Origin of the sequence: Rhodococcus sp. KBS0724, assembly GCF_005938745.2 — a bacterium.
GTDB lineage: Bacteria > Actinomycetota > Actinomycetes > Mycobacteriales > Mycobacteriaceae > Rhodococcus_F.
The window spans coordinates 577,501-691,930 of record NZ_VCBX02000001.1; the positions used below are offsets into that span (position 1 = coordinate 577,501).

At 61.5% G+C, this 114,430-nt stretch carries 107 protein-coding genes, 2 rRNA genes, 1 pseudogene and 1 riboswitch (1 of these 111 cut by a window edge); of the genes and pseudogenes, 71 read left to right on the forward strand and 39 right to left on the reverse strand.

All coding sequences use genetic code 11. The features are described 5' to 3' along the window. Positions 1 to 1,206, forward strand: a 23S ribosomal RNA gene (locus FFI94_RS02650); it begins 1,928 nt to the left of the window's first position. Positions 1,207 to 1,361: 155 nt separating this feature from the next. Then, positions 1,362 to 1,478: ribosomal RNA gene (rrf, locus tag FFI94_RS02655) — 5S ribosomal RNA — on the forward strand. A gap of 185 nt (positions 1,479 to 1,663) precedes the next feature. Here the strand turns inward: rrf and FFI94_RS02660 are convergent. Beyond that, positions 1,664 to 3,052, reverse strand: coding sequence for a PLP-dependent aminotransferase family protein (locus FFI94_RS02660; RefSeq protein WP_138871623.1), 1,389 nt, complete (start codon positions 3,050 to 3,052; stop codon positions 1,664 to 1,666). A 50-nt stretch (positions 3,053 to 3,102) separates the two neighbouring features. Here FFI94_RS02660 and FFI94_RS02665 point away from each other — a divergent pair, with 50 nt between their 5' ends. Genes FFI94_RS02665 through FFI94_RS02685 form a run of 5 tightly spaced genes read left to right on the forward strand, consistent with a single transcriptional unit; the run spans position 3,103 to position 6,773 of the window. Further along, a complete protein-coding gene (locus tag FFI94_RS02665; protein ID WP_138871624.1) occupies positions 3,103 to 3,561 on the forward strand; it encodes a carboxymuconolactone decarboxylase family protein in 459 nt (152 codons plus the stop codon). 26 nt (positions 3,562 to 3,587) lie between these two features. Then, the gene (locus tag FFI94_RS02670) at positions 3,588 to 4,385 is read left to right on the forward strand and encodes an SDR family NAD(P)-dependent oxidoreductase (protein ID WP_138871625.1); all 798 of its coding nucleotides are present in this window, start codon (positions 3,588 to 3,590) and stop codon (positions 4,383 to 4,385) included. A 34-nt stretch (positions 4,386 to 4,419) separates the two neighbouring features. Continuing rightward, positions 4,420 to 5,064: a GntR family transcriptional regulator gene (locus FFI94_RS02675; protein WP_138871626.1), complete on the forward strand. Its 645-nt coding sequence runs from the start codon at positions 4,420 to 4,422 to the stop codon at positions 5,062 to 5,064. Beyond that, positions 5,064 to 6,338, forward strand: coding sequence for an MFS transporter (locus tag FFI94_RS02680; protein ID WP_138871627.1), 1,275 nt, complete (start codon positions 5,064 to 5,066; stop codon positions 6,336 to 6,338). Before FFI94_RS02675 ends, FFI94_RS02680 begins: the two co-directional genes overlap by 1 nt. A 30-nt stretch (positions 6,339 to 6,368) precedes the next feature. Then, positions 6,369 to 6,773, forward strand: a complete 405-nt coding sequence (locus FFI94_RS02685; RefSeq protein WP_138871628.1) for a DUF4259 domain-containing protein — start codon at positions 6,369 to 6,371, stop codon at positions 6,771 to 6,773. 6 nt (positions 6,774 to 6,779) lie between these two features. On the opposite strand, the gene FFI94_RS02690 is transcribed toward FFI94_RS02685, so the two are convergent. The 3 genes from FFI94_RS02690 to FFI94_RS02700 all read right to left on the reverse strand — a co-directional run bounded on the left by FFI94_RS02690 (position 6,780) and on the right by FFI94_RS02700 (position 13,958). Next, positions 6,780 to 8,084 carry a M1 family metallopeptidase gene (locus FFI94_RS02690; protein WP_185993371.1) on the reverse strand — a complete coding sequence of 435 codons (1,305 nt, stop codon included), beginning with the start codon at positions 8,082 to 8,084 and terminating at the stop codon, positions 6,780 to 6,782. An 11-nt stretch (positions 8,085 to 8,095) separates the two neighbouring features. Beyond that, complete coding sequence (locus FFI94_RS02695) at positions 8,096 to 12,010, reverse strand: Pls/PosA family non-ribosomal peptide synthetase (protein WP_397495115.1); 3,915 nt, start codon at positions 12,008 to 12,010, stop codon at positions 8,096 to 8,098. A gap of 94 nt (positions 12,011 to 12,104) precedes the next feature. Continuing rightward, positions 12,105 to 13,958: a BCCT family transporter gene (locus tag FFI94_RS02700; protein WP_138871630.1), complete on the reverse strand. Its 1,854-nt coding sequence runs from the start codon at positions 13,956 to 13,958 to the stop codon at positions 12,105 to 12,107. 537 nt (positions 13,959 to 14,495) lie between these two features. Here FFI94_RS02700 and FFI94_RS02705 point away from each other — a divergent pair. The 3 genes from FFI94_RS02705 (at position 14,496) to FFI94_RS02715 (ending at position 17,272) form a co-directional block, all read left to right on the forward strand. Continuing rightward, complete coding sequence (locus FFI94_RS02705) at positions 14,496 to 14,813, forward strand: hypothetical protein (protein WP_397495117.1); 318 nt, start codon at positions 14,496 to 14,498, stop codon at positions 14,811 to 14,813. Positions 14,814 to 15,036: 223 nt separating this feature from the next. Then, positions 15,037 to 15,151, forward strand: a riboswitch (SAM riboswitch). A gap of 53 nt (positions 15,152 to 15,204) precedes the next feature. Continuing rightward, on the forward strand, positions 15,205 to 16,527 hold the full coding sequence (locus tag FFI94_RS02710) for an aminotransferase class V-fold PLP-dependent enzyme (protein WP_138871632.1): 1,323 nt from the start codon (positions 15,205 to 15,207) through the stop codon (positions 16,525 to 16,527). A 130-nt stretch (positions 16,528 to 16,657) separates the two neighbouring features. Continuing rightward, on the forward strand, positions 16,658 to 17,272 hold the full coding sequence (locus FFI94_RS02715; protein ID WP_138871633.1) for a hypothetical protein: 615 nt from the start codon (positions 16,658 to 16,660) through the stop codon (positions 17,270 to 17,272). Here the strand turns inward: FFI94_RS02715 and FFI94_RS02720 are convergent. Continuing rightward, on the reverse strand, positions 17,251 to 18,156 hold the full coding sequence (locus tag FFI94_RS02720) for a PaaX family transcriptional regulator C-terminal domain-containing protein (protein ID WP_138871634.1): 906 nt from the start codon (positions 18,154 to 18,156) through the stop codon (positions 17,251 to 17,253). The genes FFI94_RS02715 and FFI94_RS02720 overlap by 22 nt on opposite strands. Positions 18,157 to 18,265: 109 nt before the next feature. Here FFI94_RS02720 and FFI94_RS02725 point away from each other — a divergent pair, with 109 nt between their 5' ends. Next, entirely contained in the window at positions 18,266 to 19,264 is a 999-nt protein-coding gene (locus FFI94_RS02725) for a S9 family peptidase (RefSeq protein ID WP_185993372.1), read from the forward strand. A gap of 10 nt (positions 19,265 to 19,274) precedes the next feature. Here the strand turns inward: FFI94_RS02725 and FFI94_RS02730 are convergent, their stop codons facing one another. After that, positions 19,275 to 19,619, reverse strand: a complete 345-nt coding sequence (locus FFI94_RS02730; protein WP_138871636.1) for a hypothetical protein — start codon at positions 19,617 to 19,619, stop codon at positions 19,275 to 19,277. 94 nt (positions 19,620 to 19,713) lie between these two features. Further along, positions 19,714 to 20,091, reverse strand: a complete 378-nt coding sequence (locus FFI94_RS02735) for a hypothetical protein (RefSeq protein ID WP_138871637.1) — start codon at positions 20,089 to 20,091, stop codon at positions 19,714 to 19,716. Positions 20,092 to 20,154: 63 nt separating this feature from the next. Between FFI94_RS02735 and FFI94_RS02740 the strand changes: the two genes are divergently transcribed. Next, positions 20,155 to 20,733: a CGNR zinc finger domain-containing protein gene (locus tag FFI94_RS02740; RefSeq protein ID WP_138871638.1), complete on the forward strand. Its 579-nt coding sequence runs from the start codon at positions 20,155 to 20,157 to the stop codon at positions 20,731 to 20,733. Between the two features lie 134 nt (positions 20,734 to 20,867). Beyond that, a complete protein-coding gene (locus FFI94_RS02745; RefSeq protein ID WP_138871639.1) occupies positions 20,868 to 22,475 on the forward strand; it encodes an ABC transporter substrate-binding protein in 1,608 nt (535 codons plus the stop codon). Positions 22,476 to 22,793: 318 nt separating this feature from the next. Here FFI94_RS02745 and FFI94_RS02750 read toward each other — a convergent pair whose 3' ends face one another. Beyond that, complete coding sequence (locus tag FFI94_RS02750) at positions 22,794 to 23,249, reverse strand: hypothetical protein (RefSeq protein ID WP_260683819.1); 456 nt, start codon at positions 23,247 to 23,249, stop codon at positions 22,794 to 22,796. A 92-nt stretch (positions 23,250 to 23,341) separates the two neighbouring features. On the opposite strand from FFI94_RS02750, the gene FFI94_RS02755 reads away from it, so the two are divergent. Further along, the gene (locus FFI94_RS02755) at positions 23,342 to 24,037 is read left to right on the forward strand and encodes a bifunctional 2-polyprenyl-6-hydroxyphenol methylase/3-demethylubiquinol 3-O-methyltransferase UbiG (RefSeq protein ID WP_138871640.1); all 696 of its coding nucleotides are present in this window, start codon (positions 23,342 to 23,344) and stop codon (positions 24,035 to 24,037) included. Here FFI94_RS02755 and speB read toward each other — a convergent pair. Further along, complete coding sequence (speB, locus tag FFI94_RS02760; protein ID WP_138871641.1) at positions 24,001 to 24,972, reverse strand: agmatinase; 972 nt, start codon at positions 24,970 to 24,972, stop codon at positions 24,001 to 24,003. The two genes, FFI94_RS02755 and speB, sit on opposite strands and share 37 nt — an antisense overlap. Positions 24,973 to 25,113: 141 nt before the next feature. Here speB and FFI94_RS02765 point away from each other — a divergent pair, with 141 nt between their 5' ends. From FFI94_RS02765 to FFI94_RS02780, 4 genes are all read left to right on the forward strand, one after another. Next, positions 25,114 to 25,737, forward strand: a complete 624-nt coding sequence (locus tag FFI94_RS02765) for a helix-turn-helix domain-containing protein (RefSeq protein WP_138873565.1) — start codon at positions 25,114 to 25,116, stop codon at positions 25,735 to 25,737. A gap of 106 nt (positions 25,738 to 25,843) precedes the next feature. Beyond that, positions 25,844 to 26,680, forward strand: a complete 837-nt coding sequence (locus FFI94_RS02770) for a carbon-nitrogen hydrolase family protein (protein WP_138871642.1) — start codon at positions 25,844 to 25,846, stop codon at positions 26,678 to 26,680. Continuing rightward, positions 26,677 to 28,365 carry an NAD(P)/FAD-dependent oxidoreductase gene (locus tag FFI94_RS02775; protein ID WP_138871643.1) on the forward strand — a complete coding sequence of 563 codons (1,689 nt, stop codon included), beginning with the start codon at positions 26,677 to 26,679 and terminating at the stop codon, positions 28,363 to 28,365. Before FFI94_RS02770 ends, FFI94_RS02775 begins: the two co-directional genes overlap by 4 nt. Positions 28,366 to 28,495: 130 nt before the next feature. Further along, positions 28,496 to 31,624, forward strand: coding sequence for an NAD-glutamate dehydrogenase domain-containing protein (locus FFI94_RS02780; protein WP_138871644.1), 3,129 nt, complete (start codon positions 28,496 to 28,498; stop codon positions 31,622 to 31,624). Here the strand turns inward: FFI94_RS02780 and FFI94_RS02785 are convergent. Continuing rightward, a complete protein-coding gene (locus FFI94_RS02785) occupies positions 31,601 to 33,118 on the reverse strand; it encodes a PucR family transcriptional regulator (RefSeq protein ID WP_138871645.1) in 1,518 nt (505 codons plus the stop codon). The genes FFI94_RS02780 and FFI94_RS02785 overlap by 24 nt on opposite strands. A 128-nt stretch (positions 33,119 to 33,246) precedes the next feature. Between FFI94_RS02785 and gabT the strand changes: the two genes are divergently transcribed. Both gabT and FFI94_RS02795 read left to right on the forward strand, forming a co-directional pair. Continuing rightward, on the forward strand, positions 33,247 to 34,611 hold the full coding sequence (gabT, locus tag FFI94_RS02790) for a 4-aminobutyrate--2-oxoglutarate transaminase (protein ID WP_138871646.1): 1,365 nt from the start codon (positions 33,247 to 33,249) through the stop codon (positions 34,609 to 34,611). 1 nt (position 34,612) lies between these two features. Then, positions 34,613 to 36,058 (forward strand): NAD-dependent succinate-semialdehyde dehydrogenase, encoded by a 1,446-nt coding sequence (locus tag FFI94_RS02795; RefSeq protein WP_138871647.1) that lies wholly within the window; start codon positions 34,613 to 34,615, stop codon positions 36,056 to 36,058. Positions 36,059 to 36,118: 60 nt separating this feature from the next. Here FFI94_RS02795 and dszD read toward each other — a convergent pair whose 3' ends face one another. From dszD to FFI94_RS02810, 3 genes are all read right to left on the reverse strand, one after another. Further along, positions 36,119 to 36,688, reverse strand: coding sequence for an NADH:FMN oxidoreductase DszD (dszD, locus tag FFI94_RS02800; protein WP_138871648.1), 570 nt, complete (start codon positions 36,686 to 36,688; stop codon positions 36,119 to 36,121). Between the two features lie 72 nt (positions 36,689 to 36,760). Beyond that, positions 36,761 to 37,234 (reverse strand): YbaK/EbsC family protein, encoded by a 474-nt coding sequence (locus FFI94_RS02805; protein WP_138871649.1) that lies wholly within the window; start codon positions 37,232 to 37,234, stop codon positions 36,761 to 36,763. A gap of 16 nt (positions 37,235 to 37,250) precedes the next feature. After that, entirely contained in the window at positions 37,251 to 38,354 is a 1,104-nt protein-coding gene (locus FFI94_RS02810; protein WP_138871650.1) for a hypothetical protein, read from the reverse strand. 68 nt (positions 38,355 to 38,422) lie between these two features. Between FFI94_RS02810 and FFI94_RS02815 the strand changes: the two genes are divergently transcribed. Beyond that, complete coding sequence (locus FFI94_RS02815; RefSeq protein ID WP_138871651.1) at positions 38,423 to 39,076, forward strand: TetR/AcrR family transcriptional regulator; 654 nt, start codon at positions 38,423 to 38,425, stop codon at positions 39,074 to 39,076. Here FFI94_RS02815 and FFI94_RS02820 read toward each other — a convergent pair. The 3 genes from FFI94_RS02820 to FFI94_RS02830 form a co-directional block, all read right to left on the reverse strand. Continuing rightward, entirely contained in the window at positions 39,070 to 39,510 is a 441-nt protein-coding gene (locus tag FFI94_RS02820; protein WP_138871652.1) for a GNAT family N-acetyltransferase, read from the reverse strand. The two genes, FFI94_RS02815 and FFI94_RS02820, sit on opposite strands and share 7 nt — an antisense overlap. A 233-nt stretch (positions 39,511 to 39,743) precedes the next feature. Further along, positions 39,744 to 40,865, reverse strand: a complete 1,122-nt coding sequence (locus FFI94_RS02825; protein WP_138871653.1) for a DUF475 domain-containing protein — start codon at positions 40,863 to 40,865, stop codon at positions 39,744 to 39,746. Between the two features lie 140 nt (positions 40,866 to 41,005). Next, positions 41,006 to 41,581, reverse strand: a complete 576-nt coding sequence (locus tag FFI94_RS02830; protein ID WP_033236300.1) for a TerD family protein — start codon at positions 41,579 to 41,581, stop codon at positions 41,006 to 41,008. Positions 41,582 to 41,824: 243 nt separating this feature from the next. On the opposite strand from FFI94_RS02830, the gene FFI94_RS02835 reads away from it, so the two are divergent. The 8 genes from FFI94_RS02835 (at position 41,825) to FFI94_RS02870 (ending at position 51,383) form a co-directional block, all read left to right on the forward strand. Continuing rightward, positions 41,825 to 42,970, forward strand: a complete 1,146-nt coding sequence (locus FFI94_RS02835; protein WP_138873566.1) for a hypothetical protein — start codon at positions 41,825 to 41,827, stop codon at positions 42,968 to 42,970. A gap of 110 nt (positions 42,971 to 43,080) precedes the next feature. Next, entirely contained in the window at positions 43,081 to 44,238 is a 1,158-nt protein-coding gene (locus FFI94_RS02840; protein WP_138871654.1) for an HpcH/HpaI aldolase/citrate lyase family protein, read from the forward strand. Further along, positions 44,235 to 45,518, forward strand: coding sequence for a phosphoribosyltransferase family protein (locus tag FFI94_RS02845; protein WP_138871655.1), 1,284 nt, complete (start codon positions 44,235 to 44,237; stop codon positions 45,516 to 45,518). Before FFI94_RS02840 ends, FFI94_RS02845 begins: the two co-directional genes overlap by 4 nt. Then, positions 45,515 to 46,624 carry a cysteine protease StiP family protein gene (locus tag FFI94_RS02850; RefSeq protein WP_138871656.1) on the forward strand — a complete coding sequence of 370 codons (1,110 nt, stop codon included), beginning with the start codon at positions 45,515 to 45,517 and terminating at the stop codon, positions 46,622 to 46,624. Before FFI94_RS02845 ends, FFI94_RS02850 begins: the two co-directional genes overlap by 4 nt. Next, on the forward strand, positions 46,621 to 47,508 hold the full coding sequence (locus FFI94_RS02855) for an HAD family hydrolase (protein ID WP_138871657.1): 888 nt from the start codon (positions 46,621 to 46,623) through the stop codon (positions 47,506 to 47,508). Before FFI94_RS02850 ends, FFI94_RS02855 begins: the two co-directional genes overlap by 4 nt. Before the next feature lie 28 nt (positions 47,509 to 47,536). Next, a complete protein-coding gene (locus tag FFI94_RS02860) occupies positions 47,537 to 48,859 on the forward strand; it encodes a TerD family protein (protein WP_138871658.1) in 1,323 nt (440 codons plus the stop codon). A gap of 43 nt (positions 48,860 to 48,902) precedes the next feature. Further along, a complete protein-coding gene (locus FFI94_RS02865) occupies positions 48,903 to 49,805 on the forward strand; it encodes an SGNH/GDSL hydrolase family protein (protein ID WP_138871659.1) in 903 nt (300 codons plus the stop codon). A gap of 9 nt (positions 49,806 to 49,814) precedes the next feature. Further along, complete coding sequence (locus FFI94_RS02870; protein WP_260683820.1) at positions 49,815 to 51,383, forward strand: TerD family protein; 1,569 nt, start codon at positions 49,815 to 49,817, stop codon at positions 51,381 to 51,383. 5 nt (positions 51,384 to 51,388) lie between these two features. Here FFI94_RS02870 and FFI94_RS02875 read toward each other — a convergent pair. Beyond that, positions 51,389 to 51,610 (reverse strand): annotated as a pseudogene (locus tag FFI94_RS02875) (LuxR C-terminal-related transcriptional regulator); the annotation flags it as partial. Positions 51,611 to 51,809: 199 nt separating this feature from the next. Between FFI94_RS02875 and FFI94_RS02880 the strand changes: the two are divergent. Next, the gene (locus FFI94_RS02880; RefSeq protein WP_138871661.1) at positions 51,810 to 52,265 is read left to right on the forward strand and encodes a tellurite resistance TerB family protein; all 456 of its coding nucleotides are present in this window, start codon (positions 51,810 to 51,812) and stop codon (positions 52,263 to 52,265) included. A gap of 91 nt (positions 52,266 to 52,356) precedes the next feature. Here the strand turns inward: FFI94_RS02880 and FFI94_RS02885 are convergent, their stop codons facing one another. From FFI94_RS02885 to FFI94_RS02895, 3 genes are all read right to left on the reverse strand, one after another. Then, positions 52,357 to 52,878 carry a 2-oxo-4-hydroxy-4-carboxy-5-ureidoimidazoline decarboxylase gene (locus FFI94_RS02885; RefSeq protein WP_138871662.1) on the reverse strand — a complete coding sequence of 174 codons (522 nt, stop codon included), beginning with the start codon at positions 52,876 to 52,878 and terminating at the stop codon, positions 52,357 to 52,359. A 149-nt stretch (positions 52,879 to 53,027) separates the two neighbouring features. Then, positions 53,028 to 55,001, reverse strand: coding sequence for an amino acid permease (locus FFI94_RS02890; RefSeq protein WP_138871663.1), 1,974 nt, complete (start codon positions 54,999 to 55,001; stop codon positions 53,028 to 53,030). Positions 55,002 to 55,048: 47 nt separating this feature from the next. Then, a complete protein-coding gene (locus FFI94_RS02895; RefSeq protein WP_138871664.1) occupies positions 55,049 to 55,861 on the reverse strand; it encodes a polysaccharide deacetylase family protein in 813 nt (270 codons plus the stop codon). Between the two features lie 247 nt (positions 55,862 to 56,108). Here FFI94_RS02895 and FFI94_RS02900 point away from each other — a divergent pair, with 247 nt between their 5' ends. Continuing rightward, positions 56,109 to 56,315, forward strand: a complete 207-nt coding sequence (locus FFI94_RS02900; RefSeq protein ID WP_138871665.1) for a hypothetical protein — start codon at positions 56,109 to 56,111, stop codon at positions 56,313 to 56,315. Positions 56,316 to 56,341: 26 nt separating this feature from the next. After that, complete coding sequence (locus FFI94_RS02905) at positions 56,342 to 57,172, forward strand: crotonase/enoyl-CoA hydratase family protein (RefSeq protein WP_138871666.1); 831 nt, start codon at positions 56,342 to 56,344, stop codon at positions 57,170 to 57,172. A gap of 58 nt (positions 57,173 to 57,230) precedes the next feature. On the opposite strand, the gene FFI94_RS02910 is transcribed toward FFI94_RS02905, so the two are convergent. Further along, positions 57,231 to 57,722, reverse strand: coding sequence for an inorganic diphosphatase (locus tag FFI94_RS02910; RefSeq protein WP_138871667.1), 492 nt, complete (start codon positions 57,720 to 57,722; stop codon positions 57,231 to 57,233). 104 nt (positions 57,723 to 57,826) lie between these two features. Between FFI94_RS02910 and dacB the strand changes: the two genes are divergently transcribed. The 11 genes from dacB to FFI94_RS02965 all read left to right on the forward strand — a co-directional run bounded on the left by dacB (position 57,827) and on the right by FFI94_RS02965 (position 68,791). Further along, positions 57,827 to 59,236 (forward strand): D-alanyl-D-alanine carboxypeptidase/D-alanyl-D-alanine-endopeptidase, encoded by a 1,410-nt coding sequence (dacB, locus tag FFI94_RS02915; RefSeq protein WP_138871668.1) that lies wholly within the window; start codon positions 57,827 to 57,829, stop codon positions 59,234 to 59,236. Beyond that, the gene (locus tag FFI94_RS02920; protein WP_397495132.1) at positions 59,227 to 60,294 is read left to right on the forward strand and encodes a zinc-dependent metalloprotease; all 1,068 of its coding nucleotides are present in this window, start codon (positions 59,227 to 59,229) and stop codon (positions 60,292 to 60,294) included. The genes dacB and FFI94_RS02920 overlap by 10 nt, the downstream gene beginning before the upstream one ends. A gap of 3 nt (positions 60,295 to 60,297) precedes the next feature. Next, on the forward strand, positions 60,298 to 61,272 hold the full coding sequence (tilS, locus tag FFI94_RS02925) for a tRNA lysidine(34) synthetase TilS (RefSeq protein ID WP_260683822.1): 975 nt from the start codon (positions 60,298 to 60,300) through the stop codon (positions 61,270 to 61,272). 3 nt (positions 61,273 to 61,275) lie between these two features. Next, complete coding sequence (hpt, locus tag FFI94_RS02930) at positions 61,276 to 61,830, forward strand: hypoxanthine phosphoribosyltransferase (RefSeq protein WP_138871669.1); 555 nt, start codon at positions 61,276 to 61,278, stop codon at positions 61,828 to 61,830. A 244-nt stretch (positions 61,831 to 62,074) separates the two neighbouring features. Next, complete coding sequence (ftsH, locus tag FFI94_RS02935; protein ID WP_138871670.1) at positions 62,075 to 64,696, forward strand: ATP-dependent zinc metalloprotease FtsH; 2,622 nt, start codon at positions 62,075 to 62,077, stop codon at positions 64,694 to 64,696. A 58-nt stretch (positions 64,697 to 64,754) separates the two neighbouring features. Then, entirely contained in the window at positions 64,755 to 65,372 is a 618-nt protein-coding gene (gene folE, locus FFI94_RS02940; RefSeq protein WP_033236318.1) for a GTP cyclohydrolase I FolE, read from the forward strand. Positions 65,373 to 65,425: 53 nt separating this feature from the next. Beyond that, on the forward strand, positions 65,426 to 66,238 hold the full coding sequence (gene folP / locus FFI94_RS02945) for a dihydropteroate synthase (protein ID WP_138873570.1): 813 nt from the start codon (positions 65,426 to 65,428) through the stop codon (positions 66,236 to 66,238). Position 66,239: 1 nt separating this feature from the next. Beyond that, positions 66,240 to 66,605, forward strand: a complete 366-nt coding sequence (gene folB, locus FFI94_RS02950) for a dihydroneopterin aldolase (protein WP_138871671.1) — start codon at positions 66,240 to 66,242, stop codon at positions 66,603 to 66,605. Continuing rightward, a complete protein-coding gene (gene folK, locus FFI94_RS02955) occupies positions 66,602 to 67,105 on the forward strand; it encodes a 2-amino-4-hydroxy-6-hydroxymethyldihydropteridine diphosphokinase (protein WP_138871672.1) in 504 nt (167 codons plus the stop codon). Before folB ends, folK begins: the two co-directional genes overlap by 4 nt. Positions 67,106 to 67,122: 17 nt before the next feature. Next, positions 67,123 to 67,590: a DUF3180 domain-containing protein gene (locus tag FFI94_RS02960; protein WP_138871673.1), complete on the forward strand. Its 468-nt coding sequence runs from the start codon at positions 67,123 to 67,125 to the stop codon at positions 67,588 to 67,590. Between the two features lie 70 nt (positions 67,591 to 67,660). After that, positions 67,661 to 68,791 carry a DUF6779 domain-containing protein gene (locus FFI94_RS02965; protein WP_185993111.1) on the forward strand — a complete coding sequence of 377 codons (1,131 nt, stop codon included), beginning with the start codon at positions 67,661 to 67,663 and terminating at the stop codon, positions 68,789 to 68,791. Positions 68,792 to 68,804: 13 nt separating this feature from the next. Here FFI94_RS02965 and FFI94_RS34105 read toward each other — a convergent pair whose 3' ends face one another. Then, positions 68,805 to 68,930 carry a hypothetical protein gene (locus FFI94_RS34105; protein WP_260684529.1) on the reverse strand — a complete coding sequence of 42 codons (126 nt, stop codon included), beginning with the start codon at positions 68,928 to 68,930 and terminating at the stop codon, positions 68,805 to 68,807. Here FFI94_RS34105 and FFI94_RS02970 point away from each other — a divergent pair. From FFI94_RS02970 to FFI94_RS02995, 6 genes are all read left to right on the forward strand, one after another. Next, positions 68,911 to 69,852: a Rossmann-like and DUF2520 domain-containing protein gene (locus tag FFI94_RS02970; protein WP_138871674.1), complete on the forward strand. Its 942-nt coding sequence runs from the start codon at positions 68,911 to 68,913 to the stop codon at positions 69,850 to 69,852. The two genes, FFI94_RS34105 and FFI94_RS02970, sit on opposite strands and share 20 nt — an antisense overlap. After that, entirely contained in the window at positions 69,845 to 70,777 is a 933-nt protein-coding gene (gene panC / locus FFI94_RS02975; protein ID WP_185993112.1) for a pantoate--beta-alanine ligase, read from the forward strand. Before FFI94_RS02970 ends, panC begins: the two co-directional genes overlap by 8 nt. Positions 70,778 to 70,804: 27 nt before the next feature. Continuing rightward, positions 70,805 to 71,251: an aspartate 1-decarboxylase gene (gene panD / locus FFI94_RS02980; protein ID WP_138871676.1), complete on the forward strand. Its 447-nt coding sequence runs from the start codon at positions 70,805 to 70,807 to the stop codon at positions 71,249 to 71,251. Between the two features lie 2 nt (positions 71,252 to 71,253). After that, positions 71,254 to 72,069, forward strand: coding sequence for a type III pantothenate kinase (locus FFI94_RS02985; RefSeq protein WP_138871677.1), 816 nt, complete (start codon positions 71,254 to 71,256; stop codon positions 72,067 to 72,069). 290 nt (positions 72,070 to 72,359) lie between these two features. Next, positions 72,360 to 72,872 (forward strand): cysteine dioxygenase family protein, encoded by a 513-nt coding sequence (locus tag FFI94_RS02990; protein ID WP_138873572.1) that lies wholly within the window; start codon positions 72,360 to 72,362, stop codon positions 72,870 to 72,872. Positions 72,873 to 72,875: 3 nt separating this feature from the next. Further along, on the forward strand, positions 72,876 to 73,298 hold the full coding sequence (locus FFI94_RS02995; RefSeq protein WP_138871678.1) for a rhodanese-like domain-containing protein: 423 nt from the start codon (positions 72,876 to 72,878) through the stop codon (positions 73,296 to 73,298). A 58-nt stretch (positions 73,299 to 73,356) separates the two neighbouring features. On the opposite strand, the gene FFI94_RS03000 is transcribed toward FFI94_RS02995, so the two are convergent. Continuing rightward, complete coding sequence (locus FFI94_RS03000) at positions 73,357 to 74,490, reverse strand: nitrate ABC transporter substrate-binding protein (RefSeq protein WP_138873573.1); 1,134 nt, start codon at positions 74,488 to 74,490, stop codon at positions 73,357 to 73,359. 417 nt (positions 74,491 to 74,907) lie between these two features. Here FFI94_RS03000 and FFI94_RS03005 point away from each other — a divergent pair, with 417 nt between their 5' ends. Further along, on the forward strand, positions 74,908 to 75,867 hold the full coding sequence (locus FFI94_RS03005; RefSeq protein ID WP_138871679.1) for an isopenicillin N synthase family oxygenase: 960 nt from the start codon (positions 74,908 to 74,910) through the stop codon (positions 75,865 to 75,867). A 28-nt stretch (positions 75,868 to 75,895) separates the two neighbouring features. On the opposite strand, the gene FFI94_RS03010 is transcribed toward FFI94_RS03005, so the two are convergent. Next, a complete protein-coding gene (locus FFI94_RS03010; RefSeq protein WP_138871680.1) occupies positions 75,896 to 76,843 on the reverse strand; it encodes an AraC family transcriptional regulator in 948 nt (315 codons plus the stop codon). 80 nt (positions 76,844 to 76,923) lie between these two features. Here FFI94_RS03010 and FFI94_RS03015 point away from each other — a divergent pair, with 80 nt between their 5' ends. From FFI94_RS03015 to FFI94_RS03030, 4 genes are all read left to right on the forward strand, one after another. Continuing rightward, on the forward strand, positions 76,924 to 77,757 hold the full coding sequence (locus tag FFI94_RS03015; RefSeq protein WP_138871681.1) for an NAD(P)H-binding protein: 834 nt from the start codon (positions 76,924 to 76,926) through the stop codon (positions 77,755 to 77,757). After that, positions 77,754 to 78,257 (forward strand): DUF1772 domain-containing protein, encoded by a 504-nt coding sequence (locus FFI94_RS03020; RefSeq protein WP_138871682.1) that lies wholly within the window; start codon positions 77,754 to 77,756, stop codon positions 78,255 to 78,257. The genes FFI94_RS03015 and FFI94_RS03020 overlap by 4 nt, the downstream gene beginning before the upstream one ends. An 11-nt stretch (positions 78,258 to 78,268) precedes the next feature. Further along, the gene (gene lysS, locus FFI94_RS03025) at positions 78,269 to 79,780 is read left to right on the forward strand and encodes a lysine--tRNA ligase (protein ID WP_033236329.1); all 1,512 of its coding nucleotides are present in this window, start codon (positions 78,269 to 78,271) and stop codon (positions 79,778 to 79,780) included. Positions 79,781 to 80,023: 243 nt separating this feature from the next. Then, a complete protein-coding gene (locus tag FFI94_RS03030) occupies positions 80,024 to 80,623 on the forward strand; it encodes a hypothetical protein (RefSeq protein WP_138873574.1) in 600 nt (199 codons plus the stop codon). Between the two features lie 409 nt (positions 80,624 to 81,032). Here FFI94_RS03030 and FFI94_RS34110 read toward each other — a convergent pair whose 3' ends face one another. Further along, positions 81,033 to 81,161 (reverse strand): hypothetical protein, encoded by a 129-nt coding sequence (locus tag FFI94_RS34110; protein ID WP_260683825.1) that lies wholly within the window; start codon positions 81,159 to 81,161, stop codon positions 81,033 to 81,035. A gap of 297 nt (positions 81,162 to 81,458) precedes the next feature. On the opposite strand from FFI94_RS34110, the gene FFI94_RS03035 reads away from it, so the two are divergent. The 4 genes from FFI94_RS03035 (at position 81,459) to FFI94_RS03050 (ending at position 86,741) form a co-directional block, all read left to right on the forward strand. Next, positions 81,459 to 82,400 (forward strand): triacylglycerol lipase, encoded by a 942-nt coding sequence (locus FFI94_RS03035; RefSeq protein ID WP_138871684.1) that lies wholly within the window; start codon positions 81,459 to 81,461, stop codon positions 82,398 to 82,400. A 20-nt stretch (positions 82,401 to 82,420) separates the two neighbouring features. Continuing rightward, on the forward strand, positions 82,421 to 83,329 hold the full coding sequence (locus FFI94_RS03040) for a triacylglycerol lipase (RefSeq protein WP_138871685.1): 909 nt from the start codon (positions 82,421 to 82,423) through the stop codon (positions 83,327 to 83,329). A 308-nt stretch (positions 83,330 to 83,637) separates the two neighbouring features. Then, entirely contained in the window at positions 83,638 to 86,181 is a 2,544-nt protein-coding gene (locus FFI94_RS03045) for an ATP-dependent Clp protease ATP-binding subunit (RefSeq protein ID WP_138871686.1), read from the forward strand. Between the two features lie 80 nt (positions 86,182 to 86,261). Further along, complete coding sequence (locus tag FFI94_RS03050) at positions 86,262 to 86,741, forward strand: nucleoside deaminase (RefSeq protein ID WP_138871687.1); 480 nt, start codon at positions 86,262 to 86,264, stop codon at positions 86,739 to 86,741. A gap of 58 nt (positions 86,742 to 86,799) precedes the next feature. Here FFI94_RS03050 and fadD5 read toward each other — a convergent pair whose 3' ends face one another. Together fadD5 and FFI94_RS03060 are read right to left on the reverse strand one after the other, a co-directional pair. Next, positions 86,800 to 88,389, reverse strand: a complete 1,590-nt coding sequence (fadD5, locus tag FFI94_RS03055) for a fatty-acid--CoA ligase FadD5 (RefSeq protein ID WP_138871688.1) — start codon at positions 88,387 to 88,389, stop codon at positions 86,800 to 86,802. Between the two features lie 20 nt (positions 88,390 to 88,409). Further along, a complete protein-coding gene (locus tag FFI94_RS03060; protein WP_138871689.1) occupies positions 88,410 to 89,186 on the reverse strand; it encodes an enoyl-CoA hydratase in 777 nt (258 codons plus the stop codon). Between the two features lie 241 nt (positions 89,187 to 89,427). Here FFI94_RS03060 and FFI94_RS03065 point away from each other — a divergent pair, with 241 nt between their 5' ends. Together FFI94_RS03065 and FFI94_RS03070 are read left to right on the forward strand one after the other, a co-directional pair. Next, a complete protein-coding gene (locus tag FFI94_RS03065) occupies positions 89,428 to 90,639 on the forward strand; it encodes a TetR/AcrR family transcriptional regulator (protein WP_138871690.1) in 1,212 nt (403 codons plus the stop codon). Positions 90,640 to 90,703: 64 nt separating this feature from the next. Continuing rightward, positions 90,704 to 91,138 carry an OsmC family protein gene (locus FFI94_RS03070; RefSeq protein ID WP_138871691.1) on the forward strand — a complete coding sequence of 145 codons (435 nt, stop codon included), beginning with the start codon at positions 90,704 to 90,706 and terminating at the stop codon, positions 91,136 to 91,138. Here FFI94_RS03070 and FFI94_RS03075 read toward each other — a convergent pair. Continuing rightward, positions 91,113 to 91,595, reverse strand: a complete 483-nt coding sequence (locus FFI94_RS03075) for a hypothetical protein (RefSeq protein WP_138871692.1) — start codon at positions 91,593 to 91,595, stop codon at positions 91,113 to 91,115. The genes FFI94_RS03070 and FFI94_RS03075 overlap by 26 nt on opposite strands. Then, complete coding sequence (locus tag FFI94_RS03080) at positions 91,592 to 92,107, reverse strand: DUF4352 domain-containing protein (protein WP_138871693.1); 516 nt, start codon at positions 92,105 to 92,107, stop codon at positions 91,592 to 91,594. Before FFI94_RS03080 ends, FFI94_RS03075 begins: the two co-directional genes overlap by 4 nt. 24 nt (positions 92,108 to 92,131) lie before the next feature. Between FFI94_RS03080 and FFI94_RS03085 the strand changes: the two genes are divergently transcribed. The 3 genes from FFI94_RS03085 (at position 92,132) to FFI94_RS03095 (ending at position 94,902) form a co-directional block, all read left to right on the forward strand. Further along, the gene (locus FFI94_RS03085) at positions 92,132 to 93,487 is read left to right on the forward strand and encodes a sensor histidine kinase (protein WP_138871694.1); all 1,356 of its coding nucleotides are present in this window, start codon (positions 92,132 to 92,134) and stop codon (positions 93,485 to 93,487) included. A gap of 36 nt (positions 93,488 to 93,523) precedes the next feature. Then, positions 93,524 to 94,177, forward strand: coding sequence for a response regulator transcription factor (locus FFI94_RS03090; RefSeq protein ID WP_138871695.1), 654 nt, complete (start codon positions 93,524 to 93,526; stop codon positions 94,175 to 94,177). A 95-nt stretch (positions 94,178 to 94,272) separates the two neighbouring features. Next, positions 94,273 to 94,902: a DsbA family protein gene (locus FFI94_RS03095; RefSeq protein WP_260683826.1), complete on the forward strand. Its 630-nt coding sequence runs from the start codon at positions 94,273 to 94,275 to the stop codon at positions 94,900 to 94,902. Between the two features lie 47 nt (positions 94,903 to 94,949). Here FFI94_RS03095 and FFI94_RS03100 read toward each other — a convergent pair whose 3' ends face one another. The 5 genes from FFI94_RS03100 to FFI94_RS03120 form a co-directional block, all read right to left on the reverse strand. Beyond that, positions 94,950 to 96,500: an ABC transporter substrate-binding protein gene (locus tag FFI94_RS03100; RefSeq protein WP_138873575.1), complete on the reverse strand. Its 1,551-nt coding sequence runs from the start codon at positions 96,498 to 96,500 to the stop codon at positions 94,950 to 94,952. A gap of 173 nt (positions 96,501 to 96,673) precedes the next feature. Further along, a complete protein-coding gene (locus FFI94_RS03105) occupies positions 96,674 to 97,840 on the reverse strand; it encodes an NADH:flavin oxidoreductase (protein WP_138871697.1) in 1,167 nt (388 codons plus the stop codon). After that, a complete protein-coding gene (locus FFI94_RS03110) occupies positions 97,837 to 99,135 on the reverse strand; it encodes an alkyl sulfatase dimerization domain-containing protein (protein ID WP_138871698.1) in 1,299 nt (432 codons plus the stop codon). Before FFI94_RS03110 ends, FFI94_RS03105 begins: the two co-directional genes overlap by 4 nt. Beyond that, complete coding sequence (locus tag FFI94_RS03115; RefSeq protein ID WP_221937738.1) at positions 99,132 to 100,421, reverse strand: sulfotransferase; 1,290 nt, start codon at positions 100,419 to 100,421, stop codon at positions 99,132 to 99,134. Before FFI94_RS03115 ends, FFI94_RS03110 begins: the two co-directional genes overlap by 4 nt. A gap of 5 nt (positions 100,422 to 100,426) precedes the next feature. Further along, positions 100,427 to 101,218, reverse strand: a complete 792-nt coding sequence (locus FFI94_RS03120) for an SDR family NAD(P)-dependent oxidoreductase (RefSeq protein WP_221937739.1) — start codon at positions 101,216 to 101,218, stop codon at positions 100,427 to 100,429. Between the two features lie 78 nt (positions 101,219 to 101,296). On the opposite strand from FFI94_RS03120, the gene FFI94_RS03125 reads away from it, so the two are divergent. The 5 genes from FFI94_RS03125 to FFI94_RS03145 are packed head-to-tail and all read left to right on the forward strand — an operon-like array spanning position 101,297 to position 105,913. Next, on the forward strand, positions 101,297 to 101,908 hold the full coding sequence (locus FFI94_RS03125) for a TetR/AcrR family transcriptional regulator (RefSeq protein ID WP_138871700.1): 612 nt from the start codon (positions 101,297 to 101,299) through the stop codon (positions 101,906 to 101,908). An 11-nt stretch (positions 101,909 to 101,919) separates the two neighbouring features. Next, entirely contained in the window at positions 101,920 to 102,702 is a 783-nt protein-coding gene (locus FFI94_RS03130) for a 3'(2'),5'-bisphosphate nucleotidase CysQ (RefSeq protein WP_138871701.1), read from the forward strand. Beyond that, positions 102,699 to 103,604, forward strand: coding sequence for a sulfate adenylyltransferase subunit CysD (gene cysD / locus FFI94_RS03135; protein ID WP_138871702.1), 906 nt, complete (start codon positions 102,699 to 102,701; stop codon positions 103,602 to 103,604). Before FFI94_RS03130 ends, cysD begins: the two co-directional genes overlap by 4 nt. Beyond that, complete coding sequence (gene cysN, locus FFI94_RS03140) at positions 103,604 to 105,505, forward strand: sulfate adenylyltransferase subunit CysN (protein WP_138871703.1); 1,902 nt, start codon at positions 103,604 to 103,606, stop codon at positions 105,503 to 105,505. Before cysD ends, cysN begins: the two co-directional genes overlap by 1 nt. A 45-nt stretch (positions 105,506 to 105,550) precedes the next feature. After that, positions 105,551 to 105,913 (forward strand): nuclear transport factor 2 family protein, encoded by a 363-nt coding sequence (locus FFI94_RS03145; RefSeq protein ID WP_138871704.1) that lies wholly within the window; start codon positions 105,551 to 105,553, stop codon positions 105,911 to 105,913. On the opposite strand, the gene FFI94_RS03150 is transcribed toward FFI94_RS03145, so the two are convergent. Both FFI94_RS03150 and FFI94_RS03155 read right to left on the reverse strand, forming a co-directional pair. Further along, entirely contained in the window at positions 105,903 to 107,156 is a 1,254-nt protein-coding gene (locus FFI94_RS03150) for a GAF domain-containing protein (protein WP_138873577.1), read from the reverse strand. The genes FFI94_RS03145 and FFI94_RS03150 overlap by 11 nt on opposite strands. A 37-nt stretch (positions 107,157 to 107,193) precedes the next feature. Continuing rightward, the gene (locus FFI94_RS03155; RefSeq protein ID WP_138871705.1) at positions 107,194 to 107,973 is read right to left on the reverse strand and encodes an acetoin reductase; all 780 of its coding nucleotides are present in this window, start codon (positions 107,971 to 107,973) and stop codon (positions 107,194 to 107,196) included. 209 nt (positions 107,974 to 108,182) lie between these two features. Between FFI94_RS03155 and FFI94_RS03160 the strand changes: the two genes are divergently transcribed. Continuing rightward, positions 108,183 to 109,328, forward strand: a complete 1,146-nt coding sequence (locus FFI94_RS03160) for a hypothetical protein (RefSeq protein WP_138871706.1) — start codon at positions 108,183 to 108,185, stop codon at positions 109,326 to 109,328. A 43-nt stretch (positions 109,329 to 109,371) separates the two neighbouring features. On the opposite strand, the gene FFI94_RS03165 is transcribed toward FFI94_RS03160, so the two are convergent. After that, entirely contained in the window at positions 109,372 to 110,817 is a 1,446-nt protein-coding gene (locus FFI94_RS03165; RefSeq protein ID WP_138871707.1) for an MFS transporter, read from the reverse strand. A gap of 164 nt (positions 110,818 to 110,981) precedes the next feature. Between FFI94_RS03165 and FFI94_RS03170 the strand changes: the two genes are divergently transcribed. Next, a complete protein-coding gene (locus FFI94_RS03170; protein WP_138871708.1) occupies positions 110,982 to 111,437 on the forward strand; it encodes a MarR family winged helix-turn-helix transcriptional regulator in 456 nt (151 codons plus the stop codon). 103 nt (positions 111,438 to 111,540) lie between these two features. After that, on the forward strand, positions 111,541 to 113,388 hold the full coding sequence (locus FFI94_RS03175) for an NAD(P)/FAD-dependent oxidoreductase (protein ID WP_138871709.1): 1,848 nt from the start codon (positions 111,541 to 111,543) through the stop codon (positions 113,386 to 113,388). Between the two features lie 58 nt (positions 113,389 to 113,446). Here the strand turns inward: FFI94_RS03175 and FFI94_RS03180 are convergent, their stop codons facing one another. Both FFI94_RS03180 and FFI94_RS03185 read right to left on the reverse strand, forming a co-directional pair. Then, positions 113,447 to 114,229 (reverse strand): CbtA family protein, encoded by a 783-nt coding sequence (locus tag FFI94_RS03180; protein WP_138871710.1) that lies wholly within the window; start codon positions 114,227 to 114,229, stop codon positions 113,447 to 113,449. After that, positions 114,220 to 114,414: a CbtB domain-containing protein gene (locus FFI94_RS03185; protein ID WP_138871711.1), complete on the reverse strand. Its 195-nt coding sequence runs from the start codon at positions 114,412 to 114,414 to the stop codon at positions 114,220 to 114,222. Before FFI94_RS03185 ends, FFI94_RS03180 begins: the two co-directional genes overlap by 10 nt. Positions 114,415 to 114,430 lie beyond the last annotated feature (16 nt).

Below are 114,430 nucleotides of genomic sequence, written 5' to 3' on the forward strand. Positions count from 1 at the left end.
GGAGAAGGGGGGCCCTGTCTGGTGACGACATTTACTGTCTGAGCTGGGTGGGGCCGCAGAGACCAGTGAGAAGCGACTGTTTACTAAAAACACAGGTCCGTGCGAAGTCGTAAGACGATGTATACGGACTGACGCCTGCCCGGTGCTGGAAGGTTAAGAGGACCGGTTAGTTCTTCGGAGCGAAGCTGAGAATTTAAGCCCCAGTAAACGGCGGTGGTAACTATAACCATCCTAAGGTAGCGAAATTCCTTGTCGGGTAAGTTCCGACCTGCACGAATGGCGTAACGACTTCTCAGCTGTCTCAACCGTAGACTCGGCGAAATTGCATTACGAGTAAAGATGCTCGTTACGCGCGGCAGGACGAAAAGACCCCGGGACCTTCACTACAGCTTGGTATTGGTGTTCGGTTCGGTTTGTGTAGGATAGGTGGGAGACTGTGAAACGGTGACGCCAGTTATCGTGGAGTCGTTGTTGAAATACCACTCTGATCGAATTGGACCTCTAACCTCGGACCATGATCTGGTTCAGGGACAGTGCCTGGTGGGTAGTTTAACTGGGGCGGTTGCCTCCCAAAATGTAACGGAGGCGCCCAAAGGTTCCCTCAGCCTGGTTGGCAATCAGGTGTCGAGTGCAAGTGCACAAGGGAGCTTGACTGTGAGACTGACAGGTCGAGCAGGGACGAAAGTCGGGACTAGTGATCCGGCACCGGCAAGTGGAAGCGGTGTCGCTCAACGGATAAAAGGTACCCCGGGGATAACAGGCTGATCTTCCCCAAGAGTCCATATCGACGGGATGGTTTGGCACCTCGATGTCGGCTCGTCGCATCCTGGGGCTGGAGTAGGTCCCAAGGGTTGGGCTGTTCGCCCATTAAAGCGGCACGCGAGCTGGGTTTAGAACGTCGTGAGACAGTTCGGTCTCTATCCGCCGCGCGCGTAAGAAACTTGAGGAAGGCTGTCCCTAGTACGAGAGGACCGGGACGGACGAACCTCTGGTGTGCCAGTTGTTCCGCCAGGAGCACCGCTGGTTAGCTACGTTCGGAAGGGATAACCGCTGAAAGCATCTAAGCGGGAAGCCTGTTCCAAGATGAGGTTTCTCACCCCCTCGAGGGGGTAAGGCCCCCGGCAGACCACCGGGTTGATAGGCCAGAACTGGAAGTACAGTAATGTATGCAGGTGACTGGTACTAATAGGCCGAGGACTTACCACAAAGAAGCTACGCGTCCACTGTGCGGTATCTGAAACAACACACAGATACCTTGAGAAAACCTTGTTTTCTCCATCCCCCAACACCATTGATTGGTGTTGACGGGTGGTGAAACCACGGTGATCGACAGGAAAGTTACTGTGACAGTTTCATAGAGTTACGGCGGTCATAGCGAAGGGGAAACGCCCGGTCCCATTCCGAACCCGGAAGCTAAGCCCTTCAGCGCCGATGGTACTGCACTCGACAGGGTGTGGGAGAGTAGGACACCGCCGAACACAATTTACGAGAGAGCCCCCCAACATTGTTGGGGGGCTTTTTCGTCGTTCCCGGACCCGTTTATCCCCGGGATCGGTTGCCGCCGGCACAAGTGGTCGGGGTGAACGTATCGCTCACCCCGTTGGACAGGGGCGGCGGTACGTTCACGCGATGCCGGGGCGAGGCATACTCGGCGAACCGGACACTACTTCAGCGCTGATTCCAATGTATCGCAGAGTATTTCCAGCGCCCGGGGGTACTGAGACGGCGAGGGTTTGCTGTACCCGACAACAATGCCGTCAGAGTCGGGGCAAGGCGAGTCTGGGTGCCGGAACGTGGACAGCCCTTCAAGGCCGAGGCCGCGTGCGTTTGCGGCAGCCATCACGGCTTTTTCGCTGCCAGGAGGCAATCGAATTACGGCATGAAGTCCCGCGGAGATCCCCTCGACCCGGACTTCGGGTACTCGCTGCGTCAAGATGGCAACCAGTTGATCGCGGCGTCGTCGGTAGGAAACCCGCATCTTCCGAATGTGACTGTCGAACCGCCCGGACTCGATGAAGTCTGCCAGAGCCAGCTGATCGGTTGAGCTGACCCAACGCTCGTACGGCCCCTTGACTGCGAGCACCGGTTCGATCAATCTGTCCGGCAACACCATCCATCCGATACGAATAGCCGGCGAGAGTGTTTTGCTCACCGTTCCGAGGTACGCGACGTGTTGTGGGGCTATCCCCTGTAGTGCGCCGACGGGCTTTCTGTCGTAACGGAATTCGCCGTCGTAGTCGTCTTCCAGTATGACTCCGCCAGTGGTCGACGCCCATTCGATGGCAGTTGCCCGCCGTGCGGGACTGAGGGGTCCGCCGAGTGGAAACTGGTGCGCCGACGTCAGCAGAGTAGCTCCGGCGGCTGTGGATGCGAGTTCGTCTGTGCACGTTCCTGATTCGTCAACAGAGACAGGGACGGTTCGGATTCCTTCGTCACTGAGCAACTGCCGGTGTAGATGAAGGCAGTAAGCGTCGACTGCAAACGTTCCTCCTAGTGTGCGAGCCAGGAGCGCGATTCCGTGACCTGAACTGGCGCTGATCACTATTCGGTTCGGGTCTACTCGAACTCCTCTGGTTCGGCCCAGATATCCGGAAAGGGCATCGCGAAGTTCGACGCGACCGCGCGGGTCGGCGGCGGCAAACGCGTCGTTGGGAGCTGTGGTCAGGGCTCGTCGAGCAGATGAAATCCAGGCTGAACGCGGGAAGGCTGATACGTCAGGCGATCCGGGCATCAAGCTGTGTGTGAAGCGCATCGCGGACGGTGCGGGCGCCGCGTCGTTGCGAGAGTTCGCGAGCGAAGCGACCACAGTTCCGGATCCCTGGCGAGTGACGAGCCATCCGGCCGCAGCGAGTTCGGTGTAGCAGTCGGCCACGGTGTTTCGCGCCAGGCCGAGGTCATGTGCAAGGGTGCGCGACGGTGGGAGTCTGGTGCCGGGCTTCAAGACACCGCCGTCGATCGCGTCGCGAAGTGCCTGCAGAAGTGCTGCTTTGACGCCGATGCCCTGCGGTAGTTCTATGTGCAGATCGAAACCGAGATTGGCCCACGAATTCACACACAAATTGAACCATGTTTGAGGGTCATTGCGAGATTATCGTTCTAGGTATGACAACAACATCAGGACAACGACTCAACATTGCGCAGCTGGCACCCGAGGTTTACAAAGCGATGATCGCACTGGACAGTGCTGCACGTAAGGGGTTGGATCCCACGCTGGTCGAGTTGGTGCTGACACGTGCGTCGCAGTTGAATCACTGTGCGTGGTGCTTGGACATGCACACACGTGATGCGCGCGAAGCCGGCGTGACGGAGCAGAAGCTGTACTTGCTGAACGCGTGGGAGGAAGCCCGAGGTCTGTACTCCGACAAGGAGCGCGCAGCTCTCGCGTTGACGGAGGCCGTCACAGTTCTCACCGACGGGTTTGTCCCCGATGCCGTCTACAACGAAGCGTCCGAGCACTTTGCCGACGCCGAGCTGGCTCAGCTCATCAGCGTCATCTTGACCATCAATGCATGGAATCGCATTGCCGTCACCTCGCGGATGGCGCCGCCTGTCCGGGACTGACTCCGTCGTTTGGATAGTGTCGCGGCATGGATCTTCGACTTTCGGGAAAACGTGCAATTGTTGCGGGCGGTAGCAAGGGGATCGGGCTCGCGATCGCCAGAGGTTTGGCGGCGGAAGGAGTCGATCTCGCGATACTCGCCCGCACCGAACAGACTGTGACCGGCACTGCCCGAGATCTGGCGTCGGAGTTCGGGATTCGAGCAATCGGTGTGGCCGCCGACACGCGCGACGACGACGCAGTTCAGGCCGCCGTGCTCGAGGTGGTCGAGAGGATTGGCGGCGTCGACATTCTGGTCAACTCAGCGGCGACGCCATGGAGTGCCGGCAGGCCAACGGATTTCTGGTCGACAACCGATGATGTCGTGCGGGACGAAGTCGAGGTCAAGGTTCTCGGCTATCTCCGTACAGCCCGGGCAGTTGCGCCGCACATGGTGGCGCAGGGGTGGGGCCGGATCATCAACATCAGCGGATTGGGCGCGCGTACGGCCACCTCGATTGCACATACGGTACGCAACGTCAGCGTCTCCGCGTTGACGAAGAACCTGGCCGACGAGTTGGGGCCGAGCGGAATCAACGTGACGGTGGTTCATCCTGGCGTGACTCGGACCGAGCGACTCGATGCGCGGATTGAAGGCGAGATGAATCTGACGGGTCGTTCGCTCGCCGAGGTGGAAGCGGGAATTGCCACCAATTCGATTCGCAAGATCATCGACGCGGCCGAGGTGGCTGACGTCGTCACGTTCCTGGCGTCGCCGCGCAGTGTCGCGATCACGGGTGATGCGGTGGCCGTCGGCGGCGGTATTCCGGGGCCGGTGTACTACTGACCTGCGCGGAGGAGTATAAATACATCTTGTGTCTATGTTGCATTCCACGGCGGAGTCGGTATTCCGCGAGGTGAAGGAACTCATCCTGTCCGGCGAGTTGCCCGGTGGTGAGCTCATCAGTGAGGGCGAGATCGCCAGTCGGATGGAGTGCAGTCGCACTCCCGTGCGAGAAGCGTTTCTTCGTCTCGAAGCCGAAGGCTGGATGCGCCTGTACCCGAAGAAGGGCGCGTTGATCGTCCCCGTGGCTGACGGCGAGGCAGAGCATGTGGTCGCGGCGCGGCAACTGGTGGAGACGCAGAGTGTGCGCGTTGTGGCTGACCGGCCTCAGTCCCGTAGCGGTTTGGTCGCAGCGTTGACCGCGAGTGTGGCTGAGCAGCGTGACATTGCAGATCGTGGTGACGTCGCGGCCTTCAGCGCCGCCGACGCAGATTTCCACAAGACGATCGTTGCTGCCGGCGGTAATCCTCTGCTCGACACCTTCTACGCGGGTCTGCGTGATCGGCAGCGCCGGATGACGGCACGGTCCATCGCGCTCGACCCGGGGAAACTGTCGAGGATTCTCGAAGACCACACCGAACTGATCAGCCTGGTCGAGGCCGGCGACGCCGATGCGTACAACGACGCGGTGCTCGCGCATATGCGTCGGGTTCACGGACTCGGACTGCGGGGAGATCTGTGATGAGCGTCGAAACCTTGTTGTCGAACAAGTCCACGGACAACCGTTCTGCCCGAGTGTGGCTCATGGTTGCGGCCAGTATGTTCGCAGTTGCCTGGGGCGGAAACGAATTCACGCCGCTGTTGGTGATGTACCGGGTCGATCACGGCTATTCGCCCGTGATGGTCGACTTCTTCCTCTTTGCCTACGTGGTGGGTATCGTTCCTGCGCTCTTGCTCGGTGGCCCGATGTCCGATCGGCTGGGTCGGCGCCCGATCATGCTCCCGGCTCCGTTCATCGCGATCGCCGGCTCGACGCTGTTGGCTTTCGGAGCGGATTCGGCGGCTGTTCTGATTGTCGGTCGTATCCTCTGCGGCATCGCACTGGGTATCGGCATGGCCGTCGGCGGTTCCTGGGTGAAGGAACTATCCTCGGCTCCTTGGGATCCGGACGCTAACGAAGGCGCGGGCGCCAGACGCGCCGCCATGAGTTTGACCGCTGGTTTTGCGTTGGGCGCGGGCTTCGCCGGTGTGTTGGCGCAATGGGCACCGCTGCCGAGTGCGCTGGCTTACGTGCTGCATATCGTGATCACTGTGCTTGCAGGCGTTGCCCTGTGGCGGGCACCCGAGACTCGCGCCGCTCAGCCGAAGAACGAGCGTCGCCGGTTGAGTGACGATTTGAAGATTCCGTCGGCCGGTCATCGCCGATTCCTGTACGTAGTTGTTCCGTTGGCGCCGTGGGTGTTCGGAGCAGCAAGCGTCGGGTACGCCGTCATCCCCGCGCTGATGACCGGCCATAGCGGCAACGCCCCGGTGGCCTTCTCGGCGTTCCTCTGTGTTGTTGCCCTGGCCTGTGGATTTGCGATCCAGTCTCTCGGACGCAAGATCGACACGAACAGCAGTGCACGAGGTGCCGTCGTAGCGCTTGTGTTCCTGGTAATCGGAATGGCTGCAGCAGCTTTAGTGGCGTCGACGCTGACGGTTGCCGTCGCGATTGTTGCCGCTGCGATCCTCGGCTGTGGATACGGAATGGCCTTGGTGTCCGGCCTGCTCGAGATCCAGCGCATCGCCGGGCCGGACGACCTGGCCGGGCTGACCGCGGTGTTCTACTCGATTACCTACATCGGGTTCGCGGTTCCCGCGGTCTTGGCGATGCTGTCGGAAAGCATTCCGGCGCTGAGCTATACGGTGACTTTGTTGTTTGGCGCTGTGGCAGCCGCAGCCTGCCTCGTACTTGTACTGTTCAAATCCCGGTCACACCTCCCGGCGCATGAATCGGATATCGTCAAGGCGGGCTGAACCTGGCCCACGAATCAGGAGGAATGCTCAATGGGGACTTGGGGTTCGGGACCGTTCGAGAACGACGCAGCCGGCGACTTACTCTCGGCGATTCGGGCCGGTGAATTCGACATCACCGATTTCACCGGGCACGTCGACGAAGAGTACGTCGAGGTGGAAGATTCGCAGGCGGCAATCGCAGTGGCGGAAATTCTTGCAGTGGCGCACGGACTCCTACCGGCCCCACCGCAACTCGAGGGTATCGATGCCGTCGCCTATACCGAGTCCTTGACGCCAGAGCAGCGGGAGTGGATTCTCGCGACACTCGAACGCACAATTGGCGACCCCGAAACGTCCGAACTCTACGAGCTGTGGGCCGAGAACGGTCCGGAGGATGTCGAGGAATGGCGGGCTCCGATCCTGACAAGGCTGGAGAGCCTCAAAACCCTGAGTTGACGCGGCTCACGTCCGGCGCGGCAGGGGTTTCTGATTGAGCCACGCATCCCACAGCGGACGCAGCGGGATGTCGGTGAACCGTGACGCCAGATCGGTGAACTGTTCGGTGCTGACAGTGCTGTGGCGATGTTTGGTGGTCCACTGCCGGAGAAGTTCGAAGAACTTGTCGTCTCCGAGAACCCCACGCAGAGTGTGCAGGGTGAGGGCGCCGCGTTTGTAGATTCGATCGTCGAACATCAGGGCCGGCCCGGGATTGCAGAGGACGAGATCCTGAGGTTTGCGCATCAGCCCTTGATAGGCGTTAGCAGCAAGGGTTTTGGACGAGGGCCCTCCCGAGTTTTCGGACCAGATCCATTCCGCGTAACAGGCAAACCCTTCGTGCAGCCAGATGTCGCACCACGCCTCGATAGTGAGGCTGTTGCCGAACCATTGGTGCGCCAATTCGTGTGCGACAAGGCGTTCGGATCCGCGTCGGCCGGTGCAGTGATTGGCGCCGAAAATCGAGAGCCCCTGGGCTTCGATGGGAATCTCGAGTTCGTCGTCGGTGACCACGGCGGTGTAGTCGGCAAAGGGGTATGGGCCGAACAGTTTTCCGAAGACGTCGAGCATCTGCGGCTGCCGTGAGAAGTCGACGTCGAACTCGTTGTGCAGTCGAGGCGGGTGAACCGCGAAGATCGGGACCTGGCCAGAGCTGACCTGCCGATGCTCGTACTGCCCGATCTGAATTGTCGCGAGGTAGGTGGCCATGGGCTCGGTCTGCTCGTACACCCACGTGGTTGCACTGGCGCGGGTTTGCTTACGCACCAATGCGCCGTTGGCGAGTGCGTAGAACGGAGAATCGGTGGTGATCGAAATGCGGTACGACGCTTTGGAACTGGGATGGTCGTCGCACGGGAACCACGACGCGGCCCCGTTGGGTTGGCTCGCGACGAGGATTCCTTCGGTGAGTTCTTCCCAGCCGACTTCACCCCAGAGACCTTTGATGGGTTCGGGGTTTCCGGTGTATTGAACGGTGACCGAGAGTGCTCCGCCGGCGGGGATCTTGGTGCCGGGCGTGATGATCAGCTTGTTGTTCTGACGCGAGTACTTGGCGCCGCGGGCGCCGTTGACCGACACCTTGGACACCTGCAGGTTCTGGGCAAGGTCGAAGCTGAATTTGGACCGGTTCTCAGTGGTGACAGCGGTGATGACGGCCTTGCCGGCCAGACGGTTGCTGAAAACCTTGTAGGTCAGTTCCAATTCGTATCGCGATACGCGATATCCGTGGTTGCCGTTCTGCGGCAGGTACGGGTCGATCGGCTCGTCGAGCATCTTGTTCGGCTTCACGAAGCCGCCCACGGGGCAATAGGGTTGCCCTGCCACCGGGTCGACGGCGGAACGGTGTCACCTCGCATGACCAATGATGCGGGCCCGACGGTTGCGCCTGCGCCGATTCCGGCTGCGGGTAGCGCGACGCAGTGTGGTCCGAGCGTTGCTCCTGCTCCCAAGGTGACGGTGTCCATGGCCATAATCCGATCATGGAAGAGGTGAGTTTGCACGACGCACCCCCGTTCGACGGTTGCCCCGTCACCCAAAGTTACGAGATCTGCTTCGGGTAGCCAGTACGACTCGCACCAAACCCCCTTGCCGATTTTGGCGCCGAGTCCGCGCAAGAAGATGTTCAGTACGGCAGTACCAGTTGCTGCTCGAGCGAACCAGGGCGCCGCGACTGTCTCGACAAAGGCGTCGGCAACTTCGTTGCGCCAGACGAAGGAACTCCAGAGTGGATGCTCCACCTTCTTGATCTTGCCGACGACAATCCACTTGGCTGCGATGGTGATGGCTCCGGCAACTGCGCCTGCGATCAGCAGGACAATGCCGCTGAGCAGTGCGGCGAACCAGAACCCGACGGTGCCTGCGAGGGTTTCGAGTGCAAACAGCACACCGAGACCGATGCCGAAGGTGACCATGACGGGGATCAAGCGGCAGGTCTCCACGATGCCGCGGGCGATCTTGAGGCGCATCGGTGGGTTGAAGGTGCGGGCCGCGTCGGTGTCGCCGACTGCGCGGCGCAGACGCACGGGCGGGCTGCCGAGCCACGAGGATCCGGACTTCGCCTTTGACGGTGTCGCGGACAACACGGCAACGAGACCGTTCTTGGGGACGCGTCGACCGGGTGCGGTCATGCCGGAGTTACCGAGGAACGCGCGTTTACCGATCTTTGCCGGTTCGATGTGCATCCAGCCGCCGCCGAGGCCGTAGCTCGCGACCATGGTGTCGTCGGCGAGGAACGCGCCGTCGGCGACTGTCGTGAACTTGGGAAGCAGGAGCACGGTGGATGCTTCGACGTTCTTACCGATCTTGGCACCCAGGAGACGGAGCCACCCCGGCGTCAGCAGGCTGGCGTAGAGGGGGAAGAGGAAGGTTCTGGCGGAGTCGAGTAGTCGCTCGGTCGCCCACACCTGCCATCCGATGCGGCTGCGGACGGGGTGATAACCGGGGGTCAGACCGATCGCGAGAAGACGTACGGCAACGAGCGTGATGACTGCGAAGACGAGCAGGCTCAGGATGGTCGCCACCGGAAGCACGATCAGCGATTGGAGGATTGCATCCGTGATGGTCTCGGTGTCGCGAACCCACCAGCCGATCAAGGCGATTCCGGCCATCAGCGCAAAGATCGGCATACCGGCCAGGAAGATCGAGGTGACGCCGTACACCGGAACCCAGCCAGGCGCGCGCTTGGGATGTTCGGATGGCCACGGGTGATTTGCTTTGCCGACCTTGACCGCCGGGGATCCGGCCCACTGCTGGTTCGCTTTCACCCGGCCGAACACCGCAGATCCGGGTTCGACGACGGCGTCGCGCCCGATACGTGCGCCCGGCAGAAGCGTCGAGCGTGAACCGACGGAAGCGCCGTCACCGATCTTGATCTCGCCGATGTGAATGACGTCGCCGTCGATCCAGTGACCGGAGAGGTCGACTTCGGGTTCGACGGAGCAGCCGTCGCCGAGTTCGAGCATGCCGGTGACCGGGGGAAGCGTGTGGAGGTCGACCCCGTGGCCGATGTCGGCGCCGAGGGCACGTGCGTAGTACAGCATCCACGGTGCACCCGAAAGACTGGCTGCGCCACTGGCTTCGGTGAGTCGCTGGGCGATCCACAGCCGCATGTGTTCGCTGCCACCGCGCGGGTAGGTGCCAGGCTGCAGGTTTCGTAGCAGCGCTCGGGTGCCGATCACGGCGATCGTCATCCGGCCGATCGGCGTGATGAAGACGAGGAAGGCCAACAAAATCCACCACCACGAGACGCTCGGAGCCCAGCGCACATCGGCGAACCAACCGAGGACGTTGTTCGCGATCGCCAGCCACGTCACCAACTGCAGTCCGGTGAGCGTCGTGAGCGGAACGGTAGCGGCAATCTGCGCCAGTTGGGATTTCAGCGGTGTGGGCTTGACTATGCGCGGTTCGACGGTTTCAGTGGGCGCTAATTCGTCGAGGTATTCGGCGAGCGATCCCAACCGCGGATGATCGTAGAGTTGCGCGACGGTGACCTCGGGAAAGCGTTCGCGTAGTGCCGTCACCAGCTGTGCCGCGGAGAGGGATCCGCCGCCCACTTCGAAGAAATCGTCGTCGAGGCCGGTAATCTGTGCGCCGAGAATCGAACCCCACAGTCCGGCTACCCAGGCTGCTGTTCCGTCCAGTCCGAGTGCGGCTCCGGCGTCTTCGCCGGCTCCGGGCAGAGGCCAGGGGAGAGCGTTGCGGTCGACCTTGCCGGAGGTGCGCGTCGGGAGTTCGTCCATCAATGCCAGACGCGGAACGAGCGCGGCCGGCAATTGTTCGCTGAGCGTGGCGTGTGCGGCCTTGAGGTCGAAATTGGGGTCGGTACTCGCGATGTATCCCACGAGGAGCTGGTTTCCGGCTGCGGTTTTCTTGACCGCGGCCGCAGCGCCACTGACACCGGGAAGGTTCTGCAGCGCGTTGTCGACCTCACCGAGTTCGATGCGTCGGCCACCGAGCTTGACCTGATCGTCGGCTCGGCCCTGGAACATGAGTCCCTCGAGCTCTAGTCGGACGAGGTCGCCGCTGCGGTACGCACGCTCCCAGCCGAGCGACGGCATCGATGCGTACTTCTCGGCGTCTTTTGCCGGGTCGAGATAGCGGGCGAGGCCGACGCCACCGATTACCAGTTCGCCCACCTCCCCGACTGCGACGGGGTTGTTCTGGGCGTCGACGACGGCAAGGTCCCAGCCGTCCAGGGGGAGTCCGATGCTGACGGGGCTCTTGCCGTCCATCAGCGCGCCGCAGGCAACCACTGTCGCTTCGGTGGGTCCGTATGTGTTCCACACTTCACGGCCTTCGACGGCCAAGCGCTCGGCCAATTCGGGCGGGCAGGCTTCGCCGCCGAAAATCAGCAGACGGACGGCTTCGAGTGCCTCGGCCGGCCACAGCGACGCCAACGTGGGAACGGTGGAGACGATGCTGACGTCGCGAGAGACCAGCCACGGGCCGAGGTCCATGCCACTGCGGACGAGTGATCGAGGTGCGGGGACCAGGCACGCGCCATGACGCCACGCGAGCCACATTTCCTCACACGACGCGTCGAAGGCGACGGACAGTCCCGCGAGAACACGGTCGCCAGGACCGATCGGCTCGTCTTGAAGGAACATGCGGGCCTCGGAGTCGACAAACGCCGCGGCATTGAGGTGGGTGACGGCGACGCCCTTGGGCGTGCCGGTGGATCCGGACGTGAAGATGATCCAGGCGTCGTCTCCGGGCAGTGGATCGCGTACGGGTGGGTGCTCGAGCCGTTTCGGCGCGGTGCCAGGCCCGACGCCGTCGCCAGTGATGATCGCGGTGACCTGGGCTTCACCGAAAACGAGTTCGGCGCGCTCCTCCGGATCATCGGCGTCGACGGGCACATAAGCGGCGCCGGCCGCGAGGATCGACAGGATCGCCACGTACAGCGACCGCGAACCGGACGGCATCCGGATGCCGACGCGATCACCCGCGCCGACTCCGGCGTCGGCGAGCCAGCGCGCACCCTGTTCGATTTCGCTCAGCAGTTCGGCGTACGACAGCGTCGTCTCACCGTCGTCGATGGCGGGTGCTTCGGGGTTGGCCTGCGCGGATGCCCGCACGATGTCGATGAGAGTGCGAGGCGCAGGTGCCTGCCCCGAACGTAGGAATACTGGCGGAATCCCGATAGACGATTCCGTCGACTGCGGCTGGAGTGGCAAACCCGTTGATCCTGTTCTGCTCATGATCTTTAGTCGTGCGACTTGTCGAGTTGTTATCTCATGACAAGTTTGCGAGTTGGTGAACAGTTCTGCCTAATGCAACATGCCGAGCTTGCGCTTATTCCGAGTTCGTGGCGTTCTGCAGGTGTCCTTCGGCTGAATCGGCGAACTCAGGCGTGTCGAAGACCTCTCCGCCCAGCGGGTCGACGGCGCGAGAATCTGCGGAGATGTCGACGACGCCGGTATCAGGATCGATGTTGACCGCGTGCTGCGGGACCTCGTGGACCGCGACGAACATGTGGCTGTCACTCGGATCGGTGGTGATACCCGACTGTGACGGTGTCAGCCCCGCGAAACTGGACGAGATGTTCAGGTCGCGCAATCGTTTACTCGACGGTTGTGGCACGTCGACCGAACTGTTCGTGGTCGAGATCCGCAAGTACCGAGGAGCTGCGGCGACCTCGTATCGGAATGCCTTGAGCATGGACAGGCAGGCCAGCACCATGATGATCGAGAACGGCACAGCCGTCGCGATAGCCACGGTTTGCAGGGCCGTCAGAGATCCGCTGCCGCCGACGAGGAGCAGAACAGCTGCGGCAGCGCCGGACAGGAACGTCCAGTAGACCCGGGTGATCTTGGATGTCTCCAGGTTGCCGCCCGTCGCGAGGATGTCGATGACGATCGAACCCGAGTCGGCGGACGTCACGAAGAAGAACACGATGACAACGATGGCGAGAACACTCGAGATCGTTCCGAGCGGAAGCCCGTCGAGCAGTGTGAACAACGACGTGTTGGTGTCGACGGCGCCCGACGCGTCGAGCATGGTGCCCTCGTTGCGCTGACGCAGGATCCCGGAGTTACCGAAGATCGTGAACCACAGCGAACCGACGAGAGTGGGCGCGAGCAGTACACCGAACACAAATTCACGGATGGTGCGTCCACGAGAAATGCGGGCGATGAACATTCCGACAAACGGCGCCCAGCTCATCCACCATCCCCAGTAGAAGATCGTCCACGCGCCTGCCCAGCCGTCGTCGGCAAACGGAGAGGTGCGCAGCATCAGTTCCGGAAGGGCCTGAACGTAGCCGCCGAGGTTCTGCACCCAGGACTGGAGAAGGAACAGTGTGGGGCCGAGGACCAGTACGAACAGAGCAAGGGCCGCGGCCAGGATCATGTTGATGTTGGAAAGCCACTTCAGTCCCTTGGTGACACCGGAGACCACCGAGAAGGTGGCCATACCCGTCACGATGACGATGATGGCGATGACCAACCAATTGTCGGTCTCCACCCAGCCGAGGTAGTCGAGGCCGGCGGTGATCTGCTGAACACCGAATCCGAGCGATGTTGCGACGCCGAACAAGGTGCCGACGATCGCAACGACGTCGATGGCATGCCCGATCTTGCCCTCGATGCGAGCGCGTCCGAGCAGGGGTTCGAGGAGCCAACGGATCGACAGGGGGCGACCCTTGCGGTACGTCATGTACGCCAGTCCGAGACCGACAACAACGTAGATCGCCCACGCGTGCAGACCCCAGTGGAACATTGTCAGTTCCATGGCCTGATTTGCGGCCGCGTCGGTGGATCCTGCTACCCGACCCGCGACCGGCGGGTCTACATAGTGCGAAAGTGGTTCTGCCACTCCGTAAAACACCAAACCGATGCCCATGCCGGCACTGAAAAGCATCGCAAACCACGACATCATGCCGAACTCGGGTTGCTCGTCGTCACGGCCGAGCCTGATGTTGCCGATCCGGCTGATCGCGCAGTAGAGAGCAAAGACCACAAATCCGGTGGCGGACAGGATGTACCACCAGCCGACACCGTCGGTGATGGCGTTGTTCAGGCTCTGGAAGGCGTCGGCCGCAGTTCCGGAATAGATCACGGCAAAGGCGATCAGCCCGAAGATCACTATCGATGCCGGGACGAATACGGGTTTCCGTAGTCCCCTCCACGCGTTTTTGACCGCAGTCATCTCGCTCCTTCACACAGTTCAGCGTGCTTGTCGCACTCCGGCGACATCGTCGACGCGCTCAGCCCTCGTACGGCGGCCACAGGTCGCGTAGGCGGGCATGCGCTCGCACCATCGCAGTAAAGACCGGGCTATTGCTTTGCATCCCAAACTAACGGCAGGCTTCCGGCAACTCAACTGAACGAAAGATGCTGCACTGTCGTGATATTGCTTCTGCTTCTTTGAATTTCCGTCGTAAAATGTTGCACGGTAGCAATATTGGCGTTCGTGACGTAGGTTCGATGACGAATTCTCTTGGGGCTGAGAGGGGGTGTCAATCTGTTGCGCTTCAGGGCTATTGCGCAATTGTCAAATTCTGCGAAACTCTTTGTCGGTCAGATCCTTAACTCGCGATCTTTCGCCATATCAATGATGAACGGGGTCGATACCGAAACGTGACTGTGACGGTCGCAACTATGTGCGCTGCCGCCCCTTTTTGCCTGCTCGGCCAATGGGTCGATATTCGCGCAGTTGCGCTGTATCGGTGCGACCATGGTGGCTATGGAGATTCGGAATGCGGTGGAGCAACTTCGCGCAGGGTCCGGTGCTGCGAAGATCTTCGACGAACCGTACGAGACCAGTGATGGAACCACGATCATCACGGTTTCGCGCCTGCACTGGCGATTGCGCGGCAATCCCATTCCGGTGCCCGTTGGAGTGTTCTCCATTCGGGACGGCAAGGCGCTATGGGTGCCGGCAACGGATCACTCGAGAATTGCGTTGTTGGGGGAGGTCATCGGATTGGCGGCCGCCGTGATCGCAACAGCGGCAGTTCTTCGTCGACCGCCTTGGCCGGACTTGTCGATTCCGACTTGTTGATTCAGGGGGGTGACGCGGCGGCGCGCAGGTCGACAGTCAGGTCATGTTGCAAGAGAGGGACATTCGACGTGAAATCCACTCGGTTCATTGTCGAGGAACTGTCGGCGTAGCTCGACTAGGAGGCGGACCCTTTGCCTCGCGTGCCGAGCGGTCAGTCGGCAACGGAAAATTCTTCATCCCTTCGAGTTGACAAGCCGCCGGAGTCCTGCCATTCTCGTTTGCAGGTCACGAGTACCAGTGTTCAGCCCCGGCTTGCTGGTCGGCAACCCTCCTCCGCGGTGGGGTGCTCCGGGTGACGACCCGGCTGTATCCGAAAACGGATGCGGCAAGCGCGGGCTCTTCCGGGAACATCACCCGAAAAATGAGTCCTTGAACGTGAGGATTGTCTTCGATGACTGCTGTTCTGAGTGCCGATACCTGCACCGCTCCCATTGCCAAGGTTTCCGGCGCCGACCTGCAGGTTCCCCTCGTCCAGGGCGGCGAGTGTTCATACGCGAACTTCGACTACGCAGCGAGCGCGCCGGCATTGGCCCAGGTCACCGACCGTATTGCGGAACTTCTTCCCACGTACGCCAGCGTCCACCGTGGTGCCGGATACGCCTCCCGGATCTCCACACTGACCTACGAGAACGCTCGCGAATCGGTTGCACGCTTCGTGAACTGCGCCGACGATCAGGTTGTCGTCTTCACCCGCAACACCACGGACTCGCTCAACCTCCTCGCCCAGTCCGTGCCCGGTAGCACCGTCGTCCTCGACGTCGAGCACCACGCAAACCTGTTGCCCTGGAACGACGCTCGTATCGTCACGGCCGCCGATACCGTCGAGGAAACCATTGAACGACTGATCGCGGAGCTGTGCACCAAGCCCGCCGCTCTCCTCGCTATTACGGGAGCGTCCAACGTGACCGGCGAGATCCTGCCGATCGCACGCCTTGCGGACATTGCGCACCGTTGTGGTGCACGCATCCTCGTCGACGCTGCTCAGTTGGCTCCCCACCGTCGTATCGACCTGCAGGAAAGCGGAGTCGACTACCTCGCGTTCTCCGGTCACAAGTTGTACGCGCCGTTCGGTGCCGGCGTCCTCGTCGGCCGCCGCGACTGGCTCGACGAGGCCAAGCCGTACCTCGCCGGTGGCGGTGCTGTCCGTGAGGTGACCATCGAGTCCACCGAGTGGGCCTGCGCTCCCGCCCGTCACGAGGCCGGTTCGCCCAACGTTCTCGGTGCTGCTGCAATCGCCGCCGCCTGCGACGCACTGACCGCGCTCGACTTCGATGTGATCGCGGAGCACGAGAAGGCGCTCACCGCTCAGCTGACCGACGGACTGGACGCCATCGCGGGCGTCAACCTGCTCCGCTTGTGGGCCGATGCTCCCGACGCCGTAGGAATTGTCACCTTCACCGTCGACGGATACGAAGCCGGCGAGGTTGCCGCATTCCTCTCGGCAGAACACGGCATCGGCGTCCGCGACGGACGCTTCTGCGCGCACCCGCTGCTTTCTCGTCTCGGCCTGTCCGGCGGTGCCGTCCGCGCCAGCCTCGGATTGGGCAGCAGCTCCGACGACGTGGATCGCCTGATCAACGCCGTGAGCATCCTCGTTTCCAATCAGCGTGATTGGAACTACGAGAAGACCGCCGGTGCATGGAATCCCGTGCCCGAGACCCGCACTTTCCTTGGTGGCACCGCCGGCGACGCCGGCGCAGCCGAATGCGTCTGAGCTCACATCCGGATGCACTGACTGAAATAGGCAACTAACATGGCAGGCATGACAACTGCGACGTTTGGAATGTGTACGAGCTGACGATCGTCTCGCGCTCACCCCTCCCTCCATACTTTCGGAGATACACATGTCTTCTATCGCATCACACTCGCTGCACGTAGCTGTTGAGCTGACCGGATTCGGCCACCATCCCTCCGCCGAAGGAGCTCCCGGAAACCTGCCACTCATCGGCGCAGACTACTGGGTGGATCTCACCGAAGGTGACACCCTTCTCGATCTGACGGCCTTCCCTGTCAATGTCATTCGAATCCGTGCCGCCGACCTGCGTGACGCGCAGGCTCAGCGAGCCCAGATCCGCGCAGCGATTGCCGAGGACGGCCGCGATCCCGATTCTGTTGCAGTATTGGTCGATCTCGAAATCCTGATCGCTCCGGAAGCGCGCGCTGCGCGTAAAGAGTTGGCGCAGTTGGATAGTGCGCTGAACGTTCCGCGAGTCCCGGCTTCGCTGCACTACGTCGGTACGCCGTCCGGGCTCGGCAGTTTGATCGCCGATATTCGGGCCGCCGACGTCGCAGACGGTGTGACCTTGCTCCCGTTGTCGCTGCCTCGCACTCTCGAACATCTTGTCGGCGAAACCATTCCGTGGCTTCAGTCGCGGGGGCTGGTGACTCCGGCGACAGCTGTCGACGAGGTTCTCGGTCGCTTCGGGTTGCCGCAGCGTCAGCGCACTCTCGCGTCCTGATCGTCAATTGCGCCTGCGTACAGGTGGAACAGCGACGGTAGTTTGTCGGCGCCATCCACCTGTGCCAGGAGCGTCCAGCACTGTGCCGTGACGGATCGCGCCCGCTTGCCGATCCAGTTGGTAGGCAGTAATTCTGGCGGCAGCAGCGGATCCGGTTCCATGGCTCGCGTGAATTCCGCCGCGAGTTCGATGGTCATCGTGACAGCATCGATGGCTGGGGTGTTCTGCAGTGAGTGCAGGCGCGCGGTCGCTACGTCGAGTAGTCGTTCGTATCCGGCCGCGATCTCGTCCAGTGGCCACAACTGCGCGGCAATCTTCACGGGGTCTTCGAGGGTGCCCACCGTCAGATCGCGAGTGGTCAGTGACGACAGGTGCTGTTCGACGTCGAGGTTGGCGGCCACATCGAGAACATACGGTTCCCAGGCGTGCGGCGAGACGTACAAGCCGCCCTGTAGGAGTGCGCCGCCGAGGTAGATCACCCTGGTGCGCAGCGTATCTCGCGCTTTCCGTGACGACTCCGGAATTGCGAATCCAACCAGATGCCAGTACCCGTCCCATGGCGTCGTGGTGCCGCGATCTTGTTGATAGGCCAGCCGAACGAATTCGACGTCGGGTTCCATCTCCCGCACGGCTTTCGGCGTGGCTCGTAACGTGGCCTGCCGCCCGCGCCCTTCCTGTGTGAACTTTCCTTCGGCGACCAAACGCTTGATGCACAGCCGAACCTGTTGATCGGTTTTGTCGAGGGCGCCGGCGGTGGCGTAGAGAGTGTGGCCGTCGACAGTTCCGTCCGCGCGCAGTAGTCCCTCGATCAGAATCCTCGTGGGTACATCGACGTCCCTGTCCATTCGTCGGCCCTTTCCTCGCGTCTCGACATTTTCTCCCATCACTGTACTATCGAATGCAAAACGATCGTTTCAAATTCATACGTTAGGTCGAGAAATGGCAGTGCGATCGGTGAGTGAGCGGAAGGGCAACACTCGTTTGCGCAGGTGGATGGTTACTTCCCTGGGGGTGGTCGGCGTTCTGATCGTTGGACTGGTGGGCTGGACTCTGTACCAGAACAGCTACGACCTCCGTGAGGAAAAGGTGACGATCACCGGGGGTTCGGTGCCGCTACAGGGAATCCTGGCCCTTCCTGAACAAGATGAAGGTCCCTTCGGGCTCGTGGTTTTTGTCCATGGCGACGGGCCGATCGATGCAACACACGAGACCTTCTACCGGCCACTCTGGGAGGCATTCGCAAAAGCGGGGTACGCGTCACTCTCCTGGGACAAGCCGGGAATCAACGGGGCGCCGGGAAATTGGCTCGATCAGAGCATGGAGGACCGGGCCACGGAGACGGAAGCGGCAATCGAGTGGGTGCGGGGACGCCCGGACATCGATTCCTCTCGGATTGGCCTGTGGGGTGCAAGCCAGGCCGGGTGGGTGATGCCCAAGGTGGTGAACCTCGATCCTGACATCGCGTTCGTCATTGCAGTGAGCACCGCGATCAACTGGCTCCAGCAAGGTGAATTCAACACCCTTGCAGAACTTTCCGAAAAGAATGCGTCGGCCGACGAGTTCGAGAAGGCTCGGGTGAACCGAGTGAAGAACTTGGACCAGTTGGCCCGTGACGCGTCGTTCGGCGATCTCGTGGCGTCCGGCGAGGCTGAGGGTCTCACTGAAGACCGGTGGAATTTCATTCGGAAGAACTATCGATCGGATGCACGAGCCGATCTCGAAACCGTGGATGTACCGGTGCTTTTGATACTCGGCGGCCACGACGTGAACGTCGACGTCGCAGACACGGAAAGGGTGTACCGCGAATTGCTCGACCCACCAGGTCAATTGGTGGTCAAGAATTATCCCGACGGGACTCATTCGCTGGTGAAGAAGAATCTCGAAGACTCGGAACTGATGTCGACGCTGGTGGCTGTTCTCGCTCCTCGTTCGCTCTTCGTGCCTGGGTATCTGGCAGATCAAACTGCGTTCTTGGAGGGAATCGGTCGCTGACGAATCACAGTCAGTTCTGGGTGTGCGATCCAATGCGACTTCGGATTTCGGCGTCGACGCGATTGGGGTCTTTGGGACTGAATGAGGGCGTCCCGCGGCCGGTGAGGGTGAGTACCACAGCGGTCTCCTTCCATGGGCGTGACAGATCCAGGCTGTACCACGAACTGAAATCTGTTGTTCCCCAAATTCGTAGGCGTCCGCTCAGCCATGACATGACTCCGAGGTCGACGGATTCGATCTGCGAGTACGGAACGAACTTGCTGACAAAGGGAAAGTAGTAGTGGCGGATCGTGACGCCCTGATCGTCGAGCCGGACCGTTCGGTCCTCGTAGATTGTCGATGTTCCTGCACTCACAGTGATAACCCGGTTCCTGCTGTTCGATGCTCTCGGCGCTTGCCTGAAAACCAACCATACAGTCTCTAGTGGAACGGGCCGCCTTTGCCGGGAGTCAGACGCTGGCGGGCCTTGCGACGACGAGATCGCATACCGCGATCTGGGCATTGCCGATTGCTGTCTGGACCGGTTCGCAACTGCTCGATGCTCTGGCTAGTGCAAGAATCGCGGTGAGTAGGGCGGTGTCGGGTTCTCCTTCGAACGGACCATGCTCGACGTCGAGCTTTCCGGCTCGCAACTGCTTTCGGGCGTTGATTCCAAGTTGTGAAATGACTTCGTCCATCGCGGTCAGGCACTGGGCGAGCGCTCCGATCGACCAGTAGAGATCAGCGGCAACGATGGGTGTCTCGGACGCCACGGCGCCCGCGCGGCGTAATCGATGATGGGTGTCGAGGAGCATCTCGGGCAGCCCGTGTTCTCTGGATTGTTCCATCCCGCCGCCTTCGTAAGGTGTAAAGTCAGGTTATTCAATTACGGTAAAGCAGGGCGGTAAGGGATGCAAGTGGTTTTAGACGATTACGTCGCCGGTGCGTCGTTTGCGACCGACCTCGTCAACACCTCACCTCGGGTGTGGGTAGAAGTCGGTGATGTGTTGCCTGACCCCCAGGCGCTTCACGATCTGCTGGGTGAACACGGACTCTCGCCGGATGCGCTCCGCAACGGGCGTCGGCCGACCAGCGGTGAACTTGCAGACGTTCAGGGGCTGAGAGAGGAGATTCGTTCGGTTCTCGATGCTCCCACCGCTGACGAACTCGTTGATCGCACTCATCGACTCCTGCAGACCGTCCCGCATCACGTTCGACTCGAGCTGGATTCCCAGCACGGCTATCGGTGGAATGCAGTACCGGACAGCATAATCGATCTCGCGGGTGAACTCACGTTGTTGATCGGCTACTCGTTGCTGGGGACTCTGCGCACATTGGGGTACGAACGGTTCCGCTCATGCGCATCGCCGACGTGCAACGGGGTGTTTGTCGATACGAGCAGGGGAGGACGACGCCGATACTGCATGCCGGGGTTGTGCGGCAACCGAATCAACGTCGCGAATCACCGTCAACGGCAGCGTCGCACCTAGCCTCTGCGCTCGCCCGGTCGATAGTGACAATCGAACAGAGTACGACCGACTGTATGGGTCACTTCAACGAGATCCAGACCACGTCAGTCCCGCACCATTGTCGCCATGGCAACTTCTAGTAGATGGCGGCTCGTATGAAAGCTCGTTCTGTCTCCGCGACAGCAGTTATCGGCGTTGGCGTGTTCGCCTTGGTTGGGTGTGGCGATACGACCAGTCCCGAAGGTTCGGTCGGCGAGTATGCGAAGGACGGCAGTTTCACGACTGTCATCAACGCCGATCCGGGAAATCTGCATCCCCTGATCACCAATCTCACGTCGACTCAGATCGTGAACGCGTACTCGTACGATTCGTTGATCGACATCGATGCGCAAACACGCACTGTGCGTCCGTATCTCGCGGAAAGCTGGAGCGAGGAAGGCAACACGCTGAAGTTCGTGCTCAAGAAGGGCATCACCTGTGCCGACGGCACTTCCTTCACAGCACAGACCGCGGCCGACGACATCAACTGGGTCATGGATCCTGAAAACGCTTCACCGCTGCGCGGATCCACTGTGCCGATGTCGACGGTCGCCTCGGCGGATGGTGACGAACTGACGGTAAGCACGGCGGAACCAGCTCCCTTCCTGCTCTCCCGAATAGGCTCGATGCGGCTTCCGTGTGCTGCGACGCTCGAAGACCCGGCCGGCATCCGTTCGAGTAGTAACGGAACGGGTCTGTTCAAGGTCGTCGAAGTTGTTCCCAATGATCACATCACGATGGAACGCCGCGACGGTTACACCTGGAGCCCGAACGGAGAGACCACTTCCGATACTCTCGGGGTGCCGAAGACCGTGACTATCAAGATAGTCACCGATCCGAGTACGACGGCGAATCTTGTTCTCACCGGTGGGGTCAATGCCGCAGCGGTGACCGGTTCGGACGAGGAACGAGTCTTGGCAGCGGGTCTGGATTCGAAGACATACACCACGTTGTCCGGGGAGTTCATCTTCAATCATTTCGCGGCCCTACCCACGGCAGACCGCGCTGTACGACAAGCTCTCGTGCAAGCAGTCGATCTGGACGACTACACCGAGATCACCACCGGAGGTAAGGGAACCCGCGCACGCGCACTCGCGGTTTCGGAACCCCTTGCCTGCGATTACAACAGTGTGGAAGGAACGATCCCCGAATTCGACGTCGACGCAGCAAAGAAGACTCTGTCCGATGCCGGCTGGAAGGCGGGGACCGACGGCGTCCTGGCAAAGGACGGGCGAACGCTTGCCCTCAACGTGATTTTCAACAATGCGCGCGACACGCACTCTGCTGCTGCGGAATACGTAGCGACACAATGGGAAGGGCTTGGCGCGAAGGTGAAACTGACCGGCGGCGATTACAGCTTTGTCATCGCCAACACGTTCAGCACCACCGACCTGTCCTCGTGGGACGTCTCCATCGGTTTGACGCTGGGCAGTGATACGCCGAGTATCTTTGCGAAGTACTTCACCGGTCCGCCGAAACCGGAAGGGGTCAACTTCGCTTCCCTCGACAACAAGAAGTACATCGAATTATCCACTCAGGCTTCGCTTCTTCCCGGCGACGAGTCGTGCAAGATCTGGGAGGAAAGTGAGCGTGCATTATTCAACGACGTCGACCTTCTTCCGGTGTCGACGGCTCCCGCCCATATGTTCTTCAACGGAGCAACTTCGATTTACCCGCCTTCGAGCGGAATCCTCCCGGGCTCGGCGATCCGGGTCCTGAAGTAGGCCGCAATCGGCGCACGGGCACCGACTGATTTTGTCAGTCGGTGCCCGTATTGCCTGCTTATCTGCGGGTATTGATCATTCGAAGGGCAAACCGGAAGACCACCGCGGCGCCAACGCCGACAGCAAAGCCGGCAAGAATATCGCTGAGTAGGACTCCGATACCAACGCCGAGGACCGTCGCGGCGGCGACGGCTAGGGCAACATCAGCGCGTGGAGCGGCTATCGCGAGGTCCTTTCCCGAGAATCGAACGAGTGCCGGTCAAGCGGAGCATGCCATAAAACCGTGGTCTGTGGTGTGACGTTGCGGGCGAGCCCGGCTCACAGCGATCGGACATCGTCGTGGTGAGTCCATCCGGGCGCGGTGAGGATGACGGCCGTGACCGTAGTCAACGGCGAGAGAGGGCCGAGAGCCTCGAGGTCGTCGTCGTCCTCGACCTCAGCCCAGAACTCTTCGGTCGAAACATCAAGGCCGAGAACGATCCATGGCGCCCCAGCTTGTTGGAATGCGTAGGAGACGGACCCGCTGCGCGGAACTGTGGAATCGAACAGGCGATCGCCGACCGGATAGCCTTGCTGTTCTCCGACCAACGTGAACGCCTCCGGAATGAGGGAAGCCTCGCGCAGGATGCTATCGACGGTGTTGTCGAGTTCACGCTGTGCGCTGATTTCTTCGTCCGCGACCCAGCCTGAGAACTCCGAAAAGCGCGCGCAACACAAAACGTGTGAGCCGCTGGAGTCGCGGTAGAGGCGAAACACGGGAAATCCACCAGGCACGTTGGGCGACGGTACCAGAGCCCCGAGTAGGTGAACTTGCTGTTTCGGCAATCAACGTTGCGCCAGTTTTGAAGTGTAGTCATCCTGGAAACATGAGCCACGAACACCATGACCATGCAGATCACAACCATGCAGATCGCAACCACGCTGACACGACTGAAAACCCGTATGCCAAGGCCGATGCACAATTCTGGAACTCGCTGTACGAGGAACGCCCAGCCCGCTGGAGTGGAAACCCCAACCCGCAGTTGATCGCCGAGGCTTCAGACCTCGAGCCCGGCACAGCGCTCGACGTGGGCTGCGGCGAGGGCGCCGACGCTCTGTGGTTGGCACGCCGTGGGTGGAAAGTCACCGGCACCGATATTTCGTCTGTAGCGCTCAGTCGCGCAAAGGCCCATGTCGAGGGCTCGGACGTCGATATCGAGTGGCTGGAAGCAGACCTGACCAAGTGGGATCCGCAAGGCCGCTCGTTCGATCTGGTGTCTGCGCAGTTCTTCCACATGCTTGAACCAGCACGCGGGGAACTGTTCCGAGCACTCGGGGAACTGGTCGCGCCGGGTGGCCATTTGCTGATCGTCGGCCACTCGCCCCACGAGTCGCCCACGGAGCATCATCGGGCAATGCTGCATACCCCGGACTACGTGGAATCGCTGTTCACGGATGGGTGGAAGGTGTTGGTCTCGGAGTCGCGGGAGCGCGATCTTCCCGCGAACCCCGAGATGCATCACACCACGGATACCGTTGTGCTGCTTCAGCGATTGAGCGCGAGCACCGACAACAACTCGTAAGCGACGTGAGCTGCTGCGATACCGGTGATCTCGGCGTGGTCGTACGCCGGCGCGACCTCGACGATGTCGGCGCCGACCACGTTGAGACCCACCAATCCGCGCAGCGTGTTCAATAATTCACGAGAAGTCATGCCGCCCGCTTCGGGCGTTCCCGTGCCCGGAGCGTGGGCGGGATCGAGTACGTCGATGTCGACGGAGACGTACACCGGGCCACCGTCGAGGCGCTTACGCATGCGCTCGACGATGCTGGCGACGCCGTCGACCTCGTAGTCGTCGCTGCGGATCACCTGGAAGCCGAGCACGCGGTCGTCTTCGAGGTCCTTCTCACTGTAGAGCGGTCCGCGGATTCCGATGTGCTGCGAGCGCTCCATGTCGATGAGGCCCTCTTCGCTGGCGCGGCGGAAAGGTGTTCCGTGTGTGAAGGGTTGGCCGAAGTAAGTGTCCCAGGTGTCGAGGTGAGCGTCGAAGTGCAGGACGGCTATGGGCCCGTGATCGCGGGCCAGTGAGCGCAGGATCGGCAGTGCGATGGTGTGGTCGCCGCCGAGCGTGAGCACCGAGGAACCGTCGGCGCGCAGGTCGGTGACCGCGGATTGAACCGTCGTCAGTGCTTCCTGCATGTCGAAGGGGTTGACGCCGATATCGCCGAAGTCGGCAACCTGCTGGTTGGCGAAGGGGGATACCTTCAGCGCGGGGTTGTACGGACGCAGCAGTTTCGACGCAGCGCGAATGTGGCCAGGTCCGAAGCGTGCGCCGGGCCGGTAGCTGACCCCTGAATCGAAGGGGACTCCCAGGATGGTCACGTCGGCGCGCGATACCTCGTCCAGTCGCGGCAAGCGCGCGAAGGTGGTCGGTTCGGCATATCGGGGGACGCGTGTTGCGTCGACTGGTCCGATCGGTGCCCCGGAGTTGTCGGCTTCGGAATTGTTGGTGGCCATGTTCGGGGTCCCCTGCTCGTGAATGGGCACATCGATGATGTAGCTCTCTAGGCAAGTATGGTTTCTTCAAGAGGCTCAATTGTCAACCCTTGTTTCCTATAGGGGACAGAGCTGTGCTGAAGGAGTTGCTGCGTGGTCAAGATGAAGGACAGTTCGGAGCCAGGTGGACCGCAGATCGGGTCCAGGCTCAAGGCTGCCCGCCAGTCGAAGCGATTGACGCTCGAATATCTGGCCGAATCGTGTGGCGTGACCAAGGGATACCTGTCGAAACTCGAACGCGACCATGTCAACGCGTCGGTGGCGACCTTGATCAAGGTGTGCGCGGTGCTCGAGATCCCGGTCGGCTCGCTGTTCGAGAACGCGTCTGCAGGTGAGGTGGTGCGCGCCGACGCCAGGCCGCAGATCAGTTTTGGCGGCGAGAGGATGTCGGAGTTCCTACTCACGCCATCGAACGAGCGTCGCATCCAGGTGTTGATGAGCGAGATCGAACCAGGTGGTGGAAGCGGGCGGGAGTACTACAGCCTGCCGGTCGATGTGAACTTCGTTCACGTCCTCGAGGGCGGTTTGCGGGTGTCGTTCGAGGGCGGAAGAACTGATCAGGGAAGTGAGTCCGTCGACGCGGAGGACGTGGTCCTGCAGGTGGGGGACTCGTTCACCTTTGCTCCGCGTCACAACCACAGTTTCTCGGCTGAGGGTGCAGTGCGGGCAAAGGTTCTGTGGGTGTTGAATCCGGCGTTGCCGGAGGGTCCACGCATACCCGCTTGATGTTGAGTTTTGAGAAACTCTAGTTGACAGATGTGAGGTCGCAGATCACCCTTTGTAGTCGTCCCCGTCGCATACTGACGTCACGGAACTTCTCGAGGAGTGCACGATGAATGTCGATTCCCTCCGTGTCGGACTGTTTCAGGGCCCGCTCACATCGAAAGACGTCATTGCTTCGGTGCAGTTCAATCTGGAGGCGATCGGGGCGGCAGCACACACAGCGGCAGCGGCCGGTGCATCGATCCTGGTGACGCCGGAGATGTCCACAACGGGGTACAACATCGGCGGATTGCTCCGAGCGCGCGCGGAAGCGGCGGACGGACCGATTTTCGACGCCATCGCGGCGGTGGCAGTGAGCGCGGGCATCGCCATCGTCTACGGCTATCCCGAACTCTCCGACGGCGATGTCTACAACAGCGTGCAGGTAGTAGGGCGCGATGGCCTATCACTTGCCAACTACCGCAAGACGCATCTCTTCGGGGCTCTTGATCGTGAGAATTTCACGCCGGGAGACACTTTGGTAGCCGGATTCGATCTTGGTGAAATCCGGTGCGGCCTGTTGACCTGCTACGACGTCGAGTTTCCCGAAGCTGTTCGTGCACATGCCGATGCCGGTACGCAATGGTTGATCGTGCCCACCGGGTTGATGGCGCCGTTCGAACACATTGCACAGCAAGTTGTTCCGGCCCGCGCCTACGAGAGCCAGATGTTTGTCACCTACGTCAATCGCTGTGGTTCGGAGTCCGCGCTCATCTACTGTGGATTGTCGTGCGCGATCGATCCGACCGGCAGGGAACTGGCCCGAGCGGGTGCGGAGCAGGAACTGATCTTTGCCGATGTCTCCGCCGCCGAGGTGGCTCGATCACGTTCCGTCAATACACATCTCGACGATCGTCGACTCGATCTGTACCCCGCTTATCGTTCCCGCCGAGAGGGCCGTCGATGACCATTCCCGTAGCTCCGGACAGTTCCTCCGAACCTGGGCCGCTGCCTCCGCTGACGATGTTCGGCCCCGACTTTCCCTTTGCATACGACGATTACGTGTCAGACCCGGCTGGGTTGGGTTCGGTGCCCGATGTCGCATTCGGTACCGAAATCGCGGTGATCGGCGGCGGGCTGGCCGGTATGATTGCCGCCTACGAGCTGCTCAGGATCGGACTCAAACCGGTTGTCTACGAGGCAGATCAGATTGGCGGCCGAATGCGGTCGGTCGAATTCGACGGGTATCCAGGCGTGGTCGCGGAGATGGGTGCGATGCGCTTCCCGCCGTCGTCGACAACGTTGTTCCACTACCTCGGCGAGATGGGACTGGGGACCGAGGAGTTCCCCAATCCGCTGGCGGAAGTCACGCCGAGCACCGTCATAGATCTCAAGGGCGAGAGCCACTATGCACACACACTCGAGGACTTGCCGCCGATCTTCACGGAGGTCGCACAGGCGTGGGCGCGCACTCTTGAAGAGAGTGCCGACTTGATTCCGATGCAGCAGGCAATTCGGGACCGCGATACCGCCGAGATCAAGCGGATCTGGAACGACCTGGTGGTGCGTTACGACGACCAGACGTTCTACGGATTCCTTGCCGCGTCGAAGCACTTCAAATCTTTTCACATGCGGGAAGTGTTCGGCCAGGTCGGTTTTGGTACCGGCGGCTGGGACACCGACTATCCCAATTCGATCCTCGAGATCCTCCGCGTAGTCGTCACAGCAGCCGATGACGATCACCGAGGTATCGTCGGTGGGTCGCAGCAGTTGCCGTTGCGACTGTGGAACCGTTCCCCGGCGCACATGAAGCACTGGCCGGCCGGTACGACGGTGTCTTCGCTGAACGGCGGAAAAACCCGGCCGCGTGTCACTGAACTGCGACGCACCGAACCTTGCCGTTTCACGGTGGTCGATGCCGAAGGTTTCATCCGAACATATGCAAGCGCCGTTGTCACCGTGCAGAGTTGGATGCTTCTCAACAACATTCGCTGCGCCGACGACCTGTTCCCGATTGATCACTGGACTGCAATCGAACGAACGCACTACATGGGCTCGACCAAGGTGTTCGTTCTCGTCGATCGTCCGTTCTGGAAGGACAAGGATCCCGAGACCGGTCGCGATTCGGTGTCGATGACACTGACCGACCGCATGAGTCGCGGCACATACCTCCTTGATCAGGGGGAAGGGAAACCAGGCGTGATCTGTCTGTCGTACACGTGGTCGGACGATTCGTTGAAGTTGTTGGCGCTGAACGCTACCGAGCGCATGGAGATCATGTTGCGCTCATTGGAAGAGATCTATCCCGGTGTCGATTTCCGTAGCCACATCATCTCCAGTCCGGTTACGCTGTCCTGGGAAACCGAACGTGACTTCATGGGTGCTTTCAAGGCGAATCTGCCCGGGCATTACCGGTACCAGGAACGGCTGTTTTCGCACTTCGTGCAAAGTGACCTCGAACCGCGTCATCGCGGAATCTTCCTCGCGGGCGACGACATCTCCTGGACGGCGGGTTGGGCGGAAGGTGCGATCCAGACAGCGATCAACGCCGTCTGGGGCGTCGTCCACCATCTCGGCGGTTCTACACCGTCCGAGAATCCAGGCCCGGGGGACGTCTTTGCGGATCTGGCGCCGATCCGGCTGGGGGACTGACCCGAGATGTGCAACTGCCGGATTGTCGTGCCGGGGGTGGGTTGATACTCCGATCGGGCACGAACTTTTCCCGGTGATGCACGTAACACTGGAAAGTGTTCGGATCCAATACTTTCCAGGAGGGTGTTCAATGGCGAGCACATCAACGGCAACCAAGTCAGAATTCGCAGACACAGCGGATCCAGCGTTGGGGCTGGTTGCCGAGTTGGCAGCAGCGGGGCAACGACTGGTTTTCCGTCAGGGCGACGAACTGACCGGCGTGGTGCTGTGGCCGTCCGGAGAGCCCTCCCTCTCCGATCTGTGCGAGAACTTCGAATCCCTCGGGCTTCGAGTGTCCACGCACCGCCCTCTTCCGACAGTTCTCGGATCGGCGCATCATTTCACCTTCGAACCGTGTGCCTTCGACGGCGGTGCCCTCGAGAAGATGGCCGCGGCTTTCGAAGCTGTTGTTGCCGGTAGGACCCGGATGGACAACTTTTCCAGCCTGATCGGCCGAGCCGACATCACGTGGCGCGACGCAGAGCTGCTGCGTGCGGCGTGCCGGTTCCTGGCTCAGGCACGGATCGGGCTTTCCGAAGGCTACGTAGTGGGTGTGCTCGGTGCGAAGCCCGTTTTCGTTCGCGCGGCGCTCGGACTGTTCAGTGCGCGATTCGACCCCGCCGTGCCCGAACGCGCTGCGGCCGTTGCCGCCGCGGTTGCCGAGATCGACGAGTCGGTCGAACGCGCAGACACTCTCGACGAAGATCGAGTTCTTCGCGGAGTTCGCTCGTTCCTTCAAGCAACGTTGCGCACCAACTGGTACCTGCGTGACGACGCAGGCAACCCGCTGCCGCACGCGTCGTTCAAGATCGATTCGAAGCTTCTGTCGACGCCGCAGAAAACCGTTCCGTTCCGCGAGATCTACGTCAGCGCACCCAACGTCGAGGGCGTTCACCTGCGTAGCTCTTCGGTGGCACGTGGCGGCCTGCGATGGTCCGATCGCTTCGAGGACTTTCGCACCGAGGCCTTGAGCCTGATGAAAACCCAGAGCGTGAAGAATTCGCCCATCGTTCCGACCGGAGCCAAGGGCGCTTTTGTCGTGCGCGGAACATCCACGCCCACACCGGCCCAGGTGCAGGAGTCGTACAGCACGTTCATTCGCGGACTGCTCGACGTGGTGGACAACATCGTCGACGGCTCGGCAGTACACCCGGCGGAAGTGATCGCATACGACGGTGAAGACTCGTATCTTGTTGTGGCAGCGGACAAGGGAACCGCCCGGTTCTCCGACGTCGCGAACGGTATAGCGATCGAGCGCGGTTTCTGGCTCGGCGACGCTTTTGCGTCGGGTGGCAGCGCCGGCTACGACCACAAGGCCATGGGTATCACCGCCCGCGGCGCGTGGGTGGCTGTGCGACGCCATTTTGCCGAACGCGGCGTGGACGTCGACACCGATCCCTTCACCGTCGCGGGGATCGGCGACATGTCCGGCGACGTGTTCGGCAACGGAATGTTGCTCTCGCACAAGATTCGTCTGGTTGCCGCGTTCGACCACCGCCACATCTTCATCGACCCGAACCCCGACATGGAAGCGACGCTGCGCGAACGCGCCCGCCTCTTCACCGTGCCGCGCTCGTCCTGGGACGACTTCGATCGCACCGTGATGTCACCGGGCGGCGGCGTCTGGCCGCGCAGCGCAAAGTCCATCAGCCTTCCTCGAGAGGCGCGTGACGTACTCGGAATCACCGAGGAGAAGCTCACCCCGCAGGAATTGATCCGGGCGATCCTGTGCGCCCCGGTAGAGCTGTTGTGGAACGGGGGCGTCGGAACCTACGTGAAGGCGTCGGCCGAGAGCAACGTCGACGCGGCCGATCCGTCCAACGACGGTGTCCGTGTCAGTGCGGACGAGTTGCGTGCCGCCGTGGTGGGGGAGGGCGGTAACCTCGGTTTCACGCAGCGTGCGCGGATCGAATACGCCGCAGGCGGTGGACGAATCAACGCGGACTTCATCGACAACGCGGCAGGTGTTGCCACGTCGGACCGTGAGGTCAACATCAAGATCGCTCTGGCGGAGTTGGATTCCGGCTCACGAAATGCGCTTCTGGCGTCGGCGCAGGACGAGGTCGCCGTGTCGGTACTGAAAGCCAGTGAAGATCAAACCTTGGCCATCAGTCTGGCGGAGCATCGAGCTCCGGCACTTCTCGATCAGCACGAGCGACTGATCGAGAATCTGATTGCCGCCGGTGCGATGAAACGCCTCGAGGAATCGCTGCCGGACGCCAAGGCACTTGCCGCGAGGGCCCGGGCAGGTCAGGGGCTGCTTCGCCCCGAACTTGCTGTGCTGGTTGCTCAGTCGAAGAATGTGCTGACCGCTGAACTGGGCGCTTCGGATGCTCCCGACAACAAGATCTTTGCCGACCGGTTGACGCAGTACTTCCCGCCGTCGGTAGTTCAGGCTGCGCCCGAAGCTGTGAAGGCGCACCGACTCGGACGCGACATCATCATCACCTCGGTGGTCGACGAATTGGTCAACCGCGTTGGGCCGGGGGTGCTGTTCAGGTTGGAAGAGCACCTGGGTGTGCGTAGTCCGGAAGCGTCGTTGGCCTATGCGGTGGTCAGTGAAGTGCTCGGCACCGAGGATCTTCGCCGCGACATCCTGAACTCCGATCTTGATGCTGCCGAACAACTTCAGGCTCTCGATCGGCTGCAACAGTTGCTCGAGTCGGAAATGAGCTGGGTGCTGCGACGGCCAGGGGCTGCCGGACGGTTTGCAGTGAACCCGCGGGCAGACATCGATCGATGGGCGGGGCCGGTGCGTGAACTCATCGCCGGGCTGACCTCGAGTGAACGCATCGAGGTGTCGTTCGGAGCGCTGGCATTGGCCGACCTTGCACTGCAGGAGAATACGTCGGTCCTGGCGGCCGCTACCGTCTACCGCGAGCTCGCCGCAGAGCTTGATCTGGGTGATGTGCTCGGCGGCGTCGACCTTGCCGTCGGTGCTTCGCACTGGGAGGTCATGGGCGGCGCTGCCGTTCACGCCCGACTGACGACGCGATTTGCGGATCTTGTGTCAGGTGCTCTCGACGACGATCGTGACGGCGTGGTGCAGCGGTGGTCGAACGCTAATCCAGATGCCGTGCACCGATTTACGACGCTGATGTCCAGCGTTCGCCGCAGTGGTCCGCTCGATACGGCGAGACTGTGCACCGTCGACGCGGAACTTGAACTGCTGATCCGCGGTGCATCGTCTTTTTCGTCAGCGGCTCTCCCAAGCGAGTAACGACAGCAATAGTTCGGCTCTGACCCTGGCCTCACCGAGGTCGCATCGCAAGAGTTCTTCGACGCGGGTGATGCGACCTCGGAGGGTGTGCCGGTGGATGCCGAGTTCGGATGCGGCAGATTCCCATTGGCCGTTGGCCTCGAGGTAAGCGCGAAGCGAGATCGCGAGTGCCGTTCCGTGTTTGTCGTCGTGTTCGGTCAGTACGGGAATCGTGGTGGCGGCCATGGCAACGAGCGCTTCCCGTGCGGGTTCGGACGCAAGAATCGTCGAACCGGTCAGTGCGTCGAATTCGAGAATGCGCGCTGTTGCTGTTGTGAGGTTGGCTGCGGCGCGTGCTTGCACGAGGGCGCGCGAAGCGTCGAGGATCGGGTGCGGCGGGCTGATTCCGGCACGAACGGCTTTGGATTCGCTCGGAGTCAGCTGCGCCAGAAGTGCCTGTGCGGTGTCGACGGTATCGCTGCCGCGAAGCAGCACGGTGAGCGCGCCGTTTTCTGCCTGGGCAAAAAGAGGTCTTCCCGCGCGTGCCAGTGCGCCGTCCAGCTCACGTAGAACTGGTCCCAGCGCTGATCCGCGAATGTGGACGACGCGTACCAATCCGTTGGTGTCGCTGGCTTCGTCGAGATACGACGGCACAGCATCTTCGGTGATTCGTCCGTCGAGTAGCAGTCCGAATGCCGTGGAGTTCAGTTTGGACCGCTCCGCCCGCAGGCGCACTGGTTTCTCGAGTTCCAGAGTCAACAGTGAAACGGCATGTCCGAGAAGCACTCTGTCGATGTTGCTCAGCGGCTTCGAACCGGCCAGTGCAAGGTAGCCGTGCCAACTGTCGGTCACTCCGACCGGGGAGAGCGTGAGCGTCCGCTCGGGGGTGCTCTGCGAAATCGATGCCGGAGCATTGGGGTCACGAGTGGTCGCGGCCACGGCACGCACCTCCGCGATCAGCGATTTCTGATTCGCCGGATGTACGGCAGTGATGCGGTCGCCGACAAACGCAACCGAATTCTTTGTTGCCGTGGCCAGTTCGCGCACGATCGCGGAAACGCCGCCGCGCAGCGCGACCCGGGTGATGCGCGTCTGCACTTCTGCGGCGCGCAGGACGGACTCGTACTCCTGCTGGCTCAGCCGGGTCATGACCGCGCGGGTGACTGCTGCGAACGGTGTGGTGAACGGAACCTCGAGCAGGGGGAGTTCGCGACTACGGGCAGCTGCGAGAAGCTCCGCCGGGACCTCCTTGTGAGAAAGTCCCGTTCCGAACCCCAATGCCGATACTTCCGCCTCGGCCAAACGATCGACGTAATCTGCGAAATCAGTGGCGGTAGCCCCCACGAAGGCAAGCCCGGTGGTGAGGACCAGTTCACCGCCCGAGATCCACGGAGTGGGATCCGTCAGTTCTGTGGCCTGCGCAAACGTGACCGGCTGGGCGGATGAGGACGAGTCGGTCAGCAGCGTCAGTGACAGGTGTTTCTGTCGCAGAAGCCAGGAAATCGGAACGGTCACGAGTTCAAGGCTAGCGGGACGTGCCGATGTGGAGTAGGCCTGAGTAGGTAGATATCCATTTCGGCACTGCTCGACGGTGCTCGCGCGTCGCATACTCGAATGCAATACACAACCGAGAGGGTGGTCACATGAGTGCAATCGAATACCGGCTTCCGCAGGAACGTCGCATCGTCACGGAGTTCCCGGGCCCGCGCTCGGCTGCGCTCGCAGAGCGTCGTAAGAAGGTTGTCGGCGCCGGCGTTGCGTCCACCCTTCCGGTGTACGTTGCCGACGCAGACGGCGGAGTCATCGTCGACGTCGACGGCAACTCACTCGTCGATCTCGGTGCCGGTATCGCCGTGACCAGTGTCGGTGCGTCCAACCCCGCCGTTGTCGCCGCAGTTCAGGATCAGGTTGCGCACTTCACTCACACCTGTTTCATGGTCGCTCCGTACGAGGGCTACATCGCGGTCGCCGAGCGCCTCGCCGAACTCACCCCCGGTGACCACGAGAAGCGTTCCGTGCTGTTCAACTCCGGCGCCGAAGCCGTCGAGAACGCCGTCAAGATCGCTCGTCACGCAACGGGTCGCGACGCCGTTGTGGTGTTCGATCACGCATACCACGGCCGCACCAACCTCACGATGGCACTGACGGCGAAGTCCATGCCGTACAAGAGCGGCTTCGGTCCCTTTGCTCCCGAGGTATACCGGGTTCCGATGTCCTACCCGTACCGCGAGGGACTGAACGTCGACGGTTCGAAGATTACCGGTGAGCAGGCAGCGCAGCGCGCCATCACGATGATCGAGAAGCAGATCGGCGCGTCCAACACGGCGGCCATCCTCATCGAACCCATCCAGGGTGAGGGCGGATTCATCGTTCCCGCAGAAGGATTCCTGCCGACGCTCGTGGCCTGGGCCAAGGACAACGGCGTCGTCTTCATCGCCGACGAGGTCCAGGCAGGCTTTGCTCGTACCGGCGCCTGGTTCGCCAGCGACCACGAGGGAATCGTCCCGGACCTGGTCACGCTTGCCAAGGGCATTGCCGGCGGTATGCCGCTCGCAGCTGTCACCGGCCGGGCCGACCTGATCGACGCAGTCCACCCGGGCGGCCTCGGCGGCACCTATGGCGGTAACCCCGTCGCCTGCGCTGCGGCGCTGGCATCCATCGACCAGATGCATGAGCTGGACCTCTGTGGTCGAGCCCGCACCATCGAGACCACCGTCGTCGGCCGAATGAACGCGCTGGCAAAGGAACTCGACGTCATCGGAGATGTTCGCGGACGCGGCGCCATGCTCGCCATCGAGTTGGTCAAGCCCGGCGGACAGGAGCCGGACGCCGACATCACGAAGGCAATCGCAGCTGCGTGCCTTGCGGCGGGCGTTGTGATCCTCACGTGCGGCACCTACGGTAACGTCATTCGTCTACTCCCTCCGTTGGTCATTTCCGAAGAGCTGCTCGACGACGCCCTTACCGTCCTCGAGTCTGCTATTCGCACTGCAGCACAGGAGAACTGACATGTCGAACGTCTCGGAACTTCTCGATTCGCTACCCCAAGGCCTCTGGCTGGGCGGAAAGCTCACCCCGGCCGAAAAGACCTTCGCGGTCTACAACCCGGCAACCGGCGAAGAGTTGGCGCAGGTAGCCGACGCCACTGCAGCCGACGGTATCCGTGCCCTCGATCTCGCTGCTGCAGCACAAAATGATTGGGCCGCAACGCCCGCTCGTACTCGTGGCGAGATCTTGCGCCGCGCATTCGAGCTGTTGCACGCCCGCGCCGAGGACTTCGCGCTGATGATGACCCTGGAAATGGGTAAGTCGTTGGCCGAGAGCCGCGGTGAGGTCAACTACGGCGGCGAATTCCTGCGTTGGTTCAGTGAGGAAGCCGTCCGCATCGGTGGACGCTTCACGCAGGCTCCGGCCGGCAACGGTCGCATCCTCGTTACCAAGGAAGCCGTCGGACCGGTTCTGGCGATCACGCCGTGGAACTTTCCGTTGGCCATGGGCACCCGCAAGATCGGACCGGCGCTCGCTGCCGGCTGCACCATCATCGTCAAGCCGGCCGAGGACACTCCGCTCACCATGCAGCTTCTCGGCCAGGTATTTGCCGACGCCGGCTTGCCGGACGGTGTGCTTTCGATCCTCCCGACCTCCGATGCCGCAGCCATCAGTGGACCGTTGATGGAAGACGCGCGACTGCGCAAGGTCACCTTCACCGGCTCCACTGGCGTCGGAAAGCTCTTGGTGCGCAATGCCGCTGACAAGCTGCTTCGCACGTCGATGGAACTCGGTGGCAATGCGCCGTTCATCGTCTTCGACGACGCCGACATCGATGCAGCTGTCGACGGCGCAATGCTCGCGAAGATGCGCAACGGCGGCGAGGCCTGCACCGCGGCCAACCGTATTTACGTTGCCAACTCGGTCCGCGAAGAGTTCACCGACAAGTTCACCGCCAAGGTTGCGGCCTTGAAGGTGGGCGCCGGTGACGCCGAGGGCACCAACATCGGACCGCTGATCAACACCAAGCAGCTCGCCACCGTCACCGGGCTCGTCGACGACGCCGTGTCCAAGGGCGCTCGCGTGCGCACCGGTGGATCGGCACCCGAAGGCCCCGGTTTCTTCTTCACCCCGACGGTCCTCGATCAGGTTCCCGCTGACGCGCGCCTGCTGAAAGAAGAAATCTTCGGACCTGTTGCAGCCGTAGTCGGTTTCGACACCGAAGAAGAAGCAGTCGCCGCAGCCAACAACACCGAGTTCGGCCTTGTCGCGTACTTCTACACCCGCGACATCGATCGCGCGATGCGCGTCTCGGCGAAGCTGGCTACCGGCATGGTCGGCGTCAACCGCGGCGCCATCTCCGACGCCGCAGCACCGTTCGGTGGTGTCAAGGAATCGGGCTTCGGCCGCGAGGGCGGAACCGAAGGTATCGACGAGTACCTCGATACCAAGTACGTAGCGCTGTAATCTTTTTCACGAACAAAGAAGGCCTCGCCGGATTCCCGGCGAGGCCTTCTTTGCGTGAGGTTACTGTCCCAGTGGAGTGGGGCGGTAGTACTTACCCTCGTGATACAGCAGCGGTGCCGCAGCGGAATCGTCGTCCTCGTCGGCGTGGACTCGGGTGACAAGCCCGACAACAAGGGTGTGGTCACCCACCGGAATCAACTGATCGACGGTGACCCGCATCCAACTGGGCGTGCCGTGCAGAACCGGCTCGCCGGTATCGAGGACGGCCCAGAGTGATTGATCGGCAAAACGCTGATCGGCGCTGCGTGCAAAGCGCTGCGCCAGATGCTGCTGGTGCTCACCGAGAAGATGAATGACCAAGGACTTTGCGGCCTTCAGCGCGGTGATGCTCGACGACGTCTCCGCGATGTTGAACGACACGAGCGGCGGTTCGAGTGAGAGCGAGGAGAACGAGGTGGCCGTGAAACCTACCGGTCCGGTGCCGGAGTCGAGGGTGACAACGGTGACTCCCGCAGGGTGACGGCCGAGTGCTGCCCGATAGTCGGCGGCACAGATGCCGGTGGACAACTCGGGCGTGGCGGTCGCGTCGGATGTGGTTGAGTTGGAAATATCGTTCGGCGTGTCAGACAACGGGGACTCTCCGGTGGGAAATATGGTCTTTCGCCCACTATAAGCGCGAGCCCGCCCTTACCTGGTCCGTATCTAGTCCATCTCTACGGCAAGGCCCGCCGTTATCCGCAGCAGTTCCGGATACGTCGTGCGGAAGACCGTGTTCGGATGGCCCGCCGCGGCCCACAGGATCGGGTACTGCTCGAGCGCGGTATCGACATAGGTCGGCAGATTCGTGGGATGCCCGAGCGGCGCAATTCCGCCGATCGGTTGGCCGGTTGCAGCTTTGACCATCTCCAGCGGAGCCCGCGTCAGTTTGCCCTCGAGGCGCTCACCCGTCGCCTGCAGGTTGACCTGATGTGCGCCTGATACCAGCAACAACACCGGATCGTCGTCGAGTAGGAAGACGAGTGACTTGGTGATTGCGCCCACCTCCACCCCGACAGCTGCCGCTGCTTCCTCGGCAGTGTGCGTCGCGTCGGCTTGCGTGACGATGACGCCGTGATGGCCGCGAGCGATCAGGGTTTCGGCGACGTGCGAGGCGTTGGGGTGGAGGAGGCTCGTCATGAATTCAAGAGTAGGACTAGTCGGCGATTGTCACAGCCGGAGTGGGCACTGTGTCGGCGGACTTTCGGTTCTTCCTGATTGTAAATCCGAACAACATGGCGGCACCGACCACGGCGTACAGGAAAAGCGTCAGTACGGGCTGGCCGACTCCGACGTTGCCGAAGTACACGATGCTTCGAACACCCTCGGTGCCCGCGCCCGGAGTGATCCACCGACCGATCGCGGCATAGAACGACGGGAGCACATTCGAGCCGAAAGCGCCTCCGGCACTGGGATTGCCGAGGATGACAAACACTGCGATCGCCAGCGGAACGGCGAGGACGCCGATTGCCGCACGGAGTCCGACCGTGAACATCGCGGTACCGAACACGACAGCACTGCCCAACAGGGAGAGCGGGAGCCAGTGTCCGGCAAAGGTTCCGAGAACGTGTGACGTGATGAGTGCGCCCAGCGCTCCGGATATAACCGAGTACACCGCGATCACACCGGTGTGCGCCGCTGCCTGACGAAGTGTCTTCGGTGCCCCGATGAACAGGCCGATTGCGGCGGCAAAGAGGTAGCCGCCGACAACCCAGCCGATCGAGAGGTAGAAGCCGGACAGGCCGCGGTTGTCGTGAGCGCCCACCGGAATCTCGTCACGCACCACGAACTCGCGGTTCTGGCTGCCCTCGACCTGGGCAAAGATCGATTCGAGTGACGTCGCAATGGAACTGCCGCCCGCGCTGGCGGTGATCAGGGTGTCGGCGCCGGCCGGATTGATGACAAACGCTCCCTGGATCTCGCGATCGTGGAGCATCCGACGCGCTACGGCGGTGTTGTCGACAACACGCGCGTCGAGGGGACTGCCGTCGATGGCGTTGAGCTTGTCGGCGATCTGCTGATCCATGCCGGCTGGAGTGCCCTGATCTGCGATGACCGCAATCTCGATGTCACGCGGCGTCGGCTGATGGAACGCGGCGACGTAGCTGAGGATGAAGCCCATCTGCAGCAGGATCATGCCGACGAACAGCGCCACCATGACTTTCGGGGCGCCGTATTTGGCCAGCAGGTTGTCGCTGGGGTGTTCGTGCTGAGGTGTGGGTGTTTCCGGTGCGGCGTGTGCCGGATGCGTAGTGGTCACGATGAGTCCTGATCTTGTCGAAAGTAAAGAGCTTGTCAATACCCGAGGTATTGAATACTCTAGGTATCGTGACTGAATCCCGTCAACCGGACTTCGTGCCGGCAACCCGCCCCGGACGCGACGTTGTGCGGCAAAGACTGCTCGACGCTGCAGCGGAAGAATTTGCGGAGCAAGGATTCAGTGCTGCACGTCTCACCGAAGTGGCCCGCCGAGCGGGCTTCACGAAGGGGGCCGTCTACTCCAACTTCGAATCCAAACAAGATCTGTTTGCCGAACTTTTTGCGCAACGATCACTCGAACTTGCCGGGCGGGTGCTTGCCGAGATCGCGGGCATGAGCCCCACCGACGCCGCCGGCAAAAGTGGTGAAGCGATCGCGTCGTGGATGGCGGGCAACCCCGGATGGTTACTGCTCGTCCTCGAATTCGGAGTCCTCGCCGGGCGTGATCCGCAGATTGCCCAGGCGTACCTCCGAGAGCGTCGGCACCTGCGAAGTCAACTGGTGGAATTGATCGGTGCACGGGCCAGTGAATGGGGCGTCGAGGATGCCTTCGACGTGCGGACTACGGCAATCTCGTTGATGGCCTTGATCTCCGGATTGGTGCTCGAACACTCCGTTGACCCGGAAGAAGTCGATCAGCAGGCAATGGGCGCCGCAGTGACCGCTCTCTTCGCCGGTGCGGTCGCGCGGGCGGGACTGCCCACGGCCACCGGATATTACTGACGAGCAAGGTGGGGATCGGGCGTCGTCTCGAGTTCTCGACGCAGGAAGATTTCGGAGGATTCGCCCGGGAGTAACAGGACACCGGCGTCGGCGTACCCCATTGCGCGATAGAAGTTCTGGGCTGATTCGTCCGCGAGTGTGGAGGTGAGAACGCTCGAATATCCCGCACGGTGCATATCGGTTTCCCAATATTCGACCAAGGATCGCCCGGTGCCCTGGCCGCGGTCCGAAGGCAGAACGGTGAGCATGTTCATGAACGGAATCTCGTCCCAGAACAAGCCCCAGCGGAGCCACCCGATTGGAGCGTCGTTGTGCTCAGCGATCAGAATCCGGCCGCGTTCGACCACGGACGCGAGTTCCTCGGCTGCGATGTGTGAGTCGTTCTCGTGTAGGAACGGCAAGTCTGTCTGTGCTGCAACGCGAATGTTCACCACGCAAACCAGTATCGCCGTTCAGTCACAGACGGTGATGTTCAGCTTGGTCCGGCGGTATCTGCACGTAACCCGCCGGGTCTTCGTTCCCGCGCGCTGATTGTTCATCCGCAGGCGAAATTTGGCGCGCGGTTGAACAATTGCCCTGCGGCTGTAACTGCAGAAAGTTTCAATTCGGGCATAACGAATAAAACGCCCGCGACCGGAATCGGCCGCGGGCGTTTCTACGAACAAACTCAGACTGTGGCTGGAGTGTTCTCGTCGAGTTTCGGATCTTCATTCGCGATCCGCTTGTTTCGGATGACGCTGCTGATAAACGCGGCGCCGATCAAGAAGACACCAACAAGGCCGGTGATGATCTCGTTGATGTGAACACCGATGGACACCATCAGGATGATCGCCAAAGCGCCGATGGCCCAGTGAGCGCCGTGCTCGAGGTAGACGTAGTCGGACAGCGTGCCCTTGCGGACGAGGAAGACGGTGATGGAGCGGACGAACATCGCGCCGACAAAGCCGAGGCCGAGAGCGATGATGATCGGGTCCGAGGTGATGGCAAATGCGCCGATTACGCCGTCGAAGGAGAAGGACGCGTCGAGAACCTCGAGGTACAGGAACAGGAAGAACCCGGCCTTACCAGTCGCTTTGGCCAGTTCGGAGGGGCCGCCGGACTTGGCGCTCTCCTCGTCTTCGTCCTCTTCGGGCAGGTTGAAGAGTTCACCCAATCCGTTGACGGCAATGTACGTGATCATGCCGAGCACGCCGGAGATCATGACCGTCGTGACTTTGTCGTCTGCAGCGAGGAACGAACCTGCCAGAACCAGGATGAGGCCGGCAACAACAACGGAGAGCTGATCCAGCTTGCCGATACGCGCAAGGGGCCTCTCGAGCCAGGACAGCCAGGTGATCTCACGCTCTTCGAAGATGAAGCCGAGGAACAGCATCAGTAGGAACATGCCACCGAATGCCGCGATGGTCGGGTGAGCGTCGGTGATCAGTGTTTCGTAGCTCGGATCGCCGTTGGGGAAGTACGCGGCGTCGTCGGCCGGCGGGTTCAGCGCGAGGTCGAGTGCCGCGATCGGACCGAGGCCCGATGCCGCCCACACGATGACAAGCGGGAACACCAGACGCATACCGAACACCGCGATGACGATGCCGACGGTGAGGAAGATCTTCTGCCAGAAATCGCTCATTCTTCGCAGAACGGTGGCATTGATGACGGCGTTGTCGAAGGAAAGTGAAATTTCCAGAATTGACAGGATGACAACGAGGAAGAGAGCCTCGGGGCCGCCGTAGATGAACGCGACGATCATCGCGATGATCGAAATGCCGATGGACAAACCGAATATTCGCAGTACCACGGAGCGTGGCCCTTTCTAGTTGGTCAGTGCGCAGTGGTTACTGCAGCGGTTATCTCACCGCAATCGAAACGAAGCCGGGGAGAGTTCCACAGCGTACTGCGGAACTCTCCCTTTGGTCAGCTCGACGGAGGGTCGACTATTTAGACGTTGACGCCGTAGTCGCGTGCGATGCCCGCGAGGCCCGAGGCGTAGCCCTGGCCGATAGCGCGGAACTTCCACTCGGCGCCGTTGCGGTACAGCTCGCCGAAGACCATTGCGGTCTCGGTGGAAGCGTCCTCGGACAGGTCGTAGCGGGCAAGCTCGTTGCCGTTGGACTTGTCGACGACGCGGATGTACGCGTTGCGGACCTGGCCGAAGGACTGCGAGCGTGCTTCTGCGTCGTAGATCGAGACGGGGAAGACGACGCTCTCGATGTTGGCCGGGACAGCAGCGAGGTTCACGTCGATCTGCTCGTCGTCGCCTTCGCCTTCACCGTCGGTGTTGTCACCCTTGTGCTCGATCGAGCCGTCGGGCGAACGCAGGTTGTTGAAGAAGATGAAGTGCTGGTCGGAGACGACCTTCTTGTCTGCACCTGCGCCGATTGCGCTGGCGTCGAGGTCGAAGGCTGCGCCGGTGGTGGAACGTGCGTCCCAGCCCAGGCCGACGACCACTGCGGTCAGGTTCGGGGCCTCCTTCGTGAGAGAGACATTGCCGCCTTTGGTCAAGCTGACGCCCATTCAGGGGTCCTTTCAAGAGAAGAGACATGACCCGCGACGACGATTGGCCGTCTTGGGAATGTGTTTACCTCCTCCACCCTAACGGCACTTCGGGTGTGGCTGCGGTAACAGTGGAAATCGAAACGGAAGCGCAAGCAGTCGGCCCCGTAGGATTCAATCGTGGTAGGCAGATGGTCGGAGCGCTTCAATCGGGGGGTGAGCGTGGAGGAGTCGATCAGTCGTGCGCGGGAGGCGCAGACTGCGATGGTCTCGGCGTTTCTCGATATGGACAAGCGTCAGACGATTGCTTCCGCTGCTGTCAAAGCGTCGACAGAACTGTTTCCCGAGCGTGGCCTGGGCGAGGCCTGGAAACCGGTTCGGGACAAGTGCTACGTGGCGGTGTCGAACTACCTGTCCACGAGCGAGCAGTACGGGAACGACCAGGCTCTCCATCGTGACGCGCGCACTGCCACTGCGGCCTTCGAGAAGTCGGTGGCCGAGCTGGTAGCCGCAGCTCAAAGTATTGATGCGTTCTACAACGGGAATCGCGCGCACCTCGAGCAAGCCACCGCGACGATGTCCACGATTCCGGTTCTCGGCCACCAGGCGCGCTCGGCGGCCGAGGCTGCTCGCCGCGCATTGAGCGATACCGATCGGCGCTATTGCGAGTATCCGTCGGTTGTTGCGTCGTCGGAGCATCTGGACGCGGCTGTGGCCGCACTCGCACGGGCGGAACGCGGCGAACGGGCAGACGAAATCCGGGTCGAAGCCGAACGGGTTACCGCCGCGGCAGCAGCACTCACGGAAGCATTGGCACAGGCACCGTCCACGCAGCGACATGCGCAGACGACGGTCTCGGCCGTGTCGACAAGGCTGGCGGCGGTGCGAACGCGGGTGGACCGCCTCGACCCTGCGTATTCGGCTTTGCTTCGGGAGTTCAATGCCGCGAGTTCAGCTGATCTGGTCAACAACAGCAGTCGGAGTCGTGAACATATCGATAACGCCGCTGCCGATTTGAACGAGGCAATGCAGGCTTTGGATGTGGGTAATCCGGAGCATGCCTTGGCGTTGATGGCAGACGCGCGCGTTCATCTTGCTGAGGCGGAAGCCTGCGTCGATGCTGTGACGGATCGGTTGACAACACTTCGGGCAGTTCGGGCGGATCCGACAGAAAAAGAGCGTCAGGTCCGCTTTCGGTTGAAAGACGCGCAAATGTTTGCCGTCAATCACGGTTTGGTGGCGGAATGGGGGTCTGTTCTCGATGCGCAATTGGCGCGGATCGAACGGGCGGCTGCGTCACTGACGGGAACTCATCCGGACTACTGGTCGTATGTCATGCAGTTGGATTCGGTTTCGGCGTTCATCGCCGAAGTCGTCGAAAAGATGCGGACGCAAGCAGGAAGACGCTGACCAGGAACTGAAAAAGCAGGCCGGGGCCGATCGGGGGATCGGGATCTACACCCGAAATCAAGTGGGGGGAATGAAACGTGGAATTGCCATCGGTCATAGAGAGAAGAGACATGCAGCACTTTCAACACCTCGAGGATGACGTGCGGGAACAACTGTTCCTGCACGTTCCCCGGACCTTCAGCGATTCCGACGAGCGAGATCTGCTGGCGATCGCATTGGGTGCGACTCTGTACGTTCCCGCCACGCGGGCAAGTTTGGCCGAACTCGTGGAAAAGCGTGCTGCCGAGGGTGTCAGTTCGATGGTTCTCGATCTCGAGGACGCAGTCGCAGACGACGAGGTGGAAGCAGCGCGGGCCAACGCAGTGTCCGCGCTCGACAAGATCGCGGCGACGGATGCGGTCGGCATGTTGCTCTTCGTCCGGGTCCGTGAAGTCTCCGACATCGCGGACATTGCCCGATCGCTGACGATTGGGCGGGATGCGCTGACGGGGTTTGTGATCCCCAAGTTCGGGAGCGAATCCGGTGAGTCGTTCCTCGACGCGGTAGCCGACGCATCCGCAGCGCTCGGAAAGCACCTGTACGCCATGCCGGTGCTCGAGTCGCCGGAATTGGTGCACCGTGATACCCGCGATCATGAATTGCGCAGTGTCCAGGAGATTCTGACTCGCCATCGGGATCGCATTCTTGCGGTTCGTATCGGTGCCACTGACATGTGCAGCACGTTCGGCATCCGCCGCGACCGCGACTTGACGATCTACGACGTGCGCGTGGTTGTCGATGTCATCGCCGACATCGTCAATTACCTTGGCCGAGCCGATGGTTCGGGCTTTGTCATCACCGGACCGGTGTGGGAGTACTTCGCGGATCACGAGCGTATGTTCCGCCCGATGCTGCGTGCGACGCCGTTCGAGGAGCATGACGCGGTGAGATTCCGCCAGCACCTGGTGAGCCGTGACCTGGACGGTCTGTTGCGGGAAATCGCGTTGGACCGGGCCAATGGCATTCAAGGTAAGACGGTTATTCACCCGTCGCACGTTGCCGCGGTCAACGCATTGTCCGCAGTCACGCATGAGGAGTACCACGACGCTCTCGACATCCTGGGTGTCGAGGTAGGCGGAGTACAGGCGTCCGGCTACCGGAACAAGATGAACGAGATGAAGCCGCACCGTAACTGGGCTCGGCAGACTGCGCTGCGCGCACACGTCTTCGGGGTGACCAACAAAGGGATCACGTTTGTCGAACTGCTGACGGCGTTGGTCGATCGATGACCAGCAGTGTGGGGTCGATTCCCTGGGCCACAGAAGAATTCGGATTGGATCTTGTTCACGGCGACTCTGCCGTCGGACGGACGGTGCCGGAGTTGGTGATTCCCGGACTGCGCCGCAACCCGCGCCGGGCGCACCTGTTGGTGTCGACGGTACTCGGTAAACACATTCCGACGCAGCCGTCGGTCGTCATCGGGGCCGCCGAGGATCTGGGTGACCTGGTGCGCGAGCGACTGGGCGTTGGCGTCGATGTCGTGGTACTCGGATTTGCCGAAACTGCAACAGGTTTGGGTCATTGTGTTGCTGCCCGCCTGCATGCCCACTGCTACCTGCATTCGACGCGCCGCGACGTACCAGGGGCTACCACCCTGGCCGGGTTCGAGGAGGGGCACTCGCATGCGACGAGCCACCTGATGCAACCGACGTCGGCGGAACTGTTCGAGAACAATTTGCCTTTGGTATTGGTGGACGACGAAATATCGACCGGTGCAACAGCTATCGATGCGATCCGCGCACTACACAGCCAGTGTCCGCGCGAGCGGTACGTCGTGGCCTCGTTGGTGGACATGAGGACCGATGAACATCGCGCAGCCAGTGCGGATGCCGCAGCGGAACTGGGTGTGGCTATCGACTACGTCAGTCTCGCGTCCGGTTCCACGGTCCTACCGTTCGGGCTGACGGAACGAGTGACGGCACTGGATGCTCCCACTCTCAATATTGTCGGTACCGATCGAGGTTCGGTTACCGCTGTGGACCTGCCGTGGCCGCCGGCAGTGCCGGACGGCGGCCGGCACGGATTCCTCGACGTGGATTCGGCAGATTTCGACAACGCCGTCGAAACCGCTGTCACGGTTCTTGATTCGACGGTGGCGCCAGACCGTGCACTGATCGTGGTCGGTCACGAAGAGTTGATGTATCTCCCTCTCCGCATTGCGAGCGGTCTCGAACGTGGCGGCCGCCAGGTGCGGTACCAGACGACAACGCGATCTCCCGCGTACGTCATGGATCACGCGGGCTACCCACTGCGTCGTGGATTCACCTTTGTCGCACCGGAATCGGGCGAGAACGAGCCGCGCTTCCTCTACAACGCCCAGTGGCCGGACGCAGCCGTCGACGCACTTGTCGTCCTGATCGTGGATGAACCTGCCGACACCGATCGTCTGACGGCGCCCGACGGTGTTGTCGAGGCCTTGAGAAATGCCGGGACCGATGTTGTCGTGGCAACGGTGCGCGGCGCAAACCCGTCGACGTTGCGGGATTCGAGAGAAGGTGAAGGCAAATGACGACGCCTCTAGTCGGACCCGAGTTCGGTTCGTATGCACCCGACGAAGTGACGTGGTTGCTCAAGGATCTGTCGCATGCAGACCTCGAAGCAGATGTTGCGCTGCGGGAGAAGCGTATTCAGTCGGGTGAAGCGCATTATGCCGAATCCCTTCCGATCGAGTACCAACCCGATGCGGCGTATCGCGAACTGTTCGAAAACGTGTTGTCGGAGAGTGCGCCCCGACTGGCGCGTGCTGTCGGAACAGTGACAGACCTGGTGCTGGCCGAGCGCGGATCCGACGTCGTCCTGGTGTCGCTGGCCCGCGCGGGCACTCCGGTCGGAATCTTGATGCGACGGTGGGCGCAGCACGTCCACGGATTGACCTTGCCGCACTACGCCGTGTCAATCGTGCGGGGTAAAGGCATCGATTCCGTCGCGCTCGATTATCTTGCGCGCCATCATGATGCGTCGAACATCGTCTTTGTCGACGGCTGGACGGGCAAGGGTGCCATCGCCCGGGAACTCGAGGCCGCGCTCGCTGAATACCACGCCGGCGGCGGCGCCGAATTCAATCCGGACCTGGCTGTTCTTGCCGATCCCGGATATTGCGTTCGGACCTACGGCACCCGAGACGACTTCCTGATCGCGTCGGCCTGCCTCAATTCGACGGTGTCCGGTCTGGTCTCACGGACGGTTCTCAACGACACTCTCATCGGTCCCGGAGACTTTCACGGTGCGAAGTTCTACGCGGACCTGGCCGATGTCGATGTGTCCAACCGTCTACTCGACGTTGTCTCGGCCGAGTTCGACGGCGTGCGGAGCGACGTCGCGGATTCGCTTGCCGCTGTGCGGGCTTCGGATCGAACACCGACGTGGGCCGGATGGGAATCCGTGGAGAAGGTGCAGGCGGAATACGGGATTTCGACCGTGAACTTCGTGAAACCGGGCGTAGGCGAGACCACCCGCGTGCTGCTGCGTCGACTGCCGTGGAAGGTGCTCGTTCGCGAGAGTGGAGCGCCGGAACACGCGCACATCCGTCTGCTGGCCGAAGCTCGCGGTGTTCCGGTCGAGGAAGTGCCCGATCTTGCGTACTCCTGCGTCGGATTGATCAAGGACATCACATGAGTGCGTCACCGGTTCTGGTCGCGACCGATCTGGATCGCACGATGATCTATTCGAAAAACGCGATCGGTGGGGACCCAAGCGGCACCGACCTGACCTCGCCGCAGCAACACGTGTGCGTCGAGTATTACAACGGTGGCCCGCTGTCCCACATGAGCACCGAAACCATCGATCAACTCGTAGCACTCAGTCGAACCACGCCGGTGATTCCCACGACCACCCGAACCATCGCGCAGTTTCAGCGCATCGACCTACCCGGCGCTCCGTGGAAATACGCGATCACGAGCAACGGCGGCAACATTCTGGTGGACGGAAAGCCCGATCTCCTGTGGCGCAGCGAGATCGACCGATCGACCCACAGTGGCGGAGTGGAGCTGGCGCATGTTCACAGTGAACTCGAAACCCGCATCGACGTCAGCTGGGTCAGTTCCATGCGGGTGGCCGACGAGTTGTTTCCGTACTTGGTAGTGGACTTGTCGACCATCCCGGCCGATTTCGAAGCGGGCTGGAGCGACTGGTGCACCGCACGCGGGTGGAACGTCTCGCGCCAGGGCCGGAAGATCTACACGATGCCGAACGCGGTCTCGAAATCCCGCGCCCTCGCGGAAGTGCGTCGACGCCTCGTCGACGCGGGCGAACTCACGCCGGACGCCACGGTCCTGTCGGCCGGAGACGGCGCGCTCGACGCGGACATGCTCGAATATGCGGACTTCGCGATCCGGCCCAGGCACGGTGAGCTGGAAGAACTCAACTGGCAACGGCCGACCGTTACTGTGACAGAAGGATCCGGTATCGCGGCGAGTGCGGAGATTGTGCGTTGGTTCTCCGCCCACGTTGCTGCGATGACGGTCGGAACACCGCACAGTCCGAGCAGCTCTCTTAAGTAATGCACGCTCTGAAATGAAGGAGATGTAGTTGTCTGTATCGCTTGCCAAAGGTCAGAACGGTCCGTTGGATGTGCCGGAGGTGATTGTGTCGGTGCAGTTGGCCGCCGCCGCTGACCTCTCCGCCCTGCTCGTGGCCGGCAACGGCAAAGTGCGCTCCGACGCGGACTTCGTCTTCTTCAACCAGCCCACCGGGCCAGGCGTGCAGTTGGTTCCCAACCCGGGTGGCATCGCATCCCTGAAGGTCTCGTTGGCCGGTGTGCCTGCGGACATCGAGCAGGTTCGTGCCGTGATCACTCTCGACGACACCTCCTCGAATTTCGGGCGTACTGCGGCGCCCACGGCTCGGGTATCGGATTCCGCCGGAAACGTGCTGTACGAGTACGTGATCGACGGGCTGTCCAGCGAGTCCATCGTCATCGCGCTCGAGGTGTACCGCCGCCAGGGTGCGTGGAAGATCCGCGCCGTCGGGCAGGGCTACGCCGGCGGATTTGCAGCATTGGTGACGGATCACGGTGTTTCCGTCGACGACGCACCAGCCCCCGCGGCCCAGGCTGCACCCCCGCAGCCGGCCTACAGCCCGCCGCCGCAGCAGCAGCCGGTGTACAGCCCGCCGCCGCAGCAGCAGCCGGTCTACAATCAGCCCCCTCAGCAGCCTGTGTACAACCAGCCGCCGCAGCAGCAGCCGTCGTACAACGCACCGCCGGCCCCGCCCGCCCCGCCGGTCTACAACCAGCCTCCCGCAGCGCCGGCCGAGGTGAGCCTGGTGAAGGGTCGCCCCGTCAGCCTGACCAAGGGACAAAAGGTCACGCTCCGCAAGGAGGGCGGCGTTGCGCTCACTCTGATCCAGATGGGGCTCGGTTGGGACCCGATCAAGAAGAGCGGCATGTTCGGTAGTCGCACGGCCAATGTCGACCTCGACGCGTCGGCGCTCCTGTACGCCGACGGCAATCTGGTCGACGTCTGCTACTACGGGCAGCTCACGTCGAAGGACGGGTCGGTGCGTCACATGGGTGACAACCTGACCGGCGACGGTGATGGTGACGACGAAGTGATGACGGTGGATCTTCAGCGCGTTCCGGCGCACGTCAATGCGGTGATCTTCACGGTCACGTCCTACCGTGGGCACACGTTCGAGCAGGTGCAGAATGCGTTCTGCCGTTTGGTCGACAGCACCACCAACTCCGAACTGGCTCGGTACACGATGCAGGGCGGAATGCCCTTCACCGGAATGGTGATGGCAAAGGTGTACCGCCAGAACGGTGAATGGAAGCTGCAGGCGATCGGTGAGGGCATCCAGGCAAAGCACGCCGGTGAAGCCGCACCACAGCTGGGCCGTTTCCTGATGGCGTAGTTAGCGAAATTCGGTTGGGGTGTGAAAGGGCTTGGCTCGGTAGATGATTAATCGTGGGATGCGGTTCGGCTCCATTGCGGCCACTGTGGTGGGACTGGTTTTGACGCTGGCGGGTGCCGGTGCCGCGCACGCGTCGGTCCCGGTGGACGCGGGGGAGAACGAGGGCATCAAGTACACCGCGCTCGGAGACTCCCGGGCGTCGGGGCCACGCTTGGAACCGATGTACCCGGACGGGTGCTCACGGTCGTACGAGAACTTCGCGGGCAAGATATCGCGCGAACTCGCAGTCGAGGAGTTCGCGGACGTGTCCTGCAGTGCTGCTCGTAGCGAGAACATCATCTCCACACCCCAACTGATTCCGACGCAGTGGCCGGTGCAATTGGACGCGGTACACCCGGACACGAATTTGATCACGCTCTCGGTCGGTGGAAACGACTCGAACACACTGATCGTGGGGGCGCTGTGCGCTTCGCCGGCCCCTGGTGTCGATCGCGGATGCCGCAACGATCCGCTCACCGAATCCTTGGCGCAGTCCGGGATCGATCAGGCTGCCGATTCGCTCGACAAGACCCTGGCTGCGCTGACGGCGCGGGCTCCGCAGGCGCGGATCTACATGGTCGGTGCAGGCGGAATGATCGGTGCCCGCGCGTGCTGGCCCAACGTTCCGTTCTCGGACGGTGACGCAGCGTGGTTCATGAACTACTACGCCCGTTTCAACACACAATTCGCCGCGATCGCCGGCCGGTACGGGGTTCACGTCATCGACATCGCCACGGACGCCGTAGCGGGTGGGCACGACGCCTGCGCTGCGCCCGAGCAGCGGTGGTTCGAGGGCATGTTCTCCGAGTCGACGGCGCAGCGACTGCATTTCACCGCCAGCGGAATGACCGAAGTTGCAGACCGGATAGTGGCAGATCTGCGAGCGAACCCCATCGGCGTGGCATAGTTCTCGGCTGTGACTGTGGAGTTCGTTCCTGGGCAGAATGCACCGCTGCATACATCCGTCGTGACGTTCCGTGCGTCGAGCCAGACACCGTTCGACGTGTCTGCGATGGTGACGGATACGCAGCTGCACGCCCTCTCGTCCGATGCGTTTGTCTTCTACAACCAGCCGTCGACGGCAGGCGTGCAACTGACGGGCGACATCGTCCGGGTCGATCTCGATCGTCTGCACCCCGATGCCGAGGCGGTGCTGTGCATCGTGAGCGTCGATCCGAATGCCGCGGCCGCCGGGGCCTTTCGGGTCGCCGGGTTGTCGGCGCAGCTGAGCGATGAATCCGGTTCGGTACTCGCCGAATTCGACATCCCCACCGCAGGTTCGGAAACGGCAGTCATCTGTTGGGAGCTGTACCGGCGAAACGGCGCGTGGAAGGTTCGAGCAGTCGGACAGGGTTATGCGGGTGGTCTGGCCGAACTCATCGGCGTTCACGGAGTCGAAGTCGACGACGCACCGGCAAACCCGTCTCCCGTGCCTGAAGATCACGTCGTGGAACCCGTCGAGGAGGGCCGCGCACTCGAACGTATGTGGATGATCTTCGAAGACGCATCGAGGTCTGCGGCGTCGTTGATTTCGAGTAGCGAATACGCGATGACGAGGCTGGACGAAGAACTGTCGGTAGCCGTCGCTGACGCGAGCACCCGCAATTCACCTGCCGGTACTGCAGCCCGCGACGCGGCGCAGAAGCGTCACGACGAACTGGTGGCGACGGCCCGCGAGAGCCACACGCGAGATTCCGCGCAATTGGCCCACGAGCTGACCGTCGTGGATTCGGTGATGCCGCGGGCGATGGCGTCCTGGGAATCACCGGTATGGGCCCCGGGTTCGGTGAGCGAATCTTTGACGTCGAGTGACGGTGTGCGACTTGGCATGTTGTCCGCGCCTGACCGAAGTTCGCTGAGCGTGCCCTATTGCATGCCGCTCCCGCTGCCACGTCCGATCTGGGTGGACAGCACGTCCGGGGCGGCTGCGGTTGCTGTGGTCAGTGCGTTGACGCTACGAATCATGGCTGCGGGGCCGATGCCATTGCTTGACGTCGTCGATCTGACCGGGTCGTACACATTGCTGACGGATCGTTTGTCCGCGCAGTTGGCCGGGCCGGTGATTCGCACACATCAGGAGATTTCGGCGCGGTTGACGGAGTTGGCCCAAGCTGTGGATCTGGCGGGGCTGGCAAGAAACAGCGGCCAGGAATTCGCGATGTCACTCGACGCCGGCCCGAGTACTCCACGACTACTGATACTCGGCGACTTTCCGCACGGGTATTCGGCGCAGGACGCCGACGCGATCATGTTTCTCGCCGAGCACGGATCGATGATCGGATTGTCGATACTGCTTGTCGGAGATGACGAGTCGAGTTCGGCCGAGGAGAGCATCGTGGCCTTGGCACACGGATGCCGTCACGTCCCGGCGGCCGGTGAGATCGACGTGCACGATCCGTGGACGGGCTCGCACTGGGTCTTGATTCCGGACACACTGAACCCGGCCACACAACCGCAACTCTTTGCCGCATTCGACAAACTCTGACCAGATCAGAGTTCGTCGAGCGAAATAATTCCGTCCTGCAACGCGCGAGCAAGCAGGCTCATCTTGGTGGGGGCTCGCCGACCGACGGCCGTGTATTTCCCTCGAATCCGTGTCAGATGCGTGTTGATCGTTCCGATGGAGATGAGCAGCTCGGCGGACACGACGGGTTTACTGTCGGATTTGAGCCAGTGCCGGAGCACTTCGATCTCGCGGTTGGAGAGACCAGGATCGCGTGGTGGCGCAACAGGTTGTTCGGGTGGGCCAGTCACGGAAGTGCTCCTCGATCTTGATCTTGCGCAGTTCCGTAAGCATAGAAGAACCTACCGGATGGTTTTAATTGAGGGTAGATGGCAAAATCCGAGGCTCCCAGGCAAAGTGGTTGGTACGACTACGCGCGGTGCGTGGCGGCAATACCCGAGGAGACTCATGGCATTCTGGGATCAGCTGAAGGCTAAGGCTCAGGAAATGAACGGCCAGCTCAAGACCAAGACGAGCCAGTTCCAGAACAAGGAGTTCAAGAACGCAAGTATGGCGATGTGCGCGTTGATCGCGGCCGCAGACGGCTCGATCGACCCGTCGGAGCGTCAGAAGACGTCGGCGTTGATCATGAGCAACGAGTCGCTGGCGGTCTTCCCTCCGGCCGAGTTGAGCCAGCAGTTCGATTGGTACTGCAGCAAGCTCACGTCGGACTTCGAGTTCGGAAAGCTCGAGGCCACCGCGGCAATTTCCAAGCTCAAGTCCAAGCAGGATCAGGCTCGCGCGGTAATTCAGATCGGCATCATCATCGGCGGCGCCGACGGCAACTTCGATCAGCATGAGCGCGGCGTAGTGCGGGACATGTGTTTTGCGGTGGGAATCGCTCCCTCTGAGTTCGATCTCTGAGTGTTCGATCTCTGAGTGTTCGATCTCTGAGTTCCGAGTAGAACAGCAAAAAGCGGGTGTGGTGCCAGTGGCGCCACACCCGCTTTTCCTGTCAGTACTCCGGGTAGCCGTCCTCGGGGCCGAGCATGCGCTCGATCCGGGTGCATGTGATCTTTGCCAACTCGTCGACGCAGATCTTGCGTTCCACGGATACCGGATTGGTCAGACGGACGCGGATATTCTCGAGTAGATCCTCGGCATCGTGTCCGTGCGAGCACCAGATGTACCGGAACCCGAAGATAAGCTCGTATTCCTCACCGGCTCGGCGAATGGTTGCCATCAACGACTCGTCCGAATCCCAGATCGCGCATTGTTCGAGGTGGGACGGCACACTTTGAGCGCGAACGCCGACGGGTGGATGGCAATGCAGGGAATTCTCGACATCGGCTTCGGACAAGTTCAGCAGTGCGTCCTCGGCTCGCGCCAGGATCTCCGCGTAACTGGCAAACGGGCGACCGTCGCTGACCCATCCCGCCCACGTCATCGAGCAGCAGCATTCGTACAGCGCATGGATTGCCTTCGGGCGGGGCAGTTCGTTGAAGCGTTCCAACCCGATCGACTGATGTAGCAGCATGTGCCCTCCCGGTCGGTTCCTGAGGCAGTGCGGGGCGTTCTGCCACGGGTTAACTAGATGTGCGATCACCATCGATGATCCGGCGTTCACCTGCGAATGGGAAGGTTTGCCAGCCGAATTTTCAGGTTCTTAACACGTGGGAAATCCGTTCAACCGACGTGAACATGGGGCCGGCGAGAGCGTCGAGGTTCGGCCCGTCGCAGCACCTCACGGGTCACCGGAGCGGTCTCGCCTTCGCCGATGAACAGGAACCGAAGAAGGTTGGTCAACGGATTTCCCTCGGACCATTCGAAGTAGACATCAGGAATCACGCCCGTGAGATCGCGAGCCTTCAGGAGTACGGCTGCAATGGTGTTGGGAACTGCCGGACTGTCCACCCGCAGGACGCGATGTCTGCCGCGACGTCGGCCGTGGACAACAAGATCAGTGCTGAAATCGGAGGAATCGGTGACGTTGACTTCCATGAAGATGATCGATTCACCGCGGGGGATGTTGCTCTGCACCCGTTGCTGGAGTTCCTTGACCCGGTACTCCTTCTCACTGAGGTGGGCGGCGTCGTGCGCGACCACTGCGAGATACCCCCGGTGCGTGGCTTCGGTGATGAATTGCACAGCGGTGTCGTCGAATTCGACGGATGTGGCGCGCAGTTCGAACGCACGTGACACTCTCGACAGGAGGGATACGACCATGATGGCGGCGATGAAGAACGACGCAACTTTCACCCCGTCCGGTCGTTCGATGATGTTTGCGATGGTCGTGTAGACAAAGAGCACGGCAACAAAACTGAAGCTTACGAACAGCTTTCGGATTCCGCGTTTGCGAGCGGACAGCGCGACGGCCACTGTCGCGGAGGAGATGAGAACCAGGACGCCGGTTGCGTACGCGGAACTTTGTGCGTCGACACTGGCATCGAAATAAAACGTCACGGTGATCGCGATGACGCTGAACACGAGAACGAGTGGGCGCACGGCGCGAGCCCACGACGGGGCCATTCCGTACCGGGGGAGGTATCGGGGAACAAGATTGAGGAGACCGGCCATCGCGGAAGCGCCGGCAAACCACAGGATGAGGATCGTGCTCAGGTCGTAGACGGTGCCGAATATCTGCCCGAGATAGTCGTGGGCAAGAAACGCCAAGGCGCGCCCGTTTGCAGCTCCACCGGGCTGAAACTCGTTCTCCGGGATGAGAATTGTCGTGACCAGGCTCGATGTCAGCAGGAATCCGCTCATGATCAACGCAGCCGTGGTCAGTAGCCGTTTGGTGCCACGGATGCGGCCTTCCGGCTCGGCTTCGGTGTCGTGAGAATCGCCTTGGATCTGCGGCATCACCGCAACACCGGTCTCGAAACCGGAAAGGCCGAGAGCAAGTTTCGGGAACACGATCAGAGCGATCAGGATCATCATCGCGGGGTTGCCGTGTTCTGTCGACATGGCTCGGGTCCAGTCGGTGACCAATGCGGGTGCGGTCACGATGTGCCACAGGCCCACGCCGATCACCACGAGATTGAGCGTCAGGTACACCGCGACGAGCCCTACCGCGATGCCGATGGCCTCGGTGAAACCGCGCAGGAATACCGCCGACAACAGTGCCAGGAGAACCAGTGTGACGACAACGGTCTGTCCCGAGAGAAATGTTGGTGCAAAAGGGTTTTCGACGAGGTGAGCGGTTGCGTCCGCTGCCGAGAGCGTCATCGTGATCAGGAAGTCCGTTGCGGCAAATCCCAGTAACACCAAGACGAATATCTTTCCGCGCCACTTCGGGAGCAGTCGCTCGAGCATGGCAATCGAACCTTCACCGTGCGGACTCTCCCGCGCCACACGTCGGTACACGGGCAATGCGCCGAACAGGGTGAGAAGGATGAGCACAACCGTTGCCAACGGGGCCAAAGTGCCCGCTGCGAGGGCGGCGATCCCAGGTTGGTACCCGAGCGTCGAGAAGTAATCGACCCCGGTCAGACACATGACTTTCCACCAGGAATGGCGGTGTTCCTTCTTCCGGGCGATGCGGTGTGGACCAAGGTGTCCGGCCGGTTCCTCGGTGATGTCCGCGAGCAGCCACGACCTCAGTCGATGTTGTGCGGACCCGCCATCGCCAGGAGCGTCGGGTTCGGCCGCTGTCACCATGGCAATCGCGTCTCCTCACCCGAATGGATCAGCTTTGTGTACCCCCTTCAGGGCCTGATGAATACATCGTCGAGCGTGACGGTCCGCAATTTTCGGTCGAGAATGACGTCCACCAACTGTGGATACACATGGGTGACGGGCAAGTAGTTGAGGTGTCCGATCACTATCGCGTTCGGTGTGAAGTACTGGCGCGCCATCGAGACGATGTAGTCCTCCGTGACGAGAGACGAGTCCGACAGCGATCCGTACCACAACGTGGGAACGGTGTATCCGGCATCTGCAGCTGCGGAATCTGTTGTTGCGTTGTGTTTTCCGTATGGCGGGCGAAAATAGGGAGCAGCGTCGACGCCGTAGGTGTTGCGCAGGAATTTCCCGTTCTTCGTCAATTCGTCCACGACTTGCGACTTGGAGAGCGTGGTGAGGTCCGAGTGCGACCACGTGTGGTTTCCGAGCTGAATCTGTCCACTCTCCACCAATGGGCGCAACAGTGCGGCGTTGTCGGTCCACGAGGCGTATTGACCGTTCGCGAAGTACGTCAGTCGCACTCCGGTGTCCTTGGCGAACTGCGTGTACAGGCGGACTACTTCCGAATTCACGCCGTCGTCCACGGTGATGGCAAGAAGATCGCCGCTGCCGGGCAGTGCTGTCAGCGCGCCGCCGCCGGGGAGTGGTACTCGGGCCGAGGTCGGCGGCGGAGGTAGCAGCGATCGTGCGGGCGCCTGCGCAGCAGTGGTCGTCTCGTCTGCGGCCGCGGTGGCGATTCCGACAGAGGTGGAGGAACAGGCGGTTGCCCCGGCCGCGGTGGCGGCCCCGGACAGGGTTGCGGCGGCGAGGGTGCAGAGAAACTGGCGACGGTCCACGGACCGGAGTGTATGGGCAGGCCAGGATCTGCGTGCATCGTTCTCAGCCGTTCTTCAGCGCAGGCAGGTTCCCGGCACGAATGGATGTCAGAGCGTGCGCCTCGGGGGCCGGCTGCTTCTCAGCGGATTCGCAGGAATCTCGAGCTGAATTCTTCGGGAAGCGGGTCTACATTGAAATTGTCGAACTTCGCCGCAGGCTTGACTTTTGGAACCTGCGACGAGAATGCGGAGTCGAGAGGATCGTGTAATGGCTACCACTGTGGCAACGAGGAATCCGAGCAGTTCGCGCACGCGAGTCGTGCCGCTGGAGCAGTACATCGCCGAGCATCCGACGGTGCGGGTTTTTCCACCGACCAGTGAGCGCGCCACGAGGATCGCGATGCAGACGATGTGGGCGCTGATTGTGGTGTCGCTGGTGATCTTGGTACTGGATGAGGCCGGACTCTTCGGCTGATCGCGACTCGAGGTTACTCTTGAGTAATGAGCGAACAGAAGAGCTGGAATGCGTTCACCGTCGAGCGCGAAGATCACATTGCCCAGGTCACGTTGACCGGACCGGGCAAGGGCAACGCGATGGGGCCGGATTTCTGGAGTGAACTCCCCGAGATCTTCGCGGACCTCGACGCAGATCCCGATGTGCGAGCCGTCGTCATCGCGGGATCGGGCAATCACTTCTCGTTCGGACTTGATCTGCCGGCAATGAGCGGCGAATTCGGCGCCGTCCTCGCGGACAAGGCTCAGGCCGGTCCGCGAACCAAGTTTCACGACATGATCAAGCGCATGCAGTCCGGCATCAATGCCGTCGCGGATTGCCGCAAGCCGGTGATTGCCGCGGTTCAGGGTTGGTGCATCGGCGGCGGCGTCGACCTCATCACGGCGGCAGACATTCGCTACGCAAGCGCCGACGCGAAATTCAGCATCCGTGAGGTCAAGGTCGCGATCGTTGCGGACATGGGCAGCCTCGCCCGCCTGCCTGCGATCATCGGCGACGGGCACCTGCGCGAACTCGCGTTGACCGGCAAGGACATCGACGCTGTGCGCGCCGAGAAGATCGGCCTGGTCAACGACGTGTTCGACGACGCAGACGCCGTGCTCGCCGCAGCTCGCGCAACTGCCCGGGAAATTGCGCTCAACCCGCCGCTCGTCGTTCACGGCATCAAGGACGTGCTCGACCACTCACGCAGCGCGAGCGTCGACGACAGCCTGCGCTACGTCGCTGCCTGGAACGCGGCGTTCCTACCGTCGCAAGATCTGACGGAAGCCATCACGTCGGTGTTCCAGAAGCGTCCGCCGGTCTTCACCGGGGAGTAGACAAACAAAAATCCCCGCGCGCCGGAAGGCGAGCGGGGATTTTTTGTGCGCAGATCGTTTAGTGACCGCCGTTGGCAGCGAGACGCTTGATCGAAGCTTCGATCTCGGCCTCTGCCTCGGCGCGACCGACCCAGTCGGCACCGGTGACGTGCTTGTTCGGCTCCAAGTCCTTGTAGTGGACGAAGAAGTGCTTGATCGCGTCCAGTTCGAACTGCGAAATGTCGCTGAGGTCCTGGATGTGATCCCAACGAGGATCACCTGCAGGAACGCACAGGACCTTGTCGTCTCCGCCGGCCTCGTCGACCATTTTGAACATGGCAACGGGGCGGGCTTCGACGATGACGCCGGGGTACACCGACTCGGGCAGCAGAACCATGGCGTCCAGGGGATCGCCGTCCTCGCCGAGGGTGTTCTCGATGTATCCGTAGTCAGCCGGGTAGCCGAAGGCGGTGTAGAGGTAACGGTCCAGCTTGACGCGGCCGGTCACGTGGTCGACCTCGTACTTGTTGCGTTGACCCTTGGGGATCTCGATGGTGACGTCGAACTCCACGCCGATTCCTCGCTGTCGTGTCGGTAATGATTCGTCCGGAAGGATATCGGGTCAAGGATAAGGTTGGCTGACCACCCAGCAGGGCGAGCACAGACGGAGGGGCGTTGGCGGGCCAGGGAAAGAAAAAGATCGGCTCGTTGGAAGAGCGCAAACGACGCACAGTGCGCATCCTCCTTGCGGTGTGCGTGGTCGCGGTAGTCGCGATTGCGGCAGTGCTGGTCGTCGCACTGGGAACTTCCGAGGAACCCACACAGAACGCGATTGTCACGACATCGCCGCAACCGAGCCCGGTGACGCCGTCGCCGCAGGTAGTTCCCGTTCCGGCGGACGCACCGATGCCGTCGGAGGCTGGTATTGCCGCGGCTATCGGACCAGCGGTCGCGAACCCCGATCTGGGTAAGTTCACCGGCGTTGTCGCTGATGCGCTGACCGGAAAGGTTCTGTGGAGCGCCGACCCGTCGACGCCCATGACACCGGCATCCACCACGAAAGTTCTCACCGCGGCTGCCGCGCTGCTCGCGTTGCCACTCGATCATCGACTGACGACGGCGGTGGTTCAAGGTTCAGTTCCGGGGCAGTTGGTGCTGGTCGGTGGCGGTGACCCGACACTGACCGCAACGCCGAAGGGCGAAAGCGGGTACTACGCAAACGCTGCGCATATCGCCGATCTTGTCGATCAGATCAAGGCGTCGGGAACGCAGGTGGACAGCATTGTCGTCGACAGCGGTCTGTTCAAGGGCGACACCATGGCACAGGGATGGTTCCCGGCCGATATCGCTGCGGGATACATCACACCTATCGAATCGGTGATGATCGAGGGCGGTCGCTTCGACGGCTCCATGGACGAGTCACCGCGTTCGGAAACTCCCGCATTGGATGCGGGCAAGGCTCTGGCACAGACATTAGGTGTCGACGTGGCCAAAGTCTCGGCAGGAACGGCGCCGGCCGGTGCAAAGTCGATCGCGAGCGTGCAGTCTGCACCGCTCAGCGATCGTCTGATCCAGATGATGGAGCATTCCGACAACGTGCTCGCCGAGACCATCGGTCGTGAGGTGGCGATTGCCTCAGGCAGTGAAGCGTCGTTCGCAGGAGCCGTGGAGGGAACCGCCAAGACCTTGCGCACCGCCGGCTTCGACTACACCGGTGTGACGCTCTTCGACTCCAGCGGACTGTCCGTCGACGACCTCATCCCCGCGGAGGTTCTCGATCGAGTGATGACTGCCGCAGCGGGAGACGGCGACCCGAAACTGCGGCCGCTGCTCGACTATCTGCCCGTTGCCGGTGGAACCGGCAGCTTGTCCGACCGATATGCGTCGGGCAACCGAACCGGCGCTGGATGGGTGCGCGCCAAGACGGGAACTCTGTCGACGGCTAGTGCGTTGTCAGGTTTTGTAGTGGATCAAAACGGAAGAGTGCTCACTTTTGCGCTCATGTCCAACGATCGACCACCGGAAGTCAGCCGTCCGGCTTTGGACGCCATCGCCGGAGCATTGAGGAATTGCGGGTGCCAATAGTGGCAGCAGAGAACGACTCGACAACTCTAGGTGGAGCGGTCGACTGGAGTCTCGCGACCAAAGCCGGCATCAAATTCGCTCGCGGCGGTCCGGCCATGTCGCGCTACACCGCCGAAACTGCCACCGCAGAGCTGGCTGACGCGTCGAAACGCGCCGAACTGCCGGTGCGCGATGTGACCGGTCTGGCCGACGGTCTGCCCGTCCCGGCAGCTGAAGTTCTCGACCGCGCCGGCTGGATCACCGCGGCGTCGCGGTCGATGGCCCATCTCACCGGTGCCGATCCGGACGGCAACGGCAATCTTCTGGTCGGCAAACCCGCGGGTTTGCAGGCCGGCGCGATGCTCGCGTATCTGTCGTCGGCGATTCTCGGGCAGTACGACCCCTTCACCGGCGAAAACGGCACACTGCTTCTGGTCACTCCCAACATCGTGTCCGTCGAGCGTTCGCTTCGGCTCAACCCGAGTGATTTCCGGCTGTGGGTCTGCTTGCACGAGGTGACGCACCGCGTGCAGTTCTCGTCGTCGCCGTGGTTGGCGGATTACATGAAGGAATCCGTCGAAACGTTGAGCGCGAGCGTCGACGAGTCGATGACCGACGTCGTGGGGCGTCTCACTGCCGAACTGCGGTCCCGGAAAGGCCCTGCCGCAGACGGTGACGCCACCCCCGGCGGAATTATCGGACTGCTGCGTGCGTCGCAGGCGGAACCGCAACGCGACGCACTCGATCGCATGTTGGTTCTCGGCACTCTGCTCGAAGGTCACGCCGATCATGTGATGGACGCAGTCGGGCCGGCTGTGGTGCCGTCCGTCGCCACGATTCGTGCCGCCTTCGACAAGCGTCGGCAACGCAAGTCCAATCCGGTGCAGCGCATCATCAAGATGCTGCTCGGCATGGACGCCAAGATGGCGCAGTACGTCCGAGGCAAAGCGTTTGTCGACGCTGTGGTTCTCAAGGTCGGGATGGAGCAGTTCAACACCATCTGGACCGGCCCGGAAACGTTGCCGTTGCTCGACGAGATCGACAATCCCGACGCGTGGGTGACACGCGTGCTCGGCTAGCCGGTGCTGCCTGAAACTGCGTCACTGCTGGAATTGCGGTTGGCTCTGCGGGGATGGCTGCGTCTGTACCGCTCACACGGTCCGGTGTGTGTGGCGTTGTCCGGTGGTGCCGATTCCCTGGCGCTGACTGCCGCTGCGGTGGCGGAAGCGGAGTCGGTGGACGCACTGATCGTCGACCATCGCCTGCAGGAGGGCTCGGACGTCATCGCGCGTGCCGCCGCTGACCAGGCACTGGCGCTGGGAGTTCGATCCGCACGGGTGCTCACCGTCGACGTCGACAGCAACGGCAGCCTCGAGGCCGCCGCCCGCGATGCGCGTTACGAGGCACTCGGCAGCAGCAGGGGAGAAGCGCCGGTTCTGCTCGGCCACACCCTCGACGACCAGGCCGAAACGGTTCTCCTCGGTCTCGCCCGCGGGTCCGGCGGTCGATCCATTCAGGGAATGCAGGCCTTCGACGATCCGTGGGGTCGGCCACTTCTGGGTGTGCGACGCGGCGTGACCCGAGCCGCGTGCACAGACCTGTCGATCATGCCGTGGGAGGACCCGCACAACACCAACAACGAGTTCACGAGGGTTCGTCTGCGGCACGAGGCCTTGCCGTTGCTCGAACAGATTCTTGGTGGCGGAGTTGCCGAAGCACTGGCCCGCACGGCCACACAATTGCGTGAGGACGGGCAGGTTCTCGACGCGCTTGCCGACGCCGTACTCCTTCGCGCTGTCGTCGACGGGGAAGTGGAAGTGGACACACTTGCCGAATCGGCCGGCGCGGTCCGACGACGCGTTCTCCGAAGCTGGCTTTTCGAGGGCGGCGCAAAAGCGTTGACGGACAAGCAGTTACGCGCCGTCGACGCACTGATCACCGATTGGCGGGGGCAAGGTGGCGTCGCAATCGGTGGCGGAACCCCGGAGTCGAGGTTGGTGGTGGTTCGTCGACGTGGCAGGCTGACCGTCGGATTCGAAGACCGACGAAGGGTTTGACGCGTGTACGAGGGTGACATCGCATCGGTACTGATTACCGAGGAACAGATTCGTCAGCGAACGTCGGAACTGGCCGAGGAAATCGCCAAGCGTTACCCGGTGGGGGCTCCTGAGGGGGATCTGCTGCTGATCGGTGTACTCAAAGGCGCAGTCTTCTTCATGACGGACTTTGCCCGCGCTCTCCCGATTCCCTCGCAGATGGAGTTCATGGCCGTCAGCTCCTACGGATCCTCGACCTCGTCTTCGGGCGTCGTGCGCATCCTCAAGGACCTCGACAAGGACATTGCCGGCCGCCACGTGCTGATCGTCGAGGACATCATCGACTCCGGTCTCACACTGTCCTGGTTGATGCGCAACTTGAAAACGCGTAACCCCGCGTCCCTCGAAGTGGTCACGCTGCTCCGCAAGCCCGATGCTGTGAAGATCGACGTCGACGTTCGTGACGTCGGCTTCGACATTCCCAACGAGTTCGTCGTCGGCTACGGACTCGACTACGCCGAGCGTTACCGCGATCTGCCGTACATCGGATTGTTGGATCCCGAGGTTTACGGGGGCTGAACTCGCTGCGTCGCCTGACGTGGGAGTGGGTGTTCGCTCACAGGGAACTATGCACTGTGGTTGCTCGGGAACCTCGTGGTCCTGGTCGTCGTTGAAGTTGCAGACGATCATTTCGATCAACCTCGACGGCTGCTGACGGGCACAGACGGGACCGACCACGGTAACCTGCAGGTGTCCGGTTGACAGCCGGCGGCGACCGGCAGACCCGCACTCCCGAAAGGACCGGCCACTTCGGCCGACCTGTATGAACCGTAAGACTGTGTTCCGTAACGTGCTACTCGTAGCCGTCGTGCTGATGGTGATCTACGCCTTCAGTTACTTCGGTAACGACACCCGTGGCTTCAAGACCGTCGATACGTCGGTCGCGATCTCCCAGATAGACGCCAAAAACGTCACGTCTGCGCAGATCGACGACCGTGAGCAGCAGGTTCGCCTGTGGCTCAAGGAAGGTAACGACGCGACTGGTGGCCAGACGCAGATCTTGGCGAAGTACCCCGAGAGTGCGTCCCAGCAGATCTTCCAGGACATCGAGGGTGCCGGGCTCGAGAAGTTCAACACCACCGTCACCACTCAGAGTTGGCTGACGTCGATTCTGCTGTTCGTCCTGCCGATGATCATTCTGTTCGGCATCTTCTTCTTCGTCATGAACCGCATGCAGGGCGGCGGGGGTCGTGGCGGCGTGATGGGCTTCGGTAAGTCGAAGGCCAAGCAGCTGTCCAAGGACATGCCCAAGACCACGTTCGCCGATGTCGCCGGTGCGGACGAAGCTGTCGAAGAGCTGTACGAAATCAAGGACTTCCTGCAGAATCCGACGCGCTACCAGGCCCTCGGTGCCAAGATTCCGCGCGGTGTTCTGCTGTACGGGCCTCCCGGTACCGGTAAGACGCTGCTCGCTCGCGCTGTTGCAGGCGAAGCCGGCGTCCCGTTCTTCACGATCTCCGGTTCGGACTTCGTCGAGATGTTTGTCGGTGTCGGCGCGTCGCGTGTTCGTGACATGTTCGAGCAGGCCAAGCAGAACAGCCCCTGCATCATCTTCGTCGACGAGATCGACGCCGTCGGTCGTCAGCGCGGCGCAGGTCTCGGCGGCGGACACGACGAGCGCGAGCAGACGCTCAACCAGTTGCTCGTCGAGATGGACGGCTTCGGTGATCGCACCGGCATCATCTTGATCGCCGCAACCAACCGCCCCGACATTCTCGACCCGGCTCTGCTGCGTCCGGGCCGCTTCGACCGTCAGATTCCGGTCGGCGCCCCCGACCTTGCCGGCCGCCGCGCAATCCTGCGTGTTCATTCGCAGGGCAAGCCGATCGATCCCAACGCAGACCTCGAGGGGCTCGCCAAGCGAACCGTCGGTATGTCGGGCGCCGATCTGGCCAACGTCATCAACGAAGCTGCACTGCTCACAGCGCGCGAGAACGGCACCGTCATCACGGAAGCCGCTCTCGAAGAATCCGTCGACCGCGTTGTCGGTGGACCGCGTCGCAAGAGCCGCATCATCAGCGAGCACGAGAAGAAGATCACCGCGTACCACGAGGGTGGACACACTCTTGCCGCGTGGGCGATGCCCGACATCGAGCCCGTCTACAAGGTCACCATCCTCGCTCGCGGTCGCACCGGCGGCCACGCGATGACGGTGCCCGAGGACGACAAGGGTTTGATGACGCGCTCCGAGATGATCGCTCGTCTCGTGATGGCGATGGGTGGACGCGCCGCGGAGGAATTGGTCTTCCACGAGCCCACCACCGGAGCGTCGTCGGATATCGACATGGCCACCAAGATCGCTCGCGCGATGGTCACCGAATACGGCATGAGCGCCAAGCTCGGTGCAGTCCGCTACGGGCAGGAGGGCGGCGATCCGTTCCTCGGCCGCTCGATGGGCGTGCAGTCCGACTACTCGCACGAGATCGCCCGCGAGATCGACGAGGAGGTGCGCAACCTCATCGAGGCCGCGCACACCGAAGCGTGGGCAATTCTCAGCGAGTACCGTGACGCCCTCGACCTCATTGCCAGCGAACTGCTCGAGCGTGAGACGCTGACCCGCAAGGATCTGGAAAAGATTCTGGCCGGCGTCGAAAAGCGTCCGCGCATCACGGCTTTCAATGATTTCGGTGGCCGCACGCCGTCGGATCGTCCGCCGGTCAAGACGCCGCGCGAATTGGCGATCGAGCGTGGCGAGACGTGGCCGGAGCCGGCTCCGGCACCAGTACTCGTGAAGTCCGCTGCGGCAACCAACGGTGCCTCCAACGGCTACGCGCAGCCCAATGCTCCGCAGCAGCAGCCTGCTGCGCCCCAGCAGCCCGCACCCGCGCCGGGTACTCCCGACTACGGTGCACCGGCCGGTTGGTCGGCTCCAGGTTGGCCGCCGCGCGAGAACCAGACGCAGGCCTACCCCGGCCAGCAGTCCGGCGGATACCAGGGCACTCCCAACCAGGGCACTCCCAACCAGGCACAGCCTGCGCCGGGCCAGTACGGTCAGCCGGCACCGGGTCAGTACAGCCAGCCCGCGCCCGGTCAGTACGGTCAGCCGCAAAGCCATCCGGGTGAGCAGGCCTACGGTCAGCAGAACCCGGGCCAGCAGAACCCGGGTCAACAGAACACCGGCCAGCAGCAGAATCCCGACCAGCAGTACCAGGGCCAGCCTCAGTACCCGACCCAGCACTACACGGGTCAACAGGGTCAACCGAGCTACCCGGTGCAGTACCCGGACGGTGGGCCGTTTGCCGATCCGAACCGCGGAAATGCCGGTGGAAACACGGGCGTCGAGGGCCAGGATCGGTGGCTGGCGCCGGAGTCTGATCCCAACGCCACGTCGAGTGACGACGGACCGAGCACCATGCGCTGGGACGGACCGGACGGATCTCGCTGACCAACCGCCGATAGGCTCATGCGGCGGGGTATGAAACAAACTCTCGAGGAGCGTTCGGTTGTCGGTGAATGAAGTGGTCAGTGAACTGGTATCGGTTGAAACAGGACGGCCGTTCGATCAGGCACGTGCAGAGGCAGCAGTTCGTGAACTGTTGATCGCGGTGGGCGAGGATCCGGATCGTCCCGGTTTGCTCGACACACCGGCACGGGTGGCTCGGTCGTACAAGGAGATCTTTGCCGGGCTGTACTCCGAACCGGATCAGGCACTCAACACCACGTTCGACGAAGGACACCAGGAACTGGTGCTCGTGCGAGACATTCCGATGTACTCGACCTGTGAGCACCACTTGGTGTCGTTCCACGGAGTGGCACATGTCGGCTATATCCCGGGTAAATCCGGCAAGGTCACCGGCCTGTCCAAGTTGGCTCGCGTTGTCGATCTGTACGCAAAGCGGCCGCAGGTCCAAGAACGGCTGACCAGCCAGATCGCCGATGCGTTGATGCGCAAGCTCGATCCGCGCGGCGCCATCGTGGTCATCGAGGCAGAGCATCTGTGCATGGCGATGCGTGGTATCCGTAAGCCCGGCGCGAACACGACGACATCGGCTGTTCGTGGGCTCCTGCAGTCCAGCGCGGCCTCGCGTTCCGAGGCTCTGGACCTCATACTCCGTAAGTGAGCGTCGTGAACTCCGCGGGCAGCGTGTCGACGGATCCGGGTCGGACGCTGGTGATGGGGGTCCTCAACGTCACCGCTGATTCATTCTCGGACGGTGGCCAGTTCCTCGATCGGGATGCGGCGCTTGCGCGCGGACTGGAACTGAAGGCTCTTGGCGTCGATATCGTCGATGTCGGTGGCGAATCGACCCGGCCGGGAGCCTCGAGGGTTGATCCGAAAGTGGAAGCGGGACGGGTAGCGCCGGTCATCGAAGAGTTGGTGGCTGCGGGTATTCGCGTCAGCGTCGACACCATGCGGGCATCGGTTGCCGCTGCCGCGATCGAAGCCGGCGTCGACATCGTCAACGACGTATCCGGCGGACGTGCAGATGCAGACATGGCGTCGGTCGTTGCCGATGCCGGGGTTCCGTGGGTTCTGATGCACTGGCGTTCTGCGAGTGACTACGTGCACCGCGGCAGCGCCGATCACTACGACGACGTTGTCGCCGATGTACGTGACGAACTCCTGACTCAGGTCGACCTCGCGTTGAAAGCGGGCGTCGATTCCACTGCCATCATCCTCGATCCAGGACTCGGGTTCGCGAAGAACGCCGACCACAACTGGGCACTGCTGCGCGCGCTGCCCGAGTTCACGGCGTTGGGTTTCCCCGTTTTGGTCGGGGCGTCGCGTAAACGTTTCCTCGGCTCGCTGCTCAGCGGCCCGGACGGAACACCGAGGCCACCCGCCGGTCGGGAAACAGCGACGGCGGTAGTCTCCGCGCTTGCCGCCCGTGAGGGCGCGTGGGGTGTTCGTGTTCACGACGCCCAAGCGTCACTCGACGCTATCGCTGTTGTGGACGCGTGGTCTCGTGGACGGGAAAGGGACTGACATGGGCGATCGGATCGAGTTGCGAGGACTGAAAGTCCGTGGCAATCATGGTGTTTTCGACCATGAGAAGCGTGACGGTCAGGACTTCTTCATCGACATCACGGTCTGGATGGACTTGGCTCCCGCGGCCGCATCGGACAATCTCGAACACACGCTGCACTATGGCGAGTTGGCCGAGGCCGCCGCAGCGATTGTCGGTGGACCGTCACGCGATCTCATCGAAACCGTTGCCGCCGAGATCGCCGACAACGTCATGACGGATTCGCGGGTGCAGAGCGTCGAAGTTGTGGTCCACAAACCGTCGGCACCGATCCCACTCGTGTTCGCGGACGTTGCCGTCGTCGCTCATCGGACGAGGCAGAAATGACTCGGGCCGTTCTGTCGATCGGTTCCAACATCGGCGATAGCCTGGCCCATTTGCAATCTGCGGTAGACGGTCTCGGAGACGCAGTAGTGGCTGTGTCACCGGTGTACTCGACCGCGCCGTGGGGTGGCGTCGAGCAGCAGGATTTTCTCAATGCAGTCCTACTCGTGGACGATTCGACGGCCGGAAGCTACGACTGGCTTCTGCGGTCGCGCAAACTCGAGGAAGACGCCGATCGGGTGCGTGATCAGCGATGGGGTCCGCGGAGCTTGGACGTCGACGTGGTGGACTGCGAAGGAATTATCAGTGCTGATCCGGAGCTGACTCTGCCGCACCCGCGGGCGCATCTGCGAGCTTTTGTACTCATTCCCTGGCTCGATGTCGAACCAGGTGCAACTTTGATGGTCGATCAGGAGGTGCGTGCTGTTGCAGAAGTGCTCGCGAACCTCGATCGCTCGGAGCGCGACGGAGTGCGCGTCACGGATTCGGTTCTGATTCGGTGACCGAACAGGATCGGGGCATGAAACCGACAAAAATCAGCGAACTACTGGTTTTGACCGGGGTGGCCGCGGTTGCCACCTGGATTTTGATCCGTGTGTTCTACGGTTCGATGCCGCCGATCCCGGTGTACGCCGGCGCGTCGTTGTATCTGGCCGCCATTGCCGAGGTGATCCTCGCGTTTGTCATTCGGTCCCGGATCAAGGGAAGTCAGATCGGGGACGGTTACCGGCAACTGCACCCGATTACCGCCGCCCGGGCGCTCGCACTCGCCAAAGCATCAGTACTGGTCGGTTCAGCTACCACCGGTGTCTGGATCGGGGCGCTGGTGTATCTGATCCCACAACGATCCATTTTGAAAGCTGCCGCGGAGGACGCGCCTGGTGCGTGGGTCGGGCTGGGGGCAGCAATTGCGCTGGTAGCGGCCGCGCTGTGGCTCGAACACTGCTGTAAGACGCCAGAAGATACACCTGACGAGCCGGCGCACTGAGCGCTGCGATAGGCGAATCGCATGGGTAAGGTCCATGGCACCTGCGCTCTCGACAAGTACCCTGGCAACCATGACGAATTCTGGTCGATCGAAGTCTGCGCGCCGTAGCAAGCGCAGCGCGAGCCAGATGATCGTTGCCGGTCTTCTTGCTCTCGCCGTCATCGCGTCACTGTTCCTGATTTTCAGCAACAGTGTTCAACTTCTTCGCGTCGGGCTGGTGGTGGCGCTCTGGGCAGCCACGCTGGGTGCGATCGCGATGACGAAGTACCGCCGCGAATCAGCGCTCGACAAAGCCAAGGTCGCGGATTTGCAGACCGTGTACGAACTGCAACTAGAGCGTGAGATTTCCGCCCGCCGCGAATACGAGTTGAGCGTCGAAGGTCGCATCCGCCGCGAAGTCAGCGCCGACTCGGCTGAGCTGTCCGCGCTCCGCGAAGAGCTGGTGGCGCTGCGACGCAATCTCGAAGCGCTCTTCGACGGTGGACTGCTCCCCGAACGCCCGGCATTGAAGGCGGACTCGACGCGCGTCGGAGAACTCGGTGGCGGTTCGTACAGTGCATATCAACCGGCAGCATCGGGCCTGTACGTACCCGGTGCCGGTCAGAATGCCACCAATTCCCCAAGTCCTCAGGTAGGTGGCTTGGCGTCGCCGAACGACGATCCGGTCACCGCTGAAACCACCGTCGTGTTCGAGGAAGTCGCTTGGCGCGAGGCAGCCGCGAAGAATGCGTCCGCCAAAGTTGCTCCGGTGAAACGCAATTCGCAGCAAGCGCAAGGCGCTGCGCGCGGCGATAACCGTGAGCCGGCTGTTGCCCCGGCGAAGCCTGTGGTTGTCACGCCTCCGGTCGCGAAGCCTGCGGTTGTGAAGCCTGCGGTTGTGAAGCCTGCGGTTGTGAAGCCCGGAGTTGTGAAGCCTGCAGTTGTGAAGCCTGCGGTTGAAGAGTCGGTCGTCGAAGAAATCGCTGAAGTGGTCGAAGAGCCTGTGGTGAGTGCTCCTGAACCGACGGTCACACCTGCAAGCAGTGCTCCGGAACCGGCATCCGAACCCACGGAGGAACCACGGCGTCGGCGCCGCGCTGTTCCGGACAGTACTGACAGCGGTGCGCACTCCAACGGTTTGACGGTGGCCGAGATCATGGCAAACCTCAGTTCCGCGAATCCGGCGGAAGGCTCGGGGCGCCGTCGGCGCCGTGAGGATTGAGAGAGTTTGAGTCCTAGATCACTCGCTCGTCCATAGCGTCGCGTCTTGCGTGGGGGATATCCTCGTCGAAGAACGTCTGGTACCCGCCGAGCGGGACTGGAACGAACGAGAGGAATCCGGTGACTTCCTTCGGGATCACTAACGGACCTGTGCCTGCGCGATTGACAGTCGGAATTGTCTCGGCAGGGCGGGTCGGAACTGCGGTAGGTGCCGCACTCGAGCGCGCTGGACACATCGTCGGGGCATGCTCTGCTGTCTCTGCGGCATCCGTTGCGCGGGCAGCCAAGCGACTGCCCGATTCCGAAATCCTGCCTGCCACTGATGTTGCAGCTCGCTCGGAACTGTTGATCCTGGCTGTTCCAGACGATCAACTGGCGGATCTGGTCAAGGGCCTGGCGGCTACACAGGCAGTCAAGCCCGGGACGCTCGTCGCCCACACGTCCGGTGCCAACGGGATTTCCATCCTTGCTCCGTTGACGGAACTGGGCGCGCTGCCTTTGGCTATCCATCCGGCGATGACGTTCACCGGGCATGACGAGGACACCGCACGGTTGTCGTCGGCGTGCTTCGGGATCACCGCGGCAGATGACATCGGGTACGCGATCGCTCAATCCCTGGTCCTCGAGATCGGCGGCGAACCGGTTCGCGTCCGCGAGGAGAACCGAGCGCTCTACCACGCTGCATTGGCGCACGGCAGTAATCACCTCGTCACGCTGGTCGTGGATGCCGTCGAGGCGCTGCGCGCGTCGTTGCAGGGAGATGAGCTGCTCGGTCAGCAGTTGATCGACGGCGATCCCGGGGGAGTTGCCGAGCGGGTTTTGCAGCCACTTCTCTCCGCAGCCCTGGACAACGCACTGCGACGCGGCCCGTCGGCATTGACGGGTCCGGTGGCTCGCGGTGATGCCGCGGCTGTCGAGACACATTTACGAGTACTGACGGATCTCGACCCGGAGCTTGCAGCCGGATATCGAGCGATGTCCTTGCGATCGGCCCAGCGGGTGGGCGCCCCCACCGAATTGTTCGACATCTTGACTGAAACGGGAGGTGACCGTCGTGAGTGATTTGCAGGGCGGATACAAGCGCGGCGAACTGACAGTGCACCACGAGCCGGACATGATTCGGCGTGTGTCGAAGGCACTGCGCGGAGTGGGTCGCCAGGTGGCGTTGGTTCCGACGATGGGTGCTCTGCACGCCGGGCACATCGAGTTGGTCCGTCAGGCCAAGATCACCGGCGCGGTTGTCGTCGTGTCCATCTTCGTGAATCCGCTGCAGTTCAGCGCTGACGAAGACCTGGACGCATACCCGCGCACTCTCGACGCAGACCTCGATCTGCTTCGGGCCGAGGGCGTCGAATTGGTGTTCGCGCCGAGCGCGAAGACGATGTACCCGCGTGGTCAGCGCACGACCGTCATGCCGGGTCCGTTGGGCAGCGAGCTCGAAGGCGGCGCTCGCCCGACGCACTTCGCGGGCATGCTCACGGTGGTGGCGAAGCTGCTGCAGATCGTGGCTCCCAACCACGCGTATTTCGGGGAGAAGGACTACCAGCAGCTGACGCTGATCCGTCAGATGGTGTGGGATCTCAACTTCGACGTGCAGATCATCGGTGTTCCGACGGTCCGTGAGTTCGACGGACTCGCTTTGTCCTCGCGCAACCGTTACCTCGACGAGAGCCAGCGGACCGCGGCTGTGGCATTGTCTGCGGCATTGATCGCGGGCGCTCATGCTGCCGCCGGTGGTGCCGAAGCGATTCTCGACACGGCGCGCGCTGTTCTGGCCGCTGTTCCCGAGATCGAGGTCGACTACCTCGAAGTTCGTGGTGTTGATCTCGGACCGGCCCCGGAGCGGGGCGACGGCCGGCTGTTGGTGGCCGCCAAGCTCGGTACCACCCGGTTGATCGACAACGTGGGAGTCGCGGTGGGAACCGGATTCCTCGAACGTGACACCGACCCTTCCGCCGACGCCGTTGACGACCTGCTGTCTCACTGAGACCCTCTCGAGTAAAGGACCTTGGATATGTTTCGCACAATGATGAAGTCGAAGATCCACCGCGCGACGGTGACTCACGCCGATCTGCATTACGTCGGTTCGGTCACGGTCGACGAGGATCTGATGGATGCCGCCGATCTGCTCGAAGGTGAGCAGGTGTGCATCGTGGACATCGACAACGGTGCCCGTCTCGAGACTTACGTCATTGCGGGTGAGCGCGGCAGCGGAGTCATCGGAATCAACGGTGCGGCAGCGCATCTGGTCAAGCCTGGTGATCTCGTGATCCTCATCGCGTACGGCGTGATGAACGAGCAGGAAATCAAGGAGTACGCCCCGCGTGTCGTGTTCGTCGACGCCGACAACAATCAGGTAGAACTTGGTTCCGATCCGGCGCACGCACCCGAAGGCTCCGGTCTGATCACTCCTCGCATGCTGTCGACCTTGGACGCCGAGCGCGAATCCAGTCTGGTCTAACCGTGCTGCTCACGGTCGACGTGCGGAACACCAACATCGTTCTGGGATTGTTCTCCGGGGTCGGTGAGTATTCGAAGTTGTTGCAGGACTGGCGGATGCGCACCGACTCGAGGATGACGGCTGACGAGTTGGCGTTGACGTTCCGCGGGCTGCTGGGGCAGCACGTCGACCAGATCACCGGCGTTGCGGCGTTGTCGACCGTACCGTCTGTGCTGCGTGAGATCCGCGTGATGCTCGAGCGGTACTGGGGACATGTCCCGCACGTTGTCGTCGAACCAGGCGTGCGAACCGGGGTGCCGCTCCTGGTCGACAATCCCAAAGAGGTGGGCGCCGACAGGATAGTGAACAGCCTTGCTGCGCACTATCTTTACGAGGGTCCGTGCATCGTCGTCGATTTCGGAACGTCGACGTGTATCGACGTCGTATCCGCTAAGGGCGAGTTCCTCGGCGGCTGTATCGCACCGGGGCTCGAGATCTCGACCGACGCGTTGGCGTCGCAGTCTGCCGCATTGCGGAAAGTGGAGTTGGTGCGCCCACGTTCGGTGGTCGGAAAGAACACCGTGGAGTGCATGCAGTCCGGAGCGGTGTTCGGCTTCGCCGGCCTTGTCGACGGATTGGTACGACGCGTTCGTGAAGAGTTGCCGGAGTTCGGCGGCTCGGACGTCGCGGTTATCGCCACGGGAGACAGTGCGCCGCTGATCATTCCGGAATCTGCCACTATCGAGCACCTCGAGCGGGATCTGACACTCGAGGGTTTGCGGTTGGTGTTCGAGCGCAATCAGGCGCGTCGGGGATCGGGCCGTCGGCCGATAGCGTGACGTTGCATGTGTGACGCGCATGTGTGACCAAGGAAATTCACTCCACAGGTTTCGCGATCGCAGAAGTTGTGCCACAATGGTCAACGTGAATCGCTGCATGAGTGCTCAGGAGTGTTGTCGAGGCTGACCGCTGCCTTGACCAATTCACATCTCCTTGGAGCTAGCTCGTGCTACCCACATATTCTGCAGATCTCTCTGTTTTGACCCCTACGCTTGCATCTGGTCGCGGTGTTTCCGCAGGTAATGGTGCTAATCGCGGTTCGTCGGGACGGCGCCAGAACCGGGCTTCACTGCCCACTCGCTTGCGTCCGGCCGACCTCCTGCGCCTCACTGACGAGGGTGCAAACGGTGTTCTCGACGGGCGTTTCGATCACCTCATTCCCGAGGCGTTCCCAACGCTCGAGCGGTGGTCAACCCGCCTGTATGCCGACGACGACGTCGACGTCTGGCTCATTAGTTGGGTTCCGGAACGCAACACCGAATTGCATGACCACGCAGGTTCGTTCGGTGCACTGACCGTTCTCAGTGGTTCGCTCACCGAATATCGTTGGGCCGGCGAAGAATTGGTGGAGCGCCAGCTCGACGCCGGCGATCAGGCGGCATTCCAGCTCGGGTGGGTTCACGACGTTGTCTGGACGCAGCCGCAGCCCCATTCTCCGATCGAAATCAGCTCTGATTCACCAACTTTGAGCATCCATGCCTACTCGCCGCCCTTGACGGCAATGTCCTACTACGAAGTGACGGACAACAACACACTTCGACGCACACGTACCGAGCTGACCGACCAGCCCGAGGGAGCCTGAAAAATGACTATCGACCAGATGCTTGACGACGCCCGTTCGCAGATCGATCGTATGTACGTCTTTTCACTCACCGAGGCTTTCCATCGCGGAGCTATTTTTGTCGATATCCGCCCGCAGGCCCAGCGCGCGATCGAGGGAACCCTTCCCGGCGCCCTCGCGATCGAGCGGAACGTGCTCGAGTGGCGTCTCGATCCCACCAGCAGCGCGCACCTCGCGCTCGCGACAGACCACGACGTCGAGTGGGTCATCATTTGCTCCGAGGGCTACACCTCCAGCCTGGCCGCTGCGTCGTTGCAGCAGCTCGGCCTGCGCAACGCCACCGACCTGGTTGGCGGTTACAAGGCGATCAAGGCTGCAGGCTTGCTCGGTGCTCTCAGTGGAGTGCGTCATTGCACCCGTGAGTTGGCGGCGGTTTCCGCTCACTGACGTGCTCTGCTGTGCGCCTTTGTTAACCGCGGGCGGTTAACAAAGGCGCACAGCAGAATCAGGGAATCGAGATCGACGGGTCGGTGAACTCGTTGGTGAACAGTTGTTGCGGGGTCATCGTCGAGGGGACGGTGTTACCCGTGTCCGCGAGGATTGTCGTCAACTCTGCGACGTTGCTGCTCGTTCGCGCTTCGTCGTAGACACCGAATGATCCGTTGTCCTCGTTGGCGAGTAGTCCCTTCTCGCGGAGGAGGTCAGCGCTGAATGTTGCTTCACCGATGGTGTAGGGCGAATAGGTCTGATCCTGAGAGACGACGTCCACAATGACTTTGTTGGTGGCGTCAGGCGACGTGATGTAGTCGACGCCGGCCTGCTGGATGATCGGGACGAGCTTGTCGAGGCACGGTGAGTATTCGGTGAGTTTGTCCGCGCGGACCGACATGTTGGAGGCGTAGATGTCGTAACCGGCATCTTTGATAAGTCCGAACGACACGGGCTTGCCCCAGGCTGGTATCTCGTTTTCGTAGAGATAAGGGTCCGAGTTGGCGAAACCCTGTTGAACTATTGTCGGGTCAGCGACGAATCGGGAGGGTCCGCCGTCGAAACTGGTGTCGATCTGCGACCGATCGAGTAGTCCCTGTGCCACCATCCACTGCGGAAATATCTGATCCTTGGACACCACTACGGTGGCGTCGGACTTACCGATGTCTTCGAGAGATTTCCAGTCCGAGTGTGTTGCTGGATCCCACATCAGAATGGCGGGGCTGTACTTCAAGGTCGGGGTGACACCAACCACTGGTTGGCTGGAGGCTGCCACGATCAACTGGTCGCCGTGCACTACGCCGAGCATCACGGTGTCGTCCACGTAGAGCTGTGAGGTCACCGACTGGAATCCGATAGCGGGGCCTCCTGATTTGAGTGTGATGTCCACTCCGGTGTCCTTGCCGCCCGCGACGAGCGGTCCTGTGACGGACTTGTCCATCTCGTCGACCCGGTAGCCAGGGCCGAGCATCGTGAACAAGGCGCCCATATCCGCCTGTGGTTGCCATTGCAGTTGAATGCCGATGTTGTCCGGACACACGTCGGAGAGATTTTGGGCTTGCGCGGCAAGTTCGATCGATTCCGATTCGGCGGGCTCTTCCGATCCGTAGGCGCACGAGGTCAGGCCTAGCGACGTAAAAGCGACGAGCATGATTCCGACATGGCGTAGTGATTTCACTTGTCTGTTCTCCTGGTGATGAGTCGTGAAGCGCGCCCGCGACTGTTTCGAATCCGAGACGGTTGCATGTGATCGAGTTCGACGGTTGATCTGCCTTGTAGATATGCATGTAATCAGTCATCTGTTGCCGTGGCGTTAACGTCGTATCTACGTTGTTTCAAAAGTTGAAATGTCGTTATTTATCTGGACTGTTGATCAAAGTATCCAGATGTATTCACCTAGTTGTAACGATAGGTAATAGGAATGAGATGCATGTAAAGGCACACTGAAAGTCGAAATCTGACGTCTATGTTGCATGCATTGCGATGTGCAAGTTTCGGCCGGCTGTGGTCGTACGCACTCGCGTTACCTGCATGGGAAACTTGAAAGGCAAGTGGCGTGATGCATGGAATGCCCATCCCGGTAATAGATCTCGAAGAGTGGCGTCACGGTTCCCTCGACGACCGGGCCTCTGTCGCGGCGGAAGTCGATCGCGCGCTGCAAGAGAGCGGATTTCTGCTGGTCAAGGGACACGGCATCGACCGGAGTTTCCGTGAGCGGATTCGTGAGAGTGCTCGCTCGTTCTTTGCTTTGGACGGCGGACTCAAGGAACGCTATGCCACTGCCGTTGGCGGCCGGGGTTGGATACCTCCGGGCAAAGAGGCCAACACATACGTTGACGGAGAACAACTTCCGCCCGATCTCAAAGAGACCTACACGTCCGGTTGGGATCAGGCGACGGGTGCCCCCGCCGACGATGCCGAGTGGTTTTCCCCGAATGTGTGGCCCACCGAGGTCCCCGACCTCGAACGGTTGTGTAACGAGTATTCCCAGGTGATGCGCGAGTTTGCGACTGAACTGCTCGGTCTGCTTGCTGTGGCATTCGGTCTTGAAGAGTCCTGGTTCTCCGATCGGTGCAACCAATCGACTCACGCCTTCAATATCAACCGTTACCCGGCTCTTCACTTGACCGGGCCGGTCGACGAAGGTCAGTACCGCATTGCCCCGCATACAGATTTCGGAACGATTACCATCCTCGATCGGCAGGCGGGATATGGTGGCTTGCAGGTGTATTCACGATCTGATGGGTGGATCGACGCACCTGTTGTCGAGGACACGTACACGATAAATATCGGTGACTTGATGGCTCGCTGGACAGGTGATCGGTGGGCTTCGACTCAGCATCGCGTACTACCTCCTTCGCCGGAAGCTCCTGACGAGGAGTTGATTTCACTGATCTTCTTCTGCGAGGCCAACCTTGATCATGTGGTCGAGTCGTTTCCGCCGCCATTAGGGCTGCCGAACAGTTACTTGCCGGTCACCACGGCCGACTACCTGCGTGGGCGAATCAATGCGATCACGGTGCCCTGACCGGTCGTGGTTGCCGATCGCCCGTCGTTCAGCTCACCAGACCGGCACGAGATTGCCGGAACGCTCGTGGGCTCACTCCGTGATGGCGGGTGAACGCGGTCGTGAGGGCAAATGGGCTCGAGTAGCCCACTTCTCGCGCGATCGACGACACCGTTCGTGCCGGGTCCGCGAGTAGATCCGCGGCCACGGACAGTCGCCACTCGGTCAGGTACCCAACCGGTCCGATTCCCATGAGGTTGGTGAACCGGCGAGCAAAAGCTGCTCGCGAACTGCCGGCTTCCTGGGCCAAGCTCGCGACTGTCCACGAGTGTCCCGGCCGATTGTGCATGAGCCGCAAGGCATGTCCGACGACGGGATCTTCGTAGGCCTTGATCCACCGCGGTGATCGATCCGGGTTTTCCGCAAACCACGTACGGACCGCCGAGATCAGGACCAGATCGAGGAGCCGGTCCAACAACACTTCCTGCCCAGGCCCGTCCGCGGCGATCTGTTGCTCCAGAAGCGTTGTCATCGGCGCTGTTTCGATGCTGTGCCGCACTACCGCGACGGGTGTCAGGCTGTCGAGGATCTGGCGGCTGACGTAGGAGTCCAAACGATAGGTGCCCGTGAGCATGACGGTCTTGCCGTTCGTAGAGTTGCCCCACGTGCGAACTCCGAGCACTGACATGTCCTCGAGTGGTGAGCCGTCGACCGCGGCGCAGTTCTGCGCCTCGTCGATGAGTACGTGGACCGGGGTGCCGGGTTGATCGGCGACTGTATAGGGATCCGGCCCCCGCAAAAGTGCCACGTCGCCGGCCCCGAGATTCTCGGTCTGTCCGGTGTCGGAGACGACGACTGCGGTGCCGCGAACCAGAATCAGCACGGTGACGGGTGCGTGGTCCTCGATACGTAACGACCACGGCGGATCGAGCAACGAGCGCAACAGAAATGCACCTTCCGCTCGGGATCCTGCCAGCATCATCGACAATGCATCCATGATTCGACGGTAGACGCTGGCGTATGTTTTTGCGACCTTCGGCTATGGATCGTATTGCCGTCGCACGGTCGAATGAAGACATGACTACAACAGGTGAAATTCAGTCGGCGGTAGTGATCGGTGGTACCGGCAAGACCGGTGCGCGCGTTGCACAGAGGCTGACGACAGCGGGAATACCCAACCGAATCGCGTCGAGAACATCCGGGACACTTTTCGACTGGAACGATCAGACGACATGGCGGTCCGCGGTGTCCGGTGTCGAAGCGGCATACGTGACCTATGCGCCGGACCTCGCAGTGCCGGAATCGAGCACCCACATCGAGGAACTCGCGGATCTCGCGTACCGCGAAGGGGTTCGTCGCATGGTGCTCCTGTCCGGGCGCGGTGAACCGGCGGCACAGAAAGCCGAACAGGTTCTGGCCGACAGTGACCTGGAATGGGCTGTGGTGCGGGCCAGTTGGTTTGCCCAGAACTTCAGTGAGGGGTATCTGCTCGATCCGATTCGGGCCGGCCACCTGGCACTTCCGGTAGGTGAGGTGGGGGAGCCGTTCATCGACGTCGACGATCTCGCTGACGTGGCGGTGGCCGCATTGACTCGAGCCGACCTCCTCGGCCGAGTTCTCGAGGTGACGGGTCCGCGGTTGCTCACTTTTGCGGAGGCAGTGAGTGCGATTTCGAGGGCGTCGGGCCGGCCAGTGATATTCGAAAAGATTGGACTGCAACAGTTTTCCGATGGTATGGCCGAAGTCGGCGTCCCGAGTGATGTAGTCGAGTTGCTCACGTACCTGTTCGCCGAGGTTCTCGACGGACGAAATCAAAGCGTGACCGGCGTCGTCGAAGAGGTCCTGGAACGGCCCGCCCGAGATTTCTCCACTTTTGCCACTGAGACGGCTCGAACGGGGGTTTGGTCGTGAAGAAGTCCGAAATCATTCTGGAGCTGCTGGTCGGCGTGACTGCACTCGGCGCGCTTGTCGCCGGGGGTGCGTTGTTCGCGTTCTCTTCCTTTGTGATGCCCGCCCTGCGATCGGTGGATGCGCAGACCGCGATCGCGTCGATGCAGGCGATCAACCTCGAAGCGCCACGGAGCGCCTTGATGCTGCCGCTCATCGGATCAGCGCTCACTGCACTCCTCGCCGGAATCTGGGCATCGATTTCCAGACCGAACGGCTGGGTGCTCGCTGTTGTCGGCTGCATCGGGGTACTCGCGGCGTTCGCGGTGACCGCGATCTACCACGTCCCCCGCAACGACGCGTTTGCCTCGGTCAGCACTACCGACGCAGGCGCATGGGCGTCGTACGAGGCGGGTTGGACTCTGTGGAATCACGTCAGGGTGGGGCTGTACCTGCTGTCGGGAATCGTGCTCGCGGTGGCTGCGGTACTACCAGCAACAAACGTGGTGGACACGGCCCAGTAGTCTTGTACCCCGTGAGTGATGTAGAAGCCCAGCCAGTCGACGACACCCCCGAGCAGCTCCGTATCCGGCGCGAGAAGCGTGAACGGATCCTCGCGCAGGGGCAGGAGGCGTACCCGGTCTCGGTCGATCGCACCCACACGCTCGCGCAGATCCGCGCAGAGTTCCCGGAACTCGAAGCTGACACCGCTACCGGCGTGATTGTCGGCGTCGTCGGTCGCGTCATCTTCATGCGCAATACCGGCAAGCTGTGCTTCGCGACTCTGCAGGAAGGCGACGGCACCCAGCTGCAGGCCATGATCAGCCTCGCCGGCGTCGGCGAAGAGGCATTGGCCGCCTGGAAGTCCGACGTCGACCTCGGCGACTTCGTCTTCATCCACGGTGAGGTCATCAGCTCCCGTCGCGGCGAGCTCAGCGTGATGGCCGACGCGTGGCAGATCGCATCCAAGGCGTTGCGCCCCCTGCCGGTCGCACACAAGGAGATGAGCGAAGAGTCCCGGGTGCGTCAGCGCTACGCGGATCTGATCGTTCGGCCTGAGGCTCGGGACAATGCCCGTAAGCGTGTTGCTGTCGTCCGCGCACTGCGTAATGCTCTCGAGAGCCGCGGCTTCCTCGAGGTCGAGACGCCGATGCTGCAGACGCTGCACGGCGGCGCGGCGGCCCGCCCGTTCGTCACGCACTCGAACGCTCTCGACATCGACCTGTACCTGCGTATCGCGCCGGAACTGTTCCTCAAGCGTTGCGTCGTCGGCGGTATCGAGAAGGTCTTCGAGATCAACCGCAACTTCCGCAACGAGGGCGTCGACTCCACCCACTCGCCCGAGTTCGCAATGCTCGAGACATACGAGGCCTACGGCACGTACGACGATTCCGCGAAGATGATTCGTGAGCTCGTCCAGGAAGTTGCGCAGGAAGCATTCGGCACGCAGGTCCTCACCCTCGCCGACGGTTCCGAGTACGACGTCAGTGGCGAGTGGCAGGTCCTCGAGATGTACCCGTCGTTGTCGGCGGCCATCGGCACCGAGGTCACCCCCGATACGACGGTCGACGAGCTTCTCGCTTTGGCGGAGAAGGTCGGCCTCGAGGTTCCCAAGGATAAGGGTTACGGCCACGGCAAGCTTGTCGAGGAGCTGTGGGAGCACCAGTGCGGCGATCAGCTGTACGTCCCGACGTTTGTCCGTGACTTCCCGGTCGAGACGTCGCCCCTGACCCGTGATCACCGCAGTAAGAAGGGTGTCACCGAGAAGTGGGACCTCTACATCCGCGGGTTCGAATTGGCGACCGGCTACTCCGAACTGGTCGACCCGGTCATCCAGCGTGAGCGTTTTGTCGACCAGGCGCGCTTGGCTTCGGCCGGCGACGACGAAGCGATGGTGCTGGACGAGGAGTTCCTCGCGGCAATGGAGCAGGGCATGCCGCCGACAACGGGAACCGGCATGGGAATCGACCGCCTGCTGATGGCGCTCACCGGCCTCGGTATTCGCGAGACGATCCTCTTCCCGATCGTTCGGCCGTCCGCTCGCTAAATTTACTGAAAAGGGTTCGGCTGCACAGTGTTGCGGCCGAACCCTTTTCTGTCCCCGGAGGAATTGTTCGGCGGCTCAGCCAAGCCAGCCCACCGCGCTGTCCGCGGTCCCCTCCGTCGAGGCCGTAGCCACGCGAAAAAAGTGCTCGCGACGATCGATCCGCGTTCCATGACCGGCCGCCACGCACTGTTCGCGGACACGGCGCTGCCATCTGCGGGTGTTGTACAGGTGCATACTCCAGCCATGGATGTTGATTTCGACTTTTCCTGGTCACAGTTCCTCTGGAGCGTATTCATCTTCGTGGGTGTGCCCACCATGATCGGCGCCGGCATCATCCGGTCTGCCTTGCGATCAGAGCAGGCCGGGCTGCACCACACCCCGGGCCGTGATAGTTCGGCCGAGACATATACGGGCAGTGGCAGGTTGGGGCTGTGGGCAACCAGTCTGATCGCGTTTCCCCTGGGATTCCTGTCCTGTATGGGTTGGCTGAGTTGGTCCGCCGACTACAACGGAGAGTTCCGCGGCCCCGGCCTACCGGCACCGAACCAGTTCCCCACCTGGCAAGTGATCGCCTGTGGAATAACGACGGTGCTGGTGTGTCTCGCCGCGGCTCACCTCTCTCGCTGGGCGACGGCCGGCGGACTCGCAGCCGCCGCGGGCACGGCGGCAGGGTTCACGACTGCATTCAGCGTGAACGCCAGCGCCGATGTCACCGGCCAGGCAGGAGTGGGCGTGGTGCTCTCGGAGATCGGGTGGGGGCTCGCTCTGGGCGTGCTGATGCTCGCTCGGGGTGCTTGGCTGGCCAATAGACGCAGCCGGCTGGCTGCACGTTCCCAGCAGTAGCGGTTGTCCCAAGGCCAGGACGGTATTCGGGTCTGCGAACCAGACACAAGAAGCCTCGTCGGAGCACAGGCCTCGGCTAACATGCCATTTTCAACTACCAGGACTGTGCCATTTACCGCTGAAATTCACAGCCTCCACCCATATGGGGCGGAGGCAACTTTATTCGGGGACTGTCTCACCGATCAATGCCTCGGAAACGGACGGGAGTGAGACGCAGAAACGTGCGCATAAATATGCGCTCCAAATCAGGCCATCGAGAAATTCGGGCACGAGATCGCGGCACATCTTCGAGGGTAGTGTTCGGCAGCATGAACGCTCGCACTCCATTGGGACTGTCGCAGATCCACAGTGCGGAGTCCCTTCTTCCAATGGCCCGGACTCTCCCACGGAGCCAACGCCGATTCGCTGTTCAACGGGCACTCTTCGAGCAGAATTCGTCGAAGGTCGACTGATTCGCCCGAACCCGCTTGGCGAGGTCGGTAGCATCCCAGACCGACGGCAGGCGCACGTTCATCGGCTTGGCATTGCGGAACATCATCAGCGCTTGATCTTCGGGGCATCTCGCGAATCTCGTTGAGCGCCATCACCCGAACCGATCTCGGTGCCGAGCACGGGTCGCGGCTGGTGTACTCGTCCCGGGTGCCCATCAACAGCGCGGCCAACTCACTTTCGTCACTGAGACTGGACCGTACCTGCCCGAAACGTCGACGGGTGATCTCGATCAGGGGTGGGTGGAATCAACACATTGTGGGCACGTTTTCCGGAAACTGATTGATAACGCGTTCTAGTTTGTTAGCGTCTGCACGGTTCGTATCTGCCGTCAGAGGAGTCGATCGTGCGCAGAATCAGGGTGTTCGGGGGAGCGGTTCTTGCCGCGATGATGCTCATCGGAATCGGGTCCACTGCGTCGGCGCAGGTGCCGTTGCCCGTGCCCACTGCGTTTCTGGCCGGCGTTCCTCAGGAGTTGGGCAATCCTGGCGGTTCAGCTCCCGGATCCAACGACTTCTCTTGCAAGCCAACGGAACAGCATCCCAATCCCGTTGTGCTCGTGCACGGTACGGGTGGAAACAGGCAGACCAACTGGGCCACTTATTCGCCGCTTCTCGCCAACGAGGGCTATTGCGTTTTCGCGCTGACCTACGGCAACTTTCCGGATCAGCCGTGGCCGCTGTCGGCGATCGGTGGGATGCAGGAAATTCCCTCCAGTGCAGCGCAATTGGCTAGCTTCGTCGATCAGGTTCTGGGTGCTACGGGCGCATCGTCGGTGGATCTGATCGGACATTCGCAGGGCACGATCATCAACGGGTACTACGCGAAGTTCCTCGGTGGGGCCGACAAGGTGGACAACATCGTGTCTGTGGCGCCGCTGTGGAAGGGAACACTCGGAAATGAGCAGGTCAGTATCGGCCGCGCCATGCGTGATCTCGGGGTGTCCGAGGCGGCGCAGGCCGGATTCCCGATCTGTAAGGCCTGCTTGAACATGGGCGCGGGATCGGAGTTCATCGAGAATCTTCGTGCCGGTGGCGTTTACGCGCCGGGTGTTCGGTACACGAATATCACGACGCGATACGACGAGCTGGTTCTTCCGTACACAAATGGTCTCGAGGCTGGGCCGAACGCCACCAATATCGTCGTCCAGGACGGTTGTGAGCAAGACATCTCCGATCACCTCGCCATTGCGGCATCGCTGCGCGCTGCGACATTTGCTCTCAATGCGCTCGATCCGCTGCACCCGCGACCGGTACCGTGTAATCCGGTGTGGCCCATCGTGGGTTGAGCAGAGCATGGAGGCGTGCGATGGGCATACGGGCGGTAGCCTGCGCGGCGGTTGCGGCAGCAGTACTGGGGGCTGCTGCGGCGCCGGAAACAGCGTCGGCGACTACACCGTCGGCGACTACACCACCGCCGAGCGCAGCGCTGCCCGTCCCGTTCGGCTTCGCCAGCGGTATTGCGCTGGAAGCGCTCAACCCCGGTGGCTCGGCGCCGGGAACCAACAACTTCTCGTGCGTACCTTCGGCGGCTCATCCCGATCCGGTGGTCCTCGTTCACGGAACAGCGGCAAACCGTCAGACCAACTGGGCGGTACTTGCACCGGTTCTCGCGAACGAGGGCTATTGCGTTTTTGCACTCACGTTCGGGAATCGGGCCGACCTGCCCTGGCCGTTGTCGGCGGCAGGTGGCCTCGCGCCGCTTCCGGAGAGTGCACAGCAGTTGTCGGACTTCGTCGACGACGTATTGGAGGCAACGGGTGCCTCGACAGTCGATCTCGTCGGGCATTCGCAGGGGACGACGGTCAGTGGCTACTACGCCAGGTTCCTCGGCGGTGATGACAAGGTCTCGAAGATCGTGTCGATCGCCCCGCTGTGGAACGGCTCCGAAGTCGGTCCACCGAAAGGCGTCGGCGGTCCGGATTTCGACAATGCGAGCTTTGTGTCCGAGCTGCGTGATGCCGGCGTTTATGCGGACAGTGTCGAGTACGCCAACATCGTGACGCGCTACGACCAAGTTGTGGTTCCGTACACCAGCGGAATACTCGCGGCGTCGAATGCGTCCAACATCGTGGTGCAGGACGGTTGCGAGCAAGACCGGTCGGACCACATTGCCGTGGTGGCGTCGCAGAGAACGGCGGCGTTGACGCTCGAGGCTCTCGATCCGTCGACGACCCGGGAAATCCCGTGTGATCGAGTGCTCCCGATAATCGGCTGATTTCGGCGCTGAACTCGATCTACGTACCTGTTCGCTTCAGGCGTACAGGAACCGGGAAACGATTGCCGGAGCTGCGACGTTGTGAGATGTAGGTAAGCCGGTATCCCCTGCCAATCGGGTGGAGGAGCAGCAGGTGGACTTCGAGCCCTCTAGAGTAATAAGTGGGGTCGTGCAACCTCAGTCGATTCGTAGGCGTGATGTCTGCTGACCGGCGAGGCGATCAGTCTGTAGTGCCGGAGCGAAACGCGGCGACCAGGGACGAGACATCCGGTCTCGAACCTGCCCGCCGGAGAGTGTGAGGGAGAGCGATGTTCGAGAGGTTCACCGATCGCGCGCGGCGCGTTGTTGTCCTGGCTCAAGAAGAAGCCAGGATGCTCAACCACAACTACATCGGTACGGAGCACATCCTCCTCGGCCTCATTCACGAGGGCGAAGGTGTTGCCGCCAAGTCGTTGGAGTCGTTGGGTATCTCCCTCGAGGGAGTCCGCAGCCAGGTCGAGGAGATCATCGGCCAGGGCCAGCAGGCTCCGTCCGGTCACATCCCCTTCACGCCGCGTGCCAAGAAGGTCCTGGAGCTGAGTCTGCGCGAGGCGCTGCAGCTCGGACACAACTACATCGGCACAGAGCACATCCTGCTCGGCCTCATCCGCGAGGGTGAGGGCGTTGCAGCCCAGGTTCTGGTCAAGCTCGGTGCCGATCTCAACCGCGTCCGCCAGCAGGTTATCCAGCTGCTGTCGGGCTACCAAGGCAAAGAGCCCACCGAAACCGGTGGCACCCGCGGAGAGGCCGGCACGCCGTCCACCTCGCTCGTGCTCGACCAGTTCGGTCGCAACCTGACGCAAGCTGCCCTCGAAGGCAAGCTGGACCCGGTCATCGGCCGCTCGAAGGAAATCGAGCGTGTCATGCAGGTTCTCTCGCGTCGTACCAAGAACAACCCGGTCCTCATCGGTGAACCCGGTGTCGGTAAGACCGCTGTGGTCGAGGGCCTGGCTCAGGCAATCGTCAACGGCGAGGTCCCCGAGACCCTCAAGGACAAGCAGCTGTACACGCTCGACCTCGGGTCGCTCGTGGCCGGTAGCCGCTACCGCGGTGACTTCGAAGAGCGCCTGAAGAAGGTTCTCAAGGAGATCAACACTCGCGGCGACATCATCCTGTTCATCGACGAGCTGCACACTCTCGTGGGTGCGGGCGCGGCCGAGGGCGCTATCGACGCGGCCTCCATCCTCAAGCCCAAGCTTGCCCGCGGTGAGCTGCAGACCATCGGTGCCACCACTCTCGACGAGTACCGCAAGTACATCGAGAAGGATGCCGCTCTCGAGCGTCGTTTCCAGCCCGTTCAGGTGGGCGAGCCCACCGTCGAGCACACCATCGAGATCCTCAAGGGTCTTCGTGATCGCTACGAAGCTCACCACCGTGTATCCATCACGGACGGCGCTCTCGTGGCAGCTGCGACGCTGGCCGACCGGTACATCAACGACCGCTTCTTGCCGGACAAGGCGATCGACCTCATCGACGAGGCGGGCGCGCGAATGCGCATCCGTCGGATGACTGCACCGCCGGACCTGCGCGAATTCGACGATCGCATCGCCGACGCGCGTCGCGAGAAGGAGTCCGCGATCGACGCGCAGGACTTCGAGAAGGCCGCGAACCTGCGTGACAAGGAGAAGACCCTCGTCGCTCAGCGCGCTGAGCGTGAGAAGCAGTGGCGTGCGGGCGACCTCGATGTCATCGCCGAGGTCGACGACGAGCAGATCGCCGAGGTTCTGGGCAACTGGACCGGCATCCCCGTCTTCAAGCTCACCGAGGAGGAGACCACTCGTCTGCTCCGCATGGAAGAGGAACTGCACAAGCGGATCATCGGCCAGGAAGAGGCAGTCAAGTCCGTCTCCAAGGCGATCCGTCGTACGCGTGCAGGTCTGAAGGATCCCAAGCGTCCCTCGGGCTCGTTCATCTTCGCCGGTCCGTCCGGTGTCGGTAAGACGGAGCTCGCGAAGTCGCTCGCCAACTTCCTGTTCGGTGACGACGACGCTCTGATCCAGATCGACATGGGCGAGTTCCACGACCGCTTCACCGCTTCGCGTCTGTTCGGTGCCCCTCCCGGGTACGTCGGATACGAAGAGGGCGGCCAGCTCACCGAGAAGGTGCGCCGCAAGCCGTTCAGCGTGGTGCTGTTCGACGAGATCGAGAAGGCACACCAGGAGATCTACAACACCCTCCTGCAGGTGCTCGAGGACGGCCGTCTCACCGACGGTCAGGGCCGTACCGTCGACTTCAAGAACACGGTGCTGATCTTCACGTCCAACCTCGGTACGTCGGATATCTCCAAGGCTGTCGGCCTGGGCTTCAGCTCGGGAACGGGCACCGGCTCGAACTACGAGCGGATGAAGCTCAAGGTGCACGACGAGCTGAAGAAGCATTTCCGCCCCGAGTTCTTGAACCGTATCGACGACATCGTCGTGTTCCATCAGCTCACGAACGAGCAGATCGTTCAGATGGTGGACCTGATGCTTGCTCGCGTCGAGAAGGCACTCAAGAACAAGGACATGGCCATGGAGGTCACCGACAAGGCCAAGTCGCTTCTGGCCAAGCGCGGATTCGATCCGGTACTGGGTGCACGACCGCTGCGTCGCACCATCCAGCGCGAGATCGAGGACCAGATGTCCGAGAAGATCCTCTTCGGAGAGATCGGACCCGGCCACATCGTGCTCGTCGACGTCGAGAACTGGGACGGCGAAGGCTCGGGTGAGGACGCGAAGTTCACGTTCACGCCCACCAAGAAGCCGATCGACGTGCCGGACGCACCGCCGATCGAGCTGACCAAGGCAGGCGAAAGCGAAAGCGCCGCAGAGTAAGTAGTACAGAGCAGTAAACGAGAACGGGCGGCACCATTACCGGTGCCGCCCGTTTTGTGTATCACGGGGAAGGCATACACATGAACGAAATCGAGATGGGCCACCTGCGTCGCTGCGTCGAATTGGCCACGGAGGCATTGGCTGAGGGTGACGAACCGTTCGGATCGGTACTCGCTGCCGCTGACGGGACTTTTCTCGCGGAGGACCGAAATCGAATTGCGGGAGGCGACAGCACCCGGCACCCGGAATTCGAGTTGGCGCGGTGGGCCGCGCAGTATCTGACTCCGGAAGAGCGCTCGACGGCAACGGTATTCACCTCCGGTGAGCATTGCCCGATGTGTTCCGCCGCGCACGCGTGGGTGGGACTGGGCCGGATCGTGTACATCTGCTCCTCAGCCCAGTTGGGCGAATGGCTCACCGAGTGGGGAGTGCCTCCGGCGCCGGTGAAGTCGCTGTCGATCAACGAGGTAGCGCCGAACATTCCTGTCGAAGGTCCGGTTTCGGAGTTGGTCCCGCAGGTGCAAGAGCTACATCGGAAGTTGCATTTGCGGAGCGTGTGAACGCGGACAGGAGAAACGGGCGGCACCTCGCTGGAGGTGCCGCCCTATTCATGTCAAGTCAGGAAACTGTGTCGACTGCTCGAACCTTCTCTCGTAGTTCGCCCTTGACGACCTTGCCGCTGGCATTGCGCGGCAGTGCTTCCACGACGACGATGTCCTTGGGGTGCTTGTACCTGGCGAGTCGATCACTGAGGAAGGTGCTCAGTTCCTCGATGGTCAGGTCAACAGCTGAACCTGGCGCCATCGCGATGATCGCGACCGGCACCTCGCCCCACTTGGCGTCGGGGCGTCCGACGACTGCGGCTTCGACGATCAATTCGTGCTCGTACAAAACGTTTTCGACCTCGGCGCAGTAAATGTTCTCGCCGCCGGAGATGATCATGTCCTTCTTACGGTCGACGACGTACACAAATCCTTCGTCGTCTACACGAACGAGATCGCCGGAGTGAAACCATCCACCGTGGAAGGCATCTGCGGTGGCCTGGGGGTTGTTCCAGTACTCGCTCATCATCGTTGGCCCGCGGTAGACAATTTCCCCGATGTCTCCTGCTGCGACGTCGTCCATGTTCTCGTCGACGACCCTGGCCGAGATGGTCGGGATGACCCGGCCGACTGATCCGAGCTTACGGATGGCGTCCTCACCGTCGAGTACGCAAGTGATGGGGGACATTTCGGTTTGCCCGAAGACCGCGACGTTGAACGCGTCGGGGAAGGTCTCGGCCATTGCCCGCAAGATCGTGTCCGACGACGGTGCGGCACCCCACGAGATGTTCTTGAGCGAGAGGGTGCGAGGTTGCGCCTTCTGCGCAGCGCACACTGCCTGCCACTGGACCGGGACGAGGAAGAGGCTCGTGACTTTCTCGGCTTCGAGGATGTCGAGAAGCTGACCGGGGTCGAATGCGCCCACCGGGTGGATCACCGTCGTAGTGCCGAGTTGCAGGCTGGGTGCGATGGAACCGAGAGCGGCGATGTGGAACATCGGCGAGGCACAGAAGCCGATGGAATCCGCGTTGAACAGGTGGAAGGCACGAATGCAGGTCAATGCTTGCGACGCGAGGTTGGAATGGGAGAGCACGGAACCTTTGGGGCGTCCGGTCGTTCCAGAGGTGTACATGATGAGCGCCGGCGTGTCGTCCGGGATGTCGACAAACGCGTGCTGCTCGCCCGCTTCGGTGATCAAGTCCTCGTAGTTCAGGCTGTCACCCTCGGCGGATGCGCCCACGGTGATGGAGATGTCGATGCCCTCGGACGCAGCGCGGGCCGCGCCGGCCAACGGAGCCAACGGGCCTTCCGCAACAATGACTTTGGAGCCCGAGTCGTTGACAAGGTAGGCGACCTCGGGCGGGGTCAGGCGGAAGTTCACCGGAACAGCGATCGCACCCAATGCGTTGGTGGCAAGAACGACTTCGAGGTATTCGGGGCGGTTGAGCATCAGGATCAGAACGCGGTCGCCGAAACTGACGCCGCGCCGGGAGAGCGCGTCTGCGAGTTTCTCGACGCGTGTGTCGAGGGTGCTCCAGGAGATGGAATTGCCCAGGAATCGCAGTGCGGTGCGATCGGGAATCATCTGCGCGTGCCTGGCGACCTGATTGTTCCAGTTGGTGCGGCGTGAACGCTGCGCCTCGGAGACTGCATCGGTGGAGGGCATCTACTGTTTCCTCTCGTGAATCACTTGAAGTGGGGTGCGCGTTTCTGAAGCATTGCTGTTGCGCCTTCGGCGAAGTCGGCTCCGACAAGAAGCTCTGCTTGACCAGCCTTTTCGAGTTCCAGGGCTGAGTCGATGCGATCGAGTGTTGCGGCGTTGAGCGCGGCCTTGGTGAGTTGAAGAGCGCGGCGGGGCGCTGCGCTGGTGCGCTTCGCGACGGACTCGATGTGTGCCGCGAACTGATCGTCGGGAAGGGTTTTGGCGACGAGTCCGAAGTGCGCTGCATCCGTTGCGGACAGGCGCTCACCCAGCAGGAGCATCTCGGCGGCTCGCGCTCGGCCGATCGCTGCCGGAATCAATGCACTGGCGCCGCCGTCGGACATCAGCCCGATGTTGACGAAAGACATGAGGAAATAGGCACTTTCGGCAGCGTAGGTCAGGTCTGCGGCGAGGGCGATGGAGACGCCGACACCCGCGGCAGGTCCGTTGACTGCGGCTATCACTGGTACGGAGGTGCTGGTGATCGCGCGGATCACGGTATTTGCTGTGTCCATGACGATCTGGGGATCTGTCGGCGTGGTGGTGACAGCGGCGAGGTCGGCTCCCGTGCAGAAGGCGCGGCCCGCACCGGTGATGACGATGGTGCGTACATCCGGGTTGTCGTCGGCGTCGGTGACCGCGGTGATGAGACTCTTCATGGTCTCGAAGTCGGCTGCGTTCATGCGTTCGGGACGGTTGAAGGTCAAACGCAGGATGCCGTTGTCGAGTTCTGTCCGGAGACCGGCTGTGGACGACGTCATGACGAGCTCGGGAAAGCGGTACAACACATGCGAATCATCAGCACACAACTTCCTTCTCGCGGTCGATCGGGTGAAATGTGTTCCTTTGTTGTAGAACGTAACTCGTGTTGCAGGAGGGTTCATTCCGTGATGAACTTTTCTCCAAGATTGTGCGAATATCGGTTAACATAACACCTCGAGTGGCCGTGTCAAGGGTGTTCGAAGAATCCGATACGGTATCTGTGAAACGAATGGAGGGTTCATGCCGGGACGCACACGCGTCGTCGCACGCGGCGATGAATCCACTTCGCGTACGCGGCCGAAGAATCGCAAGGCGCAGATCGCTGCGGTTGCGGCCGAAGCGTTCAGTGAGCGCGGTTACCACGCGGTGGGTATCGACGACATAGCGTCCGCGGTCGGGGTGTCGGGGCCGGCGCTGTACCGTCATTTCCCGACCAAGTACGCCTTGTTCGTTCACGCGGTCGAAAACCTGTCGCGGGCACTGCTCGATGCGGCTGATTCGGCGCACTGCAAGAGTGACGATCCACGACAACAGTTGCAATCCGTCATGGTTGCAGTCATCGGTGTCACCCTCGAGAATCGGCGTAGAGGTGCCCTCTATCGTTGGGAAGGCCGCTACCTCGAGAAGGAGGATCGCGAGAACCTGCGCCGCGAGGTGCATGCGTTGCGCCGACGGGTATCCGAGCCGTTGTCCGCGGTCCGTCCGGAGTTCGATCGCGCCGATCTCGACCTCGTCACGTCGGCGATCCTGAGTGCGATCGGTAGTATCACGGCGCATCGATCGGCATTGCCGCCCAAGCAGATCGAGTCGTTGATGCTATCCATCTGCTGGTCGGTGATCGATATGGAACTCCCACCGAGAGTTCCGTCGGTAGTGCCGTCGTCGGGTGGCAGGTCAATTTCGGGACTCGTTCGTACATCGAAACATGAAGTGCTGCTTCACGAAGCGGTTCTGCTTTTCTACCAACGGGGGTATCACGAGGTCAGTATCGAGGAAATCGGAGCCGCCGCCGGAATCACCGCGTCGAGTGTGTACCGGTATTTTCCGAGCAAGGCGGACCTACTCGCCGCAGCCTTTCACCGGGCCTCCGAACGATTGTCCGAGACGTTGGGCTCGGCCCTGGCGGAATCCGAGACTCCGTTGCAGGCGGTGCACACACTCGCGGAGCTGTACGTTGCCGTCTTCTTCGCTCAGAGTGAACTGCTTGTCGTCTATTTCGCGGAAGTCGGAAATCTTCCCGCTGACGCCGGCAAGGAGCTCCGGAAGATCCAGCGCCGCAATGTCGAGGAGTGGGCGCACCTGTGTGCCGACGCCCGGCCCGAACTTACTGTCGCGGCGGCTCGATTTCGTGTTCACGCGGCACTGGGATTGGTTCTCGATGTCGGCCGCGTCGTCCGATTCTCGGAAGCCGAACGCGTCGCGGCACTTCTGTCGGTGACACTTCTCGGATAGTCGCGGGTAGATTTCGAGTGGCAAGGCGTTTCAAAAAATCCGTACACGGAAGTAGGGACACCCAATGCCAACTCGTACCGCACGCACCGCCTGGAACGGCACCCTGGAAGCCGGATCGGGGCAGGTGGAACTCACCAGTTCCGGTGTCGCGACGTTCGACGTGTCGTTCCCCAAACGAGCAGCTGACGACGCCGGCGGGACCACCAGCCCGGAGGAACTGATCGCGGCAGCACATTCTTCGTGCTACGCGATGCAGTTGTCAGCGCTCATCGCCGAGGCCGGCGGAACTCCGCAGAGCCTCGATATCACCGCTGACGTGTCGTTGGGCCCCGACACCGTCGGTTTCAAGCTCACCGGAATCAAGCTCACCGTTCGCGCCGAGGTCGACGGCCTCGACGCAGACGGCTTTGCCAAGGTCGCGCAGGCAGCCAAGGAAACCTGCCCGGTCAGTAAGGCTTTGACAGGCGTCGACATCACCTTGGATGCAGCGCTGGACTGATTTTCTCGTGCTCGGGCGCCCCCTCCGGCGCCCGAGTGCGGTTGTGTGTGATGACCAGGTAGCTCGCGAACAGTATCGGGAGCACCCACAGATCCGAGGGATCGCGAAAGACCAGAATCGGCAGGATGTCTCCGCGAAATCCTCCCGCAGCCCACCGGAGAAACCCGATCACCCACTCGTACGCGTCGCCGACCGGCGCAACCATCTTCACTGCGGCAAAGCCGATTCCCGTGACTGCGATGGACCAGGCGATCGCTGCTCGACCCACCAGGCTGCGTCTGAGCACCTCGAGAACCGAGAGAAGAAGCAGTGGAAACAGAAACACTCCGGCGATGTCGGACAGCTTGCCGGTCAACGTGTTCCCGAAGGCGTCCTTGAGCACGTGGTCGTTGATCAGAATGATCGCCACCGAAACCAGCGCCCACGGACTCAGCAGCAGATCGCCCGGACGGTTCACGACAGGTTGATGGTTGCCGAGCCGGACGAGAACAGATCGCACTTGAACTGAAGACGCAGACCGGTGGCGGCTTCGGGGACCTCGTACGCCAGCTCGCCCCGCTTGGCTGCGCCCGGCGCGAGTTCTCCGTCGACACTCGACGTGCTGCTGTCGGTGAACGTGATGTTGTACGACTTGTTGGTCGAGTCCTGCAGTTCGAAGCACATCACCGATGACACAGTCGACGGCTTGTCGCTGTTGTTGGTGACTTCGGTGTCGACCACGACGTAGCGGTTTCCGGGATCAGCGGTGATGAACTGATTGGTCGAGACGTACGGATCGACGACGCCGTGTACCTGGACGCGCCAGTCACCGAGTTCGACGACGTCCCCGATACCGAAAGCGGCAGCAGGTGCGGCGGCCGAACCGCTGTCGTCGACCTTCTTCGCTTCGTCGGTCTCGCCTGAGGCGATGGTTGCGAACAGGGCTGCGCCGACGGCGAGGACGGCGAGGGGAGTGCGGAGTGATCGCATGATGTGTGCCTTTCGAGAGCGGGTATGGCACTAGTCAACGATGTCGGGGATGTCCTTCGCGTCAGCCGAAAGATCGGGTTGTCTCCTCCTTTCGGTCGGTGTTCGTGCGCGTGGTGGATCTATCGGCTGATTCGAGTAGTCGGTGGTGGTCGATACGCTTGCTCGGTGATCACTACCCGAGGAACTGCTGTGCGGCGACGCGTATGGACAACCGCCGCTGTCGCGTTCAGCATTTTCTGTTCGATCATGACGGCGAGCATCGCCGGCTCGTCGGGCAATGTGCCACCGGTGCTGGTCGGCATCGGGTTTGTTCTGGGCGCGGCCGGTGGGATATCGCTGGTGTGGCGCCATCAACGTCCCTGGGCGGTTCTGGCGATCACGCTGGTCGGTCCTCTGCTCTTTCCGACAGACGCGACGGCGGCGCTCATCGCGTTGTTTGCCGTTGCTCGAATCGCTCGCGGAAGTCGATTGGCGGCCGCGTCCGCCGCCGTGTACGTGGCATGCGGAATCTCCTTGACCTACGACGCTTTCCGGGATCGCGAGTTTTCGGTGCTCACAATCGGAACCGCTGTGCCGAAGGACGGCACCGAACTCGAGCAGTATGACCTGGCACTGTGGATTCCATGGCTGATCGCAGCCGTCATGGTCGCCGTCGTGCTGGCACTCTCGCTGCTTGTTCGTACCAGAACCGAACTCGTCGAGGCCGTGCACGTGCGGGATCTGGCGACGGAGCAGACCGATGCGATGCGCGACGAGATGATTCGCACCGAGGAACGCACTCGGATCGCCCGCGACATGCACGACACGATCGCGGCCAGTTTGAGTCGAATCTCGTTGTTTGCGGGCGGGTTACAGGTCAGCGCGTCCGATAATCCGGAGAAGGTCGTCAACACCGCGGCCATGATCCGAACCACGGCACACGAGGCTTTGGACGAATTGAAGGGCATCGTCGGAGTGCTCCGGGGAAGTGGTGATCGTCGTGAGCACGGTGGGCACCAGGGGATCGATGCGATCGGTGATCTGGTCAACGGTGCTCGCGCGGCCGGCATTCACTGCCGTCTGGAATCCGAACTGCTTCCGGGCGACGTGGGAATGTTGGCCGGTCACGTGTGTTATCGCGTCGTGCAGGAAGCACTCACCAATGTTCAGAAGTACGCGAGCGATCAAATGCTCGTCATCACCGTGAACGGCTCACCGCACGACGGAATTCGGATACTGGCACGCAACAAGCTCAGCGACCTGCCTCCGATGACGTCGATCGGTTCGCGTTCGGGTCTGCGCGGATTGGCCGAGCAGGCCCGCGAAATCGGCGGCAAGGTCGAGGCCGGCGCATTGGGGGAGGACTTTCTCGTCAGTTGCTGGGTGCCCTGGTTCGCTTAAATTCTGTCGGTGGCGCTCGGTAGCCTCTAACTCACCATGAACACAGACTCTCGGGTTACGACGCTGATCGTCGACAACGACGCCTGGGTGAGGCGCGGGATGAAAGACATCCTCGAAGCCACACCCGACATCGTGGTGGTTGCGGAGGCCGAGGACGGCGATCAAGTGCTCGCCAAGGTCACTCGATTTCGCCCGCACGTGGTCCTGATGGATCTCAAAATGGTCCGTGTTGGGGGCTTGGAAGCAACTCGCCAGTTGATGTTGATGCCCAATCCGCCCAAGGTCATCGCGATGACGGCATTCGACGTCGATGGCCTGGTCATCGCTGCAGTCGAGGCCGGCGCACACAGCTTCATGCGGAAAGACGCTGCACCCGAAGACTTTCAGCAGGCTGTGCGCGTCGTTGCAACCGACCATGCATTGTTCAGCCGGGATTCCCTACGGGCTATCGCCGAGTCCACTCCCCGTGAACCTGTTCGGGATCAGAGTGCGTTGGCGGTGCTCACCGACCGTGAACGCGAAGTTCTGGCGCAGTTGGCCACAGGTCTGGGAAACGGCGAAATCGCGGAGCGTATGTATCTCGGTGAAACAACGATCAAATCGCACGTCTCCTCGTTGTTCTCGAAACTCGGAGTCAACAATCGGGTGCGTGCGTCGCTGGTCGCGTACCGGTGTGGTCTTGTCTCGTAGCGTGATCTTTGTTGCAGTCGTGTGATGTGAGGACTAATCCCGCACGTGGTGTTGTTGCATCTTCGGTGACTGATCAAATTGTGATTGACCAAGACGTGACCATCGAAGTGTGGTCGGACATCGCTTGTCCGTGGTGCTACATCGGAAAGACCAGGTTCCTTTCGGCTCTGGATCGTTTCGAGAACAAGGACCGCGTCAACGTCATCTGGCGCTCGTACCAGCTGGCTCCGGAGACTCCGGTGGGCGAGGGACGCACCGAACTCGACGCTTTGGTCGAGATGAAGGGAATGGCGCCTGATCAGGTACGCCAGATGTTCGCCCACGTGAGTGCGACGGCCGCAGAGGTCGGATTGACTTTGGACTTCGAGACCGTGATCGCCGCCAACACTTTTGATGCGCACCGGCTGCTGCATCTTGCCGGTGAGCGACAGAACGAACTCCTCGAAGCGCTGTTCAAGGCTCATTTCAGTGACGGAAAGGTGATCGACGATCGCGAGGTGCTGGTAGATCTGGCTGTCAGCGTCGGTCTCGACGCCGATACTGTTCGTGAACAACTCGACTCCGATGCGGCCGCCGAGGCTGTGCGCGAGGATCTGTCCATGGCCCGCCAGCTCCAGGTCAGCGGCGTTCCGTTTTTCGTCGCCAATCGTGCGGTCGCAGTGTCCGGCGCCCAGCCGGAAGAGGTGTTCCTGCAGTTGCTCACGCAGGCTTCCGAGCCGGCCTGACGGTCACCGAGATCGTGTGCGATCTCGGCGACCGGAGTTCCGAGGCTCTAGTTCTTCCAGGCTTCGTCGAAGAGCATGATGCCGTCCATGCTCTGCTGCACTCCGTGCACGTTCTTGTTCCACACATCGAGCATCGGGGCATTACCCCAGACCTGCCACGGCACGGTTTCGTTAGCGCGTTCCTGGATTTTGGCGAGGACGGCTTTCTTGCCCTCATCTGTCGTAGCGACGCCTAACTCGTCCAGCAGGCTATCCATTTCCGCGTCGGAGTAGCCCGTAATGTTGTTCTTGGCACCAGTTTTGTTGTTGGTGTACAGACGCTCGAACGGATCTGCTTCCGTGAGGCTCAGTGCGCCGGTACTCATGTCGAAATCGCGGTCTGCGTAGAGACGCTTGACCAGATCGCCTGAACTCGTGACGTATTCGATCTGCGCGTCGAAGCCGACTGCATTGAGCATTGCCTGAACCCCGAGAGCTGTTGCCTGCGCGGACGGCTCCTGGATCGAGAGGAACGTAATCTTGCCGTCGTAACCGTCAGCCATGGCTTGGCCGAGCAGTTCTTTCGCCTTGGCCGGGTCGACACCGATGGGTGCGACATCGTTGTGCCAGCGCGAGGTGTCCTGGAAGATCACCTGGCCGGGCAGACCCTTGCCGTTGTTGACACGGGTGTTCAGCGTTTCCGGGTCGATGGCAAAAGCTATCGCCTGACGGACGCGCACGTCCGATCCGGGGCGACCCGGAGCCATGTTCACGTTCGAGATGTAGCCGAGCGAAGGAATGTCGATGAAGCCCGGGTTACCGTTCTCGATCAGGTCCAGGATCGGGGCGAGCGTACGCATGTATGCCACGTCGATGCCGCCGGTCTCGAGCGCCTCGGCCGTGGGCTGAGCGCCGACGATACTGATCAGCTTGAGCTTGTCGATCCTGGGTGCGCCGCCGTAGTAGTCGGAACGAGCCGCCAGGACAAGTTCCTCATTGGGAGCGAATTTTTCGAGCGTGAACGCACCGGCACCGATCGGGGTGAACTGATCACCCTGCTGCGCGCTCGGGGCAACGATCAGACCTGGTCCGGTAGCGAGCATCGACTGAATGCCTGTCCATGGATCGACGAGGTTGAAGACAACCGTCGACGCGTCCGGGGTGTCCATCGAGGCGACCTTGGCGGCCCAGAGATTTGACTGCGCCCCCTTGTTGGTGACGTAGCGGGTGATGCTGTCGGTTACGGCTTTGGAGTCGAAAGGTGTTCCGTCGCTGAATGTCACGCCGTCACGCAGTTTCAACGTCCAGGTCTTGCTGTCGACGCTCGGCTCGAGCGACTGTGCCAACTGCGGCACGAACTTCTGCTCGATGGGGTCATAGCGAACCAGCACGTCGTAGATCGCACTGAGCTCAGTGCCGCCCGTGGCACCGGCAACTTGAGCCTTGGCCGGATCCAACGTGGTCACAGCGGAGTAGCCGCTGAATGTCAAAGTGCCGCCCTTGGTTGGTGTGCCGGGATCGGCTTGCTCGTTGACCATGCCGATCTCCAAGGAAGAACTCGACTCCGCGGACTCGCCGCCACCACTGGTCGAGTTGTCGGCGCACGACGCCAGGAACATGCTAACGGTGATCGCCAAACCGAGCGCAGGCAATAGGCGGCCGCCTCGCGACTTGTGATTCGTTCGGGTCGCTCCCGAAAGCCGCCCAATCCGCACCGTGCGCGACTGCACTGCCTGTCGTTTCACTTTTCCCACAGGAATTCATACCTTTCAAAGGTGTCGAAACGGGTCGATCAGGGGCGCAACACGCAGCGAGTTCCCCCGTAGATCGTGGTCATACATTTGTTGCAGTGGATGCACAGTGTCTGCCCGTGGCCTTCTTCCTCGATCGTCTTGATCAAGTCGGGTTCGCTGAGCAGGGCGCGACCCATTTCCACGAACTCGAACCCCTCACGCATGGCGAGGTCGATCGATTCCTTGCCCGTGATGCCGCCGAGCAATACCAGCGGCAGATCTACTGCCGCGCGGATCTGGCGCGCATGGTCGAGAAGGTAGGCGTCGGTGTACGGGTAGGTGCGCAGGAAGTGCTTTCCCACCAGTTTGATTCCGAGCTTCTGCGGTTGCGGCATGAGTGCCCCGAACTCTCGCAGCGGTGCGTCGCCGCGGAACGTGTAGAGGGGGTTCTCGAGTGAGCTACCGGCAGTGAGCACCACCCCGTCCAGGGTGCAGTCTTCTTCGAGCCAGCGCACCAGTGTGATTGCTTCGTCGAGCCAGAATCCGCCGGGGACGCCGTCGTCCATGCTGATCTTTGCGAGGATGGCAATCTTTCCGCCCACAGCGTCGCGGACGGCCCGTGCGGTTCGACGCGCAAAGCGTGCCCGATTCTCCAAGCTTCCGCCATAGGAGTCGTTGCGGTGGTTAAGTTTCGGGCTCAGAAATGAGCTGATGAGGTAGCCGTGCCCGAAGTGCATCTCGATGGCGTCGAATCCTGCCTCGACCGCCTGTCTGGCCGCGTGGGCATGAGCGTCGACGATCCGATCGATGTCGGCCTCGGTGGCAGCTTCTGCGAAACTGATGGTCGTCAGATGGAAATGCCGACTCGGTGCAAGTGCCTTGCTGCCGATCGCTTTTGGTGGTGCGACGGCACCCGCATGTCCGATCTGCGCAGATACTGCCGCGCCTTCGGCGTGAATCGAATCGGTCAGCCGACGCAGACCCGGCGCGGTTTCCTCGGTCCACTGAATCTGCCCTGCGGATGTGCGACCTTCAGGCGCAACAGCGCAGTAGGCAACTGTTGTCATGCCGACACCGCCGGCGGCGAACTTGCGATGGAAGTCGATCAGTTCGTCGGTGACCACGCCTTTCGGCGTCATGCCCTCGAACGTGGCCGACTTTATGATTCGGTTCCGGAGCGTCGCCGGCCCCAACTGAGCCGGCGCGAAGGCGTCGAGTGTGGTCATCCGTTCGTATCCGATTCGGCGACAGTTGCTTCGAGCTTCTTGATCTGGTGTGCCAACCAGCCGGATTCCCAGAAGTTCGCCTCGGTGGACGGCTGCGTCAGCAGTTCCCGGTGGCAGGCCAGAAGGACGCGGGTAGCGGGCACGTTGTCGGGGGCGAATGCGAGAACAGCTTCGGACAGTGCGGTGGCTTCGACCACCGCGCCTTCGGCAAGTCTCGTTTCGGCGAGTTCGATCGCACGCTCCACCCCGGCCAGTTCGACGAGATCAGCCAAAGTCTTCGCCCGTGGCAGATCGTAGAGCGCGGTGGTGGAGTCGTGATGGAACCAACCCAGGTAGGTTTCCCAAATGGTTTTGACGCCCCATTTGACTTGACCGTAGCCCTGCCCGACGTAAAGAGCTGGCGGCAAGGTGATTTCGCGCATCAATGTTTCGACGGACTTGCCTGCGTTGATTCCGTCGAGCGTGGTTCGGTGCACGTAGTCGACGGCGTCGTACATCCGCTTCAGGACTGCGTCGATCAACTCTTCTCCCTCGATGGGCTCGCCGCGGCCGGTGATCAGGGTTTTCGGACGCAGATCCCGCAGTTTCCGAATCGTCTGGAGATACGGTTCGGCAAAGCGGTATCGCTGCCCGCGAACGGTATTGAGGTTGGGGAAGTGACCGAAGAGAGGGCCGAGCAGGTTGCTGATCATCGCGATGCGATGCTGAGGGAGCCACACCATTGCGCCGTCGACCGTTTCGCCTACGCCGGAATACAATTCGATATCCAGTCCGCCGACCGTGAAGCCGAGACGATCTTTGAAAGTGAGATCCGGAACCGGCTCGTCCTGAGCATTCGACACCGACGGGAATTCTGTGGCAAAGCGTGCGACGGTGTCGGCGTCCCGGCCGAACCATACGGGTGCCCACTGGCGCATCCGCTTGATGACGCGCGCATCGTCGAGCTGAACGGACTGGTTCAGTTCGTTGGCCACGTAGACGGCGCCCGGCTCGCGAAAGGCGTGTACTCCTCCGACGTGATCGGTATGGCCCTGAGTGGTGATGATGTACCTGGTCGGCCCGGAGTAGATGTCGTCGAACAGCTTTCGATGATGCGGTCCCTCGAATCCGCAGCCGGTGTTGACGATAATTCGGCCCGCCGGTGTGACGATCATGTATGCCGAGCTGGTGCCGCCACTGCCGTAGATGAAATCGTTGATCTTGATCGCTTCATCGGTGTACTCAGGTTCGAGCAGGGTCTTTCCCGGTCGTTGTGCAATCAGATTGTCGACTTGATCGGCGATGTGCTGGTTCACAGAACCTCTACTTTCACTGGGAAGGCATCAAAATAGTTGGCAAATCGAGTGCGTAAATCGGCCGGTTCACGGCCGAAGTCTGCGCGCAGGTCGTAAACAACCTGACCGTTGGAGCCGCGCCTGTGGCGGGACATGTACTCGCGGATCTCTCTTCGAGCCTGCTCGGTCATTTCCAGGCCGGCGCGATTGTAGATTTTCTCGACTGTTCCCACGTCGTCCGCCATGAATTCGTCGAAATACACATCCACCCGCCGCTCTGCGGGAATCAGTGCAAGATCACGAGTTCCCGCGTCGAGCAGTCGGCTGACGCGGTCGATCCAGTAGTCGCACACTGCATCCAGATCGAGCGTGTGAAAGTTCATCCGAGCGCCGTAGCCGACCATCGTTGCGGCAGACTGAACTACCGACACTGGATCGCGGTGTGTCATCACGACCGTGGCGTCGGGGAAGGTGTCCATGAGTGGGCCGAGTTGTTCGAGGTGCTGCGGGCACTTGAGTATCCAGCGATTCGGACCTCGCTGCCACTGAAGGAGTTTGAGCATCGTCTTGATGAACTCGTAGTGTGGGCGCTGATCGTGGGAAAGATAGTAATCGCGCCAGCGAGGGGCCATGGACGACATCCACTCGAAGTTGTAACTCGAGAAATCGAGGCTTTCGAGTTCGAGTTCCTCGTGAATATGTTCCGGGTTCATCGGGTGCATTGCTGCCACCAGTGGGCTCTTGGCCTGCATCTGATCCCAACGTGCTTGGCTCCGAGTCAATCTCGGGTCGACGCCGTTTGCGTCGAGCTCGTCGCCGGCAAAGGGGACAGGTTCCTGGCTCTCCCAGAGCGGCAGCGACCGGAAGCGGGAATCGGCTGACATGAGGTTCAGGAGATGAGTGGTACCGGATCGCGGCAGTCCCACCACGATGATGGGAGCCACTACCTCCTCGTCGTGAATCTCGGGGTGGCGACGCAGTACGTCCAGCACTCGTAGTCGGTTGGCCGCGTAGCGGGTGCACGCCGAGTGAGTAACCATGCGCGAAACGGGTGACCGATTGGGATCGGCGTCGATCTCGTCCAGCCACAACGCAAGTCGTTCGCGGAAGTCGTCCGGACCGAAATCGTCCAGGCCTGTTTGTTCGCGGGCTGCGGCGAGAACGCTGTCCACGGACAGAGTGATCGGGTTCGCTTCGGCATATGCCCAGGTCTGCTGCTGGGACTCGGTGAGTACGGGGTCACGGAGGTCGGTGATGCGGAGGCGTTTCGGTGTGGTTTCCGCAGGCTGCGCAGTTGTCGACGGCACGGTCGTCATCCTTTGATCGAGTATCCGCCGTCGACGGGCAAGGTCTGCCCGGTGACGAACTGTGCGGCCGGGCTGGCGAGAAACAGTACGACGGGAGCGACGTCCGTCGACGGGTCTGCCCACCGGGCCATCGGTGTGCGATCGAGTGACGGTTTGCTGTGCTCAGGGCGCTGCTGGAGTCCCGCTGTCATCTTGGTTGCAGTCAATCCCGGGGCAATCGCGTTGACCCGAATCCCGTGCTCGGCCCAACTGGACCCCATTGTTTTGGTCATCTGGACGACGGCGCCCTTCGACGCGCCGTATCCGGGCACGACATCGACGGCGAAGTACGACGCCATCGATGCGACGTTGACGATGGAAGCGCCGCCGCTTTGCGTGCTTTCCTTGAGCAGTGGCAGGACCGCGGACGACATCCGGAACCCGCTTACGACGTTCACCGCGAGCGATTCTTCGAATACCTCTGGGTTCCATTCGCCCTTCTGGGTAAGCGTTTGACCTGCGTTGTTGACCAGTATGTCCAGCGTCGACAGTCCTGCGGCGACGTCAGCGATCTGTTCGCGATCGGTCATGACGCACTGTCGATACGTGAATGCGGAGAGGTCGTGCTCGTAGTCGTCGGCTGATGCCTTCGTTCCGGTGATCGTCACGTGTGCCCCGGCGTCGGCGAAGCGATGTGCAATAGCAAGTCCGAGGCCGTTGGAGCCTCCGGTCACGAGAACTCGGGAGGAAGAAAAGTCGAATGCCACAACACTTTTCGCAATGGAATCAGTTGCGCTGTCTTCGGTGCTCGATGTCATGAGGTGTGACAGTAGCCAGTTTGTGAACAATGTTCAATAGCTGTTGAACATTGTTTAACGAGCAGCTAGTGTGTGTGGATGAACGCAACGAACACCACGTCTGTCCGCGGAGATACGGAAGCACGGCGCCGAGGGATCCTCGATGCTGCAGCAGCCATCCTGGATGTGGGTGGCTACGCCGCACTGACGATTCGGAGCGTCGCCAAAGAAGCCGGTATGAGTCCCGGACTCATCTACCAGTACTTTGTCGACAAACGCGACATCTTTGCAGCTCTCCTCTTCGAGAGTCAGCAGGAGTTGACCGCGTTCATTGCCGAATTGCCACGCGATCAAGGCATATCGGCCTTGATCGCAGCTATCGTGCCTGAAACCACCAAGCAATGGGCCCGAGTTGGGCACGTGGCATCTGTGTGGCGAACGACCGAAGACGCTTCGAACTCCGACGGGCAAGCGGTCCAAGACTTACGACATTCCACCGAAGCACAATTCGCAGAGCTGCGGACAGCTCTCGAAGACGCAGCGGGTGCACAGGGACTTTCACTCCGTGAGGGACCTTCCCTGATCCCCTTCGTCTGGGCCGGCCTCATGGGGCTGGCCGACACCATCGTCAACAACTGGGCCCAAGACCTCGATCCGACGGAGTACATCACGTACTCGGCAGACGGGCTAGCGAGGGCAATTACACACTGACTGGAGCATCGATGACGCGAACTACCACGCATCATGACGACCCACCCGAAACGACGTGCGATACAACCGCTGCCATCGATATCAGCACTGCGGCAGGAGAACTGCTCCTCCGGTATCGCGAAGCGTTGACTTCCGACGACGTCGATCCCGTCGCATTCCGAAAGGGTGCAGACCGAGTCAGTCAGGAATTCATCGCTGGGGAACTGGCTCGCCGATTCAGCAGCGACGCAGTGCTCTCGGAAGAATCCCCTGACAATGCCGTGCGGCTCGGTGCGTCACGCGTCTGGATCGTCGACCCACTCGACGGAACCCGCGAGTTCGGTGAGATCGGCCGCAGTGACTGGGCTGTGCACGTTGCATTGTTCGAGAACGGCTCTCTTACAGCAGGAGCCGTGGCGCTCCCAGGTCTGGGAACAACGCACTCGAGTAAAGACCCGATACCGCAGTTCGGCATCGTGCCGTCCAGCCCTCGGGTTGTCGTGAGTCGCACCCGCAGGCCCGAGCCGGTGATGGCACTGGCGTGTGCGTTGGATGCCGAGTTGATCGAGATGGGTTCGGCCGGAGCCAAAGCCATGGCGGTGGTGCGCGGCGACGCGGATATCTACGCTCACTCCGGTGGACAGTACGAGTGGGATTCCGCCGCTCCTGTTGCCGTGGCTCAGGCTGCAGGCCTGCATGTTTCACGAATCGACGGCTCTGCTCTGCACTACAACCAATCAAATCCCTGGTTGCCGGACTTGTTGATCTGCCGCCCCGAGCTCGCGGCTACCGCATTGGAGGTGCTGGGCCGATGACTACCGCGCTGACGCATCTCGAACGGCTCGAAGCCGAGAGTATCCATATCATGAGAGAAGCCGTCGCCGAGAGCGAAAACCCGGTGATGCTGTACTCGGTGGGCAAGGACAGTGCTGTCATGTTGCACTTGGCCCGCAAGGCTTTCTATCCGTCAAAGCTGCCCTTCCCGCTACTGCACGTCGACACGACGTGGAAGTTCCGCGAGATGTACAAACTCCGCGACGAGACTGCAGCCGCAACTGATCTCGACTTGCTCGTGTACAAGAATCCCGAATGCGTGGAGAAGGCAATCAATCCGTTCACTCACGGATCCGCGGTGCACACCGACATGTGGAAGACCGAGGGCCTCAAACAAGCCCTCGATCACTACAAGTTTGACGCAGCGTTCGGCGGCGCCCGCCGTGACGAGGAGAAATCCCGCGCCAAGGAACGGATCTTCTCGATCCGATCAGCAGCGCACCGCTGGGATCCGAAACAGCAGCGGCCGGAGTTGTGGCGGATGTACAACGTCCGCAAATCGCCGGGAGAGAGCCTGCGGGTCTTCCCGCTCTCGAACTGGACCGAGCTGGATGTGTGGGAATACATACGCCAGGAAGAGATTCCGATCGTTCCGCTGTACTTTGCCGACAAGCGTCCCGTCGTCGAACGCGACGGCGCACTGATCATGGTCGACGACGATCGGATGCCGTTGCTGCCGGGAGAAACTCCGGAACTCAAGAGTGTTCGGTTCCGCACCCTCGGCTGCTATCCGCTGACCGGCGCTGTCGAGTCGACCGCCACCAGCTTGACCGAGATCATCTCGGAGATGTTGTTGACCACCACTTCCGAACGCCAGGGGAGAGTCATCGATCACGACTCGAGCGCGTCGATGGAGAAGAAGAAGCAAGAAGGGTACTTCTGATGACTCATCCATCCGAACTCATTGTCAACGACATCGAGCAGTATCTCGAGTTGCATGCCAACAAGACGATGCTGCGCTTCATTACGTGCGGTAGCGTCGACGACGGCAAGAGTACGCTCATCGGTCGGTTGCTCTACGAGTCGAAACTGGTGTTCGAAGACCAACTTTCGGCTCTGGAGAACGACTCGCGCAAGGTCGGCACCCAGGGCGAAGGACTCGATTTTGCCCTCCTCGTCGACGGTCTGGCGGCCGAACGTGAGCAGGGCATCACGATCGATGTCGCCTACCGTTACTTCGCGACCGAGCGTCGTAAGTTTGTTGTCGCCGATACTCCCGGCCATGAGCAGTACACCCGCAATATGGTCACCGGTGCGTCCACAGCCGATCTCGCGGTCATCCTCATCGACGCCCGCAAAGGTGTGCTGACTCAAACCCGCCGCCATTCGTACCTGGTCTCACTGCTCGGTATTCGACATGTAGTCATCGCCGTCAACAAACTCGATCTTGTCGACTACTCGCAGGAGGTATTCGACAACATTGTCGCCGAATACCGTGCTTTTGCAGACGAAATCGGTTTGAAGAGCGTCGTTCCGATTCCCATGTCGGCATATATGGGGGACAACCTGACCGAGCGCAGCGCGAATACCCCGTGGTACGACGGTCCGACACTTATCGATCACCTCGAAACTGTCGAGATAGACGATGATCTGCAGCAACGCGCGTTCCGTCTGCCGGTGCAATGGGTCAATCGACCAGACCTCGATTTCCGCGGCTTCTCCGGTCAGATCACCTCCGGCATCATCCGCCCGGGTGATCGAATTCGAGCACTTCCCAGCGGAAAAGAATCGACCGTCGCACGCATCGTCACGATGGACGGTGATCTCATCGAGGCCATCGCCGGCCAATCCGTGACCATCACACTGACCGACGAGATCGATATCAGTCGCGGCGACATGCTCGCTTCATCGGATGCGCTGCCCCCGGTGGCCGATCAGTTCGAAGCCCACGTGGTGTGGATGGGTGAAGCGGAGATGCTGCCGGAGCGTCCGTACCTCTGCCAGATCGGCACTATGACGGTCCAGGCTCGAATCACCAAGCCCAAGCACAAGATCAACGTCAACACTATGGAGAAGACGGCGACCGACACGCTTGCACTGAACGAAATCGGGGTCTGCAACCTGAGTTTCGACCGTCCGGTGCCATTCGACCCGTACACGGAGAATCGTGATACCGGTGGATTCATCCTCATCGACAGGTTGACCAACACGACCGTCGGCGCCGGACTCATCCAGCATTCCCTGCGGCGTTCGGACAACATCCACTGGCAGGCCGTCGATATCGACGAAAAGGCGCGTGAGACTCTCAACAGCCACAAGCCTTGCGTCGTGTGGTTCACCGGGTTGTCCGGCTCGGGTAAGTCGGCGATTGCCAACGAGTTGGAGCGGGGGCTCCACGCTCGCGGCTGCCACACCTATCTGCTCGACGGCGACAACGTTCGGCACGGACTCAACCGTGATCTAGGATTCACCGAAGCGGATCGCGTCGAAAACATCCGCCGCGTAACAGAAGTCGCTAAACTGATGGCCGATGCCGGACTGATCGTCCTCGCTTCGTTCATCTCGCCGTTTCAGATCGAACGTCAATCCGCCAAGGAAACCATCGGCGCCGATCAGTTCTTCGAGGTGTTCGTCGACACCCCGCTGGCTGTCGCCGAACAGCGAGATCCCAAGGGGTTGTACAAGAAGGCGCGCAGTGGTGCGTTGAAGAACTTTACCGGGATCGACTCGCCGTACGAAACTCCGGTCTCGCCGGATATTCGTATCGATACGACGTCATCGTCGACTCTCGATGCTGCTGATCGGATAATCCGGCATCTGCTCGAACGCGGAATCATTCACTGATTTCTCTATCTGCCGATAACTCAACCCTCAATTAAGGAGTCCTACATGCCTTCTCGCGACGATATCTGCGCCGTTGTCGACAGCTATGTCAAGCTGCTCGGATCGCACCAGATCGATGCGTTGATGGAATTGTTCCATCAGGGCGCTGTGCAGCACGAACCCGTTGGTGTACGTACCAATCGGGGTTTCGACGAGATTCGTGCATTTTTCGCCGAGAGCGAGGACACACCGTTCACGGTGAGTCTGCTTACCCCCGTCACCGTGGTGGGCAAGTTCGCTGCGATGCAAATGCGTGTCCAGCGTGAAGGTTTGGAGGACTTTGCATCCACAGACCTCTTCGAGTTCGACGACGACTGCAAGATCCTTTCGATCACTGCCGTACCCGATATCAAGGCCCTCATTCCCTGATTCGGGCAGCTCGAACAGCTGGAGCGCTCGAGAATGGAAGTAGATGCGCACCGATATCGGGGCACGAGAGCGTGACCTGCGCTGCATCGACAAACCGGTACGGCTGGGCTGCAACAACTCCAGCAAGATTCTTGCGTAGGCGGGACATCTCGGCCCGTACGGTTACCGTGCGGGCCGGGTCGTCGAACAGGTCCTGAGCTAATTGTGACGCCGTGCGCCCGCGTCGCTCCGATCCCAGGAGAAACAGAATTTCCGCATGGCGCTGGGTGGGGGAGTACGTCCATTCTCCCAACTCCGAAGACACGGTTACCGACATGTTCTCGGAATCGCGCAGATCGACGTGCACCGTGGGAGCCGCGACGGTGCTGCCGGTGGAGGTCGGCCTGATCAACCAGCCTCCGGGGAGCGGATCCAATTCGCACAATCCGAGGGCCGGGAACCATGTCCGGCCCGGAGTCAGCGCCGCGGGCAGCAGGATTCGTGTGCGATGCGGCAGCGAATCGACCGCCGCGACCCAGCCATGCGCATCGGTGACCAGTGCGGGTGATCCGCCACGTGCGAGCATCGGCGCTGCAACAGAACGCAATTGGTCGAGATTGTCACGGTGCTTGTCGCGCAGGTGGGATTGGGCGAGGCGTGCGACGGCGTCGACCAGTGCGAGGGTGGTGGGGTGAATGGTCTTGGCCGGCCCGCTGATGTCGACCACCCCGATCACCCGATCGTCGCGTGGATCTCGGATTGGCGCACCCGCGCAGGTCCACGGATGGTGGCTGCGCGCATAGTGTTCCGCCGAAAAGATCTGAACAGCCTGATGCGATACCAGTGCGGTGCCGATGGCATTGGTGCCAACGGAGTCCTCGGCCCAGTTTGCGCCCTCGATAAATCCGAGCCGCCCGGCCTGATCGAGTACTCGATTGGAACCGCTGCGCCACAGCACCGTTCCACGTATGTCGGCGACAACCATGATGTTCTCGCCGCTCGCAGTCACCGATTCGAGTCCGCGAGTCACGTCGTCGAGTACGTCGTACAGGCCGGATTCACGTCGACGCAGATCGAGTTCTGCAACATCCATCGACGGTTCGACTCGGCTCTGTTCTGGATCGACTCCCAGTTCGCGCAGTCGCTGCCAGGACTTGCGGATCACGTCGCGGGGACGGGCGGGGGATCGATCACCGGCCATCGTTGCGTCGTACACCGCGGCGAGGGTCCTCGCATAGTTGCGAGGATCCTCACCGGGTGGCATCGCGGGCTCGGGTAACCGCGTTGTGGGCGTTGCCATGTCAGCGATATACCAACCCTCCGTCGATGAGGCCGGCTTGGCCGGTCATGTAATCCGAGTCCGGTCCGGCCAGATAGGAGACGAACCCAGCGACGTCGTCGGGGGTCTCCGCTCGTCCCAAGGCAATGCCGCCGACAAACTTGTCGTATGTCTCCCCTTCCGGCGCACCGGTGAGTTCGGAGAATCGCTTGTCGATGGTGACCCACATATCGGTTCCCACAACTCCGGGACAGTACGCGTTGACGGTAATGCCATCCGACGCGTATTCCTTGGCTGCAGCTTGAGTGAGTGCCCTGACCGCAAATTTTGTTGCGCTGTACACGCCCAGCATGGCAAAACCGTCGTGGCCTGCGATGGACGATGCATTGATGATTTTCCCTCGCCGACCGAGTTCCTTGAACTTTGCGGCGCCGGCTTGAATGCCCCACAGCACGCCGTCGACGTTGACGCTCCAAATCTTGGCGACGTCTGAGGGAGTGACGTCGGACAGGGGGCCTACCAGGGCGATTCCCGCGTTGTTGACGATGATGTCGAAGCCGCCCAGTGTTGAATATGCGTGTTCAACACTGGCGTGCACCTGATCGCGGTCACTGACATCGGCGATGAACGTGGTTGTCCGACGGCCGATTTCGCGGATTTCGTCGGCGACGGCATCCAGCTTGGTCTGGTCGAGATCGACTAACGCGATATCCGCGCCGTCCTGTGCGAGTCGGAGTGCGATGCCACGTCCGATCCCTTGGCCTGCTCCGGTGACCAGTACAACTTTGCCGGTGATGCTCATATGCAGTGTCTCCTCGTTGGCGGGTTAGCCGATGAGTGAGTTATATGTGATGACGACCACACTATAGAAGGGTTGCATCGCGTTGCAAACCCGATCAATCGGACACCGATTGCAACCGTCGGCAACTCTCCCGGTGTCCGGTTCGACGCCTTCATAGTTGCGCGACCACTTCGCGAATTGCTTTGTGGCACAAACCGGGAGAAGAAGAAATGACTGCAACAGTCGATGCTGCGACAGGTTCGGGTACTCCGAGCCGTCTGCCCTCGCGCCGCTGGATTCCGTTCGGTGCTGCCAATCTTGTGATCGTTCTTGTTCTGGCTCTGGCGAGTTGGTATCTTCTGGCCGATCCGGTGACCAGTCCCTGGAATTTTTATCCGCTGCCGTTCAACGCGGCGCTGTTCTGGGCCATACTTTTTGTGGTGTTCATCGGCTTCAACTGCGAGTTTGCCGGATTCGACCGGCTACAGCAGCCGGCCAGGGGCATCGCAATCATGGCAGCGACAGCCGTGTTCTCGGTTGCGGTGACGTGGTTGCTCGCCAATGGAATCGGGAGTCTCTACCCGGACTTCGCGACCGATCGCGAAGGCGGTCTCGGTTACTTCGCCGGCGCCTTGTTTGTGCTGTTCGGGTTCGGGACCTGGGTGATGGTGGTACTGAACTGGCAGCACTGGCCGTGGACCGCCATGGAGATGAAGCAGCCGTTGGTGGGTATGTGCGAGATCGCGTTTGTGGCTGTGCCGACGCTCGCACTGTACTTCGTCTTCGGCTTGCCATCCGTGTCGCTGTCCGCAACCGATCCTCTGATGACCGTCGACACCGTGCTCGGGTGGTTCTACTGCGTTGTGGTGGTCGTGATCTTGACCGGTCAGACCCTCGACAATTGGCCGTGGCGACTGTTCGGTGGCGGCGGGAAAACAGCTCTCGCGGCCACAGTCGGCAATTTTGTACTGGGAACCGGGCTGTACTTCGTGGCATTGCCCGTCGTGAAGGTTCTGCTGGGAAGCGCTGCAGTTACCGAGTTGGGTGGCGTCGTGCATCAGTTTCCCGCGCAGCTCGGCGTGTGCTGGGCGTTCTGGATGATCTTCTGGGCCAATGCATTCGGAAACAAGCCCACGGGCTTCAGTGACGGGGTCAATCTTCTGGTCCGCGGTGTGCTCACGTTTGCCCTGGCGGTCGCGACGTTTCTGTTCTACTACCGATTTGGGGCGGAGCACATTCTTCACGAACCTGCAGTGGCCGACGGGTTGCACGGTAACGCACTGGGTTTCGTGGACTGGGCGGTGCTGTGGACACTGTTCTACGTCGTCGGTTTTCAGTCGCTGGGGCTTGGCCGCTTGAAGCCTGAATCCGTGTGAACCGGTTGCCCGCATCTGCATGCGGGCAACCGTCCTGCGTAGGTCAGACCTTCGTGAGAGGTGCTGACTCGGCGGTTTTTTCCTTCTGTGCCGCAGTCTTTCGTGCGGGAATCAGGAGCGTGAGAGCGCCGGCGATCAACGCGGCACCGCAGGCGATGAGTAGCCCGGTCCGGAAGCCGGCTTCCGTCGGCAGGGTGTGACCGGCGAAGTCCATACTCATCTGAGCCAGGACAACACCCACGACGGCGGCGGAGATCGAGGTGCCGACGGAGCGCATCAAGGTGTTGAAGCTGTTGGCCGACGCCGTTGCGGACGGCGGGACCGCACCCATGATGAGGGCGGGCATCGAGCCGTACGCAAGGCCGATTCCCGCATTGCAGATGCAGCTCACGATCAGCAATCCCCAGGTGGATCCCATGAGGAGCATCGACGATCCGTACCCCAGCGCGATGACCAGGGTTCCGAGCAGCAATGTCACCTTGGGGCCGCGGGCGGCGGAAAGCTTTGCGCCCGCGATGGAGACGGCCATCATGACAAAACCGCCTGGCGCCATCCACAGGCCCATGGCAAGCATCGACTGACCCATGCCGTAGCCGGTGGCGGCGGGCAATTGAAGAAGCTGGGGCAGAATCAGTGCCTGGGCGTACATCGCAAAGCCGACGGCAACCGAGGCTGCGTTCGTGAACAGCACCTGCGGCCTCGCGGTAATCCGCAGGTCCACCAGCGGGTCGTCGGTGCGAAGTTCCCACCAGCCCCAGGCAGCCAGGACGATAACGGTGGTTGCGAACAATCCGACGGTCGTTCCACTGCCCCAGCCCCAGTCTGCGCCCTTCGAGACGGCCAACAGGAGCGATATCAGGCCGACACCCAATCCGAGTGCGCCGATGAAATCGAATCGACCGCCTGAGTTGTGCACCGGAGTAGCGGGAACGAAGAACCAGATCAGCACGGCGATGATCACGCTGAGAACGGCGGAACCCCAGAAGAGGACGCGCCAGTTGGTGTGCTCGGCGACGGCAGCTGCCATGGGCAACCCGAGTGCGCCGCCGATGCCCATCGAGGAACTCATCAGCGCAATGGCGGAATGCAGTTTCTCCGGGGGGAGCAGGTCACGCAACGCGCTGATTCCCAAGGGGATCATGCCGACGCCGATACCCTGAAGTCCGCGGCCGATCACCATCGGTAACAGCGACGACGCCATGGCTGCGACAACCGACCCGGCGATCAGCGGGATCGAGCAGATCAGGATCATCTTGCGCTTGCCGTACAAGTCGCCGAGGCGACCGGATATGGGAGTTGCGACGGCACCGGCAAGCAGTGTTGCGGTGATGACCCACGATGCGTTGGACGCCGTGGTGTTCAACAGTTTGGGGAGGTCCGCGATCAGCGGTACGACGATCGTCTGCATAAGCGCGGCGACAATGCCCGCAAATGCGAGGACTCCGACAAGTCCGCCTGCGCGAACGTCGGGTTGGGTGGAATTCTCCACGCCCTTCTCCTTTTATTAAAGTAAAGAATCATTTACTATGCAAACGAGTTGCATCATGCAAGAGATGTGCAGCATGCATATTTGTTGTTCGCTGCATCGAGTTGTGCGTACCGTCTGGTCGAGATTCGGTGCTCGGATCGAGAATGGATCGGTAGAAGGACGGCATGGACAAGCCCACGCATTTGATCGAGTTCGAAACCATGTTGCTCGGGCGATACGTCAGCCTTCAGCCACCGCAGTACACGTATGGCCGCAATCAACTCGATCGCAGTGCCTACACCTTGCTCAGTCGCATCGACATGCAGGGCCCGATGTCGATCGGTGAACTCGGTGAGGCCTTCGGACTGGATACGTCGACGCTCAGCCGACAGACTTCGTCGATGGTGAATTCCGGACTGGTGCAACGTATTTCCGATCCAGATGGAGGAATGGCGCGAAAGTTTCGCATCACGGACGAGGGGATGAGCAGACTCCGTGCGGACCGGGCGAGAAACGTGGACGGACTGGATCAGGTTCTGGCTGATTGGGAACCCGAGGACGTGGCGACTTTTGCGATGTGGCTCCGGAAATTCAATTCCGATGTCGAGAGGTTTTCCGGGCGTCCCTGGCCGCGAACGTAGCGCGACTTTCACCGCGCACTTCGATTGCAACTGGTTGCAACGCTTGTGACCAGGACCACTGATGCGATGTGCTGTGTATCACATTCCGAAAGAAGGAGAAGTGATGACGCAAACCATCGATTCCGCAGTTGCAGCCCCGGAAAGCGCGACGGCTGTAACACCCCAGGAGCGCGTCGACGCCTGGCTGGCGGATTTCGAGTCGGCACTCGCGGCTCGTGACATCGAGCGTGTTGCAGGCAAATTCGCCCTCGACAGTTTCTGGCGAGACCTGGTGTCGTTCACCTGGAACATCAAGACCGTCGAAGGCCGCGAGCAGATTGCCGACATGCTTTCCGAGCGTCTCGACGACACCGATCCTTCAGGATTCCGGACGACCGAGACACCGGACGAAGCTGACGGCGTCACTTCGGCCTGGATCGAATTCGAGACGGCAACCGGTCGCGCGCACGGGCACCTTCGTCTCAAGGACGAGCTCGGCCAGCCTGTCGCCTGGACCCTGCTGACGTCGCTGCAGGAATTGAAGGGGCACGAGGAAGGTAAGGGCACTCGCCGGCCGCGCGGAGCAAAGCACGGGGCAGATCCGAACCGCGTCACGTGGGCCGAGCAGAAGGAGATCGAGGACCGCGAACTCGGTTACACCACGCAGCCTTACGTCGTGATCGTCGGCGGCGGCCAGGGCGGAATCGCGCTCGGTGCCCGGATGCGGCAGCTCGGTGTTCCGGCCATCGTGATCGACAGCCACGAGCGGCCGGGCGACCAGTGGCGCGGACGCTACAAGTCCCTGTGCCTGCACGATCCGGTCTGGTACGACCACCTGCCCTACATGCCGTTCCCCGACAACTGGCCGGTGTTTGCGCCGAAGGACAAGATCGGCGACTGGCTCGAGATGTACACCAAGGTCATGGAAGTTCCGTACTGGAGTTCTACGACCTGCACCTCCGCGTCATTCGACGAGAAGACCCAGGAATGGACCGTCGAGGTCAACCGCAACGGCGAGAAGCTGACCTTGCGTCCTAAGCAGTTGGTTATGGCGACCGGTATGTCCGGCAAGGCAAACGTTCCGACGTTCCCTGGCCAGGACAAGTTCCTCGGCGATCAGCACCACTCCAGCAAGCATCCGGGGCCGGATCAGTACATCGGTAAGAAGGTTGTGGTCATCGGGGCCAACAATTCCTCGCACGATATCTGCGGTGCTCTGTGGGAGAACGGCATCGACGTCACGATGGTGCAGCGCAGCTCGACGCACATCGTGAAGTCGGATTCGTTGATGGATCTGGGCTTGGGCGATCTGTATTCGGAACGCGCCCTCGCAGCCGGCATGACGACGCACAAGGCGGACCTCACGTTCGGTTCGCTGCCGTACCGGATCATGCACGAGTTCCAGATCCCGGTGTACGACGCAATCCGCGAGCGTGACAAGGACTTCTACGATCGCCTCGAGAAGGCCGGCTTCGAGCACGACTGGGGCGACGACGGTTCGGGCCTGTTCATGAAGTACCTACGACGTGGCTCGGGTTACTACATCGACGTCGGCGCTGCAGAACTGGTTGCCAACGGAGACATCAAGCTCGCGCACGGCAATATTCGTGAGCTGACCGAGAACAGTGTCATTCTCGAAGACGGAACCGAACTGCCGGCCGACGTGGTGGTTTACGCAACCGGCTACGGCTCGATGAACGGTTGGGTGGCCGATCTGATCGGTCAGGACACTGCCGACAAGGTCGGAAAGGTGTGGGGCCTCGGCTCGAACACGACCAAGGATCCGGGACCGTGGGAGGGCGAGCAGCGCAACATGTGGAAGCCGACGCAGCAGGAAGCGCTCTGGTTCCACGGCGGCAATCTGCATCAGTCGCGCCACTACTCGCTGTATCTCGCGCTGCAGTTGAAGGCTCGCTACGAGGGTATTCCGACGCCGGTGTACGGGCTGCAGGAAGTGCATCATCTGAGCTGAAAACGACTGCTATGCGCCTTTGTTAACCGCCCGCGGTTAACAAAGGCGCACAGCAGGTTCAGCGAAGGGCGAACTTTTTCGCGACTTCGGCATCCTTGGTCGCGCGCTCGGTGAGGAAGGCAAACGCCAATCCGAGTACAAGCCACAAGGTTGCCTGTGTAGCGAGGGACGAGAGACGGAATTCCCACAACAGAGTCGCTGGGAAATCGTCGCCGACTTCGTTGATCGTGGGCAGCGAGACATAGCCGATCACGACGATCACGAGGAACGCGGCGACCGGAGCGGCGACGCGCACACTGAGGTAGACGCGCACACTGAGGTACTCGTGGGCAGATACAGCTTTTGCCGCGGCAGCGGCGGCGGTGACGGCCAGCAGTCCGAGGATCACGGTCGCGAGCCACAGCAAGGTTCGCTGGTTGATCGTGTCGGGATCGCCGACGGCCGGTGGATTGGCCGGGTACTTGAAGAACGGCACCGCCTCGATGGCGAGCCAGCCTCCCAGTGCAATGGCCATCGCCAACAGCGGCCCGGACATCGCGGTGATCCGCCTCGCGTAGTTGGCGACCACAGCGAAGATGGCGCCGAGGGCCAAGCCCGCGAGCGACGTCGCGAGGAAGAGTCCAGCGCGTTGACCGTCACGACTGACGAGTGGGGCTTCTTCGTCACCGTGGGAGTGTCCGGCAGTTTCGCCGGCGGCACTGTTGGCTTCTTCGATCGCGATGGCAGCGTTGACGTGCGGTTCACCCAACACAAATGCCACTCCGCCGGCAAGGATGCCCGCGATCAAACCAGCCAACAAGCCACGAATCAGAAGCTTCGTGAAATTGTCGACTAGTGGCACGGGAGGCCCATCAAGTGGCGTCCGTCGTGCATCAGCTCATGCATGTACATGCCAGTGCGTGAGATTGCGCCCTGGTCGAATCCGACCAGGTAGAGAGCCAGCATCGCGAACAGCACAACAGCTGCGGCGAAGAAGGCGAGACGAGTCGAATCGATCGACGAGTCGGGAGAGTAGGCCAGTGCCATCGAAGCCTCCTGGGAT

Bases quoted from the DNA above. Each gene is read 5' to 3' on its own strand.
- FFI94_RS02665 (WP_138871624.1), top strand. From the start codon at position 3,103: ATGACAACAACATCAGGACAACGACTCAACATTGCGCAGCTGGCACCC.
- FFI94_RS02670 (WP_138871625.1), top strand. From the start codon at position 3,588: ATGGATCTTCGACTTTCGGGAAAACGTGCAATTGTTGCGGGCGGTAGC.
- FFI94_RS02675 (WP_138871626.1), top strand. From the start codon at position 4,420: ATGTTGCATTCCACGGCGGAGTCGGTATTCCGCGAGGTGAAGGAACTC.
- FFI94_RS02680 (WP_138871627.1), top strand. From the start codon at position 5,064: ATGAGCGTCGAAACCTTGTTGTCGAACAAGTCCACGGACAACCGTTCT.
- FFI94_RS02685 (WP_138871628.1), top strand. From the start codon at position 6,369: ATGGGGACTTGGGGTTCGGGACCGTTCGAGAACGACGCAGCCGGCGAC.
- FFI94_RS02690 (WP_185993371.1), bottom strand. From the start codon at position 8,084: ATGCTCGACGAGCCGATCGACCCGTACCTGCCGCAGAACGGCAACCAC.
- FFI94_RS02695 (WP_397495115.1), bottom strand. From the start codon at position 12,010: ATGAGCAGAACAGGATCAACGGGTTTGCCACTCCAGCCGCAGTCGACG.
- FFI94_RS02700 (WP_138871630.1), bottom strand. From the start codon at position 13,958: ATGACTGCGGTCAAAAACGCGTGGAGGGGACTACGGAAACCCGTATTC.
- FFI94_RS02705 (WP_397495117.1), top strand. From the start codon at position 14,496: ATGGAGATTCGGAATGCGGTGGAGCAACTTCGCGCAGGGTCCGGTGCT.
- FFI94_RS02710 (WP_138871632.1), top strand. From the start codon at position 15,205: ATGACTGCTGTTCTGAGTGCCGATACCTGCACCGCTCCCATTGCCAAG.
- FFI94_RS02715 (WP_138871633.1), top strand. From the start codon at position 16,658: ATGTCTTCTATCGCATCACACTCGCTGCACGTAGCTGTTGAGCTGACC.
- FFI94_RS02720 (WP_138871634.1), bottom strand. From the start codon at position 18,156: ATGGGAGAAAATGTCGAGACGCGAGGAAAGGGCCGACGAATGGACAGG.
- FFI94_RS02725 (WP_185993372.1), top strand. From the start codon at position 18,266: ATGGTTACTTCCCTGGGGGTGGTCGGCGTTCTGATCGTTGGACTGGTG.
- FFI94_RS02735 (WP_138871637.1), bottom strand. From the start codon at position 20,091: ATGGAACAATCCAGAGAACACGGGCTGCCCGAGATGCTCCTCGACACC.
- FFI94_RS02740 (WP_138871638.1), top strand. From the start codon at position 20,155: ATGCAAGTGGTTTTAGACGATTACGTCGCCGGTGCGTCGTTTGCGACC.
- FFI94_RS02745 (WP_138871639.1), top strand. From the start codon at position 20,868: ATGAAAGCTCGTTCTGTCTCCGCGACAGCAGTTATCGGCGTTGGCGTG.
- FFI94_RS02755 (WP_138871640.1), top strand. From the start codon at position 23,342: ATGAGCCACGAACACCATGACCATGCAGATCACAACCATGCAGATCGC.
- speB (WP_138871641.1), bottom strand. From the start codon at position 24,972: ATGGCCACCAACAATTCCGAAGCCGACAACTCCGGGGCACCGATCGGA.
- FFI94_RS02765 (WP_138873565.1), top strand. From the start codon at position 25,114: ATGAAGGACAGTTCGGAGCCAGGTGGACCGCAGATCGGGTCCAGGCTC.
- FFI94_RS02770 (WP_138871642.1), top strand. From the start codon at position 25,844: ATGAATGTCGATTCCCTCCGTGTCGGACTGTTTCAGGGCCCGCTCACA.
- FFI94_RS02775 (WP_138871643.1), top strand. From the start codon at position 26,677: ATGACCATTCCCGTAGCTCCGGACAGTTCCTCCGAACCTGGGCCGCTG.
- FFI94_RS02780 (WP_138871644.1), top strand. From the start codon at position 28,496: ATGGCGAGCACATCAACGGCAACCAAGTCAGAATTCGCAGACACAGCG.
- gabT (WP_138871646.1), top strand. From the start codon at position 33,247: ATGAGTGCAATCGAATACCGGCTTCCGCAGGAACGTCGCATCGTCACG.
- FFI94_RS02795 (WP_138871647.1), top strand. From the start codon at position 34,613: ATGTCGAACGTCTCGGAACTTCTCGATTCGCTACCCCAAGGCCTCTGG.
- FFI94_RS02805 (WP_138871649.1), bottom strand. From the start codon at position 37,234: ATGACGAGCCTCCTCCACCCCAACGCCTCGCACGTCGCCGAAACCCTG.
- FFI94_RS02830 (WP_033236300.1), bottom strand. From the start codon at position 41,581: ATGGGCGTCAGCTTGACCAAAGGCGGCAATGTCTCTCTCACGAAGGAG.
- FFI94_RS02835 (WP_138873566.1), top strand. From the start codon at position 41,825: ATGGTCTCGGCGTTTCTCGATATGGACAAGCGTCAGACGATTGCTTCC.
- FFI94_RS02840 (WP_138871654.1), top strand. From the start codon at position 43,081: ATGCAGCACTTTCAACACCTCGAGGATGACGTGCGGGAACAACTGTTC.
- FFI94_RS02845 (WP_138871655.1), top strand. From the start codon at position 44,235: ATGACCAGCAGTGTGGGGTCGATTCCCTGGGCCACAGAAGAATTCGGA.
- FFI94_RS02850 (WP_138871656.1), top strand. From the start codon at position 45,515: ATGACGACGCCTCTAGTCGGACCCGAGTTCGGTTCGTATGCACCCGAC.
- FFI94_RS02855 (WP_138871657.1), top strand. From the start codon at position 46,621: ATGAGTGCGTCACCGGTTCTGGTCGCGACCGATCTGGATCGCACGATG.
- FFI94_RS02865 (WP_138871659.1), top strand. From the start codon at position 48,903: ATGATTAATCGTGGGATGCGGTTCGGCTCCATTGCGGCCACTGTGGTG.
- FFI94_RS02880 (WP_138871661.1), top strand. From the start codon at position 51,810: ATGGCATTCTGGGATCAGCTGAAGGCTAAGGCTCAGGAAATGAACGGC.
- FFI94_RS02885 (WP_138871662.1), bottom strand. From the start codon at position 52,878: ATGCTGCTACATCAGTCGATCGGGTTGGAACGCTTCAACGAACTGCCC.
- FFI94_RS02890 (WP_138871663.1), bottom strand. From the start codon at position 55,001: ATGGTGACAGCGGCCGAACCCGACGCTCCTGGCGATGGCGGGTCCGCA.
- FFI94_RS02900 (WP_138871665.1), top strand. From the start codon at position 56,109: ATGGCTACCACTGTGGCAACGAGGAATCCGAGCAGTTCGCGCACGCGA.
- FFI94_RS02905 (WP_138871666.1), top strand. From the start codon at position 56,342: ATGAGCGAACAGAAGAGCTGGAATGCGTTCACCGTCGAGCGCGAAGAT.
- ftsH (WP_138871670.1), top strand. From the start codon at position 62,075: ATGAACCGTAAGACTGTGTTCCGTAACGTGCTACTCGTAGCCGTCGTG.
- folP (WP_138873570.1), top strand. From the start codon at position 65,426: ATGGGGGTCCTCAACGTCACCGCTGATTCATTCTCGGACGGTGGCCAG.
- folB (WP_138871671.1), top strand. From the start codon at position 66,240: ATGGGCGATCGGATCGAGTTGCGAGGACTGAAAGTCCGTGGCAATCAT.
- folK (WP_138871672.1), top strand. From the start codon at position 66,602: ATGACTCGGGCCGTTCTGTCGATCGGTTCCAACATCGGCGATAGCCTG.
- FFI94_RS02960 (WP_138871673.1), top strand. From the start codon at position 67,123: ATGAAACCGACAAAAATCAGCGAACTACTGGTTTTGACCGGGGTGGCC.
- FFI94_RS02965 (WP_185993111.1), top strand. From the start codon at position 67,661: ATGACGAATTCTGGTCGATCGAAGTCTGCGCGCCGTAGCAAGCGCAGC.
- panD (WP_138871676.1), top strand. From the start codon at position 70,805: ATGTTTCGCACAATGATGAAGTCGAAGATCCACCGCGCGACGGTGACT.
- FFI94_RS02995 (WP_138871678.1), top strand. From the start codon at position 72,876: ATGACTATCGACCAGATGCTTGACGACGCCCGTTCGCAGATCGATCGT.
- FFI94_RS03000 (WP_138873573.1), bottom strand. From the start codon at position 74,490: ATGCTCGTCGCTTTTACGTCGCTAGGCCTGACCTCGTGCGCCTACGGA.
- FFI94_RS03005 (WP_138871679.1), top strand. From the start codon at position 74,908: ATGCCCATCCCGGTAATAGATCTCGAAGAGTGGCGTCACGGTTCCCTC.
- FFI94_RS03010 (WP_138871680.1), bottom strand. From the start codon at position 76,843: ATGGATGCATTGTCGATGATGCTGGCAGGATCCCGAGCGGAAGGTGCA.
- FFI94_RS03015 (WP_138871681.1), top strand. From the start codon at position 76,924: ATGACTACAACAGGTGAAATTCAGTCGGCGGTAGTGATCGGTGGTACC.
- FFI94_RS03030 (WP_138873574.1), top strand. From the start codon at position 80,024: ATGGATGTTGATTTCGACTTTTCCTGGTCACAGTTCCTCTGGAGCGTA.
- FFI94_RS34110 (WP_260683825.1), bottom strand. From the start codon at position 81,161: ATGATGTTCCGCAATGCCAAGCCGATGAACGTGCGCCTGCCGTCGGTC.
- FFI94_RS03040 (WP_138871685.1), top strand. From the start codon at position 82,421: ATGGGCATACGGGCGGTAGCCTGCGCGGCGGTTGCGGCAGCAGTACTG.
- FFI94_RS03045 (WP_138871686.1), top strand. From the start codon at position 83,638: ATGTTCGAGAGGTTCACCGATCGCGCGCGGCGCGTTGTTGTCCTGGCT.
- FFI94_RS03050 (WP_138871687.1), top strand. From the start codon at position 86,262: ATGAACGAAATCGAGATGGGCCACCTGCGTCGCTGCGTCGAATTGGCC.
- fadD5 (WP_138871688.1), bottom strand. From the start codon at position 88,389: ATGCCCTCCACCGATGCAGTCTCCGAGGCGCAGCGTTCACGCCGCACC.
- FFI94_RS03060 (WP_138871689.1), bottom strand. From the start codon at position 89,186: ATGACGTCGTCCACAGCCGGTCTCCGGACAGAACTCGACAACGGCATC.
- FFI94_RS03065 (WP_138871690.1), top strand. From the start codon at position 89,428: ATGCCGGGACGCACACGCGTCGTCGCACGCGGCGATGAATCCACTTCG.
- FFI94_RS03070 (WP_138871691.1), top strand. From the start codon at position 90,704: ATGCCAACTCGTACCGCACGCACCGCCTGGAACGGCACCCTGGAAGCC.
- FFI94_RS03080 (WP_138871693.1), bottom strand. From the start codon at position 92,107: ATGCGATCACTCCGCACTCCCCTCGCCGTCCTCGCCGTCGGCGCAGCC.
- FFI94_RS03085 (WP_138871694.1), top strand. From the start codon at position 92,132: ATGGCACTAGTCAACGATGTCGGGGATGTCCTTCGCGTCAGCCGAAAG.
- FFI94_RS03090 (WP_138871695.1), top strand. From the start codon at position 93,524: ATGAACACAGACTCTCGGGTTACGACGCTGATCGTCGACAACGACGCC.
- FFI94_RS03100 (WP_138873575.1), bottom strand. From the start codon at position 96,500: ATGTTCCTGGCGTCGTGCGCCGACAACTCGACCAGTGGTGGCGGCGAG.
- FFI94_RS03105 (WP_138871697.1), bottom strand. From the start codon at position 97,840: ATGACCACACTCGACGCCTTCGCGCCGGCTCAGTTGGGGCCGGCGACG.
- FFI94_RS03120 (WP_221937739.1), bottom strand. From the start codon at position 101,218: ATGACATCGAGCACCGAAGACAGCGCAACTGATTCCATTGCGAAAAGT.
- FFI94_RS03125 (WP_138871700.1), top strand. From the start codon at position 101,297: ATGAACGCAACGAACACCACGTCTGTCCGCGGAGATACGGAAGCACGG.
- FFI94_RS03130 (WP_138871701.1), top strand. From the start codon at position 101,920: ATGACGCGAACTACCACGCATCATGACGACCCACCCGAAACGACGTGC.
- cysD (WP_138871702.1), top strand. From the start codon at position 102,699: ATGACTACCGCGCTGACGCATCTCGAACGGCTCGAAGCCGAGAGTATC.
- cysN (WP_138871703.1), top strand. From the start codon at position 103,604: ATGACTCATCCATCCGAACTCATTGTCAACGACATCGAGCAGTATCTC.
- FFI94_RS03145 (WP_138871704.1), top strand. From the start codon at position 105,551: ATGCCTTCTCGCGACGATATCTGCGCCGTTGTCGACAGCTATGTCAAG.
- FFI94_RS03150 (WP_138873577.1), bottom strand. From the start codon at position 107,156: ATGCCACCCGGTGAGGATCCTCGCAACTATGCGAGGACCCTCGCCGCG.
- FFI94_RS03155 (WP_138871705.1), bottom strand. From the start codon at position 107,973: ATGAGCATCACCGGCAAAGTTGTACTGGTCACCGGAGCAGGCCAAGGG.
- FFI94_RS03160 (WP_138871706.1), top strand. From the start codon at position 108,183: ATGACTGCAACAGTCGATGCTGCGACAGGTTCGGGTACTCCGAGCCGT.
- FFI94_RS03170 (WP_138871708.1), top strand. From the start codon at position 110,982: ATGGACAAGCCCACGCATTTGATCGAGTTCGAAACCATGTTGCTCGGG.
- FFI94_RS03175 (WP_138871709.1), top strand. From the start codon at position 111,541: ATGACGCAAACCATCGATTCCGCAGTTGCAGCCCCGGAAAGCGCGACG.
- FFI94_RS03185 (WP_138871711.1), bottom strand. From the start codon at position 114,414: ATGGCACTGGCCTACTCTCCCGACTCGTCGATCGATTCGACTCGTCTC.